Genomic DNA, 115343 nt, shown 5'->3' on the forward strand with positions numbered 1-115343 from the left:
ACGAAGTTCATCAACATGTTTTCATAAAAATACAGATGCCATTTCAAAAAATGTGAGATGGCATCTGTTGTTTCATCCGGTATATTTCTGTGTCGCAGGAAGTATTCTCTTTGCTGCAAGGGAAACGAGGACTGTAAGGACAACATCCTTTGGCAGGAAGATAAGAAAACAGTTTACGAAAAGCGGCCAGACTTTCATTCCGTCGCCGTCAAGGTAATAGTTCATGATTATGTAGCAGTGAAGCATACCAAATGCATAGACTACTGCATATCCGGCAAAAGCCGCTGCGAGAAGTCTCTTCTGTGAAGGTTCCTTTTCCTTATGGGCGATAAGTCCTGTAACGAAGGCACCCGGAATGTATCCGACAAGGTATCCGAACGTTGGTTCAAACACATACCAGAGTCCGCCTCCCTTTGTGAATACCGGTATTCCTATAAGTCCGAGAATAACGTAAAGCAGAGCACTTAACGAACCGTACTTTTTTCCGAGAAGAAGTCCTGCGAGTGTTGTAAACTGAAACTGAAGTGTGAAAGGTACAGGCGGTATCGGGATTTTTATAAATCCGCCTATGATGATAAGCGCTGTAAACATTGCGCACAGGCACATCATTACTGTTTTGTTTCTGCTGGTACTGATCGTTCCGGTCATTGTAAAGTATCATTTCCTTTTTTGAATATTTTTTGGATCCTTTAAGAGTATACCACACTGTTTTATTATTGTCAACTATTTTTTCACATGTAAGTATACAATCATAATTCTGCACGGTATACGCTCCTGCTCCGGAATCACCTGAAAAATCAAAGGCGAACACCATCTGATATAAATGACGGTGTTCGCCTGAATACACTATTTTTTTATTTTCTGTCCGGCATCTGATTCAGACAGTAATATCACTGTCCCATACGCTGTGCAGCGTCGTTGCGCACTGAATTGAGGATGATGACTGATCTTGGTTTTACCACAAGATTGTTGTCATGACGTTCTGTGAGTTTGTTGTAGTCGGTGCCTTCCTCGTGGTCGAACCATGTGTCCATGGCAATGTTCCAGGTGAAACCGCCCGGAAGGTTCGGGAGAGTCATGTGAAGGTTTTCCCAGAATGTATTGATGAGGATGAGGATCATGTCATCTTCAGTGTCGTCAGTAGTACGTCCTGAGTACATGATTCCGATAAGACGGGTGTCGTTCGAGAAATTCTCGTTCCACGGCGAGCCGTTGTGAACGCTTATGTCAGGATAGCCGCAGGTAGCCTGCTTTGTCTTTCTTCTGATGACGTTGTGAGCCATTCTGAATGAGATCATGAAACGGCAGAAATCGAACATGTCCTTATACTGTTCGAGTCTTGTCCAGTCGAGCCACGAAGTGATATTGTCCTGACAGTAGGCATTGTTGTTGCCGAACTGCGTGTTGCAGAATTCATCACCGGCAAGGAACATTGCCGCGCCGCGGCTGCACATGAGTGTCGCGAAGGCGTTCTTTCTCAGACGCTTTCTGAGTGCAAGTACGGTCGGATCGTCTGTTTCGCCTTCGATACCGCAGTTCCAGCTGTTGTTGCAGTTGTCACCGTCGGTGTTGTTCCAGCCGTTCTTTTCATTATGCTTTTCGTTGTATGCGTAAAGATCGTAAAGGGTAAATCCGTCGTGACATGTGATGAAGTTTACAGAAGCATTGTTTCCGCGGTGATCAGGATTGTAAAGATCGCGGGAGCCAGTGATTCTCATAACAGCGTTCTTTGCCATTCCGCCGTCGCCCTTTAGGAAGCAGCGGAGATCATCACGGTACTTGCCGTTCCATTCAGCCCATCTCTTCCATGCAGGGAAGCTTCCGACCTGATAGAGTCCGCCTGCATCCCACGCTTCAGCTATGAGCTTTACCTTTCCGAGGATAGGGTCGAAGGCAAGCGCTTCAAGTATAGGCGGGTTCTTCATCGGAGAACCGTCTTCGTTACGTCCCATGATGGCAGCGAGATCGAAACGGAAACCGTCAACACGGTAGTCGATCACCCAGTGTCTTAAGCAGTCAAGAATGAACTGGTGAACGATAGGATGGTTACAGTTAAGTGAGTTTCCGCATCCGCTGAAGTTGTAGTAATGTCCGTCCGGAGTGAGAAGGTAGTAGATGTTGTTGTCGATACCCTTGAATGAGAATACCGGTCCTCTTTCATCACCTTCGGCTGTATGGTTGAAAACAACGTCGAGAATTACTTCGATGCCGTTTTCATGAAGTTCCTTAATAAGTGTTTTGAGCTCGCGTCCTTCGTGATTGTGCTCACGTTCGGATGTATATCCGGTGTTCGGAGCGAAAAATCCTACTGTGTTGTAGCCCCAGTAGTTGTAAAGAGTAACGCCATCGACTACACGGACATCTTCCATCTCATCAAATTCAAATATAGGCATGAGTTCGACTGCATTTACACCGAGCTTCTTTATGTACGGTATCTTTTCCTTGACGCCGGCAAATGTACCGCGGCGCTTTTCCTTTACGCCGGATGAAATGTCATAGGTAAATCCGCGGACATGCAGCTCATAGATGATGAGATCGCGGAAACGCAGATGAGGCTGCGGACAGTCGCCCCAGTCAAATGTATCGTCAACCACTCGTGCACGGTACATGTTTTTCTTCTGTTTCCTCTTTACCCCCCATTCTGCCTGGCCTGTAACGGCTCTGGCATACGGATCGAGAAGATAATGCTGCTTGTTGAAGATAAGGCCTTTCTTCTTGTCGTAAGGTCCGTCCATACGGTAAACATATTCAAGTTCCTCAATGTTGATGTCAAAAACTATCATTGAAAAAGTATTGCCTATCCTGTATGAATCCGGGAACGGAAGAACAGCGTACGGATCCGATTCATCCTTTCTGAAAAGAAGGAGCTCGCAGTATGTTGCGCTGAACGAATGAATTGTAAAATTAACACCGTTACGGATCGCTGTCGCCCCGTTGATAAGATAGAATCCAGGTCTCACCTTGAAGCCGTTTATCTCATCGATCGGCTGAAGTGAATCCTTTATGTTTGAAATAAGATTTTTCAAAAAGCATAACCCCTTTATTATCTTTTATGCGGAAACAATGATAAAATCAGTGTTTCCTGTATATCAAACAGAAAACCCCGGTATCACCCGCGTTTTCATGTTTATATTCTTACCGTCATTCTTCGGAAAGATACATCACACCCGTAAACGGTGGAAGATGTACCGTGATACGTGAATAGTTCTCCGCTTCGTTAAAGCATACATCCGGAATATCATCGCCCGGGTGTGTGGTTCCGCTGTAGATGTCATAGTCACTGCTTATAAGTTCGGTGATCTTTCGCTTTCCGGATGCGTCGAACGAGACTTTTCCACGGTCTTTATCAGAGAAGTTGAAAGCTGAGATGATCTTTTTCTTACCCATTCCGGTCTCGAAAACATACACCGACTTATCCTTTGCAAATGACTCGAGCCATTTGAAGTTATGATCATTGAGTTCATCTTTGTACAGCGCTTCATAAGTTGTATAAATCCGGTTAAGCTCTGCAAAATATCTGTGGAAGCTGTCGTGAAGAGGATACTTGAGAATATCCCAGTCCTGCTCCCTTTTCTCATCCCATTCGCGGAACTGTGCGATCTCGTTGCCCATGAAATTGAGCTTCTTTCCCGGATGAGCGAACATGTACATGTACAGAGCCCTTACCTGCGGGAACTTGAAGTCATAATCGCCCCACATTTTCTGTACGATAGTGGCTTTTCCGTGTACAACCTCATCGTGTGAAAACGGAAGTATGAAATGTTCGCTGAAGAAATATTCCATTGAGAACACAAGTTCATAGTAGTGATCCGGTCTGTATTCCGGCGGGACTTTGAAATATTCGAGAGTGTCGTTCATCCAGCCGAGATCCCACTTGTAGTCAAAACCAAGCCCGCCGTACTCAGAGGCAGCAGTAACCTTGAGAAACGCAGTACTGTCCTCGGCAATGAGCATAGCAGAAGGATGAAGTGCATGAAGTCCGGAATTCATATTTGAGATGAAAGAAACGGCATTCTGGTTGACGCCTCTGTTCGGATCGCCGTTCCAGTATATCGCACGGCTTATGGCATCCATTCTTATCCCGTCAAAATGATATTCCTTAAGCCAGTAGTTCGCACACGACTGAAGAAAACATGCCACTTCCCTTCGGGAATGATTGAAGTTCATGGTACCCCATTCGCTGTTACCGACATCGTTATCAGGCAGGTTGTAAAGATCAGAACCGTCGTAGTGTCCGAGTCCGTAATCATCTACTGCAAAATGCACCGGAACAAAGTCGATTATTACGCCGATGCCGTTTGTGTGACACCTGTCCACAAGTTTCATGAGTTCCTTTGCCGTGCCGTAGCGTGAAGTAGGGCTGAAAAATCCTGTGTTCTGGTACCCCCAGGATTCATCAGCCGGATGTTCGGAAAGCGGCATGAACTCAATATGCGTAAAATGGTTTTCCTTAACGTACTTAATAAGCCGGTCAGCTATTTCAGAATAGGTATACCAGCCGTTTTCATCGTCAGGGTTTGTATGCCACGAACCGAGATGCACCTCGTAAATGCTCAGAGGAGAATTGAAATTCCGTGTACGTTTCTCCATCCATTCTCTGTCATGCCATTCAAATCCGCTAAGATCAGTAACAACGGAAGCGCTTGCCGGTCTGAGTTCCATACCGAACCCGTACGGGTCGCAGTGATCGACCGTTCTTCCGTCCCGTGAAGTTATGCGGAATTTGTAAAGATCTCCGGTGCGGGCATCATCCGAAACATATGTGAACACCCCGCTTCGTCCGTCTTCAGTCATCTCAGCGCCGTTCCAGCCGTTGAAACTTCCGATAACTTTTACTGATGCAGCCGCCGGTGCATACGTTCTGAAAACGATCTTCCCGTTTTCGCGGTGTGCACCAAAAAACTCATAAGCATCAAATGATTTCCCGTCATAAAAATCCTGTAATATCATAAAGATTATCCCCCTGTTACCAGCCGGTCTCCTCGTCAGCTGCGGCTTCGCTTACCTTGTCTTCACTGTCATCAGCTTCTTCCGCATTTTCTTCTGCATCATCGTTTTCCGGAACAGTGTCATCTGCATTCTGATAATCATCGGAAGCCATTATTGTGTCTGCTGCAGGGCTGAACATGTAGAGGAAAGTGTCATCATAGTCTGGTGAAAGCTCAGGTATTTTTACAGTAACTATAAATCCGTCAGAATTGTTTCCTGATACTGTATAAGGCCATTCCGCACCGTTATTGCTTAAGCATTCGTAAGGAATAGGAAGACTTGTCTTGTCAGCGTCTGTATTCATAGGAACGTAGTAGATCCTGTAGAATTCAGTGTCGGAATACTTGTATTCAAGAGGATTTTCGAACTGGAAATCCTTAATAAAACCAATATACTGTTCAAGTGCAACGCCCATTTTTGTGATCATTGAAGCATGAACCGGTCCGACATAGCGGAAATGCCAGGATTCGGCACGGTACTTTGTTATATGCTTGTTCTGCTCAGTATAACGGAGAATAAGGCCGTACTTTGCGGCATTGCTGTAGATCCAGCTGTACTCGCCTTCATTGCGGAGCGCAGGATATTCATAGCCGTCGTCGATAGCAAAGTCCATCGCATAGCCTGTGTGGTGCTCGCTGTGTCCCGGAGGTGCAACAAGATCTGACTCGAGAAGGCCCGTGTTTTCAAGATCTTCATCGTACATCTGTTTCTGTTCATCGTAACTGCGGTATCCGCTGTTGCAGAGAATATTTGTTATACCTGACTGTGCGGCAAAGTCATCGAGCATGGAGTTGATAGCACCTATCATGGTTTTGTCGAGTTCCATGTATGATCTGTCCACTTTATATGAATCTGATTTGTTTTCATAAATGTTGACAATGTTCTGATTTGATCCGTCACTGTATTCATTGTCTCTGTTTACAAGTATGAGTTCTCCCTTGTGTATATCGGAATTCTGTACCTCAACAAAAACCGGAGGAACTGCAGTTTCTGCTTCAGTCACCTCTGTTACAGGAGCCTCAGTACTGTCAGCAGCTGAATTTTCATCCGCAGAACCCGGATCAGAGCTGCATGAAGTGAGCATTAACGAAAATGCCAGCACAAATGCTGACGAAAACGCTGTTATTACTCTTCTATCCATTAGTAATTATCACCCTTCTTGAACGTATAACATCATATTAAAATACACGTAATAATTATAACATATCTGACGCCTGTTTTCAAGAAATTTTATAAATTATCATTGTTTTCTAAGAAGGCAGCTTCTGCGGAAGGCAAGAGCTGACTGTCCGGCACGTTTTCTGAATGCACGCATGAAATATGATATGTCGCTGTATCCGCAGCGTCCGGCTATTTCGCTGACGCTCAGAGTCGTGCTGCGGAGCAGGCTTTCCGCAAGTGCCATACGGGCATTGAGCAGATCGGCATGAAAACTTACCTCATGGAATTCCTGATAGAGATGCTGGAAATGCGAAAGACTTATGCCGATTTCAGCGGCCTGCACTGCCGCCTTCCATTCATTTTCCGGCTCCTCGTACATTTTTTCCCGCAGTGACTTAAGTATCGCCTGATACGGCTGACGGATATCAGCGTTCTGTCTGGCAAGAAGACGCAGTTCACGCTCAACGTGATTCATACGAAGCCTTTCAACTGCGTTGGCAATGATCTGGCAGAATTCTCCGTAATAGAGTTCGAATGCCGCTTTTTCGGACGAAAACCGCCTCATACATATGCCGAAAGCCCTGTCCTGATAATGGAGCGGAGTAATAAAACATGTTGACGGAAAGGATGTATCTTCCGTGTCACTGAGGCTCACACTGCCTCCGGTTTCGATCCTGCCTTCCGAGTTTCTTGAAAGTATGCAGGTCAGTTTGTCGGAATAGCCTTCCTTTCTGTAGTTTTCAGGATCGTTCACATCTCCCTGCCAGTCCGTGCAGAGACAGATGCTGAAACTGTCATCGGACTCGAGGAGATAAAGGTTGCTCACAATTGCAATAACGCACTCATTGAGAGAACTTACGCTGCTCATCATGGAAGAATAGGCGCTGTGGAGAAAAACTGAGTTATGCTGCAGTTCCATAAAATGCTTTCTTGTCATGACCGAGCTTTTCACCTGATCCGGATCACAGCCGCAGCTTGCACCGATCTGCAGCGTGGTATCCGCCTTTACCGGAACCGCTGTTTCACCGCTTATCATTGTGTGAAGTCGGCAGACTGCATCTGCACCGGTCTGAAGATAGGTTCCGCAGACGGTAGTAAGCAGAGGATGAAAGTGCATAAGATCAGGGTTTCCGTCATATCCTCCGACAGCTATCTCCTCGGGGATGCGTACACCTGCCTCCATCAGTGACCAGCACAGCTGAAGTGCCATATAGTCGTTTCCGCAGACTACTGCCTGCGGTTTTTTTATTCTTCCGCTTATGATGTCCTCAGCAAGCTTTATGCCCGATCCGATCCAGAAATCACCGTAGAACACCTTTTCACGGTCAAACGGTATACCGTGTTTTTCAAGCGCATCACGATATCCCGAAAGGCGCTGTTCAGCGTGATGCTCACCTTCCGGTCCCGTCAGGCACAGAATATCGTCGTAACCGTGTTCGGTAATAAAATGTTCTGTCAGCATGCAGAAATGTTCACGGCTGTCCTGTATCACGGATGGAAAGCCTTCTTTCACGCAGTCGAGCATTACCGCCGGAATTCCGAGTTTTCCGAGAGTGTCCGCAATTGAGTCAGCCAGTTCAGTGTGGTAGTACGAACCGCCGGCAAGTATCGCCCCGTCAAAATGCATCTGCCTCAGAAGAGAATATATGTTTTCCTCACCGATGATCTGACGGTCGTCACTATAGTAGTTTATAAAGTGAGTAATGACATAAAGATCGTAGTCAAGTTCCGCAGCCTGTTTTCCGATCACTCTGATAAGATCAAGCGTATACTGCGTATCAGCCCACATAGTAAGAAATACGATCCGTTTTCTCATTTTAAGACTCTCCTTTCCGGCGGCTGCAGATCTGCAGGGTGGCTTTTTCGTTCACTATAATTATAGGGCATTTGTACTTAATTTTCAATAATATTTTGCAGAAAAGTCCATAGTTTCAATCCGTTTTTCCATTGTTTTATCTTTTTTTCTGGTGTATACTTAAGTTATGAAAACGATTATATCACGTATTTTCCGCATTTGAAGAAAATACGCACATCTGCCTGCCGGGATTTTCGGTACCCGGTCAGAAACAACATGTAAGGATTATATCTGTAAGGAGGAAAAATCTCTATGAGATCAATTATCAAACGCATTAGTGCAGGTGCCGCTTCCCTGGCAATGATCACAGGCTTCATGGCTGCAGGTAACCTTTATCCGGTAAACGCTGACAGTGAAAGCTTCCTCGGGGCAGCTGCTTCATCAGGAATGCTCGCTTCAGCAGGTTATAAAATACCTGAGATCAAGGTTCAGCAGAAACAGATCCCTGACAGCGAAGGTCTTAAGATGACAAGAGACATGCGTCTCGGCTGGAACCTCGGCAACACTCTTGATTCCATCGACGACACAGGAAACGTAAAGAACGACCTTGACCTTGAAACATACTGGAACGGCGGTTTCAAAACGACAAAGGAAATGATAGATGTAGTTAAGAAGGCCGGCTTCAACACAGTCCGTGTACCGGTTTCATGGCACAACCACATGGACGGCAGCCTTAACATAAACAAGGCGTGGATGGACAGAGTTCAGGAAGTCGTTGACTACGCTTACAAGAACGATATGTACGTTATTCTCAACGTTCACCACGACAACGACCCGAAAACAATGTACCCGACAACTGCAAAGTACGAACAGTCAAAGAAGTACATGACAAGTGTATGGAAGCAGGTCGGCGAACGCTTCAAGGACTACGGCGACAAGCTCATTTTCGAAACAATGAACGAGCCTCGTATGACCGGCCACACATATGAATGGTGGCTCAACATGAACGACAAGGACTGTATAGACGCCATCCAGACCATCAACAAACTGAATCAGGACTGTCTTGACACTATCCGTGCAACAGGCGGAAACAACGCAAAGCGTTATGTATCAGTTCCGGGTTACGACTGCTCTATCGACGGTGCAACAAACAGCTACTTCAAGCTTCCGACAGATAAGGTCCAGAACCGTCTTATCGTAGCAGTTCACGCTTACACACCATACGGATTCGCACTTGCAGAAACATCTGACTCGCAGAGCACAGACAAATTCGACTACACAAAGGACGCAGGCGACATCGACCAGGTGCTCAATGCGATCTATGACACATACATCTCAAAGGGCATTCCGGTTTACATCGGTGAATTCGGTGCCCGCGACAAGGGCGGCAACACTCAGCCGAGAGTTGACTGGGCTGCTTACTTCGTGGCAAACGCATCTGCACGCAATATTCCTTGCTGCTGGTGGGATGACTATTCATTCATGCTTCTCGACCGTTCAGACGTAACATGGAAGAATCCTGACATCGTAAAGGCTCTCAACCAGTACGCAATGGGCGCCTATGAGGCAAATCTCACAACAGGCAACGAAGAAGCAGACGGCGAGATCCTCAACGGTACAGTTACATACGATTCTGCAAATTCACTCTACAACATCACACTCCCTGCAGCATCAAACGATATTCACATCAACGTTGAAATGGGCAGCGCAGCAGGCGCAAGCGGATGCATCGCTGAAGGTTTCTCAGCATCCGACGGTCAGTACTACTGGGTAATGATACCGTGGACAGCAAAGTCTTCAGGCGACATCAAGATCAACATCAAGAACGGCGTAAACTCACTTGCCTACTCAAAGAACGGTGAAGACCTTACAACAAATGATCCTGATCTCATCAAGCAGGCAATAGCTGAACTCCAGAAGAAAAAGAACTTCCAGGCTCAGGTATGGTGGGCAGGCGACCAGGCCGGCAACTCAGTTGATCTCTCAAACGTAAAGATCACAGGTGCTTACGTAAAGAGCGCAGGCACTTCAGCAGCTCCTACTGCAGAGCCGACCGCAGAACCTACAGTACAGCCAACAGCAGAACCAACAACACAGCCAACAGCTGAGCCAACAGCTGAACCGACAGCTGAACCTTCAAAGAAACCTGAAACAGTTAAGGGCGATGTAAACAGCGACGGTGCTGTTACAGCTGCTGACTACGTTGAACTTATCAACACTCTTATCGGCAGATCAGAACTTACAGCCGAACAGAAAGCAAACGCTGACATGAACGATGACAGCAAGATCTCCATCATCGACCTCATTCTCCTGAGAAACAAATTTGCTTCGTAAACAGCATTCTCTTTTCCGCATTAACACATAAAAATCAGCCCCCGGACGTACGCAGGATCCCCCCGATACGTCCGGGGGCAGTGTTTGCCCGCACGGATAAATCAGCAAAAAGCATCAAATTGTTCATCATTGCGATTGACTAATTGTGTATTTTGCGGTATAATTATAAGAAAACCGGCGTATTCACGTCCGGATGACATCGGGGTCATTTTTTCGGAAAAGGGGGGATCAGGAATATGGCCTTAAAAAGATGTATACTTCGCTGCACGGCACTCATTTCGGCTGTGTTCCTCGCTGCATTCTCTTCCGGATGTTCAGGATCAGACACAAAGCAGAAAAAGATCTCGTTTTCATGGTGGGGCGGACAGTCACGCCACGAAGCAACCATGAAAGCAGTCAGATCCTTTGAAGAAAAACACAAAGATATTAAAATAGATGTAAAATTCGGCGCCTGGGACGGCTGGGAAGATTCCATGACATCAGCGTTCTACGCCGGAACACAGACTGATGTAATACAGATAAACTGGAACTGGCTTGACGTTTTCGACAGTGGCAGCGGCCTTTTTCTTGATTTAAACACCCTTTCTGACCATATAGACCTCAGCGGATACAGTGCGTCAGATCTCGCTGCCTGCACATTTGACGGAGAACTGAGAGCGGTTCCTGTTTCAGTCACAGGCCGAATATTCTACTGGAACAGGTCTGTGTTTAACAAAGCGGGACTTGATGTTCCGAAAACTCTTGACGATCTCTTCAAAGCCGGAGAAGTGTTCCGTGAAAAGCTCGGAGACGACTATTATCCGCTCGCTCTGGCAGAATACGACCGTATGATGCTCATGGTATACTATCTTGCTTCAGTTTACGGAAAACCATGGATACTTGACGGAAAACTAAACTATACAGAAGATGAGATACAGAAAGGCGTAGAGTTTATCGCTTCTCTGGAAGAAGCACATGTGATCCCGTCTGTAGCCGGTATATCCGGAGACGGAGCAGTTACATTTGACCGTTCGCCGAAATGGATGAACGGAGAATATGCCGGAATATTTGAATGGGATTCAGCGGCCTCCAAATATCAGAAAGCTCTTGAAAACACCGATGATTTTGTTGTCGGAGACTATTTTCCGGACTTCGGAAAATACAAGGGCGGCTATTCAAAAATATCAGTGGCGTTCGCTGTTTCGAAGAAGGCTGAACATCCTGAAGAATGCGCTGAATTTCTTGATTTTATACTGAACGATCCGGAAGGAACAGTACTTATGGGAGTGGAACGAGGCATACCGCTGAACAAAAACGCACACAAGGCATGCAGTGCAGCCGGACTCCTGAACGGTATTGAAATGAAAGCGAACGAAAAAGTACTTGACTGGGCAGACTACTCACTCGATATTAATTTTGAAGACCCGAAACTCAAGGTAAGTCCGGAAGGCGTTTACTTCGATGCATTCAGCGGACTCAGCTACGGCGAATATACAGCTGAAAAGACCGCCCGCATTATTTCAGAAGGTGTAAAGGACGTTCTCGGAAGAGAGTAAGGAAGGTATTATGACTATTTCCGAATATACAGACAGATATATCAGCAATTATAAAAATTTCAAGGATTACTGGAATTATGAAGACGGATGCATTCTTACAGGATGTATAAAACTTTATTACGCTACAGGTGAAAGGAAATACAGAGACTTTGTTTTCAGCTATCTTTCATCAGTGATCTCGGAAGAGGGCATAATCCTCAATTTCGATCACTGCAAACACAGCACTGACAGTTTCAACTCCGGCCGTTCGCTGCTTTTTGCATACAAAATGACCGGGGCAGAAAAATACAAAAACGCAATAATGTTTCTGCTTGATAAAATAAAAGTTTATCCGCGGACAAGCGAAGGCAGTTTCATTCATAAATCAATATACCCTGATCAGGTATGGCTTGACGGCCTTTACATGGTGCAGCCGTTCTACGCTTCATGCATTCGGCTTTTCGGCGACGGTGACTACAGTGACATAATGCAGCAGTTCCGCAACGCAAGGAGCACCATGTTCAACAACTCGAAAAAGCTCTACTGCCACGGCTACGACTCGGCGCGTGTACAGCCGTGGGCTGACAGCGAGAGCGGAAGATCGCGCGGATTCTGGCTCAGAGCTATAGGATGGTATCTGATGGCCCTGGTTGACACAGCAGATGCAGTCGGTGACAGTGACAGCGAATGCGTAAAACTCTTAACAGATCTTTTCTGCGAAGCAGCTGAGGGTGTAACGAAATATTCCGACAGCGGATCAGGGCTTTTCTATCAGGTCGTGGATCTGCCCGAAGACGAAAGAAACTACACCGAAACCTCCGGCTCACTCATGATCGCATATGCACTCATGAAAAGTGTTCATCTTGGCTTCCCTGTTGACCGCTCCTACGCAGATCTGAGCCGCAGGATATTTGAAAGCGTTGTAAAGGAAAAATTCAAAACCGGAGACGACGGTCTTACCCTTACGGACATATGCTGCTCGGCCGGTCTTGGTCCCGGCAGACAGCGCAACGGCAGTCCGGAATACTATTTTTCAGAGCTCATCGTCGCTGATGACCCGAAGGGAGTCGGTGCCTTCATGATGGCTTATTCTGAAATAGTAAACGATAACATGACCGGCAGGAGGGATAACGATGAAGCGTGATCCCGGAAAAGACGGCCTTATCAGAAAACAGGAACGTGAGGGATTCAATTTCGTTCTGCTCTGGCTTGCCGGATTTATCATACTGCGTGTTTTCCCCGCTGTTTTTTCACTTGTCTGCAGCTTTTCCGACAGCAGCTTTTTCGGAAGGGCACAGGAATGGGGACTTATGAATTACAGAAAGATATTCAGCGATATCAACACACTGTCATCTTTTGCGGTAACTCTGAAATATACGCTGATAACTGTTCCGCTGAGACTGATCACTGCATTTGCGGTCGCAGCTCTTCTCAGTCACAGCATAAAAGGAATGGCTTTTTTCAGAACAGTTTTCTACATTCCGTCAGTTCTCGGAAGTTCTGTTGCTGTCGCACTCCTGTGGAAAGCCATTTTCAGGGATGACGGGACTGCAAACGCTCTTCTTTCCGCACTCGGTCTGCCGGCCGTAAACTGGCTTTCGGCGAAAGGAAGCGCAATGTTCGTAATTTCACTTCTGAGAATATGGCAGTTCGGATCTTCGATGGTCGTTTTCCTTGCCGCTCTTCGCTCCGTTCCCGGTGAACTTTACGAAGCCGCTGAACTTGACGGAGCAGGCAGGATCAGAAAATTCGTTTCGGTCACACTTCCCTTTGTCTCTCCGGTGATATTTTTTAATCTGATCACACAGTTCGGACTTGCAATGCAGGAATTCAACGCTCCGTTTGTAATAACACAGGGCGGGCCGCGCGGCTCTACAACTCTTGTATCACTGCTGATCTACAATACGGCCTTCCCTATGCACGATCTCGGTCTTTCATGTGCGCTTACATGGGTGTTCTTCATCATTCTGACTGTCATGATAACCGCCGTCTTTGCAACGCAGAAGCTGTGGGTATTCTACGGTGACGAGGAGGAGCTATGAAAAAAAAGACAAACATACATACTTTTCTCCTGTATGCGATCCTTATCCTGACGGGAACGGTGATGATATATCCCCTTCTGTGGATGGTATCAGCCACTTTCAAAACAAACAGCGAAATATCTTCCGGTATCTCACTGCTCATAAAGGAGCCGGTTCCGGACGGATATCTCGCACTTACAGAAAACTACGGAGGAAATATAAACTGTATAAAGGCATTGCTTAACACTTTTACTTTTCTTATACCCAAAGTACTGTTCACAGTCATTTCAAGCATGCTTACCGCATACGGATTCGGAAGGTTCAGTTTTCCGATGAAAAAATTCCTGTTTGCGCTGCTTATAGGTACAATGTTCCTTCCTGATGCCGTTATGGCCATACCTCAGTTCATACTGTTCAGCAGGCTCGGACTCGTTGATTCGCCGCTCTATTCCGCACTCGTCATACCTTCGGTATTTGCTTTCGACTCGTACTTTGTATTTCTGCTGGTGCAGTTTCTGAAAGGCGTCCCGAAAGAACTCGATGATGCCGCAAGGATCGACGGATGCTCATCATTTCAGATACTCGTTTACATTATAGCACCTGTACTTAAACCGGCGCTTGTGAGCTGTGCCGTCTTCCAGTTTATATGGACTTCAAATGACTTTATGGGACCTCTGCTCTACGTGAACACACCTTCAAAATATCCACTGTCAGTATTTATTCGTCTGGCAATGGATGCGGAAAGCGGATTTCAGTACAACCGGGTACTTGCTTCAGCACTGTTCGCTGTAATTCCTTCGCTTACAGTCTTTTTCTGTTCGCAGCGTTCACTGACTGAAAGCATAACTTCCGGCGCGGTCAAAGGATGATATTTCATATCTGATCAATTGTTCTGATCAGATAACAGTATAAAAAGGAGATCACATGGTAATTACCGATATCAACTTCAACTGCCATCAGGATGAGTTTTACAGGCGTTCATTCCGGACACCTGAAAACACCATCGCACTTTATATTCTAAAGTCTCCTGCGGTATTCCGGTTCGGAGAACAGTTTACACGCAAATTCAGAATGTCGTTCATCATCATCAATGAAAAAACAGATTACAGCATCTACGCTACCGGAGAAGTGCTCATCTACGACAGAATAATCATAAAGTGCGACAGCCGTTCTGATACTGTCATACCTTACCACATAAATACGAATACTCTGTACGGGCTTTCGGCGTGTATAAAGACCGACCCGCTGCTGAACATCATCCTGAACGAGTACTACAATCTCGGGAACCACAAGCAGGAGCTTCTTGAACATTATACCTCCTCCCTGTTCACAGTTCTCGGAAATGAGATAAAAACGGATGAACTTTCGATCAAGCCTCCATACTACGACAAGCTGATCGAAATAAGGAAAAACATTCACAGCCGTCCGGGCGAAAAATGGACTGTTGATTCAATCTGCAGCCAGGTAAATCTCAGCCGCTCGTATTTCCAGCTTCTCTATCGCCAGACATTCGGAATAACATGCATAAACGATGTAATAGAAAGCAAGATAAGGCTTGCCTGCGACATGCTCACCACTTCAAACAGCACGGTTTCAGCTGTCGCCGCTGAATGCGGATACGAAAGCGACGTGCATTTCATGAGACAGTTCAAAAAGATGACAGGATGTACTCCTTCGGAATACCGGAAAAAACATTCCAAATAAAAAACAGCCTGTCCTGCATTTTACCGTAAGCAGGACAGGCTGTTTTGCTGTATTAAGATTTTCCGGTTTATTTCTCGATTTTCAGATCTGAAGCTTTGATCCAGCCGTAATAGTCGCCGTCATCGGCATCGTAGCATTCGTACACCCAGTCGCCCAGAATGCATCCGCGCTTTATGACAACATTCCAGTCACCCTCGATCGGCCACTGAACATCTTCCAGTTTTTCCTTTACGAGAACTGATTCAGTGGTATAGCCTTTCACATCTTTCTTAGTTCCGCCAAGAGCGATACCCTTAAGCGGCTTTTCGTATTCTTCATAGAGGAAGTGAATGGATTTATGGATGTAGTCATCTTCCGATATCCAGCCGTAGTAGTCACCGTCATCAACGTCATAGCATTCATACCATTTCTTACCGTGTGATGTGCAGGTGCGTGTTACTCTGACAAACCAGTCTCCTTCTATCTTCCACTGAGTTTCCTTTTCTCCGTTTTCCAGAACATAGGCAGAAGTGTAACCATAAACGTCATCCCTGCCCCTTGCAAGTATCATTCCATTTTCAGTTCCGTCGGTTTTTTCCGGAGTGACCTTTCCAGGGGTCTGTTCGCCGGTTTTGTCTGAATTGTTTTCTGCTTCAGCCTCCATTATCCAGGTATACTTATGATTTATCTCATCAGGATCTATTTTTTCTTCGACAATTTCTGAATAACCGTACTTATATAGTGTTACAGTATTGTTTTTGAAATCTATGCTGGAAATGTTATATTCATATCCGTCATACTTTTTAAATTTTTCGCCTAAAATATCAGATATCATTACCGGATCGCCTGTATACGGGTCAAACCTGTACGGACTCGGAGTTCCATCATAATGTCTAAAATGAATGGTTATCAGATCATAGGTTTTATAGCGCTCCCGATTACTCTTATCCAGCATTGGATAATAAAGATTTATCAGTACATCACTCATTTTCATTGACGGATTCCTTTCAAGATACGAAAGAACCTGTTCATCGTTAGCCCTGAGTGCTTTTGCCTGTTCATAAACTTTTTCATATATCCTGTTCTTTTCGGCAACTTCCTCATCCGTATGGTATCTTGAACTGAGCACTGTATGTGCTTCACCGTCATCGCCCCTCACAAGTTTGGAGTTCCATTCATTGTAAAAGACATCGGAAGTATTATCTATATCAACTACTTCACTGTTATCAAAGTACTCACCAGTAACCATATCGTCGGTAAAAACATCTGATTCATCAAAAAAGATCTCTGTATCTCTGTCAAAATAAGGAGCTTCTTTACTGATAACAACAGTATACAGCCTAAACTGATCACATTCTCCAAGCAGACCAATGAAATCATTTTTCAAATATTTGGCAGTATCTGCGTACCTGGAAATTCTTTTACCTGCAATGTCATTAAGCCTGCCGGTAAAATCATTGTCCTTATAGAACAGATCAGAAAACTTTTCTATTCTCCGTTTGTTTTTCAGGTCATAATTTAAAGTGATAATACTGTCAGGGAAGAGCGTGGTGTCGTTTTTCTTAAAATCATATTCATAAAAGGTTATATTCATAAACCCGTTAATTACTTCGACATGCATTCTCCATTTATCGTTAAGCTTATCTTTGCCCTGGAATACGATATCGTCTAAATCTTTATTGATCTGTTTCTCAAAGTCTTTATCTTTGAGGAAATCTATCAGGCAGTCTTCCTTATACAGTTCTTTGTCGTCTCTGTTTCCTTTCTGTTCCGGATGTACACTTTTGGAAGAATGCGAATATTTTTCAGCTGGTTTATAATCCGCCGGCTTCTCTTTGCCGGTTCCCTTTGCGGAATAAAGCTTCATATTTTCCGGATATTCCATATCCTTCAGAGGAATATAGCCGCTGTCCATTACACATTTCTGACCTTCCTCCGACACAGCCCAGTCTGCAAAATCCTTTGTATTCTGTGAAGCCTTGTCTGTATACACGATCGATGTGCTGCTTAAAAGCGGATAGGTTCCGTCCGCCATCGTTTCCTTCGAAGGCTTTATACCATCAACAGCGATAAATTTTGTGTCAGATGAGTTTTCATACATCTGGGCAGCATATGAGTACACTGAATAACCAATGGCATTTACTGCATTATCATAAAATGCGATGGAATCCATAAGAGTAGACATTTCTCCCCGGACAAAATCTTTCGGAGGATCCATAAGGTCATATCCCTCCATGAATTCGGTCATGTAATTCTGGCTGCCTGAATCCTTGTTTCTCTGGTACGGAATGATCTTTTCATCGTTTCCGCCGACTTCCTTCCAGTTTGTTATCTTTCCGGAATAGATGTCTCTTATCTGAGCACTTGTAAGTGAATCCACAGGATTGTTTTTGTTTACGACGAATACGAAGCCTTCCTTTGCAACAGGTACAAAATTAAGCTTCACCCCTGCAGTCTCAGCCGCCTTGTACTGTTCCTCGGAAATCGGCACAGTAAAAATAAGATCATTTTCCCCTGAAAGAAGCATACTGAATGACTCATGTGTCTTGTGGTGTTCAACAAGAAGCTTTGCATCCCGGTAGTTTAACCCGAGCATCTTTGACTTGAATCCGGCCTCCAGCGGAATTGCTGATGTTGAACCATCCATCTTCGGCATGGTATTGTACATCCAGATCTTTGATTTCTTAAGGATATCCTTCTTTACCTCTGTGATATCATTTCCGTTCACTGAACCGTCACGGTCAATGTCATCCCTCGACACAAAATAGTTTCCTTCAAGTATACCGCTCTTGTATCTCATCACGTCAAACACGTTGATGATTCCGTCACCGTTGATATCTCCGCGCTTTGTCTCTTCAGAAAGCGACTTCACAAGCTCGTCCTTGTGTGCTGCATTCTGCTTTTCCTCCCAGGTCATATCCTCAGCGTAAACCATGCCTGAACCTGCAAACGCAAAAGATGCTGCGGCTGCGATAAGAACGATTTTTTTCCTTAAATTTTCTGATGATCTCATACTTTCTTAACCCCTTTAACCTTTAAATTAATCAATAAACGATAAAATATATTATACCACACCTGATAGAAAAAGTCGATATATTTTTTTCTGTTCTGACCGCAATTTCATAATGAAATTCTCATTTAGTCAATTATTTTACTTCCTTTGCAATTCAGGCGCAGATGTGATAAAATTATATTGATTGTTAAGGGAACAACATGAATTCATTACTAGACTCAGATCAATAATTTAAGGAGTGTCACTTCAGCACAAAATGGAAACCAAAGAAGACAAACGAATTTACACGCTTAGCAAAGAAGCACCTGCAAAGGCTGTGGTCAAAATGAGCGTTCCGCTGATATTCGGTATGTTCATCATGGTGCTTTACAATCTGGTGGATACATATTTCATCGGACTTACCGGAGATGACTACCAGATGGCGGCGGTGAATCTGTCCTATCCGGTCATGATGGTAACTGTCGCGATATCAAATATGATCGGTACGGGCGCATCTTCATTTATCGCACGATGTCTCGGTTCAGGCGATAAGGAAAAAGCCGCTCATACTCTTACTTCAGCATTTACCCTTACTTTCATAAACAGTCTGGCCGTAACTGCGTTTGGACTGATTTTTCTTCCGTCGCTCATTACCCTGCTCGGTGCAAAGGAAAACACATTTCTCTATACAAAGCAGTACGTACAGGTGATACTTTCAGGAAGTTTCTTTACAATGGGAAGCTACACGACAGGAGCCCTGCTTCGAAGTGAAGGTTCGGTCAGGTATTCAATGACGGGAATGATAGCTGGAACCATTATGAACATCATACTCGATCCGTTGCTTATTTTTGCTCTTGATATGCAGATCAGAGGCGCTGCGCTCGCAACTGTTATAAGCAATGCCGCCGGATTCGGCTTTTCAGTTCTCTACTACATAAAAGGCCGAACCCTGCTGAAACCTTCTATTTCTCAGATCAGACCGACAAAGGAAATACTCCGCGAGATATTCTGGGTCGGCGTTCCGGCATCACTGGAAACACTTCTGACATCTGCGGCATATACGGTACACAATAACCTCGCTGTAAGCTACAGTGAGCTGACCGTAACGGCAACCGGAATCGCCCAGAAAGTACTTTCTCTCGGAAATTACGTTTACCAGGGATTTGCCTCCGGCACGCAGCCAATCATGGGTTACAACTACGGTGCCGGCAATCCTGACAGAATGAAGAAGGTGCTGAAAGCCGGTGTCATGACCGTGACCGGAACTGAACTCTTCCTCATGCTGCTCTACTGCGTTTCTGCACCATTCCTCATCGGAATATTCACCGATTCGGAAGAAGTAATAAACACCGGTGCTCACGTACTCCGATGCATGATGTTCATACTGCCGTTCGTCGGTACAGTTTCCATGTGCCGCATGTCATTTCAGGCAATGGGAAAACCGCAGTACGCTTTCGGGATCACACTCATCCGCCAGCTCATACTCTACATTCCTCTCCTGCTGCTTTTAAACAGCATATTCGGATTCAACGGAATGCTGTGGGCACAGCCCGTGACTGAAGCAATAATGATGGGCGTGTCACTGATACTGCTGACAACCGTCATAGGGAAAATGAAAAACTGATTTTAAGAATACAGAAAGTATAACGATAAATCTTGATACGAATACAGTTACATACAGGTCCTGATACACACTACTTATGTGCTCCGTTTGCAATTGAGTCACAGATGTGATAAAATTATATTGAATGTTAAGTTATTCTGAACGGAGGAAGATCTATGCTGAAAATATATTTCGGAAAGCATCAGGATGAGATATACAACACAGCTATGTATTACGCAAATCAGTACGACAAGGAATGGATCATGGACGATTTTGCGCGTAAGATCATCCGTGATATCGATGACTCGGAAGTTATCGCTCCTGATGTAATAAAAAATAATATTTTCGGTACTTTCGGATCAACTGAGCTTTCGGCCGGTGTAAAAACTCTTCTTCTAATGAAAAATCTTCCGAAAATGATATTCAATATATCAAACTGCGGTGACAACTGCGCAAAGTACATTTTAGAACTTGCTGAGAACCGTGATATAAAAGTAACACTCCATCATTTCATGAATTTCGGCAATGATTTCGCTGTAAAAGTCATAAATGAAGGCAAACGGAAAGTTATTACAGACCCTGTTGAACTGCTCATGCTTTCCCATCACTATCTGAGAGGTAATGATAATGAAGGGTAAAGTATCTCTGACTGTAAAAAACAGACACATCACTTTTAAGCTTGATCTTGAAAGGAATATCACCATTATAACCGGTGACAGCGGTACCGGAAAAACAAAGCTTATAAATATGGTAAGAATGTTCTCCTGGGAAGGCAAAGCAAGCGGTGTTACACTTAAATGTGACTATCCGTGCATTGTACTGGAAGGCAACAGATGGGAGACTATTCTTGAAAGCACTCACAAAAGCATCGTTTTCGTAGAAGAAAGTACAAGTTTTCTGACATCACATGAATTTGCCAAAGCGATTCAGAATACAGACAACTATTATGTTTTCGTCACCAGAGAAAGCCTGTCTCAGATACCGTACAGCGTTGATTCTATAAAACAGATCGTAAAGAATGGAACCCATCCGAAATTTGTGAGTCTGAAAGACAAAAGAAAATATCTTCCGGGTATCTGACAGAGGCTAATATCGACAGTATTATTAATGCGATGAATAACAAATAAAGCACGCCGCCGGCGTGCTTTATTCAATGGTACGCTTTCAGCGTACTACTTTAAAAAGGGCACGCTTGTGCCCTTTTGCCTGAACCATTATTTTATGTTTAGAGAGAGTTTACTCGTCTGTTGCGGATGTTTCGGTTGATTCTTCGTCAGCTTTTGGTGATTCCGATTCAGATTTCTCTGCAGAAGTTTCTGATGATTCATTATCATCAACTAAGTTTTCTACATTTCCATTGTAATAATCATAATCCATATAATAAACTATATCTGTTATTGTTTGTTTTTCTAAGTCGATTAGAATTTTATATGAATATTTTTGGCCAGTAGCATCATATTTTCCATCATCGAGATAACTATACTCGTCGTAATAGTAATACTCATTGAGATCATCTATTGTTGGTTCTCCCCATGCTGATTTTAATTCATCTATAGATGAACCTATTCTAATACCTTTAGCGTATATCACTCTATTTGTGAGGTTACTACTGCTAGTATCACATAAAAAGCAATCTTTAGCCTGCTTTTTTTCTTCAAAGTAGTTCCAAAAAGATCCTTCATACAACATACTATCCACGGAAAAAGCAACTGTTATCCCACGATGGCTCCCGAGAGCATTGTTAGCCGCATCTACTACGTCATTGATTGGATTAACACCATTAGTAATTGTTGCTCCATCATCTAACAATGTCTGAAGTGTTACAGGAAGAGTATATACTTTGTTGCCCAACTGAATCTTGCACGAATCAATATCAGCATCGAGAATCTCCTGAGTTGGCTCTATATCAAGAGCTTCCGGAGCAATTACATCATGAGGCGTAACTACTGCGCCAGTTACTTCTGAATCGATTATTCCCATAGCCTCATTATATGAAGACTGTTCTGTTCCGTTAGACACTTCTTCACCTGTTTTTCCGCAACTCGTCATAGTTGCTGTCATACTTGCTGCCATTATTAAAGCTAAAATAATGTTCTTCTTCAATTTATTTTCCTCCATAAATTATTTTTTCATTATCAGAATGCAACAATGTATATATTGTACTATTTTTTTTTTTGATGTCAAGCATTTTAACCTTCTTGAAAATAAATGCTTTTACATGTATAGATTTCTTAACTGAAAAATAGTATAATTAAAATGAACGAAAAACATACTAGGAGATGAAATACATGAACAGAGAAACAACTGAATTCGTTATCTATATCATTAATCAAATAGCAAATATCAAAAATATGTCTCCATCAAAAGTATACTCGATACTGAATAAAACTGGCTGTATCAAAGAATATCTTGTTCCGTTATATGACGTACTTCATACTCTCAGTTCAAATCAGGTGGCAGAAGATGTTATTGAATTTGTCACTACAAGAGGTGAAGTTATATGATCGTTTATCATGGTTCTGATATCATTATCGATAAACCGGATATACTACATTCTGGAAAACGACTTGATTTTGGTTGTGGATTCTACGTAACAAGTGTTAAAATCCAGGCCGAACGATGGGCAAGACGAAAAGCTATTCTTAGAAAAAACACTCATGGTATCGTCAATATTTTTGATATAACCGAAAAGTCTGGTTTTAAGATCAAAGATTTTGGAGATGATCTCGATAGCTGGATCGATTTTGTATGTGAATGCCGCAACGGATCTGAATGCTATAAAGAATTTGATGTAATCAAAGGAAAAGTTGCAGATGACAAAGTTTTCAGAGTCGTAGATATGTACCAGCAAGGCATATGGGACAAAGAGAGAGCTATCAAGGAAATCCGCATCTACGAATCATATGATCAGATCTCATTTGTTACGCAAGAAGCAATTGATGCAATGCTGACTTATACTGGTTATACAGAGGTGAGTTTATGACAGACAGAGAATTCGAAAACTTTTACAGAGAGCGTCTTGAAGAAAGAATAATCTTCTGTCTCGCTGAACGTAAAAATATTTCTTCTGAAAAAGCTATGGATATTTATTATACCAGCAAATTATCTGACAGGATCTATACCGGTGAATATGGTATACAGTATCTTGATTATTCTGTTCTTACGGATATTCTTGTACAGGAAATCGGAGGATAATTCTTTCATATTCTTAAACACTAAAAGCACGCCTCCGGCGTGCTTTTTTCAATGGTACGCTTTCAGCGTCCGCATCTTCTTCAAATGTACAAACTGATACGTCAATAATTATTGTACGCCAAAAATATTTTATTGTTTTTCGATATATTTTTATTGACATTCACATTCATTTGTGATATCATAATATCAGGGAATTCCAAATACAATATTTGAGGAGGAAGTACTATGGAGCACACTGTCGCTGTAAACAAAAAAGTAATAACAATAAGGATCTGCATATACGCTGTTTGCATCGTCTCATGGTTTATCGTCGTTTTGCTTACAGGTTTGCACACTGGATTCCACTTCTTTTTAATCACTGCCTTTTTTGCATTCAGAATTTACAGAAATATCAGAAGAATACGGAAATACAATGGCTGCATCACATCTGAAGAATCTGCTGTTAAAATACGTCCTGTATCAGACGAAGTGATCTTTACCGTTCTGACGCCATTAGCTGCCGGATTTATCTTCTTTTTCTCAATAATTTTTACTCTTCAGATTCCTACGATAAACAGTTTTTCCCCTTCACAGTATAAGTTTTCAAAACTCTATATAGAAAAAGCCGGCGGAACTAAAACTGATCTGCTCCCTGATAAACTCCCGGAAACATTAACTTACTATAATCTTTGGTACTTTCCGGGATTCCTGCAGGCATCTCCAATGCTGACTCTGGATTTAACCACAGACGATAAAGGCATTGCAGAAATACAAAGTGAAGCCGAAAAACTCGCTGTTGCTTCATTTGATCTTGAAAAATACAATGCCGATAATGAGAACAAAGAAGTAAAGGCTTTTAAAGAATGGTATTTCAAACCTGATGACCACGGATACACCAATGATACCATAAGACCAAGAACCGGTGCAGCCGGCAAAGAAAACGGCCGCGGAACAATTTACATCATTTCATCAAACGGAGACTGGAATCATCAGCATACTGAAAGTATAACGATAAACTTTGATACGAATACAGTTACATATGGGGCCTGAAATAAAAAGCACGCCGTCGGCGTGCTTTTTTTTCCATAGCGCACCGAGGGCGTAAATGCGTGATTCTCGCTATAATAGATTGCCAAAGTTCCGCTTTTATGCTAGGAAAAAACCAGCTGTACTTACAGAACTGGTTTCTGCCGTTTGTTTTTATAATCTCATGCAAATTCCTGGCATATTTTATATTTGTGATATATTTACATTTTCGTAAAACAATATTTACCTTTTCCAAATCCGGATACAGCTTTTATCAGTTTAAGATCATTATTCAATTTTTTGATATAAGATGTAGCTGTCGTCTGTGAACAATCCAGCAACTGCATTATATCTGAATTTCCGAATACCGTATCCTGTAAATTTTCATATATTTCAATGAGATTTTTTACTGTTTTCTCTGAAAAACCAGACTTTAAAATCTTTTCTCTGATAAGATTTGTATCAGATACAGGCTCAGGGTCAACCACAGACAAACCTCCTGATTTTAGCATGAGAAACTCTTCATTAACAGGGATAACAACTGATGTTACATTATCTGATTCTGAAAAGGTTTTATAATACAGCTGAGGAGAGCCGTTATCATCAAGAGACTGCTTGGCTTCACCTATTCCGGTGCCAAAAGACTCTATTATTCCAAGACTTTTTATATACCAAACCCAAGTTTTTGTCAAGCAAACCCAAGTTTTGCAGTCTATCCATAAACGACGATATTCCGTACATCAGAGCACTCCAAGCAAAATCAAACCCAAGTTCACAAGTATCAAACCCAAGTTTTTGTCAAGCAAACCCAAGTTTTATTCTCACCGCCAGACCATTAATTATACATTCTGAAACTTGACAAACTGCGGTAATAGAAGTAAAATCATATAGATAATACAGAAAACAACATGAATTCATTACTAGACTCAGATCAATAATTTAAGGAGTGTCACTTCAGCACAAAATGGAAATCAAAGAAGACAAACGAATTTACACGCTTAGCAAAGAAGCACCTGCAAAGGCTGTGGTCAAAATGGGCGTGTCACTGATACTGCTGACAACCGTCATAGGAAAAATGAAAAACTGATTTTAAGAATACAGAAAGTATAACGATAAATCTTGATACGAATACAGTTACATACAGGTCCTGATACTTATGTGCTCTGTTTGCAATTGAGTCACAGATGTGATAAAATTATATTGAATGTTAAGTTATTCTGAAAAAAATCAAAATGAGGAGTGGAATAAAATGTATGAGAAAATTGATCTGAATAATTTCTGGAACAGCGACAGTGAATATGATGATCTTAAATCTGAGCCGTTTTCGGAAGAAACGCTTCGTGATATTGAAAAGGATCTTGGATATAAATTCCCGCAGTCTTACATCGCACTGATGCGTATACAAAACGGAGGATGTCCTGAAAATACAAGTGTCGGTAATACCGGCTGGGTAATCGGCAGCATTTACGGTATCAGCAAAGATACAGACTTCAGATTCTGGACAGATGAGGATTTAGCACCTTTAATCCCTGTATGTACCTCGGCCTATGACAGCGACATGATATTTTTAGATTACCGCAAATGCGGAAGTGACGGAGAACCCGGAGTAGTGGGAATCAGTCAGGACATGAACACGAATACGATCAGTTTTATCGCAAAGGACTTTGAATCGTTTATTAATATGCTTGTTCCTTTGGAAAATGATGAAGAAGACGAACCTGACTTCGATCCTTATGAAGGTATACATTTCACTCCCGTAGAAGGTAAGCAGAGAAAAAAACTGGATCGTGTTATCTGGGGTGACTTACCATGGGGCATCGGTTTCACCGCATTCTGGCTGCTGGTGATCATTGCACTTTTCTTCTTTCATAACGCTTTTTTTGTAACGCTCCGATTCCTGTCGTTTTTTCCGGCAGCATATGGCTTCATTGGCACTGTAGCTTGTCTTACAGACTGTATTTCGAAGAGTAAGAAAACATACGAAAGTTATGTTGATACTGTAGATGCAGTCTGGGAAGCTAATGAACCGCTCCATAAAACGAAAGATGACGGGAAAAAGAAAAAGTATTTTCTCAAACTAAAAAAAAGCAAGGTCGACATGTACCGTAACACTGAAGGTTTTAAAGAAGGAGACCTTGTGAGAGTTTACAGACCGCAAAAAGGAGAAGTAATACTTGTGAAAGAGGATGCTAAGAAACAGATGGTACGCTGAAAGCGTACTATTCTTTATACAGACGGAACTCAGCTTCTCCGCACTTGCGCAAATGATCTGATTATGTTAAAATAAATAAAGGATTTTAACTTACAAATATATATGATATAAGGAGCACAAAAATGGAACGAAAACTATTATTAATCGCACTTATATCCTCACTTTTCTTAACAGGATGCGATACGATAACGGAGAATACTGATGCCGGAAACGGAGAAGTTTCTGAAATTGTTACCGAGGCGGTAACGGAAGAAGCGGAAAGCACTGAAACCGAGGATGCAGATGAAAACGGCGAAACTGATAACTCCGATAATTCCGCATATGATGAGGATCAGGCGGGCGAAGAATTCAGATATTTCAAAGTACCAGAAAATGAAGAATGGGATGTTGACTATTCTGATCCGGAAGATAATTATCTTTCACTGGTTCTGAAAACCAATAATAATATAAGGCTTTATTTCGAAGCTGATGACAGTGGTGAATACAGTAAAGCTGTTTACCTGGCTGGTGATAACAGAGCATACTGTGCTGAGCAAAGTTACGAATTCTTAAAAAATGAGAAAACTGATTTTTACGGAACCGAAGCTATTCATCAGTCAGCCGCTTCTAGTGAAGGCGACTATTATGATTACTATTTTTTCGATAACGGGAATGGCGTAATTTACAAGGTCACTGTCTCGTACAGAAACGGTTCCTGTAATGAAAACTGCAAAAGTACTGATAACATATTAAAAACCGCTGAGTTTTTCTGTAACAGTCCTTCTGAATCCGCATCTGAAAAAGACGAAATAACAATGGAGGATATAACCAAGGCAAACCGTCTGAATAATATTCTTTCAAAATATGACAGCGTAAAAACCGAAACGTCAGTCGGCTTCGAAAGCTATACGATCTATGCTGACAGGGAGTGCAACGGAATATATGACTTGAAAGATGCTGAAATGCAGAAAGGCGACATGATGTGTTCAATGGAATCCGGCAAATTCCTGGCCATGTATACTTTCGAGCCGGAAATAGATTTATATGAACACAGGTTTTTCCTTGATGGTATGTTCGATTATTTTAAGATAACAAACGTAAGTAACGACGGCAAAAAAATCAAAGTAACAGCAGAAATGAACGAATATACAAGTAAAGCCTTTTTTAAATACATAAACATGAAAGACGATAATGATGGTAAAGCCGTAGCCACAATCACTTTAAAATCAGATGATCTTGCCATTGAAAAGCTTTCAGTAAAATCAGAGTCCGGTCTCAGCGATAAAAAACTGTTTTCCTATAAATGCAGCTACAATGTTCAGAAAAATCTGAAAATGAAGCTGATATACGATCATATGGATACTGATGAGATACGCGTGCTAACGGGTATTGTAAATCCTGGCAAAGAAGATGAATACACTGTTTCCTGGAAGGGCGTGAAGGGCGATACGATCCAGTTTGTAGATTTCCACGACAGCATACTCACTCCTGCATTTGAAGATCGTGAATGTAAAAAGCAGTACAACACCGGTACCGATAAAGATAAAAATTCTGATATAACATTTTATGCTGTAAATATGTTATCATTCTTTGGATATTGATTTGCATTCCGGATTCTTTATTAAATTCAGTGGATTTTGTGAATTTTCATTTTATCCGAACAAAAAAGCACGCCGCCGGCGTGCTTTTTTCAATGGTACGCTTTCAGCGTACTACTTTAAAAAGGGCACGCTTGTGCCCTTTTGTACGAACCATTATTTTATGTTTAGAGAGAGTTTACTCGTCTGTTGCAGATGTTTCAGTTGATTCTTCGTCAACTTTTGGTGTTTCTGATCCAGATACATCTGAAGTTATTTATTCCGATTCGGTGACATCAACAAAGTTTGCTACGTCTCCCATGGCGTAATCTAAATTTAAATGAAATGAAATACCTGTTATAGTCTGCTGTTCTAAATCTATTTCAACATCATACCTATATTTCTGATGTGTTGTACTCTCTCCTACACGCTTATAATACTCAATGTATCTTAATTCATCTAAATTGTCTTCAGTTGGTTCTCCCCAAGCATTTTTTAAATCAGCTACAGTTACCCCAACTCTAATACCTTTAGGGAATATAAAATTCTCGCTCTTATTAATGTAAGTGAGATAAGCATAGCAATCCTTTATTTGTTTTCTATCTTCGGAATAATTTTCAAAATACAAATCATATTCTTTATCATCCATTGAAAATATAACACCACCGCCACTATGCGCTCCTATAACATCACTAATAGGATTTGTGTTGTCAAGAATTACTGCTCCATCATCTAATAACGTCTGAAGAGTTACAGGTAGAGTATATACTTTGTTACCTATCTGAATCTTCCAAGAATCAATATCAGCAGCAAGAATCTCCTGTGTTGGTTCTATAACTGCCTCTTCTTCAACTTCAGCTTCTGTGATAGCTTCAGTTTCTGTTATAGTTTTCTCTATTCCCATAGCATCATTATATGAAGACTGTTCTGTTCCGTTGGATACTTCTTGAGCCGGTTTGCTGGATACTTCTTCACCGCTTTTTCCACAACTCGTAATAGTTGCTGTCATACTTGCTGCCATTATTAAAGCTAAAATAGCGTTCTTCTTCATTTTCGTTTACCTCCATAAATTATTTTTTCATTATCAGAACACAGCAATGTATATATTGTACTATTTTTTTTTTTGATGTCAAGCATTTTAACTATCATGAAAATAAATGATTTTTATTCTGTTCTTAAGGATATTCTTGAACAGGAAATTAATGAATGATACATATCAGTTTCAAAGCAAAATCACGCCGCCGGCGTGATTTTTTTAGGTAGCGCACCGAAGGTGCACCGAGGGCGTAAATGCGTGATTCTCGCTATAATAGATTGCCAAAGTTCCGCTTTTATGTTATGATTATATCAACAGAAAAGCACTAAAACAGGATGGTGATCGTATGGATAAAGTAAAAACCGGTGCTCTGATCAGAGAAGCACGTACAAAGAAAAACTTAACTCAGTGTGAGCTTGGTGACCTCATAGGTGTTACCAACAAGGCAGTTTCCAGATGGGAAAACGGAGAAAGTTTTCCGGACGTCGGTGTTATTGAAAAGCTGTCGGAAGTGCTTGATATACACATACAGGATATCGTAACCGGCGGTGAAAAAATCAATGATTACAAGGAAGAAAAAATGGAAAATGTTTTCATAGATATTATCCATTCCATGAAACAGGATCGTCGTAAAATGTTCTTCAGTATTACATCGATAACAGTGCTGACATTCTTACTTATGGCAGGAACACGAAAGGATTATAATTATTCGAATATTCATGACAGACTCGGTGCAAACTCATGGATCGAATTTCCTGTACGGCTGATGATATTTTTCCTGATTATGATGATATGCGGCAAATTCATACTGAGATCTTTACCGGATACCAGACATAAGATATTTGAGAAAAGAAATAATCTCCAGCTCCCAGCATTGGCTGCAGGTCTAATCATAATTCCTGCGATCATTTTACTGTCAATTCATTTCTCATCTGCAATTCCCGAAAAACCTGCTTTTTATTTCAGAATCGCAGCTATATTGCCATTTTTCATTTCTTACACAAGTTTTATAAATGAACTGTCAACAGATGATTTCAGTCTGTACAAACTTGTTTTGGCATCTTCGACAATGTTTCTTGTTGTCGGATACAAAAGCGATTGTTCCTATATAATATCAAAGGAAATCTTTTTCCGGAATATTATTCTGATCCCGATTTTGATCTTGGCGGAAACAGTATTAATGATACTGTTCATCCGCAGAAGAATATACCGTTAGATCTGATACAAAAAGCACGCCGGCGGCGTGCTTTTTTTCTATAGCGCACCTTTAGGTGCACCGTTTCTGATTAGAATTTCACTTCTGCTTTGAATTCATTGTCCGTACATGAAATATTCAGTCTGAAGCCGTTAAGTGCTGCTGCACGTTCGGCGATGGAAAGGCCGAGGCCGCTGCCGCCAAGATTGCTTCTGGACTCCTCACCGCGGACAAAAGGATCTTTGAGCTTTCTGGTATCTATCTTTCCGTTTACGGTATTGGAAATGACCAGTTTTTTTTCTGTCAGCTGTTACTTTGATACTACCGTTATCCGGTGTGTATTTCACTGCGTTGGAAATGAGGTTTTCCACTATCTTTTCGAAAGATGTTGATTCGGCCTTGACTGTCGCGCTGCCTTCAAGTGAAAAGCTTATATTATTCTGTTCAAGCAGCGGCTCATATTTCTTCACTACTTCACTTACTACCTTGCCCACATCGGTCGTTTCATACTTAAATCCAGCGTTTCCGTCCATGCTGTTGAGCATAAGCGTCCTGCTCATGGTAGAGTCTGCAAATTCCACGTTTTCGATTATAGCTTCAAGATATTCCTTCTGTTCCTCGTCTGTCAGCTTTCCGTCAAGGATGTTCTCGGCGTAGCCGCCTATCGCCATAAGCGGTGTTTTTCATATCGTGTGCAAGATGGTTGGTAAGATCCCGCTCGTAGTCTTCCAGCGCGTATTTCAGTTTGTTTTTTAAATATTTATTACGGCAGATCAGAGATGAGATAATGATAACAAACAATACAAATATGATAATGTATCTAATGTAAATTCTATAAAATTCAGGTGTTTTATATTTCAGTGTATTGATGAGGTAAACCGAATACTTCTTGTTATCAAGCCAAATGTAAAAATGATCATATTGAAAAATATCTGTTTCAGACATCAGTTTATCATAGGTTTCTTTATCAGATATTCCGGCAGAATTATATTTCAGGTTAAAATACCCTGCAATACGGTCAATATCTTCTTTGTTTTCACCACACACCCATGCGTTTCCGACAGTAGACGGATACGCATTTTTTTTCATCATTTCTGAATTCAATAAGTTCATAATTTTCATTGTCTGCAGTTACAGATAAATCCCTGTGAACGACTAACTCATTATCAGCCCCATACCCTTCATAGCTGGCTACACATGGTATAAATGTGCGTTCTGTTCTGTTGACATAAGCACTCTTTACGCTGATATTCAATGATAATGAATTTTTCCTGCCGCTCATAATATCATTCCAGAAAATATCAGCTTCCTTATTCTCGCCCTTTTTGAACACATAATAATCGTTGTCAGTATTATTTTTACCAAATAATATTCTGAGAAGAATACGTTCAGTTCCGGAGGCAACTACATTATTATTTTCATCCAGAACCACTGCTGCTGAATGACATCCAGGTGATCGGTTATATGATCCTATAATATAGTCGCTGGAAGTACTTGTTCCGCCCATAAATGAAGGATTTATAATCGTATTTTCATAAAACGTTCTGTAAATATCATTTATATGAACTTCATTGTATGCTTTGTCTGCAAGCATATTCTCAAACTGATCCAGTTTATCCTGAACATCTGAAGAATTACTGATACGGATTGCATCTTCCTGCAGCCACTTAACATTTGCCGGATCGTTAAGCTGGTATGAAATTGTATTCGTAAGCAGCATCCACTGAATCTGCGCGTACACAACGCACACCGCCAAAGCCACTGACGTTGTTTTTATAATAAGTCCCTTCAAAGTCTCTCGTTTTGTTTTCTTAAATCTCTTTTTCATACACATTCAGCTCCTTCTTAATTGTCCGTGAGCTTATATCCTCTGCCGATTGCGGTATGTATCTGTTTTCCGGCTTCGCCGAGCTTTTTCCTCAGACGCTTTACGGTGTTATCCACCACACGGTCAACGCCGAAATAATCTTCTCCCCATACCTTGTCAAGCAGGGTGTTGCGGTCAACCACCCAGCCCTCGTGATTTATCAGATAACTCATTAACGCAAACTCCTTCTGCGTCAGGTCAACTTCCTCATCACCTACACAGCAGATAAGCTTTCTGGTATCAATGCTTATGGCTCCGCATCTTACAACGCTGTTCTGTATCCCCTCATTGCGTTTTACCACTGCGGTGCATTTTGCGAAAAGAGCAGTTAAAAGAAATGGCTTTACTATGTAGTCATCGCATCCGAGATCATAGCCGTGAAGGATATCCTCCTCGCGGGCTCTTGCTGTTATGAATATGACCGGTATGTCGCTGCGGCGCCTTATACTGCGGCATACTGTAAATCCGTCGGCACCCGGAAGCATAATATCAAGCAGGACCAGCGAATAACCGTCAAGTCCCTGTTCAATGGTATCAAGAGCGTCAGTGCCGTTATGCACTTCTGTTATCTCCGCACCGTTGTTAGTAAAATACTTCGTTATTACCTTACAGATCTGCAGATCATCTTCAATAAGCAGAATTTTCATTGCCATACCACCTTTCCTGCTCTTCTGATACTGATTATATCAGAGTCATGTAACATTCGTGTAACAAAACGAGTTCATTGCTGTATAAAAAAATCTCAGATACTAATATCAATATCTGAGATCAATAATTATTCTTTCCGTCTGCAAACTAAAATCAGGACTAGTATCAGCTTTTCTGCTTGATGTCTTTCACAGGCTTTGTTTTCTTCTTTGCCGGCTTCTTTCTCACCGAATACCCGAACTCGCCGAGTTTTCTGCCGAGTGAGAAATATTCACCGTGGGAGTAGGCCATAAGGCCTGCCTGCTGGAGATTTAGCTTGCCTTTGCTGTCGATATATCTTTCCTCGATATCCACGGCAACGACCTCGGCGATGAACATATCGTGCGTGCCGAGATGCTTTACTTCAGTGACCTTACATTCAAGACTCAGCGGGCTTTCCGAAATAACAGGTGCCTCCACCTTTGATGCCTTTTCCTTGTGAAAACCACACTTTTCTATTTTGTCTATCTTACTGCCGGAACGCACTCCGCAGAAATCAACTGAATGTGCCATTGCCGAAGTTGTGAGATTGATAACAAATTCTCCGCTTCTGCGAATTATTTCATAGGAGTGTCTGCTCGGTCTAACTGAAATGTACACCATCGTCGGATGGGTATTGATTATTCCAGTCCAGGCAACAGTAAACACATTTGCCTTTTCCATTGTTCCGCAGGAAACGAGCACAGCCGGAAGCGGTGCCATGAGTGTTCCCGGTTTCCATGTTACCTTAGGCATTTAAATCAGCTCCGTATTACAGTATTTTCTTAAAGATCACTTTTCCGAGTATGTTCATAAAGCTTACATCCATCTGCGGCCACTTCTTGAAAAGACGGGTCAGTTCAAATGAGATCATACCCTTTACACCATTTTCATCAGCAGTTATACACTGTACAGCAGCCTTGACATCATCTGCCTTCATACGGGCATATGCGCTGGCGTTGCGCCCTTCAAGAATATCAGTATTATCCATGACAAACATTCCGTCTGATGAGAAATTGTCAGTATAGCCGTCATCCATGAGATAATCAGCACAGTCTCCGTCATACGATTCCGGATACGAAAGCTTAAGCTTCATATCATCTCCTGTATAAATACGAATGCGGTCTATGTCAAAAGCAGAGACTATAGTCATAAGTGCATCAGAAACAGTCAGGGTTCCGTCTGCTGTAAGTCCTGTAATCACCGAAGCGGTAACTCCTGTCTTGTCAGAATTTCTCCGGTCACCGGAAAGTGCTGTCTTTATCGCCTTTGAATCAGTTTCATCAACAGCACCGTGTTTTTCACGATTGTAGATAACATATCTGTCCTTGCCTTTTTCCTTAGCTATGTAAAGCGCTTTGTCAGCTGTTCTGAAAAGCTGCTCGTATGACAGCGCATCATCAGGAAATCTGGCTATGCCCATTGAGCAGGTGATCCTGAGGCCGTCAGCTTTCTGAGCACACTGCATGCCTATGTTTGAACGTATAGCCCTCAGAATGCTTCTGATCTCCATTTCGCCCGGCACGTCATCAAGCACCACCATGAACTCATCGCCGCCTATACGGCCTGCTGCGCCCTTGCTGCCTGTCTCCTTCTTGATGACCGAAGCAGCAGTACAGATTATGTCATCTCCGAAAAGATGTCCGTAGGTATCATTTATATACTTGAAATCATCAATATCGATTATAGCAATGGTTACCGAATTCTTTTCACCGGATGTTATATGGCTGTACGCATAATTGGTCACGGTCTTCTTGTTGAAAAGCCTTGTAAGCGGATCAAGACTTGCTTCAAATGACGGACCTGCTGCTGACAGCGGATCTTCCACTGCCTTTCTGGCAGTAATAAGTCCGAGAACCACCCTGTTACCGTCACTGTCTGTCTCGGAGAAACCACTGAAGTTCTGCAGCGACAGCTGATCACCGTTTGTCATTATTCCTGTTGTCATTTCAAAGCTGAACCTTGAAATGCCGGCCTTTACGCTTTCAAAGAAACTCTCGAAAGTCTCACGGCTGCTGTCGGCGATAAGACCGTCAGACAGAGCATGAAAACGAAAATAATCAAAGTCCTCATTCAAAAATACCGTATTGACATTATAGTCGAATGAATAGACGTAGAACCTGTTGGTAAGGCTGCTGTATTCAAAGATAACAGCTTCCTGAACGCTCATAAGGAACCGGAACCGCTCAATAATGTTTTCAAGTCCGGTCGTACTCTTTTCAAGTTTCACAGCGTCCTTTACAACAATGTCGGTAAGTCTTGTTCCGTGCGAAAGCATCTGAACGTTCACTGACATTTTTATAATCATCCAGCGATAATCATTCTGTGCGCTTTTCATGCGGATCACGCAGTGTCTTACTTCATCGTCGCCAAGTTCCAGAACTGTTTTTTTAAAAAACTCAACATCATCCGGATGGATGGTACGTGTCATGGAATAAAGAGTATCATTACAAAAATACTGATAGAAATTCTCATCGGCGCTCTGCGTATGAAAACTCTGGTCAATTGTCACACGGCCGATCCTGTATCCGGAAACACTGTCACCTGAATCAAAAAAACATAGCGTCACTCCTGTTATTTCAGCGGCATCTCTCTTTCGTATCTGGTCGGACGGTTCATAAGGGCTTTTATCGGTTCCTTTACATCTCCGCCTTCAAACAGGATCTTGAAAAGCTGCGCTGTTATAGGCATCTCCACATTCATCTTCTGCGCCAGTCCGTAAGCTGCCTTACAGCAGTAGTAGCCTTCAACTGTACCTACCTGCTTTACAGCCTCATCCGGAGACACACCCTGTCCGATAAGAGTTCCTGCGCGTCTGTTTCTGCTGTGAAGACTTGTACATGTAACAATAAGGTCACCTACACCGGTAAGGCCGAAGAATGTGTCAAGTCTTGCTCCCATGGCAACACCGAGACGTGCAATTTCCGTAATACCTCTGGTCATAAGCGCAGCAATAGTGTTGTCGCCGTAACCGAGGCCGTCGCATATACCGGCACAGAGAGCAATAATATTCTTAAGCGAACCGCCAAGTTCACATCCGATAACGTCATCGTTAAGATAAATTCTGAGTACATCGTTAGAGAATGCTTCCTGAACAGCTACAGCTGCTTTTTCGTCCTCTGAAGCTGCTGAAATAGCTGTAGGGATCTTTCTGGACACCTCTTCAGCGTGTGAAGGACCTGAAAGAGCAACTATAGGTGAATCCTTTACTTCCTCACGGATGACTTCACTCATTCTGAGATAGGTTCCGTCCTCAAGTCCCTTGCTCGTATCCACTATAATCATTTCAGGTTTTATATACGGAGCAGCCTGTCTTACTACCTTGCGGACAAATATAGACGGAACGCCGATAACCACCATCTCTGCATCGGAAACACATGAAATATCAGCTGTAAATTCAATACTTTCAGGTATTTTTACACCCGGCAGCTTATCTTTGTGTTCCCTGTCGCGCTTAAGGCTTTCTATTTCGCTCTCAAAAGCAGACCACATGGTAACACTGTGGCCGGATTCAACCGCCATTATGGCGATGCTGAGGCCAAATGCTCCCGTTCCTAAAATAACTATCTTAGACATATTACGTCCCCCTTTTCAGATCATTTTTTTGAAAATGAAAATTTATTCTCTGTTCCCTCTTTAAGTCTCTGAATGTTTGCACGATGCATATACACTATGAGAATACCGCTTAAAGCGGCAAAGCCGGTATGAACAAGTACAGGACCGAGTTCGAGGTGCCTGATAAAATACTGCATGACAAATGTTACTATCGGATACGCAACAGCAGCAGTGATCGAAGAAACTGAAACGTATTTTGTAATAACAAGCATTATTATAAATACAGGAATTACAACGGCAAATGTAAGCGGATCAATGGCAAGAAGCACTGTCGCAGTGACAAGCACGCCCTTTCCGCCCTTGAAACCGTACCATACCGGAAAAACATGACCGAGCATTACAAGCAGCCCTGCTATGTATCCGACAGTCATTATATCACCTGTAAATCCGGCAGCTTTTACAACCGCCTTTATTACGAGGATCGTCAGACATCCCTTTAAAAGATCGGAAACAAGAGTTGCAAGTGCCGGGCCTTTTCCGAAGCATCGCAGAACATTGGTAAGCCCTGCGTTTTTGCTTCCGAATTCCCTTATATCTTCATGCTTAAGAAGCTTTGTCACGATGATAGCTGAATTGCAGCTTCCGATAAGATAGGCCGCTATGCAGCAGAATACAATTACTATATAAGGCAGCATTAGTTATCCTCCGCAGTTTATTTTGTATCTTTCTTGTCACGTTCCCTGACAATGAATCTGACTGGAGTTCCGTCAAGTCCGAATGTCTGACGTATCTGATTTTCGATATATCTCTGGTATGAGAAATGGAACAGCTCCTGATTATTTACGAATGTAACAAAAGTCGGAGGATTTGTTGACGGCTGAGTCATGTAGTAGATTTTCAGTCTCTTGCCCTTGTCTGAAGGAGGCTGAACTCTTGTAGTTGCATAAGACAGAACATCGTTGAGCATACCTGTTGAAATTCTTATCGAATTCTGTTCGTGAACATGTTCGATCATTTCATAGAGTTTGTCAACTCTCTGACCAGTCTTTGCTGAGATGAACAGAAACGGTACATATGACATAAAACTGAAGTCATTTGCAAGCTTTGTTCTGTACTCGTCCATTGTCTTTGTGCTCTTTTCAATAAGATCCCACTTGTTCACGACAACGATCGATGCCTTACCCTGTTCATGAGCATAGCCAGCAACTTTTGAATCCTGCTCAGTAAAGCCTTCAACGGCATCGATAACGATAACGCAGACATCTGCTCTGTCAACCGCCATGTATGCACGGAGAACACTGTAGCGTTCAATGTTTTCAGTTACCTTGGACTTTCTTCTTATACCTGCTGTATCGATAAAAACAAACTTTCCGTTTTCATTCTCAATAAGCGTATCTGTAGCATCACGTGTGGTGCCTGCAATATTTGATACGATAACTCTCTCCTCACCGGCTATACGGTTGATAAGAGATGACTTTCCTACATTAGGCTTTCCTATTACAGCTACTCTTATACAGTCATCGTCGTAATCATCACTGTCATCTTCCGGAAAATGAGTAAACACTTCATCAAGAAGATCACCTGTACCGTGGCCGTGAGCAGATGATATAGGAAACGGATCACCGAGTCCGAGATTGTAGAATTCGTATACTTCAGGAGGAGTATCACCTATAACGTCGCACTTGTTTACTGCAAGAACGACAGGTTTTCCGCTTTTCTGGAGCATGGTCGCAACGTCGTAGTCACTTGCTGTTACACCGCACCGCACATCTGTTACAAGAACTATTACATCTGCTCTTTCGATAGCAAGCTCTGCCTGTCTTTTCATCTGTGAGAGAATAACGTCATCGGTCTTTGGCTCTATACCGCCTGTATCGACCACCATGAACTCTCTTCCTCTCCATTCGCACTTTGAGTAGATACGGTCTCTGGTAACACCAGGAGTATCTTCAACGATGGAAAGGCGCTTGCCTATCAGTTTATTAAAAAGTGTAGACTTTCCCACATTCGGTCTGCCTACAACTGCTACTACCGGTAATGGCATTTAATAACCTCTCTTTCCTAAAAAAAATTAGAGGAGAATCGCTTCTCCTCTAATAAATGGTAAGCGGGTTAATTACGCTTCCTTCTTAATTACTTCAACGCCCTTATAGAAACCACAGTTCTTGCAAACCTTGTGTGGTGAAGTGAGTTCTCCGCAGTTTGTGCACTTGCTAAATGCTGGAGCTTCTAACTTCCAAACGTTTGAACGTCTTGTGTCACGTCTTGCCTTAGACGTTTTTCTCTTTGGTACAGCCATGATTAAACCTCCTGTCAAGCATAATTTTACTAAGATGAAAAGCAATCACACTGCGATTCATTCAAATTACAGCCGCACTTCATACACAGTCCCTTACAGTTTTCATCGCAAAGGAGCTTGCTCGGCAGCTGTAAAAGTAAATCCGAAATTGCAATTTCTTTCAAATCAATGCTCTCGTTATCCGCAACAATATATTCATCATTGTCTGTTGACAGGGACTTGACGATAATGTGTTCAAATTCATATGAATATGAACGGTCAAATTCCTTCAGGCATCTGTCACATATAATGTTCAGGGTAAACTCAGTGGCAAATTTAATCTTAACTATTCCGGCGCGGTTATAAACCTGACCTTTTATGTTTACCGGTGTAGCGAATGTGTAGCCCTGAATGTCAGTAAGCTCTGACGGTTCGACAGAAACATCGACCGGCATAGACTCGCCCGGTAAGTTGAATATTTTTCTGAGATTAATAGTCATTGTTAAACACCCTTAGAGCATCACAAAAATTATTATACCAAACTAAAGACTGCTTGTCAATAGTTTTTTTCTTTTTTGATCAGCCTACGTACTTTGTAACTGAAGCTGGCATTTCGCTGTTGTTAGCTGAAACAGTGAATACGATAGTTGTTGCATCACCTGTAAGAACTGCAAGCTTGTCGAGCATCTTTCCGAAAGCATCAAAATCCTTGCCGCCTATCTTAAGGATACCGTCAACAAAGATCTTTTCGATGTCGTAGTTGCCTGCGAGCATACCGGAAACGAAACCGTAGAAAGCATCGAAGCCGTCAACCTTGTAGTATTCAGTATCGCACCATCTGATCTTGTAGTTGATCTGTGTTCTGAGGTTAGAACCTTTTTCGATGCATACAAGGCTTCCGTTTGTTGAAGCAATTGCTTCGTTCATCATGTCGATGATTATCTTTGTTTTACCTGTTCCCTTTTCACCAGTAATTAATTTGATCATAATTTTCTCCGTTTCCGCCTCCGCTTAAGGAAGGCTGTTTCCTCAATAATTTATTTTTTGTTTATCAGTAAAGCTTTGCTTCAAGCGCTGCCTTCTTGTCTTCGTAACCCGGCTTGCCGAGAAGTGCAAACATGTTTGACTTGTAGCTTTCAACACCAGGCTGGTTGAATGGATTTACTCCGAGGAGGTAACCTGAAACTGCGCATGCCTTTTCAAAGAAGTAGATCATGTAGCCTACGCTGAATTCTGTTGTGTCTTCGAGTTCGAGAACGATGTTAGGAACACCGCCTTCTGTGTGAGCTATGATAGTACCTTCTTCAGCCTTCTTGTTTACAACAGACATGTTCTGGTTTGTAAGGAAGTTGAGGCCGTCAAGGTTTTCAGCGTCATCTTCAAGGAAGAAGTCTTCTTCAGGCTTCTTTATATCCATTACAGTTTCGAACATTATTCTTGAACCTTCCTGGATGAACTGTCCCATTGAGTGAAGGTCTGTAGAGAATGTTACAGCTGAAGGGAAGATACCCTTGTTGTCCTTGCCTTCGCTTTCGCCGAAGAGCTGCTTGTACCATTCAGCCATCATTGTGAAGCTTGGATCGTAAGAAACGAGGAGTTCCACGCTCTTGCCCTTTCTGTAAAGGATGTTTCTGAGAGCTGCGTACTTGTAGCAGTCGTTGTTTTCAAAATCAGCTGTGTAATCATTCTGTGCAGCCGCTGCGCCCTTCATGAGAGCATCGATGTCGCATCCTGCTGCAGCGATAGGAAGAAGACCTACTGCTGTGAGAACTGAGAATCTGCCGCCTACATCATCAGGTACTACGAATGTTTCATAACCTTCTGTATCAGCAAGTGACTTGAGTGTTCCCTTTGCTCTGTCTGTTGTGCAGAAGATTCTTTCCTTTGCACCTTCCTTGCCGTACTTGTCGATTACCATCTTTCTGAATACTCTGAAAGCAAGTGCAGGTTCAGTTGTTGTGCCTGATTTTGAGATAACATTTACTGAAAAATCCCTGTCCTTGCAGATAGAAATAACTTTATTAAGATATGTAGGGTTGATGTTGTTTCCTACGAAGTAGATGTCAGGTGTATCCTTTTTAAGATTGTTGTAGAAAGGAGACTTGATAAGTTCCATTACAGCTCTTGCACCAAGGTAAGAACCGCCGATACCGATTACGATAAGAACCTCTGAATTCTTCTTTATTTTTTCAGCAGCAGCCTTGATTCTTGCAAATTCTTCCTTGTCATAGTCTGTAGGAAGACTGAGCCAGCCTAAAAAGTCGTTTCCGAGACCAGTCTTGCTGTGAAGAAGTTCAACAGCCTTTTCGACCTGAGGCTTGATCCCTGCCATTTCATCGCTGCCAACGAAACTTTCAAGATACTTTGCATTTAACTTAAGTGTCATAGTATATGGACCTCCATAAAATATTACTTACCTTATATCAATTTTACTATATTATGTGTTTTTTTGCAAGCCGATTATTCATTATTATACAGTCTCTACAATATCAGTCTGAATTATTTGAGTATTTTCACTATAATTCCCTCTGATTTCTGTTGGAATTGTTGTTTTAAGTCCCGCAAACCAGTGCAATTAATGTGAATTCTCACAAGAAAAAATACACAAAAAAGCACAAGCAGACATTTCCTGACATCTGCCTGTGCGTATTCAGGAAAAAGCCGGTCAGAACGCCTGTTTACGCTGTCCGGACATACCGGTCTGCCGTCCGGAATGTGTTTCCTGAAACATAATTATTTTGAAGCAAGAAAAGGTGCTACCGCAGCCTTGAATCCTTCATCGTCAGTATCAGCATTCATGTGTACAGGCTTTTCAAGATCAAGACTGAAAATGCCCATGATCGACTTGGCATCAACCACATATTTTCCTGAAACAAGTTCTATACTGAAATCATATTTTGAAACTACGTCAACAAATTTCTTGACTTCTGAAACCCCTGATAAAAGTACATTTTCTGAATACATCAAAAATACCCTCCGTATTGTTAATGAAAACCAGTTCCCGACGCAGAAAACAAACGGGTAAATCCCCTTTCATGCATACAGAAGCAGCGTTTTCTTATTCGGAATGTCTGCTCCGAAACATGTTTTCAGACAGACACTTACTGATAAATCATACACCTTATTTTTATGATAGTCAAGTCATTGAATTTTTTTTGTGAGAATAGTATAATTGAAATATTGTCAATCACAGACTATTATTTAAAAAGGAGACACACTTTTTGAAAGTATTTTTCGTTACATTCGGCTGCAAGGTAAATACCTATGAAACAGGATGCATGGCAAAAACATTTGCCGAAAAAGGATTTACCGTCTCAGATACCGCCGAAGGATCTGATGTTATCGTCATAAACTCGTGTACAGTAACTTCGGCAAGCGACAAAAAAGTCCGTCAGTCCCTCAGAAAACTGCGGCACGAAAATCCTGATTCGCTGATCATACTGACCGGATGCTATCCTCAGGCCTTTGAGGAAGAGGCAAAAAAGATCACCGAAGCAGATATAATAACCGGAACCCGTAACCGTTCTGAAATTGCCGGTCTGGCATTAAACGCTCTTTCATCATCAAGCCGCACAAAAGAAGCGTATATCCAGCAGTATACCGGACATGAAGCATTTGAACCGATGTCATATGATTCCAATGAACGAAAGACGCGCGGCTTCATCAAGATACAGGACGGATGCAACCAGTTCTGTTCGTACTGCATAATTCCGTTTGCCCGCGGAAGGATCCGTTCAAAACCTCCGGAGGACATAGCCAGCGAAGTTACCGCCCTTGTAAAAAACGGCTACCAGGAGATCGTTCTTGTAGGTATCAATCTTGCTTTCTACGGCGCAGAAGCCGGACTTTCACTCACCGACGCCGTTGAAACAGTCAGCCGTGTGGAAGGTGTGAAACGTATAAGGCTCGGCTCTCTTGAACCTGAGATGATATCCGGCGATGATCTTCTGAAACTTAAAAACACTGAAAGTTTCTGTCCCCAGTTTCACCTTTCGCTTCAGAGCGGATGCGACAGAACTCTTAAGGCAATGAACAGAAAATACACCACCGCAGACTACACAAGACTTGTTTCTTCCATAAGAAACATTTTCCCTGACGCCGCTGTCACAACTGACGTTATGGTCGGTTTTCCGGGCGAAACGGAAGAAGACTTCGAAGAAAGCATGGAATTTGTAAGAAAGACTGCCTTCAGCAAAATACACGTCTTCCCTTACTCACCGCGTTCCGGCACAAAGGCGGCAGCCATGCCTGACCAGATAAACAGCAGCACCAAAAGCGAACGCGCAGCCCGCATGACTGAGCTCGGACATGAACTTGAACGTGAATTTCTCAGGGCACAGGTCGGCAAAACAGTACCGGTACTGTTTGAAAAAGAAAACTGCACAAGTTTTCACAGGGGATACAGCCCAAATTATACATTAGTTAAAATTAAAAGAGAACCCTCAATAAAAAGTTTGCGCAACAGCATTTTTTATGTTAAAATAAAAGAGTCTATGAACGGATTCTGCATCGGCGAAATAATCCCTGCGGAACCGAAAGGGTAAACGCTTGATCTCTTCATCGTTTACTTTCAGCCGGTCTGCACACGGCAAACGTGATTTGCGGATGTGCAAAGGCAATAAAATAAAATTTCCGCTGCCTGCTGCGAAGTGACCTGAAAACACAGCCGGATGCGGAGAAATGGAGTTTAACATGTCTGTATTTAGAATCTATGTTGAAAAGAAACCAGAATTTGCAGTAGAAGCAAAGTCAGTTCTCAGCGATGTAAGAACAGCTCTCAGGCTAAGCTCTCTTGAGAATATCCGTATTCTCAACCGTTACGATGCCGACAAACTTACAAAGGAAAAGTTTGAATACGCAATTAACACTGTATTCTCAGAACCGGCGGTTGACATTACTTACAGTGAAATGCCGGCTGTTTCAGCTGACGAAAGAGTATTCGCTGTTGAATATCTTCCGGGTCAGTTCGACCAGAGAGCCGACAGCTGCGAACAGTGTATACAGATCCTTTCCCAGGGCGAAAGATGCAGAGTAAAGAATGCAAGAGTCTACATTGTAAGCGGAAAGCTTACAGATGCAGAATTCGATAAGCTCAAGGCATACCTCATCAACCCTGTTGAAAGCCGTGAAGCTTCTCTCGATACATTCGATACACTCGACGTAAAATACAATATTCCTACTGAAGTAGCCACACTCACAGGATTCACAGGCTACGGTGAAGACGAACTCAGAAAATTCGTTGAAGGCTACGGCCTCGCAATGGACTACGACGACATCTGCTTCTGTCAGGAATACTTTAAGAACACGGAAAAAAGAGATCCTACAATTACCGAGATCAGAATGATCGATACATACTGGTCAGATCACTGCAGACATACAACATTCTCCACAAACATTGAAAATGTTGAAATAGAATCACCTTACATCAGGGAATCATACGAACTTTACAGAGAACTCAAGAAGGAACTCGGCCGTGAAAACAAGCCGATGACTCTTATGGATCTCGCTACTATAGCTGTAAGAAAGCTTAAGAAGGACGGACTTCTCGATGACCTCGACGAAAGCGAAGAGATCAACGCATGTTCAGTAAAGATCAAAGTTGACGTTGACGGTAAGGACGAAGACTGGATCCTCATGTTCAAGAACGAGACACACAACCACCCTACTGAGATCGAACCTTTCGGCGGTGCGGCAACATGTCTCGGCGGCGCTATCAGAGACCCGCTTTCAGGACGTTCATACGTTTACCAGGCAATGAGAGTTACAGGGGCTTCAAACCCTCTCGTTCCTGTTGAAGATACTATCAAGGGCAAGCTCCCGCAGAGAAAGATCGTTGTTGGTGCCGCAAACGGCTACAGCTCATACGGCAACCAGATAGGTCTTGCTACAGGACACGTAACTGAGATCTATCACCCTGGCTACGTTGCAAAGAGAATGGAGATCGGTGCTGTTATCGGTGCTGCTCCTGCTGAAAACATCAGACGTGAAAGACCTGTTCCGGGCGATGTTGTTATCCTCCTCGGCGGCAAGACAGGACGTGACGGCTGCGGCGGTGCAACAGGTTCTTCAAAGTCACACACAGCTTCATCACTCGAAAGCTGCGGTGCTGAAGTTCAGAAGGGTAATCCGCCGGAGGAAAGAAAACTCCAGAGACTTTTCAGAAACAAAAACGTTACTTCAATGATCAAGCGCTGCAACGACTTCGGTGCAGGCGGTGTATCAGTTGCTATCGGTGAACTTACAGACGGTCTTCTCATCGACCTTGACTCAGTACCGAAGAAGTACGACGGCCTTGACGGCACTGAAATTGCAATTTCAGAATCACAGGAAAGAATGGCAGTTGTTATCGCTGCTGAAGATACAGAAAAATTCATGGCTGAAGCTGCAAAGGAAAACATCGAGGCTACCAAGGTAGCTGATGTTACAGACGACAGCAGACTCAGAATGAACTGGAACGGAAAGACTATCGTAAACCTTTCAAGAGAATTCCTTAACTCAAACGGTGCCGTAAAGCACACTGACGTAAGAGTTACAGAACCGGTTACCGGAATAGCTCCTGAATACTCAGACAACGCTGAAGGCTGGACACAGATGATTTCCAACCTCAACGTATGCTCACAGAAGGGTCTCGTTGAAAAATTCGACTCAACAATCGGCGCAGGCACTGTTCTTATGCCGTTCGGCGGTGTTTACCAGCTCACACCTTCACAGGCTATGGCTGCTAAAATACCGGTACTTAACGGAGAAACAACAACAGCTTCGATCATGGGCTGGGGCTATAACCCTGTAATAAGCGAAAAGAGCCCTTATCACGGTGCTGTACTCGCTGTTATCGAATCTATCGCAAAGGTCGTAGCAGCCGGCGGAAGCAGCAGAAAATGCTGGCTCACTTTCCAGGAATACTTTGAAAGAACACAGAATGATCCGGCAAGATGGGGCAAGCCTTTCGCAGCACTTCTCGGTGCACTGAAGGCTCAGCTTGAATTCGGATGCGGCGCTATCGGCGGCAAGGATTCAATGTCCGGTACATTCGAAAACATAGACGTACCTCCTACCCTCGTTTCATTTGCTGTTTCAACTGCAAAGAGCGGTAAGATCGTTTCACCTGAATTCAAAAAGCCAGGCAGCAGCGTAGTACTCATCACTCCTAAGTATGATGAAAACGGACTTCCTGATTTCGACAGCGTAAGAAGATGCTTTGAAAAGGTAGAATCCATTGTTGAAGCAGGCCGTGCAAATGCTGTATGGACAACTGCAGGCGCAGGTGTTGCTGAAGGTATCGCAAAGATGTGCTTCGGTAACAAGCTCGGCTTCAGATTTACAAAGAAACTTGACGAGGAACAGCTCTTTGCTCCGTGCTACGGTTCATTCATCGTTGAAATAAACGGTCCTACAAAGGGAAGCGAATCAGTTATCGGTGAAGTAACATCAGAGGCTGTTATCGACAATATCGACTACACAGTTTCAGTAGAGTCACTTCTTAATGCCTGGGAGTCAAAGCTTGAACCTGTTTACCCATGCATCATAAAAACTGAAGACACAAAGCCTGAAGCTTACAGATATGACAGGAAAAATACTGCAAGACCGGCTGTTAAGATCGCAAAGCCAAGAGTTCTCATTCCGGTATTCCCTGGCACAAACTGCGAATATGATACTGCAAGAGCTTTTGAAAAGGCAGGCGCAGTTACTGAAACAATCGTAATAAAGAATCTTTCTGCTTCAGCTATCGAAGAGTCAGTAAACGAAATCGAAAAGGCTATCAGAAACTCACAGATCATCATGATCCCTGGCGGTTTCAGCGGCGGTGACGAGCCTGAAGGAAGCGGTAAGTTCATCACTGCATTCTTCAGAAATGCAAGAATAAAGGATGCTGTTCACGAACTTCTGAAAAACCGTGACGGTCTCATGCTCGGTATATGCAACGGTTTCCAGGCTCTTATCAAACTCGGTCTCGTACCGTTCGGTGAGATCACTGACATGACTGACGAATCTCCTACACTTACATTCAATACTATCGCAAGACACCAGTCTATGATGGTAAGAACAAGAATCGCTTCAAACAAGTCTCCATGGCTTGCACGTACAAGTGTTGACCAGATCCACTCCATTGCTATTTCACACGGAGAAGGCCGTTTCGTAGCTCCTGAAGCACTTATAAAGAAGCTTGCTGAAAACGGACAGATCGCTACACAGTATGTTGACATGAACGGCGACCCTACTATGAATATCAGATTCAATCCGAATACATCCATGGCAGCCATTGAAGGTATCACTTCACCTGACGGACGTGTTCTCGGTAAGATGGGTCACAGCGAAAGAAAAGGCACTGACGTCTGCAAAAACGTTCAGGGTGACAAAGATCAGTTTATCTTCGAAAGCGGCGTAAGCTATTTCGCAGACTGATACATTATAAATATACAATTACAAACAGAAAGAGCATCTTCCCGCAAGAGAGGATGCTCTTTCTGTCTTATGTCGAAATGAAAAATCAGCGTTTCCTTTAATTTTTCTGTAGTTGCGGATTATCAGCTCACGCCAAACTCAATAAGAATAAAGTCTTTCTTTCTGTCCTTTACCTTGAGTTCAACTGAATGTCTGCCGCGTGTTTCAAAACTGAATACGTTCTTTAAAACGACATTTCCCCAGCCATAAATGCTTCTTCCCTGCAGTACGGCTTTCTTTTCTCCGTCGATCATTACATCAGCATCGCTGAAACGATCTGTCTTGTCATGTACGTAGGCAGCAAAAAGTGTCTTGAATTCACCTTCAAATCTGACACTTGCATCATTTGTTCCGGTATACCGGACACCATTGTTGAAATACTCGCCGTATTCCGGACAGGATATTTCCTCAAACCCCTTTTTCCTGATCATTGCATCATCTGTACTGAAAGTATGGTAGTCAGCATAATCAAGGGAATAAAGAGCTTCCGGAAGAACGTATTCCGTATCTTCAGTTTTGTCAGCTGCCTCCTTCAGTGCCTTGGTTACGCAGTCAGCAATAAAGCGGTGTCCCCATGTATTAGGATGAATGACATCATCGGAATATACTGACCAGTCAAACCCTTCATCCAGCAGCTGCTTGATAGAATCTGCCACACTTACCGATAAAAGATCATAGTGCGAACCGATCATTTTCATATATCCCTGACATGTGTAAAGCGATTTGTTAATAAGGAAAATCAGCACTACCGCCGGTTCTGACGGAAGAGCAAGTATGCGTTCAACAAGACTTTCATAGGAAACTATGTGGTCGTGACCGCATTCATTATTAACCGCATATTCAATAAATACTATATCGGGATCTGCTTCAGTGATTACTTTATCGGTAATGGATAAACCAATAAAGGAATTTGCACTTTCGGTAGATAGATTTGTGACACTGAAAGTTTTATCCGGATACTCGCTGCGGAAAAATTCAGCTACATGATCCGTGTAATTTTTTTCAAGATACTGTTTTCCATCCCAACCCTTCGTGACGGAACCGCCGGCAAATGCAAGATTCACATTTTTTTTGCCGAGTGCCCTGCGGAGTCTGAGACTGTTGCCGACGTTGTACAGAGAACTGCTTATAGCGTTCACGCAGTCAATATTCTTGTTCATTAAGACCACTCCGTTGCAATAATATCAATGATCATTATTTTATCTGACCATATTTCTGTTATTATAATATCACATTAGCAGGAATATTTCAATCAGATATTTCAGGATATTGTAACTATATAATACTCAAAGCATATATTTGAGGTATAAAAATATTGATATATGAGTTATACCAGATATCATATCATAAAAGGAATTAAATTACAGTGTCAAACTTATGCCATATCTGTGCAACATATTCGTCATATTATTTTGTGCAGAACATCAGATCGTAAACTGAATTTACAGTATTTAATCTATGAATTTTCGGCGTAACACTTTTGACATAACACAGGCACACTTTAAACACTAAAAAGACAAAATTGTATAAACTTGACATTATTCTGATATGTGCTAAAATGATCATGAAAGAGGTGATACAGAATGAACCACAAAAAAGTTTTAAGCGGTTTCATCGCATTATCAATGGCAATTTCAGTCGCAGCTCCGGCTGAACTGATCAGCTTATCGGACGTCCTTACAGTTAAGGCAGCTGATCAGGCCGGACAGAAATTCACTGTAGGCAACGGTCAGAATCAGCACAAGGCCGACAATGTTGACGGCTACAGCTACGAGATCTGGCTTGACAACACAGGCGGAAGCGGTTCAATGACACTTGGAAGCGGCGGTACATTCAGCACAGAATGGAGCGCTCAGGTTTCAAGCGGTAACTTCCTTGCACGCCGAGGCAGAAACTATGACGCTACAAAGAAAGCTACCGAATACGGTCCTATCGTAATGGACTACGCTGCTGACTATTCAGCAAGCTCACAGGGTAACTCAAGACTCTGCGTATACGGCTGGATGAAGAATCCTCTCGTTGAATACTACATCATCGAAGACTGGGTAAACTGGTGCCCGAAACCAAACGGTGCAAGCAAAACAGTTACGATCGACGGTGCTGAATACGAGATCTTCCAGCTCGACCACACAGGTCCTACTATCCTTGGTACAACAGAAACATTCAAGCAGTACTTCAGCGTTCGTAAGTCAAAGAGAACATCAGGTACTATTACTGTTTCAGATCATTTCAAGGCATGGGCAGACGCAGGCTGGAACATCGGTAACCTTACAGAAGTTGCTCTCAACGTTGAAGGATGGGAAAGCAGCGGTAAAGCTAACGTAACAAAGCTTTCTATCGGTACAGGCAGCGGTGGAAGCAGCAATACTCAGCAGGCACCGCAGCAGAATCCGGGACAGAATCCGCAGCAGGACACACAGCAGAACCCTTGGGGCGGCGGGGATCCGAACCAGCAGAACCCTTGGGGTGGTCAGATGCCTTGGGGTGACCAGAACCCTAACGGCGGCGGAGATCCGAACCAGCAGAATCCATGGGGCGGTCAGATGCCTTGGGGTGACCAGAACCCTAACGGCGGCGGAGATCCGAACCAGCAGAATCCATGGGGTGGTCAGATGCCTTGGGGCGACCAGAACCCGGTAGCTGCACAGGATCCGAACCAGCAAAACCCTTGGGGCGGCCAGATGCCTTGGGGCGATCAGAACCCTAACGGCGGTCAGGCACCGCAGGGTCAGCAGAATTCCGGACAGACCGCTGCAGCAGATTTCACCTTCGGTGATATCAATGACGACACAAAGATCGACATTACAGACCTTTCACTCCTTGCTGTTCATCTGATCGACAAGACTAATTTCACAGATAAGCAGAAACTGTCTGCTGACGTTGCATATAACGGAAGCATTGAACTTGCTGACCTTGCAACACTCAGACAGTTCATATCAAAGGTTATTACAAAACTCGGTGAAGGTTATACAGCACCTGCAAATCAGCCTTCTTCACAGCAGCAGCCTCAGCAGAATCCGGGACAGCAGCAGCCTCAGCAAAATCCTGAACAGCAGAATCCATGGGGCAGTCAGATGCCTTGGGGCGACCAGAACCCTAACGGCGGCGGAGATCCGAACCAGCAGAATCCTTGGGGCGGCCAGATGCCTTGGGGTGACCAGAATCCTAACGGCGGTCAGGCACCACAGGGACAGCAGCCTCAGACACAGCAGCCGGGACAGGGCAGCTTCACTGCAAACGGACAGAAGTTCAGCGTAGGCAACGGCCAGAATCAGCACAAGAATGACAACGTTGACGGCTACAGCTACGAGATCTGGCTTGACAACACAGGCGGAAGCGGTTCTATGACACTCGGCAGCGGCGGTACATTCAGCACAGAATGGAGTGCTCAGGTTTCAAGCGGTAACTTCCTTGCACGCCGAGGCAGAAACTACGATGCTACAAAGAAGGCTACAGAATATGGTCCGATCGTAATGGACTATGCAGCTGACTATTCAGCAAGCTCACAGGGTAACTCAAGACTCTGCGTATACGGCTGGATGAAGAATCCTCTCGTTGAATACTACATCATCGAGGACTGGGTAAACTGGTGCCCGAAACCAAACGGTGCAAGCAAAACAGTTACGATCGACGGTGCTGAATACGAGATCTTCCAGCTCGACCACACAGGTCCTACTATCCTTGGTACAACAGAAACATTCAAGCAGTACTTCAGTGTCCGCAAGTCAAAGAGAACATCAGGTACCATCACAGTATCAGATCACTTCAAGGCATGGGCAGCTGCAGGCTGGAACATAGGTAACCTTACAGAAGTTGCTCTCAACGTTGAAGGATGGGAAAGCAGCGGTAAGGCTAACGTAACAAAGCTTACTATCGGTACAGGCAGCGGTGAAAGCAGCAATACTCAGCAGGCTCCGCAGCAGAACCCTGGACAGAATCCGGGACAGAATCCATGGGGCGGCCAGATGCCATGGGGCGGCGACCAGAATCCTAACGGCGGTCAGAATCCTGGAGAACAGCAGGTACCTCAGCAGACAGCCAAGTCCACAGGTTCAAAAGGTAAGGTTCAGAACGGTGTATGGACATCAGATGCTGATGTTTCATGGATCGATGCTTCAAAGCCAATGGTTGCTATCGCATTTGATGACGGCCCGATTGCTAACTCACAGAATCCTGGCAGAATCCACAAGGCTCTTACTCAGAACGGCTTCCACGCAACATTCTTCTACTGGGGCGAAAGAATTGCCGGCAACGAGCAGGAAATCAAAAATGCTTTCAATGCAGGTTTCGAAGTAGCTAACCACAGCTGGACTCATCCGAACCTCACGGGACAGGGTGACAAGGGCAAGAGCGAATATCAGAGATGCAAACAGGCTCTCGATGCTATCATCGGCGGCGACAATGATTACCTCTTAAGACCTCCTTACCTTAACTTTGATTCAGGCGTAGGTCAGGCAGTAGGTGTTCCTTGTCCGAACTGCGGTCTTGACACAAAGGACTGGGACGGTGCTTCAAAGGATCAGATCCTTAACACTCTCAAGTCTGCTCTTTCAAACGGATCACTCAGAAACAAGGTTGTTCTCTGCCACGAAAACTATGACACAACAGCAGGCGCTATGGAAGAATTCCTCCCATACCTCAAGAGCCAGGGCTGGCAGTGTGTAACAGTTTCAGAAATGTTCAAGGCACAGGGCAAGACAATGCAGGCTGGTCAGCTTTATGACGACTGCAGATAAAAGTCTTATATCACAACACATAACATATCTGCACAGTTTATGATGCAGTAAATACTCAGCCTGATATATTCTGAAAACTATATTCAGGTGATAAGCAGCCAGTCATTACGATGGCTGGCTGTTTATCTATATTTTTATTAATATAGGTCTTATACCCTATAGCTTATCGCAAAGACCGTATTTTATCATAAAAGGCATTTGTTTCTTGCTATAATGTACATTTTTGTGCACTATCACTATTCACAAGCAAGATTTTTGATACTTATTTTCCTTTAAATGAATTTTGCGCCTAAAATTCGCAGTAATATAATTTCATGTATTAAGCAACACAAATATAAGAAAATGCTTGACAAAGATGTTTTTTATGATAAAATAGGAAGCAAGAAAGAGGTGGTAAACATGAAACACACAAAAAAAATCATAAGTGGTTTCATCGCAATGTCAATGGCACTGTCTGTCGCAGCACCGGCTGAACTGATCAGCTTATCGGATGTCCTTACAGTTAAGGCAGCGCAAGTCGGTCAGACGTTCAAAGTTGCGGGCAGAGACACACAGTTCAAGGAAGACAATGTTGACGGCTACAGCTACGAGGTCTGGCTTGACCAGACAGGCGGAAGCGGTTCCATGACTCTTGGCAGCGGCGGTACATTCAGCACTGAATGGAGCGCTCAGGTTTCAAAGGGTAACTTCCTTGCCCGCCGAGGCAGAAACTACGACGCTACAAAGAAAGCTACAGAATATGGTCCGATCGTAATGGACTATGCAGCTGACTATTCAGCAAGCTCACAGGGTAACTCAAGACTCTGCGTATACGGCTGGATGAAGAATCCTCTCGTTGAATACTACATCATCGAAGACTGGGTAAACTGGTGCCCGAAACCGGAAGGTGCAAGCAAGACAGTTACTATCGACGGTGCTGAATACGAGATCTTCCAGCTCGACCACTACGGTCCTACTATCAACGGTACAACCGAAACATTCAAGCAGTACTTCAGCGTTCGTAAGTCAAAGAGAACATCAGGTACTATTACAGTATCAGATCACTTCAAGGCATGGGCAGCTGCAGGCTGGAACATCGGTAACCTTACAGAAGTTGCTCTCAACGTTGAAGGATGGGAAAGCAGCGGTAAGGCTAACGTAACAAAACTCAATATTGGTACATCAAGCAAAGAAAATCCGACTTCACAGCCATCTTCAGAACCTTCAAAGGCTCCTGTTGCCAAGATCAGCGGAACACCTGTTTCAGCAGGTACAGGTCTTTCAACAGACTGTGAAAGCGATGCAGCCGGCTGGACAGCAAGAGGCGACGGCGTTGAACTTCTTCTCTCAGGAGATATGAAGAGCGGCGGTTCAAAGGCTCTTGCAGTTACAGGAAGATCAGCTTCATGGAACGGTATCCAGAACGCTTCTTCTGATCTCAAGGCAGGCGGTTCATACAGCTTCAGTTCTTCAGTTGGTTACAAGAACGACAACTACTCATCAGCAGGTTTCACATTCGGTGTTCAGTATGACCTGAACGGTGATACAAACTATGATAACATAGCTGATGCAACAGCATCAAGCGGCAAGATGACAGATCTCTCAGGAGATTTCAAGATCCCTGCAGGTGCTGAAAACATCTCACTCTATGTTCAGACAGCTTACTCGGAAAATGATACAGATGCTGACCTTATCGATTTCTTCATCGATGACATCAAGGTAACAGGCGGCTCAGACAGCACAACACCTGCTACATCGGATCCGGGCACACCGTCATCTGCTGAAGACTTCACATTCGGTGATATCAACGACGACGAAAAGATTGACATCACAGACCTTTCACTTTTAGCTGTACATCTTATTGACAAGACAAAGTTCACAGACAAGCAGACACTTGCTGCTGACGTTGCCTACAACGGTACAGTTGAACTTGCTGACCTTGCTACTTTAAGACAGTTCATTTCAAAGGTGATCGATAAACTCGGCGAAGGATACGTAGCTCCGGTTAAGCAGTCTCCTTCCCCGTCACCTTCTCCTTCAAAGCAGGCTTCACCTTCTCCTACAGCAAAGCCGAGCACACCAAGTACTTTCACATCAAGCGGCAAGACATTCAAAGTTGCAGGCAAAGACACACAGTTCAAGAATGACAACGTTGACGGCTACAGCTACGAGATCTGGCTTGACCAGACAGGCGGAAGCGGTTCAATGACACTTGGAAGCGGCGGTACATTCAGCACTGAATGGAGCGCTCAGGTTTCAAAGGGTAACTTCCTTGCCCGCCGAGGCAGAAACTACGACGCTACAAAGAAAGCTACAGAATACGGTCCTATCGTAATGGACTACGCCGCTGACTATTCAGCAAGCTCACAGGGTAACTCAAGACTCTGCGTATACGGCTGGATGAAGAATCCTCTCGTTGAATACTACATCATCGAAGACTGGGTAAACTGGTGCCCGAAACCGGAAGGTGCAAGCAAGACAGTTACTATCGACGGTGCTGAATACGAGATCTTCCAGCTCGACCACTACGGCCCGACTATCCTCGGTACAACAGAAACATTCAAGCAGTACTTCAGTGTCCGTAAGTCAAAGAGAACATCAGGTACCATCACAGTATCAGATCACTTCAAGGCTTGGGCAGCTGCAGGCTGGAACATAGGTAACCTTACAGAAGTTGCTCTCAACGTTGAAGGATGGGAAAGCAGCGGTAAGGCTACAGTATCAAAGCTTACTATCAGTTCAGGCATCGCTGACACAACACCGTCAGCTCAGCCGACTTCAGGCCAGCAGGTTCCTCAGGAAACTGCTAAGTCTACTGGTTCAAAGGGTAAGGTAGTAAACGGCGTATGGACATCAGATGCTGACGTTTCATGGATCGATGCTTCAAAGCCTATGGTTGCTATCTCATTCGATGACGGCCCGATCGCTAACTCACAGAATCCTGGCAGAATCCATAATGCTCTTACGAAGAACGGCTTCCACGCTACATTCTTCTACTGGGGCGAAAGAATCCGCGGCAACGAGCAGGAAATCAAGAATGCTTTCAACGCAGGTTTCGAAGTAGCTAACCACACATGGACTCATCCGAACCTCACGGGACAGGGTGACAAGGGCAAGAGCGAAGTTCAGAAGACAAAGCAGGCTCTCGATGCTATCATCGGCGGCGACAACGACTATCTCTTAAGACCTCCTTACCTCAACTTTGATGCAAGCGTGGGTCAGGCAGTAGGTGTTCCTTGTCCGAACTGCGGTCTCGATACAAAGGACTGGGACGGTGCTTCAAAGGATCAGATCCTCAACACTCTCAAGACTGCTCTTGCAAACGGTTCACTCAGAAACAAGGTTGTTCTCTGCCACGAAAACTATGACACAACAGCAGGCGCTATGGAAGAGTTCCTTCCATACCTCAAGAGCCAGGGCTGGCAGTGTGTAACAGTTTCAGAAATGTTCAAGGCACAGGGCAAGACAATGCAGGCTGGTCAGCTTTACAACGAATGCAAATAACAGTCTTGTTTCAAAGCACATATCTATACGGCTCATGCCGCAATAAATGAATAGCATAATATATGCCGAAAGCAATATTCAGCTGATATACAGCCGGTCATTTCGATGGCCGGCTGTTTTTCTATATATTTATTAATATATGAGTTATACCTGACATTTCATCACGCATACCACTAAAATGCAGATTAGGCTATTTTCTACATGTCATAATATGTATATTTGTGCATGCATCCAAAATGCAGACAAAGTTTTTAGAAATTAATTTCTTATAAATAAAATCAATTACTGTTTTTAACAGGAGCCATTTTCCAACACAAAAATAACATACAAATTCGTGCATGCTTGACAAAGATGTATTTTATGATAAAATAGGAAGCAAGAAAGAGGTGGTAAACATGAAACACACAAAAAAAGTTTTAAGTGGTTTCATCGCAATGTCAATGGCTCTGCCGATCGCAGCTCCAGCAGAACTGCTCAGCGTATCAGACGTACTGACAGTTAAGGCTGCCGACCAGCAGAAAACTGGTAAGACCGCTGACGGTTACGACTACGAGCTCTGGAATCAGAACTACACAGGTAACGTCGACATGCAGCTCGGATCAAACGGTGGATTCAGCTGTTCATGGAGCGGAATCGAAAACTGTCTCTTCCGTACGGGTAAAAAACTCGGAAGCACAAAGGGTTATAAGGATTACGGCAACATCAGTATCGATTATGATGTAGACTATCAGCCAATGGGTAACTCATACATGTGCGTTTACGGATGGACTGAAGATCCAACAGTCGAATATTACATCGTAGAAGCATGGGGCGACTGGAGACCACCGGGACAGCAGGGTGGCAAGGGTACAGTATCTGCTGACGGAAAAACATACGACATTTATACATCAACACGAGTAAATCAGCCTTCAATCCACGGAACTGAAACATTTGAGCAGTACTGGAGCGTAAACAAGACAAATCCTGCTCAGGTAAACCAGATGAAGAACCTCAAGGGTACTATTACAGTATCTGATCACTTCGCTGCATGGGAAAGATCCGGAATGAAGATGGGCAAGATGTACGAAGTTGCCCTCAACATCGAAGGCTACCGTTCAAGCGGTAAGGCAAACGTTAAGAAGAATAACCTCCAGATCGGCGGTTCACGTCCTTCAACTCAGCCGGCAGCTTCACAGGCACCTGTTGCCAAGATCAGCGGAACACCTGTTTCAGCAGGTACAGGTCTTTCAACAGACTGCGAAAGCAATGCAGGCGGCTGGACAGCAAGAGGCGACAGCGTTGAACTTCTTCTCTCAGGAGATATGAAGAACGGCGGTTCAAAGGCTCTTGCAGTTACAGGAAGAGCAGCTTCATGGAACGGTATCCAGAACGCTTCTTCAGACCTTAAAGCAGGCGGTTCATATTCATTCAGTTCATCGGTAGGTTACAAGAACGACAACTATTCATCAGCCGGATTCACATTCGGTGTTCAGTATGACCTTGGCGGTGAAACAAACTACGACAACATAGCTGATGCAACAGCTTCAAGCGGTAAGATGACTAAGCTCGCAGGCGACTTCACAATTCCTGCAGGTGCTGACAACATCTCACTCTACATTCAGACAGCATATTCAGAAAATGATACAGCTGCTGACCTTATCGACTTCTTTGTAGACGATATTACTGTTACAGGTGACGTTTCTTCTTCATCTACTGTAACACAGCCAACATCAAATACAGGAACACAGCCTGTATCAAGACCTTCATCAGGCGGACAGGAAGTAAACGACGGCTCACTCAAGGGCAAGTTTGGTGCATGCTTCAAGATCGGTACATCTGTAAGCCCTCACGAACTTTCACAGGGCGGCGACTTCATCAAGAAGCACTTTAATTCAATTACACCTGAAAACGAGCTCAAGCCTGACGCTCTCCTCTCGCCTGGTTCAAGCAACACAAGAGCTAATGTATCTCTCTCAAAGGCTGCATCAACACTTAAGTTCTGCGAACAGAATGGTATCGCACTCAGAGGCCACACATTTGTATGGTACAGCCAGACTCCTGACTGGTTCTTCAGGGAGAACTTCTCACAGAACGGTTCATATGTTTCAAAGGACATCATGAATCAGCGTCTTGAGAACTTCATCAAGGATACGTTCGATCTTCTTGCTAAGGAATATCCAAAGCTTGATGTATATGCATACGATGTTTGTAACGAGCTCTTCGTAAACGACGGCGGCGGACTCCGTCCGGGCAGCAACTCAGGCTGGACAAAGGTTTACGGCGACACTAACGATGAATTTATCATCAACGCATTCACATATGCAAGAAAGTATGCTCCTGCCGGATGCAAACTTTACATCAATGACTATAACGAATACATTCCTGCAAAGACAAACGATATCTACAATATCGCTATGAAGCTCAAGCAGAAAGGCGTTATCGACGGTATCGGCATGCAGTCTCACCTTGACATCAAGTATCCAAGTGCTCAGGTTTACAAGACAGGTCTTGAAAAGTTCTTAAGCACAGGACTTGAAGTTCAGATCACAGAGCTTGATATCACATGCGGTTCTGATTTCAATACACAGGCTAAGCTTTTCGCTGATGTATTCCAGATGGCAGTTGACCATGCTGACCAGATCCCTGCACTTACTGTATGGGGCACTAACGACAGCATCAGCTGGAGAAGAGAAAACAACCCTCTCCTGTTCAGCTCAGGATATAAGGCTAAGCCGGCATTTGACGCTGTAATGAAGGTTGATACATCTTCAGTAAAGAGTCAGGCACCAGCTTCTCAGGCTCCTGCATCACAGGCACCGGCTTCTCAGGCTCCTGCTCAGAATCCGACACAGAACATTGTGCAGAATCCGTCAACTTCTACACAGGCTCCTGCAGCAGCAAACTTCTCATTCGGTGATATCAATGACGATAAAAAGGTAGATATTACAGACCTTTCACTCTTAGCAGTACATCTTATTGACAAGACAAAGTTCACAGAAAAGCAGGAACTTTCTGCAGACGTTGCTTACAATGGTAAAGTTGAACTTGCTGACCTTGCTACATTAAGACAGTTTATCTCAAAACTTATTGATAAACTCGGCGAAGGTTATGTAGCTCCTAAGGCTTCACCATCACCTTCACCTTCTCCTTCACAGCAGGCACAGCAGCCTTGGCAGCAGCCACAGCAGCCATCACCTTCACCTTCACAGCAGCCACAGGCTCCTGCAACCTTCACATCATCAGGCAAGACATTCAGCGTAGGTAACGGTCAGACTCAGCACAAGAATGACAACGTTGACGGCTACAGCTACGAGATCTGGCTCGACAGAACAGGCGGAAGCGGTTCTATGACACTCGGCAGCGGCGGAACATTCAGCACAGAATGGAGCGCTCAGGTTGCAAGCGGTAACTTCCTTGCTCGTCGTGGCAGAAACTATGATGCTACAAAGAAGGCTACAGAATATGGTCCGATCGTAATGGACTATGCAGCTGACTATTCAGCAAGCTCACAGGGTAACTCAAGACTCTGCGTATACGGCTGGATGAAGAATCCTCTCGTTGAATACTACATCATCGAAGACTGGGTAAACTGGTGCCCGAAACCAAACGGTGCAAGCAAAACAGTTACAATCGACGGTGCTGAATACGAGATCTTCCAGCTCGACCACACAGGTCCTACTATCCTTGGTACAACAGAAACATTCAAGCAGTACTTCAGCGTTCGTAAGTCAAAGAGAACATCAGGTACTATTACAGTATCAGATCACTTCAAGGCTTGGGCAGCTGCAGGCTGGAACATAGGTAATCTTACAGAAGTTGCCCTCAACGTTGAAGGCTGGGAGAGCAGCGGTAAGGCTACAGTATCAAAGCTCACAATCGGTACAGGCAGCGGCGAACAGCAGCAGACAACTCAGAACCCTCAGCAGCAGAACCCATGGCAGCAGCAGAACCCTCAGCAGGGTCAGCAGCAGGTTCCTCAGCAGACTGCTAAGTCTACTGGTTCAAAGGGTAAGGTTCAGAACGGTGTATGGACATCAGATGCTGACGTTTCATGGATCGATGCTTCAAAGCCAATGGTTGCGATTGCATTTGATGACGGCCCGATAGCTAACTCACAGAATCCTGGCAGAATTCACAACGCTCTTACAAAGAACGGCTTCCACGCTACATTCTTCTACTGGGGCGAAAGAATCCGCGGCAACGAACAGGAAATCAAAAATGCATTCAATGCAGGTTTCGAAGTAGCTAACCACAGCTGGACTCATCCGAACCTCACTCAACAGGGTGACAAGGGTAAGAGCGAATATCAGAAGTGTAAGCAGGCTCTCGATGCTATCATCGGCGGTGACAATGATTACCTCTTAAGACCTCCTTACCTTAACTTTGATTCAGGCGTAGGTCAGGCAGTAGGTGTTCCTTGCCCGAACTGCGGTCTTGATACAAAGGACTGGGACGGTGCTTCAAAGGATCAGATCCTCAACACTCTCAAGTCTGCTCTTTCAAACGGATCACTCAGAAACAAGGTTGTTCTCTGCCACGAAAACTATGACACAACAGCAGGCGCTATGGAAGAATTCCTTCCATACCTCAAGAGCCAGGGCTGGCAGTGTGTAACAGTTTCAGAAATGTTCAAGGCACAGGGCAAGACAATGCAGGCTGGTCAGCTTTATAACGAATGCAAATAATCACTAAACTGTTATAAGCAAATCAGATTCAAAAACATCAGGCTCTCCGGAATTTATTCCGGAGAGCCTTTTGATATATCTGAGTATTAAGGAAACGCTGATATATTCATAAATCAGCGTGGGGCTCCTGGGTGAAGCCGGATTTCCGATTAGTCTTTCCTTAAAGTTTTTGTTTATTTCATTGATTATTTCCATGTACCCATTCCTATGAGTTCTCTTAAAGTATTGCAGAACTCAAGTGCAGGTGCTGAAAGATATTTATTCTTTTTATAGATCAGCTTTATATGCTTTTCTGCATCCTGATTACTGATAGCATAATAAGCAGGATGAGACGGTACTACAGCAAACTTTATGAATGTATCAGGCACAAACGCCACTCCTATCCCTTCACAGACAAATGAAAAAATAGTGTCAAGATTATTTGACTCTATTATGATCTCAGGAGAAAATCCGGCCGCCCTGCAGATTTTTTTTCAGATAGTTCTGGCTTGAATCGCTGTTGCTTCGGAAAATAAATTTCTCCTTTTTAAAAATATCCATTTTCAGTGTGTCTGATCTGAACAGTTTTTTCAGAATTGGTTTTTATATCTTCCGGAGTAAGCATGAACTCAGGATATTTCTTGTTCACTGCCCTGTTCATCGGAACAGCAAGATAAAGTTTTTCCATACACAGTACTTCTATGTTGAAAAGTTCTTCATCAGCTGATGAAGTTCCGATCATAAGGTCAATATCGCCCCGAAGCACACTGTCCTCAAGATTACGGTAAGTATCTTCCTGGATCGTTATCCGAATGTCAGGATATTTACGATGAAACTGTTTAACTGTTTTTAAAAGCATGTTCGCAGCGTAAAACGGCGAAGTACCGATCCTGAGATTACCGTTTTTAAGTCCGGCCAGCTCATTGATCTTAAGCGTCATTTCATCTTCAAGCTCTTTCATACGGTTGGCAGTTTCAATGAAGATCTTGCCTGCATCTGTAACTGTAATAGGAGACGAACTGCGGTCAAACAGTGTCACACCCATTGTCGTTTCAAGATTTATAATAAATTTACTTAAAGACGGCTGCGTAACAAACAACTTTTTAGCAGCTTTGGAAAAGCTTCGTTCTTCCGCAACTGCAAGAACATATTCTATCTGCTGTGGTGTCATATTTTTTCTCCATTACCCATACAATCTTACAGAGATCAGCATATCATCCGCTGTCACTCTGAATCTGTCATCTGTTCTGTAATACAACACGTACTAAAGAAAATGATGATCAATCAACTAATCGTTCTAATGATCCCTATGATCATTTTCAATATAATTATAAACCGAAAATTAATTAAAGTCAAATATTTAAGAACAAATTAGCTGAAAATAGTTTGATACATATTTTTTACGAAAAAAATTCTTGACAATCCGCTTGTTTAGTGGTATAATTATAAGGCACTTGAAAAAGGGCACATATATCGCGGGATGGAGCAGCTCGGTAGCTCGTCGGGCTCATAACCCGAAGGTCGTTGGTTCAAATCCAGCTCCCGCAACCAAATTCAAACCGTCTGAATCATGTATTCAGACGGTTTTCGTTTGTAATCAAAAAGACTCGTCAAACAGGTTGTTTTTATATGTTAAACAACACCGATATGTCAGGAGGTTTATACTTGCAGTCATTTTTAAAAAACAAAAAAGATCTTCTATACTTCTCCACCGCTGCGGTTCTTGCAGCAGTACACATTGTCATTATTCTTATGATCAGAATACGCATGCCGTATTTCCTTGATTCAGATATGTCAAGTGAACTGCTGCTAAGCAGAATTCTTTCAGAGGAACACTCTTTAATGAGTAAAAACTGGTTCTATTCGACTGAACTGCGCGTGCTGAACACTCAGCTTGTATATACTTTCTTCTTTAATTTTACAAATAGCTGGCATCGTGTCAGACTGCTTTCGGACGCTGTGCTTCACTGCTTGCTTTCCGGAAGTGTTATCTTCTTCTGCAGAAAAGCCGGAATAAGACGGTATTCATTCTGCAATGCGATATGCGCTGTCTCCTCTTTGTCAGTCACATATTTTCTGATAATCGCAATGGGGTGCTACTATATTCCTCATATTGCAATATCTTTTCTGACACTGGCATTAGCTTTCATGAGCAGCGAATCCGGTAAAAAGAAAAAAATATCCGCGCTTACCGTACTTTCACTCCTCTCATTCGCTGCCGGAGCCGGAGGAGTACGTCAGCTGGTAATTACATATCTTCCGCTGACTGCCGCAGTTATGATCCTCTGCTGCAATACTGTCTACAGAGAAGGTCTGTCATCTGCACGTAAGTCAGCATATTCCGCTCTTATTCCTGCTGCTCTTACTTCACTTTTATCCGGCGGTGCCGGCTGTATCGTAAACAGCCGCGTACTTTCCGGTATATATCATTTCAAGGAATGGGACACGATCCGCTTTAAGCAGGCCGATCCTGACAGAATATCACAGGTAATATTTGATTTCTTTACTTCTCTGGGGTTTACGACCGGTGACCTTACGGTAAAGAATCTTGTTTCAAACTGCTGTTTCGGAATTCTGCTTCTTCTTACTGTATGGGCCGTTTCTGTCGGACTGAGGCAGACATCCGGCTCCTGTTTCAGACTTCTTACTGTATTTTTTATATGCAATACTGCAGTTTTCATCCTTCTGTACACCCTTACGGATATGCCTTATACCGCCAGATACAATTTCCCTGTGATCATATTCTCCTTCCCGCTTATCACTATGGCCATACATGAAGCAGACCTGAAAATGATGCCGGCTGTATCAAGACAGATACTGTCATTCATCCTTATGGGTTCTGTGCTGATCAAATCCGGTATTGTTCACAGTGATCTGAGAAACTTCGTCAAGACTCCTCCGGTTCATGAAGTGGCGGAATTTATAAACAATTCCGATTACAGATACGGATACGCGACCTTCTGGAACGGAAATGTGCTCACAGAACTTACAAACGGAAAGGCCGAAATGTACTTATGGCGCTCATCCGGAAATGACGGCAGTGAATTTTCAAGCACAAAAGATCCTGACGACTTATATGAATGGCTGCAGAAAGCCGAACATGTCACTTCCCCGCCGGACGGAAAGGTGTTCGTTCTTTACAGAAAAAATGAAATCGAACACTGCGGATGGAAAGAACACATTCTTCCGGAAGACCTGATATTTGAAACAGCGGAATATGAAGTGTACGGCTTTGAAAGCCATGATGAAATGATGTCCGTATATACGACCGATAACAATAAATAGAACCTAAACCTGACTTGAAGATATAAAAAAATGAGTCAACTGCCGAGCATATCACTTGACAGTTGACTCATTTGCTTTAACAATGCCGCCCATTTATAATGAACAATCCGGAGTAAACGTTTCTGTTGTCACAGTATCATTTCCAATCTCACAGGATACTGTAACAAAGCCAGGGTCAATACCCAAATTTTTCCCTATAAACACGTATCCCTCTCCGTATTTGTCAATTAATCTTTCACATGTTACATGTATTCCTCCAATTTATTACATACATATTCTTCATCATCGCAAACTGCAAATCTAAGCATTTTCTTCACCTCTGCAGTCAATGATACCATATAATCAGAGGTTATTCAAGAATTTCTTTCTCCATCATGCCGGACCAAGTTATTTCATAACCGCTTGATTTAAAAAGCATTATATAGTAAAATATTATTATAGTAAAAACTTTTTTTCGGAATGGCGGTGATATTTTTTTGGCCAAGAATTTTAATATTACAGGTACTTGTTTTCCTGAAGTTCATTACATGGTAGATATAACCGAAAGACTTGAAACGATCAGAAAAATGATAGACGACGGAAACTACTTTATCATAAACCGCGGTCGTCAGTATGGAAAAAACCACTACTCTTCATGCATTAAAACGTTTTTTATCTGATGATCACACTGTTATATCTCTTGATTTTCAGACAATGGATACCGAGGACTTTGCTAATTCGGCAAATTTCTGTGCAGCTTTCGCTGAAGAACTTATTGATTCACTCGATGAAAATACATGTATTTCCGAAGAACGATTAAAAGAATTCGAAGATATTGCCGGCGGTAAACCTGCAAGAATGGCTTCCCTGTTCAAAATCATCAGTAAATGGTGTGAAGAATCTGAAAAGCCTTTAGTGCTGATGATTGACGAAGTTGATAACGCATCAAACAATCAGGTTTTTCTCGATTTTCTGTCCCAGCTTCGTGCTGCTTATTTAAACAGAAGTGAAAAAGCTACATTTAAGTCAGTAATTCTCGCCGGAGTTTATGATGTAAGAAATCTCAAACTTAAGATTCGTGATGAAAATGAACATAAATACAACAGTCCGTGGAACATTGCAGTTAACTTCAATGTTGATATGAATCTGACAGTCACCGGCATTACAGGTATGCTGAACGACTATGAAAAAGATCACAACACAGGAATGGATGTTGTTTCTGTTTCAAAGCTTATTTATGATTATACTTCCGGATATCCGGTACTTGTATCAAATATCTGCAAGCTTATTGACGAAGATATACACGAATGGACAAGTGACGGAATTATAAAAGCCGTAAATAATATTCTTACGATGAATACGCCTTTGTTTGAATCGCTTATAAATAAACTTGAAACATATCCGGATATGAAATCAAGTCTCTACAATATGCTTGTAAACGGTCAGAAATTGTCCTACAACCCTGATAACGAAGCTACAAAGCTGCTTCTTATGTTCGGATTTGTCAAAGTAGCGGATAATAGCATCGTCATAGCAAACAGGATCTTTGAAACGAGGCTTTACAATGATATGCTTACCTCTGAAGAAATAAAAGCTACTCCTATTGCCAGAGCCGGATCGTTTGACAAACCTGAATTTATAAAAGACGGAATACTTGATATTGAACTTATTTTCAGAAGATTTACCGAGCACTTCAAAGAAATATACGGCGAAAATACGGACAGATTTATTGAAGAAGATGCACGGAAATGTTTTCTTGTTTATCTGCGACCAATTATAAACGGTATCGGCAACTATTATATTGAAGCACAAACCAGAGATAACCGCCGGATGGATATTGTAGTAGATTATCTTGGAAAACGCTATATCATAGAGCTTAAGATCTGGCATGGAAATAAATATAACGAAAACGGAGAAAAACAACTTTCCGACTATCTTGATTCCTTTAATCTCAAAAAAGGATATCTGCTCACTTTCAGCTTTAATAAAAATAAAGATTCAGGAGTTAAAACTACCTTGTTTGAAGGTAAAACTATAGTAGAAGCTGTAGTTTGAGTATATCCGTTTCGCTTCGAAAATGTACAGTTCACCCTGCAAGGTGAACTGTACTATCAATAAAAAAATCAGCTGCACTTTATTCGTGCAGCTGATTTTTTAACCATTTCTGAAGTGCAGACCACTATAACTTCCTTCTAAACAACCGTAACCTCAAAAACTTATGCAAAACAAAAACCGCAGGAAAACCTGCGGTTTGATTTTTTATACTTCTTCGAGTTTGTACTGAAGACTATATTCCTCAAAATTCTTGTTGTAGTCATTGAGGTTCTCAGCCTTGAACTTTTCGAGATACTCGTGAGTATCGTAAACGTCGTGGCTAAGTTCGATAGTTGCTACTGCAATGTTCGAACAGTGCGCGCCGATACGTTCGAAGTTTGTGAGAAGATCATTGAATGTAAATCCGTGATCGAGCGTACATTCGCCTGACTGGAGGCGCTTGACGTGTCTGATCTTGAGTTCGTCACAGAGATCACCGATAAGTTCGTCGAGAGGCTCTACCTTGTGTGCCTTGTCAAGGTCATTGTTGACATATGCCTCGATAGTTGTAACAACTATCGCAGATACTGCGGAAATTACTACGTTGAGTTCAGCCTGTGCCTTTTCGGAGAAGTTGAGCTTCTTGTCATAAATCTCTTTAGCACAGTTTGAGATGTTTACAGCGTGGTCGCCGATTCGCTCGAAGTCACCGATCGTGTGAAGCATCTTCATGACTTCACGGCTCTGTTCCTGTGTAAGGTCAGCGCTTGTGATCTTGACGATGTAGGTGCCGAGCTTGTCTTCGTACTTGTCGATGACGTCTTCCTTTTCCTGGATCTTTTTGTACTTGTCATCGGAATAGTCGTAAAGAAGATAGAACGCACGGGACATATTCTTTCTTGCTTTTCTTGCCATAGAGCTTACTGCATCCTTGCTCTGTGCAATTGCGATGGCCGGATGTGCAATGAACTTGTCTTCGAGGCGGTCGATCTCTGCATTGTCTTCCATATCCTCCGGGTTGTCCTTGAAGATAAGTGTAACTATCTTTTCAAGAACACTGATAAACGGGAACAGAATAACAACTGTGGCAAATCTGAAAAGTGTGTTTACTGACGCGATGTACATCTTGTTCATTGTTGTATCCATTACGCTGAAATGAATAAAACTGTTTGCCAGATAGAACACTGAACCGATTATCAGAACGCCCAGCACGTCGATGAGAAGATATACAAAAGCTGTTCTTTTGCCTGCAACGCTTGTTCCGAGAGCTGAAAGAAGTACCGGAACTGCTGCACCGATAGCAATTCCCATTATTATCGGGAAGGCTATCTCGAATGAGATGGCTCCTGTAGAGGCAAGTGCCTGAAGGATACCGATGGTTGCTGATGCACTCTGAAGAACGCATGTGACCAGCATACCGAACAGAATACCTACAAGAGGATTTCTGAATGAAGTAAGAAGCTTAATAAATGCCGGTTCTTCCTTTAATACTGAAACTGATGTACTCATGGCGTCCATTCCTGTCATAAGAATGGCAAATCCCATGAGAATATTACCTACCGACTGTTTTGTCTTCTGTTTGCAGAACATCTTTAAATAAATACCTGCGATCGCTACCAGTCCTGTCAGCGTATCTGTGGAAAGAAGTGAAAGCAGACTTGATGATGAACCGCCTACATCAGAAAGACAGATGATCCATCCTGTTACAGATGTTCCTATAATCGCTCCCATTACGATACCGATGGCCTGTTTTACCTTCATCATACCGGAATTAACAAATCCGACTGTCATAATCGATGTAGCTGATGATGACTGAATGACTGCTGTAATACCTGTGCCCAGAAGCACACCCCTCAGCGGAGTTCCTGACAGCTTGTAGAGGATCATCTCCAGTTTACTGCCGGCTACAGCCTTAAGTCCGTCACCCATAAGTGTCATTCCGTAAAGGAACAGTGCCACTCCGCAAAGCAGAGCAATTACCATTGAAATACCCATTTTGAACCATTACTTTCCTGAAAATTCAATTTTCATATTCTTTAAATCTTTTTTTATTTGTCCATATATATTTATATCATATTTCAGGGAAATTGTAAATCCTTTTTTTTTAAAAAAAATTGATATAATTGTGTCTTTAAAATGAAAAGAAGAACAGCCTTATGGGACTGTTCTTCTTATTTGTCAAATTATTACGCCGTTGTATTTTAAAAGCTCCCTCGCAGTGTCAACAGAGTCAACACCTTCCTTGTTCTTTACAGGAGCGAACTCTTTCTTTCTGTCAACTTCATAGGCAAGACAGCTGTGCTGGAGTTTTACCATGTCAAGAACAAGTGTTTCAAATTTATATGCATTCGGTTCCTCAGGACATACTACACTGCCGTTTTCATCGATATGCTTTATCTTCTTGAAAGCACGGTGAAGAGGAAGTCGCATGTCAATTATGTCATTTAGTCTGTTCACATGGAATACATAGTTGAGGATAACGCCCCAGTTATATGAAAGAACACCGTTTTCATCGCGGCTCTTTATCATATCATCTGTCATTTCATAATATTCAACGATGGAAGGTCTGCCGTCTTCAAGACACATAACTCCAACGCGTTCTTCAGGAGCTGCCTTGGCCACTACCTTGGCGCCTGACTGTTTTCCTGATTCAATAACTGCACCGATAAAGCACGGATCAGCCATACGCTGAAGCACGTTGTCAACAGCAAATACGTTGAGCCATTCTATTCCGCGTTTTTCAAGTGTTTCTGAAATGCCGGACCTGATCATCGAAGCATACCAGCCGCCGTTTCCGTTAGGTGCAGTAGACACTACGCCCTTGTCTGAAAGCATGAGTTTTCCTTCAGTATCAACTGTAGGAAGCTGTTCCTGAATGAAAAAGCTGATATGATCTGCGTCATAGCCGAAATAATTATGTTCCGCAAGAAATTCTCTTGTATCACGGTCATTGTCAGCACTGGTCATGATGAAAAGCGGAACAAAAACGCCTGCTTCCTTTACAACGTCAAGAAGATTGTTGATCAGACATTCGAATATATAAAGTTCCCTGCTTACGCCGATATTGAACATTCCCTTAGGCTTGTCAAAACCAAGGCGGCTTCCCTGTCCTCCTGCAAGAAGAACACATCCTACCCTGCCTTTTTTAATGGCGTCAAGGCCTGCGGCCAGATATTTTTCGCGGTTATTTTCAATGTCAGCTACAGTTTTTACATCTTCCGGTCTCATCGGAGTGATGCATCCTCTTTCTTCCTCAGCTCCTGTTTCGTCAAGGACGGAAAAATCAAGGTCATCGATCTGTCCGAGTAATTTTTTCTGTTCATCTGCCGAAAGTTCTTCATAATGTCTTAAAAGATGTGTCTGTTCTAAACCTGTAAGCTTTTCTGTTATTTCTTTTTTCATGTTTTCTCCCTGTTTATTCTAAGGAAACACTGATCAAACCGCAGCACCTGCTTCGCAGGTACTGCGGGAGAGGGATTTGCCGGGCTTCGCCCCGCACCCCTGCACTGATATAACTGCTCAGTGCTTCCCTGTTTTGCTGTTTTTCACATACTGCTGATGTCATCTTGCCGTAGCCGCCGGTCAGATATGAGATATCAGTACTCCTTTATTTAAGTACAGATTCGTGTATAGCGAAATGCTTAGGAACGCCGTGTTCCATAACAAGGTTAAGTTCTCCCTGGATAAGCGGCAGGAAGTAGTCAAGTGCCTTGGCCTCAATATTGTTTCCTGCTGAGTTGATGTATTTCTTAGGAAGAAACTTTTCCTGATTTGCTATCTTGGAAGCGTCAGCTGTCTCAACGGCAACTGTGTAAGGCATATCCGAGATACGCTTAAACACCATAACTTTGCCCGATACACCGGCAAGAGCGCATTTTACACCTTCAGCGCCGATCATTTCAGCCTCGGCGATGTCTGTTGCCGAGCCTAAGTGAGATGAGCAACGCTGCATAACGTTAAGTTCGATGGAACGGACCTTGCAGCCGATCTCCTTTCTGACTGTTTCCTCAAGATACTTGCCGATACCTGAAAGATACTTGTGGCCGAAATTGTCAACTTCACCTGACTGAACTCCTTCAGGTACTTCAATACCTTCGGAAACGGCAACTATAACAGCCTTGTGCTTTGAAAGTTCCTGTCTAACATCTCTTACAAAACCTTCGATCGAGAATTTTACTTCAGGAACGTAAACGAGATGAGGTGCAGTTTCGCCGAGTGCGTGGAGCACTGCTGACGATGCTGTAAGCCATCCTGCGTGGCGTCCCATGATCTCGACTATTGTAACTGAAGGGATACTGTAAACGATACTGTCACGTGTGATCTCCTTCATTGTTGTTGCGACATACTTGGCTGCTGAACCGAAACCAGGTGTATGGTCAGTAATGCACAGATCATTGTCTATAGTCTTCGGAATACCGATTACCTTGATATCAAGGTTGATAGTCTTAAAATATTCGGAAAGCTTGTTTACCGTATCCATTGAATCATTACCGCCGATATAGAAAAAAGCTCCGATATTTCTCTGGACCAGAGTATCCCTTATCTTCTTGTAAACTTCCTCGTCTTCCTCCCAGTCCGGAAGCTTGTATCTGCACGATCCGAGAACTGTTGACGGGGTCTGTCTGAGAAGTTCCATGTCATCATTTGAAAGGATCATTGACTTCAGATTGATCATATGGTTCTGAATGATACCTTCTATACCATTTACCGAACCGAATACCGCATCGATGGAAGATTCCTTGAGGGCTTCCCTGTAAACGCCGACAAGTGATGCGTTGATAGCACAGGTCGGGCCGCCCGACTGAGCTACTGCAATATTGAACATATAACCACACTCTCCTGAATTATAGTGACAGAAATAACTGCATTCACCACAATCAATTTATTTATTGCCATGCTGATCCGCAAACGGGGTTTACTCGTTTGCATATAGGCTAATAGTAAATGAAAAACTATTTTTTCGTTTACTAAATTGTAACATTTCCATTATAACATATATTTAACACAGTTGCAATAGCGATAATTGCGAACGAAAGGGCAGATCCTGTCAGGATCTGCCCTTCTGTCCGTTATATTTCATTTAAATGTAACGCTGTTTACATTAAGGAAACACTGATTAAACCGGAAATCCGGCTTCGTCGGATTTCCGGAGGTGTGATTTTACGGGGCTTCGCCCCGAACCCCCACGCTGATTTATGAATAAATCAGCGTTTCCTTAACTTTTTCACCGGTCCCTGTATCATTCCGGAGATTCGCTGCTTTTTTCAACACTGTAGAATTCTTCAAGTTCAGGGCGGCACTGCAGAAAGATCTCTGCAAGCTTTGCGTCAAAATGTGAACCCGAGTCAGCTTTTATGATCTCAAACGCCTTGTCGAACGAAAATGATTCCTTGTAGCAGCGCTTTGAAACGAGTGCGTCAAAAACATCAGCAAGTGCCATTATTCTGGCCTCGACAGGTATATCGTCCCCTGCAAGTCCGCACGGATATCCCCTGCCGTTTACCTTTTCATGATGATAGTGAGCTATGTTTGCAGCTATTTCAACGAACTGCTCCTCCTCAACTCCTGTAAGTATCTTTCGTACCATTACAGCGCCGATCTCAGAGTGTTTCTTCATTTTTTCGTATTCTTCATCGGTAAACTTTCCCTGTTTGCGAAGAACGGCGTCGTCAACACCTATTTTGCCAAGATCATGCATAGGAGCACTTCTTATGACACACTCAAGAAAAGCAGGATCAAAGTCCATGTCTGACTTAAGCAGCTTTTCGGAAAAAATCCTCACCACCTCGCTGGTCCTCTTTATATGACTGCCGGTACTGAGATCGCGTGATTCGACCATCTGTGCCATACCGAGAATGGTCTTCTGCTGAATTTCCATTATTCTGCCTGTCTTCTCATCAACTTCCTCGGCAAGCTTACGGTTGAAGTTATCTGACAGTTCAAGTGCATTGTAATGCTCGGTCTCATCCTTGAGTTCAACCGTATAGCCCCGGCAGAGATTTCTGAAGTTTAAAAGCGGATGGATGACGCAGTCATACGTCCTTCCGTCAATAACGAAAGTGGACACCCTGTTTTCCGTACTGTCATCTGACTGACTGTGTTTGCTGTGATAAAGAACCTCAATTATTGAATTTCTAAGTTCACCGCCTGCATCTTTCGGAAAATGTCCGATACGGAATTTTTTTAACTCAGGGAAAATCAGTTCCGCTTTTTCATTGCATCCCATGTAGCGGAGCTTATTGTCAAAAGTTATAAATCCGAATTTTCCGAGATGTTTGTCAACAATATCCTTGTTTTCCTCAACAGTGTAGAAATTCGCTCTGTTCACACTGTGCATCGATACGATACACATCGCAGTATACACCATCGGAATAACTATTATATCGGAGAACACTTTGGTATTGATCTCATAAACAACAGCCGCAAAAGCAAAAATATGCACCAGAAGCATTATACTTTTACGGTCAACCGGACGTTCCGTTTTCATGGCGTATATACATGCGGCAAGCGCCATGACACCGTAGCTTAGTACTGATGCGGTAAATATCATATGAAGAGGGCCGTAGACTTTATCAAGATGTCTTATGCCGTTTTCAATATGGAATTCCGCTTTTCTGTAATAATACGGTCCGTTTCCGGCGGTACAGACCATTGCAAATATCGCTGACTGTACCGTGTAAAGAGCGCACTTGAGTGCTTTCGGGATCCGTATATGACATACTTCGCATATCGTAAGGCAGTAAAGCAGCGGAACAAAGCAGCCGCCGACATAAGTTATCTTGACCGCAAGCAGAGCTTCGGAAAGATTCTGCGCACCCGCAAATGCTACATATCCGCCGTTTGCAATAATTATACCGATAATCAGCACATACTGTATAACACTTCTTCTCTTGTCAAAAATGATCTGGAACAGAAACAGTCCCAGAGCTATGACAAGACTTAATATATAAAACCATATCATAATGAATACCTCTTTATCCCGCCGGCTGATACTGCTTATCAGAACCAGTCTGCGGGTATGAAGTTCCGGTTCCCTTTTCCGGTCCTTCACAGTGATTTATGAACTGAACACAGTAAGCATTCATTATATATATCGGCAGAAATTAAATAAAATCAATGTCAGAAAGGGATTTAACAATTACTGAATACAGAAAAATCAGCATAACACACTCACGTAATACGTTTGCGGGTTATGCTGATCGGTTTCTGAGGAGAGTTTTTTCAATGGAAATGCTGATTATCAAATATCTGTCAGTCGCGCTATATTATCAGTAATCCTCTTCTTCAAGTGTTTCGGAAATGTCATTTGCCGGCTTTTTGAGTCCCTCGATTACGATGCCGTTCTTTTCAGCATAGTCCCAGAGAGCCGCATGTATTGCCTCTTCAGCTAGGAGCGAGCAGTGTATCTTTACCGGCGGAAGTCCGTCAAGAGCTTCCATGACTGCCTTGTTTGTTACCTCAAGCGCCTCGTAAATCGTCTTTCCCTTAACAAGTTCAGTAGCCATGCTGCTTGTTGCTACAGCAGCACCGCATCCGAAAGTCTTGAACTTTACATCACGGATCACCTGGTTTTCATCTATGTCAAAATAAATTCTCATGATGTCGCCGCACTTGGCATTACCAACTGTGCCGACACCGCTTGCATTTTCTATTTCTCCGACATTTCTCGGGTTTGAAAAATGATCGATTACTTTTTCACTGTACATAAGATCTTACCTTTCAGTATTATTATTGTTCCTTTAAGAAAACGCTGATCAAATCGTAAATCCGGCTTCGCCGGATTTACGAAGGCGGGATTTGCGGGGCTTCGCCCCGGACCCCACGCTGATTTATTCTTAAATCAGCGTTTCCTTAATCAATTCATTTCACAGCCGCAGCAGACTGTCATCACAGTCAGGCTTTATTGTTTTTAAGAAAATCTTCGTATAACGGTGACATGCTGCGGAGTCTGTCAACTATCTTTTTAAGTTCATCAACTACGTAGTCAAGATCTTCCTTTGTAGTTTCTTCGGAGAGAGTAAGTCTGAGTGAACCGTGCGCTATTTCATGCGGGAGTCCTATTGCAAGGAGAACGTGCGAAGGATCGAGGGAACCTGATGTGCATGCTGATCCGCTGGAACCGCAGATTCCCTTCTGGTCGAGGAGAATTAGAAGTGACTCACCCTCGATGAAACGGAAGCAGAAATTAACGTTGTTCGGAAGTCTGTCAGTCCTGTGTCCGTTGAACTTTGAGTACGGGATCTCGTTTTCAATCCTGTTTATAAGGTAGTCACGGAGCTCAGTTTCCTTACGTATTCTTTCCTCCATTGTCTTTCCTGCGATCTCGGCTGCTTTTCCGAGTCCGACAATGCCCGGAGTATTGGAAGTACCCGCTCTTCTTCCGCGTTCCTGTGAACCGCCGTGGATGAACGAGCGGATCTTTACGCCCTTGCGTATGTACATGATGCCGATACCTTTCGGGCCGCCGAACTTGTGGCCGCTGGCTGAAAGCATGTCGATGTTCATTTCATCAACATTTATCGGAATATGGCCGTAAGCCTGTACCGCATCAGTATGGAAAAGAATGCCCTTTTCGTGTGCAATTCTTCCTATTTCCGCAATAGGTTCTATTGTACCGATCTCATTGTTGGCCGTCATGACTGAGATGAGGATCGTATCCGGTCTGATGGCCTTTTCAACATCTTCCGGGTGAACGACACCGTCGCTGTCAACATCGAGATAGGTTACTTCAAAACCGTGCTTTTCAAGATATTCACAGGTGTGAAGGATGGCATGGTGTTCTATTTTTGTTGTTATGATGTGTTTTCCTTTTGAGCCGTATTCTTCAGCAGTCGCCTTTAAAGCCCAGTTGTCAGACTCGCTTCCGCCGCCTGTAAAATATATTTCCTCAGGCTTTGCACCGATAAGTGCAGCCGCCTGGTTTCTTGCTTCCATAACAGCCTTTTTGCCTTCTGACGCAAAGCTGTAGATAGCTGAAGGGTTGCAGTAAGTTTCGGTAAAGTAAGGAAGCATTACGTCAAGTACTTCTTTTTTTACCCTTGTAGTCGCTGCATTGTCAAGATATATGAGTTTTGACATGACTATGATATTCCTCCTGAACTGCAGTGAATTGCTGTGCTTTCACTGTTATAAATTTATGTTTACATGGTTTGTTATCACTGAATTTATTATATACCTTTTCGATAGGCTTTGTCAAGTATATTTTTGGATTAGCTTATGCTAATCCTTACCGAAACTATTTTCCGGATCACAGCATGTAACGAAAAGGTTCGCGCGTCCTGTTTCCGCACATATTCACGATATTTGTTCGCATTCAGGCGCACCGGATAGCTCTGATCTTTTCATAAACAGCTGAAGCTAACCTGCTGTGATTATCTTCATCCATATGTTCTTCGTCTGTTTTACTCGGAACTGCAAATTCAGATGCATCGAGAAAATACGTATTTTCCGCACGGCTTATCTTTCTGTATTCGGCCGCAAGTTTCTTTGATATCTCAACTGAGTTTCCGTCAAATTCAGGGTCGAAGCCTTCCTTCCAGACGTTTTCGCCAAGGTGGATAGGTGAAATGATAAGTATCTTCACCTTGTCCGAATACGCTTTAACCTGCCTTACAAGTCTTCCGACTCCCTTGGCTATTACCTCCGGAGACGCTCCGTAAATAGCCTTGCAGTCATTTGTGCCAAGCATTATCACCACCAGGTCTTCGTCTGAGGGGGCATGTGTCTCAAGGATCACAGGAAGAAGCTTTACACCGCATCTTCCGTCGCGAAGCGGATCTTCAAAGATCGTGGTCCTTCCCACAAGACCTTCCTCAACTACTCTGGAATCTGTCCCGGCCAGCTTTTCGCTGAGAATACTCGTCCATCTTTTTCCCCACGGATATCTTTTTCCTGTTCCCGGAATGTAACCGAATGTATTTGAATCGCCGAAGCATATTACCTGTTTCATGTTAAGTCCTCCGCTCTTAAAGATTTTACTGATAATATAATGAACTGTTATCATAATTTATTATACCACACCTATAGGAATTGTAAAATACAATATGCTTATACTGAGTTATAGGCTGGATCTATAGCAAAACTCAGAACAAAACGGAAGCACTGATCTGCACTTCCGTTTGTGTCCTTACTATGAAATGAAGTTTATAATACTGAAAATCACGTAATGTTTCTGAACCGGACTGATGTCAGGTCACAGGTAATGCGTCCGGCAGAGTGCAGCTGTCACTCTGTCTGAAGAAATGTTTTTCCTCAGGATCAGCGGATAGCTGCAAATGCCTTGTCGAGAGCTGCGATAAGGTCATCGATGTGTTCTGTACCGATCGACAGACGAATAGTAGTTGGCTTGATACCCTGTTCAGCAAGTTCAGCTTCTGTAAGCTGTGAGTGAGTTGTTGATGCAGGATGGATAACCAGAGACTTAACGTCTGCAACATTTGCGAGGAGTGAGAAGATGTCGAGGTTATCGATAAACTTCTTTGCGTCATCTTCTGTTCCCTTGATGTCAAATGTGAAGATACTGCCGCCGCCGTTCGGGAAGTACTTCTTATAGATCTCATGGCTTGGTTCTGAAGAGAGTGACGGATGGTGAACAGCTTCTACCTGAGGATTCTTTGCAAGGTAATCAACTATCTTGTTTGTATTCTCAGTATGACGTTCAACACGTAGTGAGAGTGTTTCAAGTCCCTGTAAGAAGATGAATGCGTGGAACGGTGAAAGTGTAGCACCTGTATCGCGGAGAAGAATAGCACGAATGTAAACCGCAAATGCAACAGGGCCTACAGCATCAGCAAAGCTTATGCCGTGATAGCTTGGGTTTGGCTCTGAGATCCACGGATATCTTCCTGACTTCTTCCAGTCGAAGTTACCGCTGTCAACAATAACGCCGCCGATAGCTGTACCGTGACCGCCGATGAACTTTGTTGCTGAGTGAACTACGATATCTGCGCCGTATTCGATAGGACGAACGAGATAAGGTGTTGCGAATGTATTGTCAACTACAAGCGGAATACCGTGCTTGTGAGCGATAGCTGCAATTTTTTCAATATCGATTGCATTTGAATTAGGGTTACCGAGTGTTTCGATGTAAAGAGCCTTTGTGTTTGCATCGATAGCCTTTTCAAATGAGCTTTCATCTGAAGGATCAACGAATTTTGTGTTTATTCCGTAAAGAGGAAGTGTATGTTCGAGAAGATTATATGTACCGCCGTAGATAGTGTTTGATGCTACGATGTTTTCGCCTGCCTTTGCAAGAGCTTCGATCGTATATGTAATAGCTGCCGCACCTGAAGCTGTTGCAAGAGCGGCGGCACCGCCTTCGAGAGCTGCTATTCTCTGTTCAAAAACATCCTGTGTAGGATTTGTAAGTCTGCCGTAGATGTTGCCGGCATCCTTAAGTCCGAAGCGGTCAGCCGCATGCTGTGAGTCGTGGAATACGTATGAAGTTGAAGCATAAATAGGTACTGCTCTTGCATCTGTAACCGGATCTGCCTGTTCCTGACCTACGTGAAGCTGTAATGTTTCAAAGTGTAATTTATTGTTTGCCATGATGATTTCCTCCTGAATTAAATATTATTCTGTTTTTATTTATGTGGAACACCGGTCAGTCCGGATAAAAGCTTTCCTGCTAACCGGTACTTACTATCTTAAAGAACGCTGTTCCTTAGCTTTAAGTGTGTTCCTCTTTGCTATGTCTATATTATATATCAGAACGGTAGGGTTTGTCCAATGCAAATATTCCATAGCCGGTTATAGCTTTTCCCTATAACTGAAACAGTAAATCAAGCGACAATCTGAAAGCATTGTTCTTCCGTCCGGGCTATAGTTTACAAAAAACGTCGTACATATATTGCATTTTTCATTGTAATCTGATAAAATTATATTATTAGCAGTTTTAAATAATACACTATTTTATTTGTTGTTAATCCATGCGGGGAACATGGAAATAAATATGAGCAGGGTTCAAGGGGTGTAAAATAAATGAACTTTGAAAAACTTAAAGGAGACCGTAATAAAAAGAGTTTCAGACTCACCGTAATACTTATACTTCTGGCCGCTCTCACTGTAGGCGCGGACGTTTATTCAAGCGTAATGTATTTCGGAAGATCGACCAGACTTGTAAGAGCTGAAACAATAACAAAATCTGCAAAACTGGCTGCAGAGCTGGTAAACGCTGATAAAATAGATTTCTGGCTCGAAAACGGAGCTGATGAAGAATACAAAGCGACAAAGAATACTCTTCAGTGTGTTATCAACAATACGCCGTCTCTTCAGTACCTTTATATTTATCAGATAAATGAAGAAGGATGCCGGGTCGTTTTCGACCTCGAAACAGAAGACGAGAGCCTTAAGAAGTACGATGAACTGCCTGAAATATCATCTTCCGTTCTCGGAAGCAGAGAGGCACTTGACGACAGCTTTGAAAAATATGTTCCGGCTATGCTGGCGGGCGAAGAATTCGGCATCGTGGAATCAAAAGGCAAGTACGGCTGGCTTATGACCAAGTACCAGCCGATATTCGATTCATCAGGAAAATGTGTTGCATATGCCGGCGCCGACATTTCAATGCGCGGAATATACTACTACAGAAAACGCTTCATGTTTCTGATGATCGGTATTTCATCATTCTTTCTTGCAGGATTCATTCTTCTGAGTCACCGACTGCTCGTACAGAACAGAAAAGATATCATATACGACGAATTCATCAAACAGCAGAAGCACGACCAGAAACTGCTGCGTGAAGTTATTGAGGCATTTGCTCAGGTTATCGATGCGAAGGACAAATACACTCAGGGCCATTCGACCCGTGTCGCTGAGTATTCCGAGCGAATAGCAAAACTTGCCGGTAAAAATGAGGATGAATGCCGCGAGATCTACTACACTGCCCTTCTTCATGACGTTGGCAAGGTAGGAATACCGCTTGGCATCATAAACAAAAACGGAAAGCTTACTGACGAGGAATACGAACTGATAAAGCAGCACCCTTTAAAAGGAAACAATATTCTTTCAAGTATCAATGAATTCCCTTACCTGAGTATCGGTGCCCATTATCACCATGAACGATACGACGGCAGAGGATATCCGGAAAAACTCAAGGGTGATGACATTCCTGAAATAGCAAGGATCATCGCAGTAGCTGACGCATACGATGCAATGACATCAAACCGAAGCTACCGTGCTGCTATTCCGCAGGATCTTGTACGTGAAGAGATCGTAAAGGGTTCGGGAACGCAGTTCGATCCGAAATTCGCCAAGGCAATGCAGCATCTGATCGATCTCGATTCGGAATATGAAATGAAGGAACGTGAAGCAGTAAGCGAGCTTGCCGGCAAAAACGAACTTGTTGTCGGCGATTACCGAAGTGAGTACTCTGAAGGTATTCTTCTTACTCAGTGCATGACTACAATATGTATAACGGTAAATCCCGATGAACCTTCGCATACTCCTGTTCCGTCACTCGTACTGTTCGATTCCCTTGACGGAAGAGTTCACGACGATGATGAAAAGGAAGCAAAGGAACTTCTGTACTTCGAATACGGTGAGATCTGGCTCGACGGCAAAACGGCCACAAAAGGCGCAAGGAAGATGCAGACAAACTACTCTAATGAAGGCATGGACATCATTAACGAGAATGAGTTCAGAATACAGGCTGTAAAAGTCCGTGACCATGTACTTGTAAACATACTGAGCCGAAAACGGAAGATCGAAATAACGACTGCCCTTCCGGACAGCACCCGCTACGCATATCTGGTACTCACCGGTGAGCACTGCCGTCTGAGCAGCGTAAGCGTGGTAAAAACTGAAGAACAGGTTTCAAACGACTACATAAAACGAATAGCGGAAGAAATAAGCTTTATTAACGTACCTGCCGGAGATATACCTAATGTGCAGGTGGACGGCTTCCGTTCAGCTGCGACCGATGGTATCAGTATACCTGAAAAAATGGTCATCAGTTTCCACACAATGAGTCTTCCTACAGCACGTCTTGTATGGCACTGCCCGTATATGGTTGTATTCAGTTCCGACGACGGCCAGATAAACGGAGTAAACTACAAGGAATACGCACTTATACGACTCGACGGTGAAAACTGGGAATCAGACAGTGACGCTAAAAACGACTTTATCGTAAATGTCCAGGATTCATTCAGCGGCTGGGAGGCATGGAAGGAATACAACAAGGCTGGCTACGATACATCCGTATCATTCGAAAAGTCAGGTAACACGATAACCGTGACCACAAGCAATCTCGGTGTGTTTATCAAAAACATCACCACCCTTCCGGACGCCATCGACAATGTATTTGTCGCTCTGACCGGCGACCAGTGTGCGATCACAAATATCAGAATAAAATAAAAACGGAGCAGGAGACCGATAACCAAACCGGACTCCTGCTCCGTTTTTTAAAATCTTTTCTCCGGGTCCCTGACAAGAAGGTAAACCATCCATACAACAAGAGCGAGAACTACTACTGAAAGACCGAGGAATGTGTCATTTAGCATATCTGCTGATGACGGAATAAAGTAATCTGCTCCGTCTTCGATATATTCGACTGCGGCGTCAACGAGCCACATGAGAGATGCACCCCAGAACATGTAGCAGAGGATACCGGTCTTCATCTTTCTCGCCTTTTCACTTGTGTACCAGATAAGCGTTACTGTTACAGCAGCAATGAGTGTGATAAGGAGGGTCATGATCTTACCTCCTTTTCATTATGTTCCTTTGCGTTCTTTGCCCATATCTTTTCAATAACGACCGTCGCCGCCCATACCGCGGTGACTATGACTGCCATCGCTGTTCCGTTCACTGCCATTTCGTCAAGCATGACCTGTGCTGATTCCGGACTTGACGCTGCTGTAAGGAACGGGAAAAACGGTGAGATCTCGCCGTGCCATAGATGTTCAAACGCCAGAAGACCCGAACCGCCCCAGAGAAGCCCGTTAAGTCTGCCGAGCCTGTCTGAGAATCTCACTTCATATTCATCAGTTTCCTTTTCATTTTTCTTCGATTTCTTTATTACAGCTGATGCAACCGTTGTTACTATCGCTTCTGCTGTCGGTACTAAAAAACATGCCATCTGATTTACTCCTTACTTATTTATCCCATCCGAGCGCACAGCGCTTTTCCTTCATGTCGGCAATTATCCTGTCTGCAAGAGCTGACGGATCAGTGTCAACATTCATTGTGGAACCAAGAAGTTCCTTTGTGCCGTGCTTTAAGAATTCAATTACATTCTTTGAACCGTAGATCTGTGCTTCAACGCAGTGATATGAGCTTATGCCGTTAAGTCTGAACCCGAGAGCTGCATCGATGCCTTTTTCATTTCCCCATTCAGGCGATGAAAATGCAAACGGCATCTCGTACATTTTATGTCCGAGCGCTCCGGCAACACCTGCGAAAATACCGCTTGAACGCGTGTTGTCTATGCACTCGCCCACATGCCATACCGGCGGAAGATCAGGTTCGAGAAATTCACGCAGACTCTCTCCCGCCTTTTCCTTTCCGGATACCGCACAGTAGCCGAGCTTCATAAGCGGGAATGACGCACAGCCGTTGGAGATAATGAGAACGTTGTTTTTAAGCAGTTTGTCGGCAACGTCAACTATGCATTTTTCGTAAAGCACCTTAGGATTATTGCATCCTACCATGTTGACGATACCGAGTATCTTTCCGCTCTTTATCGCTTCCGCAAGAGGCTTCATGCTTCCGAATCTTCTGTGGATGTACTCAACCGAGAATCCGACTTCAGCTTCGACTTCGTACGGAGGTATGTAAACAGGAATACCCTTTCGTGCCTCAAAGCTTTCAATGGCTCTTAAAACGATCTTTTCAGCAAGTTCCTTTGTCTGGTCAATGTTTGAATGATGGTGGTCATATTCAAAGCGTTCAGCACCCGGAAGTCTTGCAGACTCGCTCGTGGTGACAACTGTTGTCCTGAAGCATTTTGCCACTTCCATTATGGACGGGAAAACGTCCTGTACGTCAGCTACCCAGAGATCAAGAGCACCCGTACCGAGGACCAGTTCCGCTGAAACGGCATTTGAAAGCGGTATAACTCCGCTGTAGCGGTACATTGCGGAAAGTCCGGAGCAGCAGATGCCGTAAAAAACGTATTCCCTTTGCACCCTTTGACTTTGCAAGTTCTATAAGATCCTCACGCTTTCCTGCTTCAACGATCTGGCTTACAAGCAACGGAAGATGACCGTGAACAGCAATGTTTACATATCCTTTCTGAAGGGCACCAATGTTCACCTTTGAAGTCACCCTGTCCCCGACACCGAAAAGGCAGTCGGTCGCTATCGATCCGCCGACTACACCAGAGAATGTAAACGCAAGTCCGCAGCGCAGGAACTGCTGCATTATCGACTTCCAGTCGCCGTCTATGGCACATCCGGATTTATGGTAGGCTTCAAAAACTTCATGGTACGCACTTACCGGAAGAATGTCAAGCTTCTTCCATGTTTCCTGACGTTCAGGTGCTGCACAGGCTGATATTGTTTTGTATTCTCCCGGAACAGTCCTTGACAGATCTTCAAGCAGTACATCGGCCAGATCCTTTGCGACATACTTGAGCTGTCTGTTCTTCTGCTTTATTCCGAAAGCCTCAGCAGTTGAACGTATCTTCTGTTCACCGAGTATCGGTATGTCGAGTTTACCCTCTGCAGCATATTTCAGCGCAAGCATTACCTCACGTGCATGCATGCCGTGCTGTGCCGCACCGGCGGCTGCTGAACGGAGAAGGTTTCTCGCAACTATAAGGTCGGCATCAGCACCGCATATTCCCTTCGGCGCCTTCGGCGTGATACGACAGGGACCCATGTTGCATATCTTGCAGCAGATGCCGGCCAGTCCGAAGTTGCACTGCGGTTTCTGTGCATCGAAACGGTCAAAACAGGTGTCGATGCCGAGCTGTTCCATTCGAAGAAGCATTTCGCGGACTGCCGGATCCGGCGTCTGTTCGATGACATCCTGCTTTGACGGGAAGGTTTTGCGGTATTCGCTTACTGCATTCATGTAGTCCTTTATAAATGCCTGCGGATCATCTTCCTCACCCTCACCATCATGATGAGAGGCTTTGAGCGTAACGACAGGTATGCCGTGGGCATCAAAGCCTATAAGATTTCTGTGTGAATGTATGTGGTCCACGCCGTCGCTGTGGTGATGACCGTGATGATGTTCATGCTCATGCATGTATTCCTCACCGTGATCGTGTCCGTGATGCTCATGACAGTGAGCATCTTCTGTTTTCTTCTTAGCCATTAAACTCTCTCCATAATTCATATTCATAAACCAGCGTCCGGATCCGGATGAATACACCGGATTTCCGGACCTGATCTGTGTTCTGTTAAATCACATAATCAATGTATTCTTCGGTCTTCATGTTGAACAGTTCGAATACCCTGTCACGCACATGAAGGAATCCCTGACTTGTGCGGTCTGCCGTGCTGTGCGCCGGAACCTTTACTATGCTCTTTATCCTTCCCGGATCAGCCATCATAACAACGATCCTGTCAGCAAGGAACACTGCCTCCTCAATATCGTGGGTGACGAATATGATTGTCTTCTTCTCCTCGCGGGATATTCTCAGCATATCGTCCTGAAGCTTCATTCTTGTGATCGCATCGAGCGCTCCGAACGGTTCGTCCATAAAAATTATATCAGGATCCACCGCAAGGCCTCTTGCAATCGCAACTCTCTGCTGCTGACCGCCGGAAAGCTGACGCGGATAGCGTTTTTCAAAGCCTTCAAGTCCGACAAGTTCAAGAAATTTTCTCGCTGTTTTATCCGCCTCTTCCTTTGAAATGTTCTTTGATTCAAGACCGAGCTTCACATTGGAAATTACATTTCTCCACGGCAGAAGTCCGTAGTTCTGGAAAATGGTAATATTCTTAACTGACGGCTTTTCAACTTCTTTTCCGTCTATTGTGACGCTGCCGCTGTTGAGCCTTTCAAATCCTGCAAGCGTGTTAAGAAGAGTACTTTTTCCGCATCCGGAAGGACCTAAAAGACAGATGAACTCGCCTTTTTCTATTTCAAGTGAAACATTGTCGAGAACTACTGTTTCTTTTCCGTTCTGGGTGTATTTCTTGCATGCATCCTTAACTTCAATGTATGCCATTATTCAGCACCTCCCCAGGCCTTCAGTATTTTCTTTTCGGCAAACTTAAGTATACCGTCAAGGATAATGCCGATAACACCGATAACAAGGATAGTCGCTAAAAGAATATCTGCACGGATGTTGTTTCTTGCATCGATTATCTGGTAACCAAGTCCTGACTGAGCACCTACCATCTCACCGGCAACAAGGAAGATCCACGCTGTACCTACTGCAAGATGGATGCCGTTTGCTATCTGAGGAAATGCGGCCGGAAGGATGAACTTCCATGTGAGCGCCGGCTGCTTTATACCGAAGTTTGATGCTACCTTGAGATAAACCGGATCGATATTGTTTACAGCAGCAACGGTTGAAAGAAGAACCGGGAAAAATGCTGCTATGAAGATGATAACTATCGCCGGTACCTCACCGATACCGAAAAGAAGGACGATAAACGGCATCCAGGCTGTCGGCGAGATAGGTCTTAAAAGCTGAAGCGCTGGATTTACATATTTAAATACTCCCGGCAGACGTCCGAGGATGAGTCCCAGGAAAACAGCCACGACTACAGAACTTATGTAACCGACGGAAAAGCGGAACATGCTTGTACCGATGTTCTTAAAAAGAGTTCCGTCGGTTATCATTTCAATAAGCGCAAGAAAAGCCTGATACGGTGACGGAAAAAGCGCATCGCTGTAGTCGCTGACCATATACGCGATCTGCCAGATACCGATAAGAACTGCAACCGACACGACTGCATTCTTAACTGACAATAATTTTTTCATTAACTTCATTCCTTAAATAATCTGAGGGATAAAACGGGGTTTTACCCTGCATTCCTGCCCTGATCAGTGAAATGACCGGGACTTACTGAAAATCGTTCTTTACAAATTCTGCATAGGACGGCGGATTGTCTGAGAGACCGTATTTCTTTACCTTATCAGTAAGCAGTGTATATGTTTCCTCTGAGATCTCAAGATCGTCAAACGAGATCCACTGAAGTGAGATATCGAGAACATCGCTGCTCTGCTTGAAATACTTTTCTGCAGTCTTCTTCGCTGTTTCAGCGTCGAGTGCCGCACCGGCTTTTTTGTAGCTTTCAACGAACGACTTTGCCTTGTCAGTTTCGTTCTCAATGAATTTATCTGTAAGAACAAGACCGCAGCAGACAGAATCCTCCCAGAGTTCCTCTGATGTATACAGTACCTTTCCGGCACCCGTCGCAACGCCCATTGCACCGAACGGTTCAGCAACACAGTAACCATCGATCTGTCCGCTTGCAAGGGCTGAAGGCATTTCAGTAGGAGCAAGCTCAGTTACGTTTATGTCATCCACAGTAAGTCCTGACTTTTCAAGCACTTCGTTAAGAAGAATGTTGTGTGATGACTGTCTGTGCGGAATCGCAAAAGTCTTTCCCTTCAGGTCCGCTCCGTCGTTTATACTGTTTGAAACTATTACGACGTTTCCGTCATGGTGGCCGAGTGCCACAGCTTTTATTCCGACGCCTTCCTGCTTTGACTTCATTGCAAGTTCTATGAGAACTGACGCACCGTCGACCTTGCCGGTGTTGAGCGCATCAAGCAGTTCCGGCCATGAACCGAATTTTACAAGTTCGACCTTAAGTCCGTTTTCCTTTTCAAGTTCTTCTGCTTCCTCGAGTACCGGAAGCGCATGTGTGATAGGCAGATAAGCGATCTTTACTGATGATTCCGGTGAATTCCCGTCTGATGCCTTTCCGCATCCTGTAAGTACCGCAGCCGAAAGTGCCAGTGCCGCGATCAGTGATAATGTTCTTTTTTTCATACTAAAACTTCTTTCTTATATTTTCTATGTATTTGGTATGTATTTAGATTATCACATTTAATCTATCAAGTCAATAGGTTTGGTCTTACTTATAATTTATACTTATATATAGATTTTATCTATAACCGGTTATATCCGGGTAAAACCTGTACGGTCGTAATTTATTTACCTGTTTTACATCAAAAAATCCCGGCGATTCGTAAGAATTACCGGGATTTTTATCTCGAATATGTATTTACAAAAACATATCTCGTTTACTGTAATAAGGTCTTATACTAATCTGATTTTTGCTCTTTCCATATCTGCTTCAAAAGAAAGCACACATATCAATGCAAGAAGTGCCCCCTGAAAAGTACCTGTACCGTCAAGGTTGACGATGCCTTTACTGTAATCACCGTTTAAATTACAGTTACCGCAGTCTGCGATTTTCAGAGAATCTATATCGGTATGCAGAACCTGCGAAATATTCTTTTTCTCAACGAAAATGCTTCGTTTATCGGTTATAACGAAATACTCCTTTCCTTTTGAAAAGATACCTTTGTTTCCGTAGACTATGACACGTTCACCAGGCTCCATAACTTCATTTATACGCGGAAGCGCATTAGCTATCTGATCTTCACGCAGTCCTTTCATAGAAATATCATCCGGTATCTTACATTTAGCGGACAGATATTTCTCGATCTCTGACGAATTTTCACATATATCCATGCAGTGCACAATACTTTTTATGCAGCCCGAACCGTTCTCTTTCTTCATCACTTTGGAAAGATCACACTCAACGCTGAATACTTCTTCATTAAGACCATAATATTTTGCACAGGGCTTTCGTGTTTCACTCGGTTCATCAGAATATCTCGAATTGCAGAATGAACAGAACCACTCATGTCTGGTCCTTATACGTTTCAGCTCCCCGCCGCACTGTTCACATTTTAAAATCTCCATTGTTTTCATCCTCCGGTCATAGATTTCGTATGTCTCTATTATACTACATTTTGAGCTGAAGCTCCATAGTGCAATTATTATTTTAAGAAAAATCCCCTTCAGTAATAGCCTGTTTTTATATCCCCATATCAGTTATTTGCATTGGACAAACAGTGAAATGCAGGTTATAATATAACCATACCACACAGGAAAGGAGCTGTACAAATGGTAACAAGTAAGTATTCCATTCAGCACATTTTCCGCTCAGCGCTCATTTGTACAGAGCGGATGTGGAAAGCTGGACGATGTTGAAACTGACATTTTAAATTCGCATAAACACTCTTATTGTATTATAGAAAAATCCACCCGGACTTCCATTAGGTTCGGGTGGATTTTTGCCTATGCAGCAACCATTTCTCCAACATTAAAGCAATTGTAAACCTGCGCATTATACTGTTAAACGGAAATTGTAAACCTGCGTATTCAGGAAAAATGAGACCCATCAGTTCATAAAAATTTGAATTCTATATTCAATATTATATTGCTTACCATACGAAAAAGTTACCTGTAACTATAGTTTCTTTGGGTTTAGCATTTTCATCAAGAACACCGGCTTTAATCAGTGCTTCCTTCGATACTTTCTTAGCCTCTTCTCTGTCCATCGTTCTTAGTTTTTCAATATATTACTGCATACCACGAATGTATTCTTCGTGAGTAGGTCTTCTTTTTCTTTCGGCCATTTTACGTTTCTCCTGTAAATACAAATATCCTTTACAACTTTATTATACTACATTATCAGCTGAAAATCTATACTGACAATAAAGTTTTCAACATGAATAAAAGCCAGTGGCAATAACCAGTGGCTTTTCAGATAAAATTATGTGGGGTCCACTTCAGATTTAATTGTGGCTAGCCCGTGAATAGTAACGGCGATTCGAAAGTGAAGTTTCTGATAAAATATTGAACAATGACATTGATGTTATTTCAGTATTTAACCGTGTACAGCGGCCGAGTATATTTTTTCAATAAACTGAAGTGCACCGGAATAGCCGATATAAGTCCTGTTCAGTACAACCTCTTCCGTTGCTATTGTTCCTACCTCTACAAGTACAGCATTCTTTTCCCTGGCTGCATCCTGTTCCCATGAAGAACCAAGAATAAGCGGTGTACTGTTTCCGAAATCATACTCTGAAATCTTTTTTTCGATAAGATAACCGTCTTCGATGAAATCAACATTTCCGGTTACGCCTTCAGAAAGTTCATTGTAAAGTTCTGCAACAGTTTCACGGTACTTTGCAGGAGTATTATCGGAAATTATCTGACCAACAGGTATAAGACCTATCTGGTCGGCAAGGAATCTTGAAAAGGCAATGTTATAAGCCGCATCACCCACAATAACAAACTTTGACGGAAATCCGAACCAGTACTCTGCAAAAAAGTCTGCAAAATGGTCGAAGAAATAATAGTACCTCTTTGCTTCACTTTCTATGAACTTTTCAGCTTTTTTATTATCGATACCGGCATATTCAACGACCTGACGTATGAACGCCGTCGTTGCTTCCTCACCTACAGGAATTACCGGAATGTGAAGGTACGGCTGGCCGTATTTCTTTTCGAGATGTTCTGCCACTCTCAGACCCAGCCATGGCGAAAGCACAAGGTTGAATGCTGCCTTCGGAATGTTCTTCCACTCAGATACACCTGCACTCTCACTTCCGAACAGGACATTTACTTCAAAGCCTGCTCCCTCAAGGATCCTCTTCATCTCGATAAGATCGCCCCGCCAGAATGTATTGAAATAAGGTGCCCCCATCCACAGGTTTATGAGTTTCTTACGTCTGCGTACGCCCTTTGCTTCTCCTACAAACTGATCGATTATTGCAAGTACCACTTCTTCATGTCCCCATAGGTTGTTCCCCTTGAATCCCGGTATCTCAGCATGAACAATGGAATATCCCTTTTCACGATACGGTTTTATAACAGCATTCACATCATCTCCCACAAGCTGCGGTGAACATCCTGACAGGACTACAAACAAATCACCCTTCATGATTTTCAGTGCTGATTTCACAACACCGTCAAGCTTTTTTGCACCGCCGAAAACTATCTCGTTTTCACCGGAATTGGTTCCGGGAATATCACCGCCTCCGACACCTGACGAACCCTGAAATCCGTTGCAGAACGACATTGTAAAATACTGCTGGTCCACGCATCCCGGTCCGCAGTTTATTACAGGGACTGCTCCCGGGATCGCTGATACAGTATAAGCTGCTCCTATAGAGCATGCGTAGTGCGGATGTGTGATCGTTGTATGTTTATTCTTAGCCATCAGTTCTGTTCCTCCTTATCGGATTCATCGAGTATTTCCGGATGTTTAGCCAGAATAAACGGATCTTTCTGACTCAGCCACCAGTCACTGTACGGAAGCGAGACATGCCTCTTCAGAACCTGATTGAGCTTCCTGCGGGCCAGTATTTCAAGAACCGCTTCACCCACACGTATGATTCCGTCATAACCTACAGGAAAATGTTCGTCACCTATAGCAAACGAAGGAATTCCCATTCTTGCAGCATTCGGAGCAAGTCCGTTATGCCGGATGATAATGAAATCAGCCTTAACTCTGCCAAGAAGCGCCGGAAGCTGGAAAGGCTGACACTTGCTTACGGTGAAATGCGGTATATCACCGTAATTGTCAACAAGAGTCTTCAGTGTATTCTGTTCTTCATATCCACCGTCGTAAACAGGATCGTGGTGGAATACCACTGAACCGTCAACTGTAATTCCAAGATCACGAAGTACCGAAATCAGGCCGTGTGCATAGGAAGAGCCTGTAAGCACAAAACCGCAGACACCCTTCAGTTTCTCTTTCAGTTTTTCGATTTTCGGTCTTACACGTTCATGTTCTGAAGCTATGTATTCTTCGGCTTCCTTTTCCTTTCCTACCTGTGCGGCAACAGCACGAAGCCATGCATCAGTTCCGTAAAATCCGTATGGCTGCGGAGCTTTTATCTGAGGTACTCCGTAGGCTTCTTCGAGTGCAGTTGAAAAATATGAGCCAAGAGTATGACAGAATGTCGTGGTACATGCCGCTTCAGATGCCTGGGCAAGCTCATCGTAGCTTGCTATATCCATGATGTAATTTACTCTCAGTCCAAGCGGTTTAAGCATATCAGTAAAGTAATCGGTACCCCACAGTGCAACTATGTTTATAAGGTCAGGCTGTTTTACAGGCTGCTTTTTTACTATATGTTTAAGTACAGCATGCTGTGCTATATCAAACCCGGTCGACCAGTGCTTTGAGCGGAATCCTTCACACTGCATAGGCGCAACTGGTATTCCGAGTTCTTCCTCCATCTCTGCAGCTATGCTGCCTATATCTTCACCTATGATAGCTGTTGAGCAGCTCATTGAAAAGAAGATAGCCTTCGGAGAGTAACGTTCAAAAGCTTCCCGTGCTGCTTTTCTCAGTTTTTCAGCCGCACCGAATACCATATCCTTTTCCAGCAGATTGGTATTGATAATATTTATATTGTGAGGTTCAATGCCGCGGCGTTCAAGACCTGCGCGGAAAGCAAGGTTAAATTCCGGATTTCTGGCTGAACAGCCTATCGGAGAATGCTGTATCAGGACACAGTCACGAATGTTTCCGGCCTGACATGCTGCAATCGAATTGGCACACATACTCTGCTGATTAAAAGGCATATTGAGTTCACACAAACGGCAGCCTTCTCCGTTTCTTCCTGCGCCGGGACATCCGCTATTTTTAAGTGCACGTTCCTCATAACGTGACTGCTCAACAAGTTCTGAAGCTTTACCGTCCCATGAGATTATTGATCCAAGACGCATTTCGCGGTTCTCGATGTTCTCAAGGTCAAGTCGTATTTTTTTGGCCATTTTGATTATCCTTTCAGTTATTATTACGGTCACTTCCAGCGTAGCAGCCAGTTTTCAAGTTTTTTCACAATATTAGTAAACAGAGTTACTATTGTACCCAGAAAAATAATGCCGACCATAATTCTCGTAAAGTTACCGAAGTTGGTATAGTACTGAATATAGAATCCCAGTCCGCTGTTACCGCCTATCATTTCAGCAGAAGTCAGAAGTATGAACGAGAGCATAAGTCCGATATTGCATCCGTCAAAAATCTGAGGCAGTGAAGCCGGCAGAAGGATCTTAAACAGCATTGACAGTTTTGATACACACAATACTCTTGCACTGTTCAGCGTCCGTACACTTATGTTCTGTACACCGCTCACTGTTCCGGAAAGGACCGGAAAAAAAAGCTGTTATAAAAATAACAAACACTGAACAGCTTTTAAAAGTAGGCAGAAGTGCAAGCGAGTACGGAATAAATACTATCGGAGGAATAGATCCAAGAAAATTTGTTACCTGTTCGCTTACTTTTCCGATCTGCGTGTTCCATCCCAGAAACAGTCCGGCAGGTATAGCTGTCAGAAGCGCAAGTGAATAACCTGCAATTATAGTGGACATACTCGACGACAGATCTTTCATAAGTCTTGGAAAATCGTTTAAAAACTGTTCGGCAACTACATCAGGTGCTTTGAAGATATCCTGAGGAATAACAACGAATTTGGCTGTAAGCAGAGTCCATATACCAAGAAACGAAAAAATCACTCCGAAAACACCATTCTGTGTTCTGTTTTCTTTATTAAGCGGTTTTGATAACGTCAGAATAATAAAGAGTAATTCGAGCAGCAAAAGCAGAACTTCGGCATATACAGGATCTCCGGCTTTCTTTGTTCTTGTCGGCAGAAACTGAACCAGAACTGAAGCCAGAAAAATCAGATGCACCGGACTTTTAAGACGTTTCAGTCTAACCATCAGTCCCTCTCCTTATGATATTCAATAAGATATTTATAAACTTCATCATCAGGTGATTCAGCAGCTACCGCGTTTAACGCCCTGCCGTACAGTTCTGCAGACAGACCGCCGGAAATGTCGAATTCCTTAACAAACCCGATATCAGCAAGCGCTTCATAAAAGTTTGTCATACCGGTTATGTCCGGATCAGGATTGGCTATCTGAGCGTCGTATTCATACGTATCCTTCTGAAGTGATTCCTCTTCAACGTCTACATATTTCTGAACATCCTTTATTGTTTTGTCATGATCTGTCTGATAGAATCTGTAAGCGCGGATAAGAGCACGAAGGAAGGCTTCATATAAATCCGGCTCTTTTTCAAGTGTTGATTTAAGCGCCGCCTGTCTGCAGCATACATGATCTTCAAAATCAGCTACTTTACCGCTGTTTGAGAGAATAACGTAGCCTTCATCTTCTGCAAGAATACGATAAGGAGCGTAAAGGATTGCTGCATCAATGTCATCATTTTTCAGTGAATTGTATGCATCAGCTCCGTCAGCAAATATATTGAAGTGTATCGAATCCTCAAGTCCGAGTTTCTTTGCTGCTGCACGATATACTATGTGACCGGAGTCAACTCCCTCTACACCGATATTCTTACCCTTCAGAAGTTCAAGTGACCACTCTTCCTCAGGTATTCCCTTAACAAGCTCCGGTTTAACTATAAGTCCGTGCCCGGCGATCATTGCTCCACCGAATACTGTCAGATCATGGCCATCAGCAAGGTACGTGATAAGTTCACTCGACCCGAACGCACCCACATCTATTTTTCCTGATTCCAGAGCCGCAAGCTCACTGTTGTTTTCACCAAACATTACAAGTTCCGTGTTCAGTCCCTCATCTTTAAAAAATCCTTCTTCTTCTGCAACAAAGTAGAGAAGATGCCCCGGAGAAGGCAGATATCCGATTTTCAGTACTGTACTGCTGCTATCAGAGCCCCCTGTTCCGGTGCTTTTAGATGAGCAGCCTGTAAGAACTGCCGCTGTCAGTATTAGAGCCGTAAGCAGCGCTTTTGGTTTTTTCATTTTATTCAGTTCCTTTCATAGTAATCATATGTGTTTACTTTGTTTTGATGACGATTTTAAGTATAGCATAAAACTATAACCCTGTCTAATAGTTATTTTTTAATATAGATCATAATAAAAAGTGATAACATGATTACATATAAGCAAACTTAAGATAGCGGCAAAGCTCCCGTGACAGGTGACAGTATGATACAGTGCTCACAAACGGTGAGCTGCCGGAGGCAGCTAATTATAGTATCAGGCATCGCGATGCCTGATACCTTTTATATGCTGAAAAGGCGGTAATCTCTCATTGTGGAGTGATTACCGCCTTTGGAATTATTATTATATCCATTTTACTCGAACATTAACCAGTGGCTTTTCAGATAAAATTATGTGGGGTCACTTCAACAGAAATCGAAGTACCATATTTGCATCAAGGAGCTTCATAATTTTCTGCAGCCACCTTTTCCCATACTGATTTTTCCTGTGAAATATAATCACCATTTGAACGTCCTGAAAGGATACCAAACACTGAATCTACCGATGTTGTTTTCTTGCTGTATCCTTTAAGAAAAACCATCAGTTCCTCAAGCTGTTCTTCTGTTAAAGTATCTATTATACTATATGCCATTTCTTTCGTACTCATAAAATCATCCATTTCATTAATTAACTGGATTTACTTCTTACTTGTGTTATACTAGCACGAGATCAGGAAGCATAGAATACATTTCATTTATTATATTCATTAACTACCTCTTACCAACCGAAAAAATCGCCCGTCACAATGTTTTCTTTAGCATTTCCGTTCTCATCAAGAACACCGGCTTTTATCAGAGCTTCCTTGGATATCTTCTTTGCCTCTTCTCTGTCCATGGTTCTCAGCTTATCAATATATTCCTGCATTCCACGAATGTATTCTTCATGAGTAGGTCTTCTTTTTACTTCAGTCATTTCCATTCCTCCTGTACAATACTATTCGCCTTACATCTATATTATACTACATTATCAGCTGAAAATCTATACTGGCGATACAGTTTTCAACATGAACAAAAGCCAGTGTCAAATAAACGCTGCGTACTTTTTCGTACTCACGAAGCAGATTTTAACCTGATTATAGCAAAAAATAAAAATCCCGACAGTTCATAAGAATTACCGGGATTTTATTTAAACTACGTATTTACATGAGTTATGAATTACTTCATAGCCTCTTCAACAGCAACTGCACATGCAACTGTTGCACCAACCATCGGGTTGTTACCTTATTCTGAACACATAAAAGATATGATTCAAACCGTTCGAATCAGCACCTATCTATCCACGCATTTACGCTATTTCATGATATATCACGCTTCACATAATTCAAATCGGTTCTGGACCTTTTTTTATTGTATCAGAATACTGACGTACTTTTTTCGTACTCTCTGAGTACGAAATTACCCACCCATTATGGTATTCTGTATTCACTGTTATATGGCATAGGAGCGAAGTAACCTTTAATGCAGTTAGGGTTTACGATGCATAACTGTACGTGTGTTTTTTCTACAAAGCCTGAACCAGGATACACTTCTTTGCCTTCTGTAAAAATACCTCTTATCGAATCATATGTTTCAAAATTATTGCGCTTATAATATTTATGAATCTGCTCTATAACAGCACAATCAAGGTTTCTGAGAAGTAAATCAGTAGCGGATCTTCCGTTCCTGTTTTTAGGCATTTCATTACCCATCGTTTCGTTATAAGTTTTAAGCAACTCATAACCCAATTGTAAAACGCTTGAACTCTGATAATCTGTAAGGTTAAGACAATATCCTAAATCTATAACAGCTCCTACCACACAAGCTTCATCTTTATATCTTGATTTTGCCCAGTCCAACGCACGCTCCGGACTGTTTTCCCAAAAATAAATCCCGTTGCCAAGCCAGTCATACTCATTCTCACTGCGCTTTAGATGCTGTCCGCCTTTTACTACTGAATCAAATACATCTTTATGGCATCCATGAAAACCAAGAACAAGGTTTGGTAATTTCGAATACATTTCATTACATATACTATTTACCATCCGAAAAAGTCTCCTGTAACTATAGTATCTTTCGGTTCACCATTTTCATCAAGTACACCAGTCTCTATAAGTGTTTCTTTTGCAATTTTTTTAGCTTCTTCTTTATCCATGCTTTTGAATTCCTGGATATAATCATTAACACTTTTCATTAATTCATCAATAGATGGTCTTCTTTTTACTTCAGTCATTTTTCATTCCTCCTGAAACACAAATTTGCTTTACAATAATATTATACTACATTATCAGCTGAAAATCTATATTTTTGGAAAGCATCTCCACAAAAAATAGCCAGTGTCATATCAAACAACACTGGCGTTCTGTTTTACATTCATATCGAGTATTGTTGAAAGATTTACAAGAGTTTTTAAAGACACGCCTTTTACTCCCAGTTCTATGTCAGAAATAAACTTTGAAGACACATCAAGCTTTTCCGCAAGCTGCTCTCTTGTATATCTTAGCTGCTCCCTCTGTTCCCGTATTCTCATACCTATTTCCTTTAAATTCGGTTTCTTCATTACCACGTATCTCCTCAAAGTCATTAATAATTCTATTTTAATAAATTTTTTATTTGAAATAAATGAACTTTCAGGATTGACAAACTAGAGCTTCTAGTGTATAATGTACATAATGAATTAACTATTATATGTTTTTTCATAGAATATAGCTATTTAGTGATATAAAGGGGGACTTATTATGGCAAACACATGTAACGACTGTTTATTTAGAGGTGGACAATACAAGTGGGACAATCAAGATTACTGCAATAAAGTTGGTCATGTTGTAGAAGATGATCAACCAGCTTGCGGTAATTTTTTGCCTGATAATCACAATTGCTGTTATGATTGCGATTATTACAAAGATTTAGGTATCGCTAGTAAGTGTACCTACCATAAGAAGACAATCAAAAATCCTGGCAATTGGTATTGTTATAACTTTACTTATTAAAAATAGAGGTATAATAATATGGGATTATTCAGTAAAGCAAAAGACAATTTTGAAAAACGTCAGCAGATAGCTGAATGGAACTACCGCACTCGCGAATATATCAGTGAAGCTGAAAGAATTTATCAGGAAGCATATGATAAATTACAAGATAGCTGTATTAAAGTTAGCTTAAAGGTTAATGATTATGTGAACTATAAACAAAAGATACTTAACGAAATCAATTCAACTCTTAAGAAACTTGATACAGACAACAAAGAGTTTCAGCTCACTTCAAAGGTTGATTTTCTTCTTCTTGAAGCTTCAGCAATAACCCAGCACGAACAGCTAAACTGTATTGATAAGATGCTGGCCACTTGGGTTACTCCTTCAGTAACAGATTTATTTCATAATGTTTCTACAGAAGAATACTATATGGCAAAACAAAATATGCATCAAGCCAAGGCATATAAAGAAACTATGAAAGCTAAAAGAGAAGAATTACGTAACGCAAAATACGCTGTACAAAGTATACCTGATTTCATAAGTACTGAAAAAATTCAGATTGAAGAACTGATGCAGAAATTCAGAAAAACTGCTGAAAACATAAAAAGCAGTAACACAGATGAACGCACAAAAAGCCTTTGTGACATTGCTAAAATAATAGCTGATTCTCTAAGCACACAGTTTATCGATAATAACTATGAAATCACATCCCAGTACACCGACATAAGTAAAAGAATATCTGGAATTAATTCTTCCCTTGCTGGAGCTGCATGGCTGATAGGTGGTTGAAAAACCAATGAAATATGAATTCTTACTTTTAAAAACTTGTGATGCGGGTGAAGCAGTACTAAACAACATTCAAAACATTCTTACTTACGAAACATACTGTGCTCAAGCTCAGATTTATCGTAAATATCTACAGCAAAATCGTGAAAAGGCTGAATTATACTATAAGAATTTCAAAACCTTTAATGACAAAATCTTCAATCAAGCTATAGAAATTTTAGACATTGCTATAAACGAAGCCAATACCGATTTAGCTCAAAGTGCAATGGATATGATAAATACAATGAAATCTACATATCCAGATTTCTATAAAGCTCATAATAAGCAATTATTCCGGAGGTACGCCAATGGATAACGATATTATCGATGTAAACTATGAGGATGTTAATGTTGAGAAGAGCGATAATCCAAGAGAAATTAAAATAAACGCTGATCCACTTTCAACTGCTATCAGCGAAGTTTGTGGAATAGCCAATAACATCACTAATGCAATTAAAGAGTATAATATTTGCCGCCAGCAAGAAGAAACTAAACGTGCAGAAATACGAGCATACTTGAAAATAGGTTTAGCTGAAATTGAAGCAAAAAAAGAATGCTATATCAAGCAGTTAGAACAGCATCATGAATACCAGATGGAAAACATCAAAGCAATCAATGAACTTGCTTTAAAACAACTGAATTCAAATCTTGAAACGCTTAAAGCAGCAACTGAAATTGCAAAAGAAACTAAGGATTTCTCGACAGTAATAGAACTTATGAAGATAAATACAAGTTTTATTGATATACGTTCAAAATTCACACTTGAGCTTATGGATAAATCGACTGCACTAGAAAGTCTTAATCTTGAAGCTTCAACTCCTGCCGGATATATAACATCTTCTTGAAAAAACGATCATACGTATGGAAGTGATAGAACATGGCTAAACAACGCGCAAAAATAGGAAATTTGAACATGAAAAGATGCGCTTTTTGCGTGCATTGGTATGATCCAGGAAATACAGTAATCTCTCCAGTGAAAGGTTTTAAAGATGTGTGGGAATATACAACTGAAGTAAAAAAAACTTGCATGGAACATAATAATCAGGATCGTGCATCTCAAACTGTTTGTACAAAATTCAAATGTAAACTATAAAAATCATATTATAAGGAGGATTCATAATGTCAAAATGCGTAGATTGCAGATACAGCTTTAGTGTACTTGGGGTAATCGGTAAGTATGAATGTAGAAAACATACTATGAAACCATACTTTGATCTTGAACAAAACGCTTGTTCAGATTATGATTCAGACGATGATAATTCACATAGCTGCTATGAATGCGAATATTTCAGCGAAAACATTCTAGGTAAAAAATGTACTAAGCAAAATAAGAAAATTAATGAATGGGATCGCGCATGTTTTTACTTCATTGATTCATGATTACTCATCTTTTTTATTAACAACCAAGCGAGAGCGGAATGCTCTCGCTTTTTTCGGTACTCACAAATGTACTCGCGAGTACGTCTACAACGCTACGTACTTTTTTCGTACTCACGAAGCCTGATTTTACCTAATTTATAGCAAAAAAACAAAAATCCCGGCGATTCGTAAGAATTACCGGGATTTTATTTAAACTACGTATTTACGTGAGTTATGAATTACTTCATAGCCTCTTCAACAGCAACTGCGCAAGCAACTGTTGCACCAACCATTGGGTTGTTACCCATGCCGATGAGACCCATCATTTCTACGTGAGCAGGAACTGATGATGAACCAGCGAACTGAGCGTCAGAGTGCATTCTGCCCATTGTATCTGTCATACCGTATGAAGCAGGACCTGCAGCCATGTTATCAGGGTGGAGTGTACGGCCTGTACCGCCGCCTGAAGCTACTGAGAAGTACTTCTTGCCAGCGTCAGTTCTTTCCTTCTTGTATGTACCTGCAACAGGGTGCTGGAATCTTGTAGGGTTTGTTGAGTTACCTGTGATAGAAACGTCAACGTTTTCCTTCCACATGATTGCAACGCCTTCTGTTACGTCGTTAGCGCCGTAGCAGTTAACCTTTGCGCGGAGACCGTTTGAGTAAGCCTTGCGGAATACTTCCTTAACTTCGCCTGTGTGGTAGTCCATCTCTGTTTCAACGTATGTGAAGCCGTTGATTCTTGCGATGATCTGAGCTGCGTCCTTGCCGAGACCGTTGAGGATAACACGGAGAGGAGTCTTACGAACCTTGTTAGCCTTTTCAGCGATACCGATAGCACCTTCAGCAGCAGCGAATGATTCGTGACCTGCGAGGAATGCGAAACATTCTGTTTCTTCTTCGAGGAGCATCTTGCCGAGGTTACCGTGACCGAGACCAACCTTTCTCTGGTCAGCAACTGAACCAGGGATACAGAAAGCCTGGAGACCTTCACCGATAGCTGCAGCAGCGTCAGCAGCCTTCTTGCAGCCCTTCTTGATAGCGATAGCGCAGCCTACTGTGTAAGCCCACTTAGCATTTTCAAAACAGATAGGCTGGATACCTTCAACGAGCTTGTAGATGTCGAGGCCCTTAGCCTTGCAAACTTCAGCACACTCTTCGATAGAGTTGATGCCGTATTCTTTGATTACAGCGAGAATCTGCTTCTCTCTTCTGTCATATGATTCAAATAAAGCCATTGTAAGTTTCCTCCTTATTCTTTTCTTGGGTCAACGAGCTTAACTGCATCAGCAACTCTTCCGTACTGACCCTGAGCCTTTTCAAATGCTGTGTTAGCATCATCGCCGGCCTTGATGAAGTCCATCATCTTTCCGAAGTTTACAAACTTATAGCCAATGATCTCATTATCTTCGTTGAGAGCGAGCTTTGTAACGTAACCGTCTGTCATTTCGAGGTAACGAGGACCCTTTGCGAGAGTACCGTACATTGTACCAACCTGTGAACGGAGGCCCTTACCGAGGTCTTCAAGACCTGCACCGATTACAAGACCGTCTTCAGAGAAAGCACTCTGTGAACGACCGTAAACGATCTGGAGGAAAAGTTCTCTCATTGCTGTATTGATAGCGTCACAAACGAGGTCTGTGTTGAGAGCTTCGAGGATTGTTCTGCCAGGGAGGATTTCAGAAGCCATAGCTGCTGAGTGTGTCATACCTGAACATCCGATAGTTTCAACGAGACACTCCTGGATAACGCCTTCCTTAACGTTAAGTGTAAGCTTACATGTACCCTGCTGCGGAGCACACCAGCCGATTCCGTGTGTAAAACCAGAAATATCCTTGATTTCTTTTGCCTTTACCCATTTTGCTTCTTCAGGAATTGGAGCAGCACCATGAGCAACGCCCTGTGCGATAGGGCACATTGTTTCAACTTCATGAGAATAATTCATATTCTTAAACTCCTTTCAGTATTATGCTGTTAAAAACGCATTACTGTTTTATTATACTACATGGCCGGCCTATTTTCAAGTATTTTCATTATATTTTTCTTTACTTTTCTACAGTGCTTTGCTATAATATACTTTAGGGAAACAGAGGTAAAACAGAAACTCCTGTCTGACATGATTTTTGTGAGACAGTTTATGTAGTAATTCCCGTTATCATAATGTGAATTTTTCTGCAAAGGAGCAGTATAATGAAGAATACGATAATACTGGTCAGCATTATTTCAGCAGCTATTATTTTTCTTGTTATTGCCATTTCATTTTTTAAGGAAAATCCTGATGTAAGTCTGAAAAGAGATGAATACACAAGACCTGTTGAAATACAGCCGTTTGATCTGGAACTGAACATCGTTACATCTGAAGCAAATTTCTGGGAGCGTGTAGCCGGTCTTAAGGCAACGGAAGCACCTGAAGTTTTTGTTACCGATGAAAACGGAGAAACTGTTACTGATGAAGAAGGCAATCCTGTTGTTTACGATGAAAACGCAGCTGTTACATCCGTACCGGAAGACGAAGCAGAACCGGAAGAAACAACCGTAAAAAAAGGAAAAAAATAAGAAGAAAAGATCCGCAGAAACTTTTCTTCCTTAAACTGCAAAAGGCGTACCGATGGTACGCCTGATTTTTTATCTATATTATCACTGTCTGTCCGGAATCACTGCTGATTCTGGCCGTCGGATGTGTTCTTTCCGCCGTTCTTTACCTTGTTGATTTCCTGTGTTGTTCTCTTGACATCCTGAAGTCCCTTTGTAAAATAGAGTTCAGCATCGTGAAGCATATTGTCAACATAGTTGCTTGTGGCACTTCTGATCTCCTTTGAACGTGCCTGAGCCTGAGAAATCAGTTCAGCTGCTCTCTGCTTGGCTTCTTTTACGATCGTATCGCCTGAAACAAGTGCCTTGGCTCTTTCCTCAGCCTGCTGTACTATCTGTTCAGCCTTCTGTTCTGCTTCCTTGATGATTCTTTCGCAGTCAAAATCTATAAGCTTTGCGCGCTTGATCTCCTGAGGAATATTGAGTCTTATATCGTCTATAAGTTCTCTGAGACGCTCGGAATCAATGATCATCTTATTCTGTGAAAATGGCATCAGTGCAGATTTATCAAGCAATTCTTCCATCTGCTCAAGTATCTCGTCTATATTGTTCATATGCAAGTCACCGCGGATAGACCGTGGTTCTCTCCTTTCATCATGAAATGAAATAATAAATATATATATAACAACCTCTGAGGCCCGGAATCCAGACTGTCAGAAGATCATTTAACACCTGTTATCCTGTTCACAATGCTTTCTCTGATAATTTCAGGAACAAAACTGCTTATATCACCGCCAAATGCAGCGATCTGTTTAACTACACTTGAACTGAGATACATATTTTCGGTACTTGTTGTAAGAAAAACTGTTTCAGCATCCGGATAAAGCTTTTTATTTGCAAGAGCCATCTGGAATTCATACTCAAAGTCACTGACAGCCCTGAGTCCCTTTACTATTGCGCAGGCTCCGACTTCACGTACATAGTCTGCAAGAAGTCCGTCAAGAATATCGATGACTACATTATCCATTCCGGCTGTTACATCCATTATCATCTTTATTCTCTCGGTTGGAGTAAAAAGCGGCTGCTTTGAAAGATTGGTCGAAACCAGTATTATAACCTTGTCAAACAGCGTGGACGCGCGGGTGAAAATATCGATGTGTCCAAATGTCACCGGATCAAAACTTCCGGGGCAGACTGCTATCCTTCTCACCTCTGAAACACCTCTTGTTTTAAGAAAATAACATCAGTATCCTTCATGGATAAACTGACTTATTTCTATTTTACCATACTTATATTTTTTTTTCAAGACCAGCGGACCAATTTTCTCCGGAAGTTCAAGACGCTGCTCATGTTCACACATGATCCTTCCGCCTTCATTCATACGTTCGGCAAGAAGAGGAAGCGCTTTTTCAAGTATTCCCATGTGATACGGCGGATCCAGAAAAGCAAGATCATATGTGTTTCTGTCACTTTTCAGAAAATCAAGTGAATCCATGAAAACGACTCTGCTCCTGTCTGTGAATCCTGCTGTTTCGATATTTTCAGTTATAATGTTCACTGAAGCCTTTGCCCTGTCAACAAAAACTGCTTTTTCAGCCCCGCGGCTGAGTGCCTCTATTCCAAGCTGTCCGCTGCCGCCGAAAAGATCAAGTACCGAAGCTCCGGGGATCTGAAACTGTATTGCAGAAAACATGGCTTCCTTTACCTTGTCTGTCGTCGGCCTTACGTCGCTGCCTTCAAGTGTTCTTAGTTTTCTCCCTCTTGCAGTACCTGCAATTATACGCATAATGAGACCGCTCCTTAAACTTAAATTATGGTGAACGCAATTTTTTTTTTACGTTCACTATAATTAATTCATTTATATTACCTTGCAGATCCGCAAACTACGTTTGCTCCCTGCATATCGCCTAATAGTAAACGAAAAATATTTCGTTTACTATAATTAATAATTATTATACTACATTTTTTTTACAATGTCTATAGCAACGATAGTCTCTTTCCGGACTAAGGAAGTACTGATCAAGCCGGAAAGCCGGCGTTTTACTGACTTAGCTTTAATATCAGTTCCGCAGCCGTTTCCGCAGATATGCCGGCGATGCGGCTTACCTCCTCCGGCTCTGCTTTTCCTATCGCTTCTGCTGTCCTGAAATGTTCCATAAGCCTGGCAGCCTTTTTTTCACCGATCCCCTTTACAGATGTCAGACGTGAATCAAACGTTATTTTTGAATGAAGCTTTTTCTGATAGGTAATAGCCACCCTGTGCATTTCATCCTGTATGTTTGTAAGAAGCGTGAACGCTGACCTGAGACTTGAAACGGATATTTCCTCACCGCCGGTGGATATCGCCCTTGTGCGGTGTTTGTTGTCCTTGACTATACCGAAGACCGGAACGTCAATTCCCATCTCTCTTAAGTATGGTTCAACGGCATTAACCTGTCCTTTGCCGCCGTCAAGGAACACCAGATCAGGCTTTCTTCTGAAACCTTCATCTGTTTCATTTTCATCAAGAAAACGCGTGAATCTTCTTTCGAGGACTTCATGCATACATGCGTAGTCGTTCTGTATCGCTACATTTTTTATGGAAAAACGCTTGTACATCTTTTTCAGCGGCCTTCCGTTCTCAAAAACGACCATACTGGCACACATCGCTGATGAGCCAAGGTTTGATATATCGTATGCCTCAATATACTCAGGAGGTTTCGGGAGTCCCAGAAGCTGCGAAAGCTGTTCAAGAGCGATAAGCTCCTTTCCGGTTCTTCCTGCCCTGACGGAAAGGAATTCACTTGCATTGTTTCTGGCAAGCATGATGTACTTCATCATACTGCCCTTCTGTCTGAAAAGCACATGCACTGCATGTCCTGACTGTTCCTTCAGTATTCCTGAAACAACATCAGCATCTTCGCACTCATACTCAGTAAAGATCTTCTCAGGAACATCATGTCCGCTTGAATAGTACTGCATTATAAAGTCAGTGTAAAGTGACGTGTCATTGTCTGCGCCTTCAAAAAAATATGAATTCTTGTCGACCAGTTTTCCGTTCCTGTACACAATAACAGAAACACATGTTCCGTTATGATCGCTGACAGATGCGATAATATCAGTATTATCGATATCAGGATCAAAGATTTTCTGAGTCTGTGCAGCTCTTGTTATGTTGTTTATCCTGTCACGAAGAACAGCCGCCTTTTCAAATTCCAGATTTTCTGCAGCCTTCTCCATTTCCTCACGGAGTTTTTCCACTGAATCACGGCTGCCGGTCTTTATGTAGTTCAGAGCATCGTTAATGATCGCGCCGTAATTTTCAGCAGATATCTTTCCGGTGCATACGCCCATGCACTGCTTTATATGATAATTCAGACACGGACGTCTGTTCGCCGCAGACGTGCACGGAAATTTCTTATGGCAGACCGGCAGCATGAAGACTTTGTTCACTTCTGCGACCGTCTGTTTTGTCACGCCGGAACTTGTATATGGTCCGAGAGTAATCCCACCTTCAATGATCCTTTTTTCAGCAGTTATGCGGGGATAAAGTTCACCGGAAACATGTATGTAGTGATACCCCTTGTCATCCTTAAGCAGAATGTTGTATTTCGGCTTGTGCTGCTTTATCAGACTGCACTCGAGCACAAGGGCCTCATACTCTGTATCGGTTACGATAAAATCATAGTCATATACATTTTCCACCATCTTTGCGACCTTCGGTGTATGGTCCGCCGACTGTCTGAAATAGCTGGTAACACGGTTTTTCAGGTTTTTGGCCTTACCGATGTAAATGATATCCCCGGCCTGATTTTTCATTTTATAGACGCCCGGAAAGGTGGAAAGTCTGTTTGTCTTTTCTCTGAGATACGGTAGTCTCTCGTTCATAACGTCTCCGATTTGTACTGGAAGAAACGGCGCGCCTTTCCTCCTACGGTATTGATATATTTCATAATACCCAGTTTTTCAACGAGAACTTTCGTTCCTTTTTCCGCCATATCCTTGAATTCCATTTCAATCTCGTAATCACATTTTCCAAGATAGAAATTAACGTCAAAGTCTATCGAGAGCGAATCAGATGGGCGGATGCTGGTTCTGTGCGTAACCAGTTCACCCTGGAGCGAAAACGGTATCCAGGCAAACTTTCCGTTCTCAAGTGTTATGTCACTCTTGAGTTTTTCAATATCCATACATGTTTCATTTGCAGTGGAATAGTCATTTCCTGTCAGCTGCTGCGATTCTTTCAGTTCAAGACGAAGGCTGTTTTCTGTCTGCCTCGCTCTTAGTGTGGTGTGATTTGAAAGCAGATAGTTGTCATCAGTATCATAGTAATAGTTTATCTGAATGACATCCTTGTATTCCGCATCAGTATAGCGGTCTTTTATGAGTTCCATGATCTCGTAGAATTTTTTTCTGTCAACAAGAAATTTATATTCGGTTTCCTTCATTTTCCCATCCTTCTTTTCTCAGCTTTTTTCTTTTCCCTGATCATTTCCGTAAGCCGTGAATACAGTTCCTCAGCTGCTTTTCTTGCTTCTTCATTCAGTTTCTGCCCGCCGTATACAGCTGCATCATAATCATTTACAGTTGCAGTCATATCAGTTCCGAACAATTCAAGAACGTATCTTCCCGTTTCCGCAGATGTCATACTGCTGTCAAGCCCCAGCTTGTTTCTTATCCTTGATACGATCATGCTGACCGATTTTTCATTGGAAGCCCTTTTCAGACGGCTGAAGAATATCTTTTCAGAGAAATACGGTCTGATCTTCCTGTCAAAGAAAAGAATAAAAATTATAAGAGCAAGCGCTGTAACTGCCATGACTACGGACATTCTGTAGTCGAACGAAGACTTCTCCTCAGCGACGCTGAGCTGTGTCGGTTCAAATGATTTCCATCCGAATCCGGATATATACAGTTCCGGAAATGCATGAAGATCGCTGTCTGTAACAGAGACATATAATCCCGGAAGTTTCCTGCCCGAACTGCTTACCACAGATGACGGTGCCTCGTCGTAAGGATCATGCAGGTGAAGTCCTTCGGCATATCTTGCCGGAATTCCTGCAGCTCTTGCCATAAGAACCATGGCGGTCGCATAGTCAGAGCAGAGTCCGGTTTTGCCTTCAGTAAGGAAATATTCCATATTGTAGCCGTCAGGTTTCTTGTATGCAAGGCTGTATTTAAAATCATTGAGTCTGAAATATGATTCTATAGCCTGAGCTTTTTCCAGATCCGAATCGCATCCGGAAACTACTTTTTCGGTTATACGGTACACAGATTCCGGCATTTCGGTTTCGGTCTTCTGATAATACTCCATCGCGTGGAAATAATCATCGACGTATGCTGTTATCACTTCATTGTAGTCCGTAATACCGTTATCCGAAAGGATCTCAATGAGTTCACTCAGAAACACCGGGAACGTATTGTTATCAACTGAATTAACAACAGTCTGAAGATTTTTCTCGGAAAGCGAACTGTCTGAATAATATCTCAGTGTATAATTTGGATTATCTGATGCCGCTGAATAGAGCATACCCTGTTCTGTCCTGAAAACGTCTCCCCTTCCGGAGCCTACGACTGATACCGCATATGCAAGAACGGGACTGTAGCAGAACCTTGAATTTACTCTGGTAGACAGCAGCGAGACAGATCTTATATACGGCTCCTTCAGTTCCGGAGCAAGATTTTCAAGTCCGTATTTACCGGCCCATTTACTGTCAAGTTCAGCAGCTGCGGCAACAGCCTTATAGAATTCTGACGGATCAAGAAGTTCAGCATCAGTCTCGCTGAGCTTTTCTCCGGAAGTTTCATTTTCCATTGTTCTCCACAGATTCTTTTCGAAATTGTAAAGGCTATAGGTCTGTGATTTAAGATTCACAGGATCTTCATTGGTGATAAATTCAAACAGCTTGACATTTGCATTTCCTGTATACGCAAGTGATGACGAAGCTGTTTCGGATACGATTCCGAGACGATGGAGCATGTAATCCGTAAAACGCTGCGATTCAAAAACAGTATCGACCCATGAGTTGTCGATGTCAAGTTTCGGCTTAGGGACAACAAGAGCAAGAAGTGCCGTAAATGCAAGAAATACGACCATGGATCTCTTGTATCCCTTCTCCACGATCATTTTGTGGCGCGGCTTTGTGTTTATCTGCCGGCAGTGTATCATAAGTGCCATGTACATTACAAGCAGAAGCAGCGCAAAAAACACCGGCACCTGTTCTGTTTCCTTCCTGTAAAACGCAAAAGGTATCAGCGTAATGAGAAAGGTCATCGATATCCTGTAGCGTACCGCCGAAAAATAATAAACAGTGGATGCGATAAAGAAATTGATTATAATAAACGTCGCTGCTATATACGACGGTGAAAAATCAACAAGTGACTGCGGAGACAGGAACCATACGAAATAGTCAACTGTACTCTGGTTGTTTCCCGTCTTAACCGCTATTGAAACAAGTCCGCCGATAGCAAAAAAAGATCCGAGTATGGATACGAACCTGAGCAGCATGGATTTTCCGGAAATATAAGTATAGAATGAAAATACAGTAGCCTGTATTATCACCGTAATAAGCGTGACCGCAGCAAGATATTCCCTGCTGTAAACGTACATGCAGCTTGCCACGATGGAAACGCAGAGAATGAGAGGGACAATGTTTTTTAGTATGCCTTCCCTGTAAAATCTGATCAATTATCCCACCTCCGTCAGACAGTCCTTGTCAGCATCCAGTTGTCGTTAAGAAGCCACAGCTCAGGCACCGGAATGCATTCGTCAGTGTAAAGATCTTCAGGAATGATGAACTTGACATAGTTCCCGCTGAGCACGGCGTTTTCAGCCGCTTTTGCTGTTGATTCACAGATTTCGGGCGTACAGATTATATTCATGTCCGAGGATTTGGAATCGGCGGGAGATGAAAGATCCGGGATCATCTTTCCCGGAGTCAGGTCCTTTATCATTCCGCAGGCGATCCTTTCAACGTCATCATGTGTCAGGACATCTTCCGTGATCATTTCTTCATGTCCGGGATAAATAAAACTGCATTCTATGCCGTTTCGCACACACATATCAAGTATGGAAAGTGCACCTTCAGTTACCATCGCTGTATGTTCGATCGCGGAACGTCTGCCTGAATCAGTTTCCGGAGCGCTGATATCAAGTATTATTTTCGGCAGCGTCATTCCGGCACTTTCGTCCATGCGGACATAAAGCTCGTTCTTTTTTGAAGAAAGCTTCCAGTTTACTTTTTTCAGTGAATCTCCCGGAACATAGTTTCTGTATCCGTATCCCGGAAACGCAGCTCTGCCGTAGACTGCCGCCGTTTCCGTTTCGTCGTCATCATTGTCAGGAAGAGTATCGGAAATACTTCTGAGAATTCCTGCACAGTCATTTATTTCGTGTATTTCAGGAATGATGTCTATTTCGTGTTCGATCTGAGGTACACGGATCCTGAAACGGAAAATTCCGAGGTAGTCTGTAATATAAATGTGTCCTATTTTAACACCTGCTTTTCCGCAGACTTCCGGAAAAACGCTGATATCTATTGTAAGGTCCCTGTTTTCAGACATTGAAAAGCGGTAAACATCATATTCAGTTTTTCTGAAATGTTCTGTCGCCCTGAATTCAAAGCTGATAACAGGAAGCGGAATTATCGTGTCTTTGGTTACAAGCACCTTTATCGTACAGTTTTTGTTTTTCGGTACCAGATCATTCGTACTGTCAACTCTTATCTGGACCTTTTTCCTTGCAAAAAGTGTAAGAAACACTGAGACAAGCGGTACAACTACAAGGAAAACCGCCATTATTCCGCCGGCATTACGGTCAAAGAGTATCATGTAGCTGCAGGCAGAAAGTAAAACTATAACATATGAAAATACTGCTTTCATTAAAAAGCGTCACCTCCGCCCTTACTTCACGGCATCGGCAGGGACAGCAGTTATTTCCAGTATTCTTTTTATAAATTCATCTGATGTTCCGTATTTCGTACGTCCCTTTACTGAAAGTATGACCCTGAGTGAAAGAACACATCCGGCGATATATTTTACATCATCAGGAGTAACATAATCTCTTCCGTTTATAAAGGCTATTGCCTTCGAAGCCTTGTAAAGCGTTATACTGCCTCGCGGACTTACTCCGAGAGTCACCATTTCACTGTCGCGTGTCGAGCGTACAATATCGGTTATGTACTTTTTCACTGAAGGGATAACACGGACGTTCATTACCTGTTTCTGCAGATCTGCTATATCTTCAAGAGTAATGACTGCACGTTCAACGTTATCGACAGGATTGCCGAATTCCGTTCTTTCGATTATCCTGATCTCTTCCTCGGCAGTAGGATAACCCATGCTGATCTTCATGAAGAAACGGTCCATCTGTGCTTCAGGAAGATGATATGTTCCGTAGGTCTCCACCGGATTCTGAGTAGCCATTACCATGAACGGTACCGGAAGAGCATGTGTTTTTCCGTCAAGGCTTATCTGTCCTTCCTCCATTATTTCAAGAAGGCTTGACTGGGATTTCGGCGAAGCACGGTTGATCTCATCCGCCAGAAGAAAATTGCACATCGCAGCTCCCGGTCTGTATTCAAGTTCGCCTGTTTTCTGATTTATCATTGAAAATCCGATTATATCGGACGGCATGATATCCGGTGTCATCTGTACACGGTTGAATTTTCCATCGAGAGATTTGGCCATCGAGGAAATAAGCTGTGTCTTTCCCACACCCGGAACGTCTTCGATAAGGATATGACCCCCGCACAGAAGAGCCGCTATTACCTTTATAATAACGTCTTCCTTTCCAACGATAGACTTTTCGATATTGTCCTTGAGGATCCTGATTTTTTCGTTCATCTAAACCACCTGTTTTTCTGTATTGATAATTTCCTTTTATATAGACTATATTATAACAATTTTCTATGATTTTTTCAATAGCTTTTTATGAAATACTGATCAATAAGGGAATCCTGCTTCTTCCTTACGGCATGATCAGCAGATGAACGTATCAGCGTTTTTGCGTCTCTGGCAAATCACAGAAAAAAGAGAGGCAGTAAAACTTTCCCAAAAAGCAGATCAGCATATCCGGACCCACGTATTTACGTGAGCAGGATATGCTGATCATGTTGTATTCAGAACTTTTTATCAGTCTGTTTTTTAATGCAGCACCGGCATGTGCTGCCCTGAATTCTGTCGTCTGACGTTTATCAGTATTTTATCTTGAAAGGATCATATCTCTTCAGAGAAGCGTCGTTGAATGTAACACCGTATGAGTCAGCCCACTCGGAAGCCATATTGCTGAATTCATCCTTGAACATTTCCATAAGAGTTGATGTTCTCTTTTCACCTTCGAAATAGTCTTCTCTTTCAACTACATCAAGACGCTGAACAAGATAGAGTCCGTTGTTCTCTGTATCTTCAACTATTACAGCAGGTCCGCCTACAACGCAGTCATTGAAAGCTGCCTTGTTTACAGCCTCTGACGGATTGTAGCCGTCCTCTTCAGAGCCCTTCTTAAGAACATATTCATTCTGATAAGGATCAGTTTCTTCAGCTTCTTCTGTTTTTTCTTCTGAAGCTTCTTCAGTAACAGCCGGTTCGCCGTTTTCATCTGTTACGGCTGATGTAACTGCTGCATCTTCATCTTCGGAAGCTGCTTCAGTAGTTTCTGAAGATGTCTCTTCTTCTGAAGTTTCAGCTGATGTTACTTCACCTTCGCTGCCTTCAGCTGTTTCATCTGATGTTTCTGTAACAGCTGCTTCGTCTTCTGAAACTGCTGTTGTCACAGCACTTTCTTCTGCAGATGTAACATCACCGGTAGTTTCTGCCTCTGTGCCTGTAACTGCTTCAGCAGCTGCTGCCTCGCCCGTAACTTCAGCTGTTTCAGCTGCAGCCTCTTCTGCCTTCTTAGCCTTGTAATCGTCGTATTCCTTTATGAGGTCATCGAAGTTTTTACCGGAATCAGCCTTTTTCTTGTATTCTTCAGCAAGTTTCTTTACTTCAGCCTTAGCGTCATTGTCAAGTGCATTGCCCTCGGAATCAGTAAGATCAAACTTTATGTACTTTACTCTTGAATAGTTGCCTTCAAGATATGCTGCGATCTGTGCATCGTCGCATTCCTTTTCTCCGCCTTCACCGTAGTAGTGGAGGAAAACCTTTTCCTTTTTGTAGTCATATTCCACGATCTTTCTGAATGAATCCTCACCGATACCATTCTGCTCGTACATTCCTGAGTAGTATCCCCAGAATGATTCAGACATTGACTTGATCTTTGAAATATCATCAGCAGAAAGTTCAAGTCCGAGTTCATCGAATTTTTCGTTTACCGCAGCATATTCCTTTACCTGCTTTGTGGCTTTTTCGTTCACCCACTGTGTAACGTCCTTTCCGTCAATGGAAAGTGTCTTCATAAGCTTTGTGTCCGAAGTGTCAAGTTCACTGTTATCCTTTACCAGTCTGGAAGTTGCTTCGCTCATAGCCTGTGTCTGATAGTAAATAAAAATGCCTGAGTTCACTTTTTCATCCTGACATTTAGCCACCCATGACGTGCTTTCACCGCAGGCTGTACCTGCAAACACCATTGTCAGTGCAGTTGCAGCAGCAAGAATTTTTCTGCTGATATTCTTATTAAAAGACATTATTTTCTAACTCCTTTTGTCTGTTATATATTGTCAGCCGGCCGCTGGAAAGCACAGGCTTTTCGCACAGGCTCCGGCATCATATGCTTTTCTATTATATAATATTTTTGCGAATAAGTCCATAGAAAAGTAAATATTTTTTTAAACTTAAAAAACTTCTTTAATTAGCTATTGAAAAATTATGAAAATATGATAAAATAAATAATAGTATACTTTTAAGACGGGAGATTATATTGTCTTTGTCCCGTCAGTAACGATAGGATGTGAAATATTTGTATCTGAGCGGGCTGATCGGCTCTTTATGGAGTATTTTCAACTCAATGAAAATCGGTGACTTTTTCGATATCGCCATTCTTTCGCTTATCATATTCAAGTTAATACAGATAATCCGTGAAACACGAGCAGGGCAGCTTGCAAAAGGTATCATATTTCTTCTGCTCGCGTACTTCACCTGTGTCATTTTTAAATTCAAGGCAATGGAATTCCTGCTGTCCGTTATACTCAACAACGGATTTATAGCAATACTGATAATGTTCCAGCCGGAAATGCGCCGTGCACTAGAACGTGTCGGACGCACCAGCGTTTCAAAGCTTTCGTTCTTCAACAATCATCCTGATGATTTTGTTGCCAGATGGGAAACTGCAATAAAGGAGATCTGTGACAGTGTTGATGAACTTTCCGCAACAAAAACCGGTGCACTGATAGTCCTTGAAAGAAAAACAAGACTCGGACTGGAAATCAGTTCGGGCACCATGATGGAATGTCTTCCGAGCAAGGAACTTCTCGGAAACATCTTTTATCCGAAAACACCTCTTCACGACGGTGCGGTAATAATGAGAAACGGCATGATAGTTGCCGCGGCATGTTATCTTCCGAAACCGGAACGTGAAGAACTTATAGACAAAAAACTAGGATCCCGCCACCGTGCAGCCATAGGAATGAGTGAAAACTCAGATGCCGTAATAGTTGTCGTTTCCGAAGAAACGGGCACTATTTCGGTTGCCTGCAACGGTAAGCTGTTCAGAAACTTTTCCTCAAAATCGCTCAGCATCTTTCTGATCGACCATGTTATCAACGACAAGTCTGATGAAGTCAACGACAGCAAAAAACATTTCCTTATGTTTAACCGGAGGAAAAACAAAAAATGAAGAACATTATCAATAAAGTCAAACTCTTTGTGGAACGGTCACTGGAAAGAGATTCCGTACTGTTAGTCATTTCTGTTCTTCTCGCTGTTTTCATCTGGGGATATATCACCACCCAGAGATGGCCTGACGATCACATATATATAAACGACGTTCCTGTTGATTTCGAAGCCAGCATAGCCGGCACTCCTGCCGAGGCAGAAGGATACAAGATCTACGACGCCGACGTACAGAACGCAGACATAAGAGTCGATGCCAACAGAAAATACATCGGATTTCTTACAAAGAAAGAATTCTATATAAAAGTGAGTGCAGACAACTACAGCGGTGAACAGCCGGTTACTGCCAAACTCACTGTGCAGAAAACTGATGACAACAGCTATGACTGTGACTATAAACTGAAAGAACCGAGTCAGAACAAAGCAAAGGTTTATTTTTACAAAGAGATCACGAAAACAGTGGATGTAACGGTAAAAGCTCCCGGTATCACTGCTGCTGAAGGACATAAGCTGAAAAGTCTTACCTGTGAATCGGTTTCCGTAACAGGACCGGAACCTTACGTAAATATGATAAGTTCCTGCGAGCTGAATATCACACAGAACGTAGCCTATGACACAAGAAGGTCATTTCAGGTCACCGCATCACTCGGAAACTTAACTTTCCTTAACGAAAACGGCGAGGACATCAACAAGATAATCAGACCTTATATGTCGAAGAATCAGTTCACGATCAATAAAAGTGAGCTTACCGTCATGGTCAACATTTCAAGCGTCAAGAATATTGACATTCAGTTCAGTCACATTATTACTGATGTACCGGACTATTTCAACAAGCAGTTTATTCTTGACAGACTTTCGTTAAGCACACCAACGATAACCGTTTCTTCGGATGACACCTCGATCGATGACATTGATTCCCTTCCGGTTTCGAGTGATGAGAGCATCTCGCTCAGCTCGATAAACACTGATTTCTCAGCTTCATTTGACCTGACCAGAGCACTTGAAAGTTATCCAAAGCTGAAAAATGACTCAAACGTAGTCTCAACATATCTGAAATTCGAAAGTTCAGGACTTGCTGAAAAAACCTTTGACAGTGTTGATGATTCAAGATTTACGATCAAAAACCCTTACTCGTCAAAATACACTGCTGAACTGGTAACACAGCGTCTTGACAATGTGACTATAATAGGACCTGAAGAGGATATTGAAAAGATAACAGCTGACAATCTTACAGTCGAAATAGATCTTTCAAAAAGCACAGTTTCCGGTACCGGTAAACTCAATACCGGAATAAGCACCTACAAGGCGCTGGTGCTTCTGCCGTCAAAATACAAAAATGTATGGGCTTACGGCGAATACACAGTTGATGTCGAGATCTACGAAAATGAATTCCAGCAGACTGATGTGACAACTGCATCTTCTGATTAAAAAAGTTCATGTTTTATACGGTTTCCCATATTCGCAATATATGGGAAACCTTTTTTCATTGCATTTTCTGAATATTTATGAACAAAGTATTAATTTTTCAAAGTTTATAAAAAAAGTATTCACAAGCATGTCTTTTTTGTGTATAATAGTATCGTATGGAATTGATTGAAATAAGTTGCATTTATTTTAATTAAAAATTTGAAAGGATGATTTTTCCAATGGTTCAGAAAAATTTAACAGGTAAGGCTATAGCAGCTGTTGCTGCTCTTACACTCACTGTTTCAGGTCTCGGACAGACAGGTGCTGTTTTCGGCGGAAACACAGTTAAGGCTGCTGACACTGACAACTACGCAAAGCTCCTTCAGGCATCACTCTTCTTCTACGATGCCAACATGTGCGGAAAGAACGTTGAATCTAAGTCTCTTATGAAATGGAGAGGCAACTGCCACACAAACGACGAAGTTGACGGCGGTTTCCACGATGCCGGTGACCACGCAATGTTCGGTCTCCCACAGGGCTACGCAGCTTCAACACTCGGATGGAGCTACTACGAATTCAAGGAGGCTTTCGACGGACTCGGTGTAACAGTTCACTACAAGACAATCAATGATTACTTTGCTGATTTCTTCAGAAAAGCTACAGTTCTTTCAGGCGACAGAGTTTCAAAGATCTGTATCCAGAAGGGTCTCGGCGACACAGACCACGCTTACTGGGGTGCTCCTGAAAAGCAGGGCGACAGAGGCGGATGCGACTGGAGATCAAACGGTTCAGGCGAAATCGCAGCTGAATACGCTGCAGCTCTTGCAGTCAGCTACGTAAACTTCGGTAACACTGAAGACCTTAAGTACGCTAAGGCTCTCTACAACTACGCTAAGGCAAACCCAAGCTGTTCAAACGGTGACTGCACAGGCTTCTACAAGTCAGACAGCTTCAACGATGACCTTGCATGGGCAGCTGGCTGGCTCTACATCGCTACTAAGGACGGCGGTTACAAGAATGACTGTCAGGCTAACCAGAAGAAGATTGGCTGGGTACACAGCTGGAACAACGTTGAAATGGGTGCTGCTTGTCTCGCAGCTGAGATCGGCGTAGGCAGCTGGGATGCAGTTACAGGATATCTCGGCGGTCAGTGCAACGGCAGCGGATATCTTTGCATGAGCGAATGGGGCAGTGCAAGATATAACTGTGCAATGCAGTTGGCAGCTCTTGTATGCACAAAGCACAACGCAGGAAATTATACAAACTGGTGCCAGGGCCAGATGACTTATATCCTCGGTCAGAACCCGAAGAACACATGCTTCGTAACAGGCTTTGCTTCAAACTCAGCAAAGAACTGCCACCACAGAGCAGCTTCAGGCTACCAGGGATACGACGGTGCTGACGGATTCCACACAGGTGTTAAGGAATACAACCCTAACCACCACTACACACTTATCGGTGCTCTCGCAGGTGGTCCGGCTGATGCAGGCGGAACATACACAGACGTTATCGACGACTACAAGAGTAACGAAGTTGCTATCGACTACAACGCAGGTCTTGTAGGTGCTGCTGCTGGTCTTTACTCATTCAAAAAGTCAGGCACAATTGCTTCTTCATTCGAAGGTACAAAGAGCAACGGTGCAGGTGCTGCAGTAGTAACACAGCCATCACCTACACAGCAGGCTCCTGCTTCTCCTTCTCCTACACCACAGCAGCCACAGCCTACACAGCAGCCTACAACTCAGCCTACAACTCAGCCAACTCAGCAGCCTACACAGCAGCCTACATCTTCTGACGGCGGCTACACATTAAAGTCAGGCAAGAAGATCACATACAGCGCACTCGGTGAAGACGACAGAATGATCGGTTTCGCTTACAAGGATTTCGGTATCTCTGCTAAGGAAAAGATCACAAAGGTTGACGTAAACATCTCAGCAGGCAAGAACATCGGTAAATATGTTGGTCAGTTCGGTACTTCAACAACTGATGATGCAGCAGGCTACTGGGCAATGGGTGATGAGATCACTCAGACAATCAGCGGCAACAGCGGAACTATCTCATGGAAGGTTCCTTCAGATATCTCTTCTATCATCCAGACAGAATACGGCGGAGAGATCAAGTTCGGTGTATGGTGGATCGACTGTGACGAATTCACAATTGATTCTGTAACATTATACACAGACGGCAAGGCAGCTTCAACTACAACAACACCTAAGGCTTCACCTTCACCATCTCCATCTCCATCACCTTCACCATCACCTTCTCCGTCTCCATCACCTTCACCAAGCCCGTCACCATCACCTTCTCCGAATAATGATAACGTTAAGGGCGACGTAAATGCTGACGGTTCAGTTACAACTAACGACTATGTAACACTCATGGGTGCTCTTATCGGCAAGACTGATCTTTCTGCTTCAGGAAAGAAAAATGCTGATATGAACAACGACGGCAAGATCTCTATCATTGACCTTATTCTTCTCAGAAACAAGTTCAGCTGATAATCATATCTGTCAATATAAAAGAA

Annotated in this window: 96 protein-coding genes, 1 tRNA gene and 1 pseudogene; 35 read left to right on the plus strand and 63 right to left on the minus strand. The window is 42.8% G+C overall.

The annotated features are described in order from the left end of the window. Nucleotides 1-72: 72 nt before the first annotated feature. The 5 genes from CC97_RS03445 to CC97_RS03465 all read right to left on the minus strand — a co-directional run bounded on the left by CC97_RS03445 (nucleotide 73) and on the right by CC97_RS03465 (nucleotide 7966). Nucleotides 73-648 carry a biotin transporter BioY gene (locus CC97_RS03445; RefSeq protein WP_044973726.1) on the minus strand — a complete coding sequence of 192 codons (576 nt, stop codon included), beginning with the start codon at nucleotides 646-648 and terminating at the stop codon, nucleotides 73-75. Between the two features lie 242 nt (nucleotides 649-890). After that, nucleotides 891-3026, minus strand: coding sequence for a glycogen debranching protein GlgX (glgX, locus tag CC97_RS03450; RefSeq protein WP_044973727.1), 2136 nt, complete (start codon nucleotides 3024-3026; stop codon nucleotides 891-893). A gap of 115 nt (nucleotides 3027-3141) precedes the next feature. Beyond that, nucleotides 3142-4950, minus strand: coding sequence for a 1,4-alpha-glucan branching protein GlgB (gene glgB, locus CC97_RS03455; RefSeq protein WP_044973728.1), 1809 nt, complete (start codon nucleotides 4948-4950; stop codon nucleotides 3142-3144). A gap of 16 nt (nucleotides 4951-4966) precedes the next feature. Next, a complete protein-coding gene (locus CC97_RS03460; protein ID WP_044973729.1) occupies nucleotides 4967-6130 on the minus strand; it encodes a M15 family metallopeptidase in 1164 nt (387 codons plus the stop codon). Nucleotides 6131-6229: 99 nt separating this feature from the next. Then, nucleotides 6230-7966, minus strand: coding sequence for a substrate-binding domain-containing protein (locus CC97_RS03465; RefSeq protein ID WP_044973730.1), 1737 nt, complete (start codon nucleotides 7964-7966; stop codon nucleotides 6230-6232). 291 nt (nucleotides 7967-8257) lie between these two features. Between CC97_RS03465 and CC97_RS03470 the strand changes: the two genes are divergently transcribed. From CC97_RS03470 to CC97_RS18540, 6 genes are all read left to right on the plus strand, one after another. Further along, nucleotides 8258-10279 (plus strand): cellulase family glycosylhydrolase, encoded by a 2022-nt coding sequence (locus tag CC97_RS03470; RefSeq protein WP_044973731.1) that lies wholly within the window; start codon nucleotides 8258-8260, stop codon nucleotides 10277-10279. A 236-nt stretch (nucleotides 10280-10515) separates the two neighbouring features. Further along, nucleotides 10516-11814: an ABC transporter substrate-binding protein gene (locus tag CC97_RS03475; RefSeq protein WP_049962663.1), complete on the plus strand. Its 1299-nt coding sequence runs from the start codon at nucleotides 10516-10518 to the stop codon at nucleotides 11812-11814. A gap of 10 nt (nucleotides 11815-11824) precedes the next feature. After that, complete coding sequence (locus CC97_RS03480) at nucleotides 11825-12937, plus strand: glycoside hydrolase family 88 protein (RefSeq protein ID WP_044973732.1); 1113 nt, start codon at nucleotides 11825-11827, stop codon at nucleotides 12935-12937. Further along, on the plus strand, nucleotides 12927-13835 hold the full coding sequence (locus tag CC97_RS03485) for a sugar ABC transporter permease (RefSeq protein ID WP_044973733.1): 909 nt from the start codon (nucleotides 12927-12929) through the stop codon (nucleotides 13833-13835). The genes CC97_RS03480 and CC97_RS03485 overlap by 11 nt, the downstream gene beginning before the upstream one ends. After that, nucleotides 13832-14683, plus strand: coding sequence for a carbohydrate ABC transporter permease (locus CC97_RS03490; protein WP_044973734.1), 852 nt, complete (start codon nucleotides 13832-13834; stop codon nucleotides 14681-14683). The genes CC97_RS03485 and CC97_RS03490 overlap by 4 nt, the downstream gene beginning before the upstream one ends. Nucleotides 14684-14738: 55 nt before the next feature. Further along, a complete protein-coding gene (locus CC97_RS18540; protein WP_049962664.1) occupies nucleotides 14739-15518 on the plus strand; it encodes an AraC family transcriptional regulator in 780 nt (259 codons plus the stop codon). Between the two features lie 67 nt (nucleotides 15519-15585). Here the strand turns inward: CC97_RS18540 and CC97_RS18545 are convergent, their stop codons facing one another. Next, a complete protein-coding gene (locus CC97_RS18545) occupies nucleotides 15586-18510 on the minus strand; it encodes a substrate-binding domain-containing protein (protein WP_049962665.1) in 2925 nt (974 codons plus the stop codon). Between the two features lie 256 nt (nucleotides 18511-18766). Between CC97_RS18545 and CC97_RS03505 the strand changes: the two genes are divergently transcribed. The 3 genes from CC97_RS03505 to CC97_RS03515 all read left to right on the plus strand — a co-directional run bounded on the left by CC97_RS03505 (nucleotide 18767) and on the right by CC97_RS03515 (nucleotide 21172). Beyond that, a complete protein-coding gene (locus CC97_RS03505) occupies nucleotides 18767-20113 on the plus strand; it encodes an MATE family efflux transporter (RefSeq protein WP_044973735.1) in 1347 nt (448 codons plus the stop codon). A 155-nt stretch (nucleotides 20114-20268) separates the two neighbouring features. After that, the gene (locus CC97_RS03510) at nucleotides 20269-20730 is read left to right on the plus strand and encodes a DUF4869 domain-containing protein (protein WP_044973736.1); all 462 of its coding nucleotides are present in this window, start codon (nucleotides 20269-20271) and stop codon (nucleotides 20728-20730) included. Then, nucleotides 20720-21172: a hypothetical protein gene (locus CC97_RS03515; RefSeq protein ID WP_044973737.1), complete on the plus strand. Its 453-nt coding sequence runs from the start codon at nucleotides 20720-20722 to the stop codon at nucleotides 21170-21172. The genes CC97_RS03510 and CC97_RS03515 overlap by 11 nt, the downstream gene beginning before the upstream one ends. Before the next feature lie 156 nt (nucleotides 21173-21328). Here CC97_RS03515 and CC97_RS03520 read toward each other — a convergent pair whose 3' ends face one another. Next, entirely contained in the window at nucleotides 21329-22195 is an 867-nt protein-coding gene (locus tag CC97_RS03520; protein ID WP_156036751.1) for a hypothetical protein, read from the minus strand. A 185-nt stretch (nucleotides 22196-22380) separates the two neighbouring features. Between CC97_RS03520 and CC97_RS03525 the strand changes: the two genes are divergently transcribed. The 4 genes from CC97_RS03525 (at nucleotide 22381) to CC97_RS03540 (ending at nucleotide 24316) form a co-directional block, all read left to right on the plus strand. Beyond that, entirely contained in the window at nucleotides 22381-22596 is a 216-nt protein-coding gene (locus tag CC97_RS03525; RefSeq protein ID WP_044973739.1) for a DUF3791 domain-containing protein, read from the plus strand. Further along, the gene (locus CC97_RS03530; RefSeq protein WP_044973740.1) at nucleotides 22593-23075 is read left to right on the plus strand and encodes a DUF3990 domain-containing protein; all 483 of its coding nucleotides are present in this window, start codon (nucleotides 22593-22595) and stop codon (nucleotides 23073-23075) included. The genes CC97_RS03525 and CC97_RS03530 overlap by 4 nt, the downstream gene beginning before the upstream one ends. Continuing rightward, entirely contained in the window at nucleotides 23072-23287 is a 216-nt protein-coding gene (locus CC97_RS03535) for a hypothetical protein (protein ID WP_044973741.1), read from the plus strand. The genes CC97_RS03530 and CC97_RS03535 overlap by 4 nt, the downstream gene beginning before the upstream one ends. Nucleotides 23288-23512: 225 nt before the next feature. Beyond that, entirely contained in the window at nucleotides 23513-24316 is an 804-nt protein-coding gene (locus tag CC97_RS03540; RefSeq protein ID WP_044973742.1) for a hypothetical protein, read from the plus strand. Nucleotides 24317-24513: 197 nt separating this feature from the next. Here CC97_RS03540 and CC97_RS20450 read toward each other — a convergent pair whose 3' ends face one another. Beyond that, complete coding sequence (locus CC97_RS20450) at nucleotides 24514-24780, minus strand: hypothetical protein (RefSeq protein ID WP_044973743.1); 267 nt, start codon at nucleotides 24778-24780, stop codon at nucleotides 24514-24516. Between the two features lie 761 nt (nucleotides 24781-25541). Here CC97_RS20450 and CC97_RS18550 point away from each other — a divergent pair. Both CC97_RS18550 and CC97_RS03555 read left to right on the plus strand, forming a co-directional pair. Beyond that, complete coding sequence (locus CC97_RS18550) at nucleotides 25542-26504, plus strand: SMI1/KNR4 family protein (RefSeq protein ID WP_049962666.1); 963 nt, start codon at nucleotides 25542-25544, stop codon at nucleotides 26502-26504. 122 nt (nucleotides 26505-26626) lie between these two features. Then, on the plus strand, nucleotides 26627-28084 hold the full coding sequence (locus CC97_RS03555; RefSeq protein ID WP_044973744.1) for a hypothetical protein: 1458 nt from the start codon (nucleotides 26627-26629) through the stop codon (nucleotides 28082-28084). A 253-nt stretch (nucleotides 28085-28337) separates the two neighbouring features. Here CC97_RS03555 and CC97_RS03560 read toward each other — a convergent pair whose 3' ends face one another. Continuing rightward, entirely contained in the window at nucleotides 28338-29111 is a 774-nt protein-coding gene (locus CC97_RS03560; protein WP_044973745.1) for a hypothetical protein, read from the minus strand. Nucleotides 29112-29442: 331 nt separating this feature from the next. Between CC97_RS03560 and CC97_RS18555 the strand changes: the two genes are divergently transcribed. Continuing rightward, the gene (locus CC97_RS18555; protein WP_049962667.1) at nucleotides 29443-30312 is read left to right on the plus strand and encodes a helix-turn-helix transcriptional regulator; all 870 of its coding nucleotides are present in this window, start codon (nucleotides 29443-29445) and stop codon (nucleotides 30310-30312) included. Between the two features lie 200 nt (nucleotides 30313-30512). On the opposite strand, the gene CC97_RS03570 is transcribed toward CC97_RS18555, so the two are convergent. The 14 genes from CC97_RS03570 to CC97_RS03635 all read right to left on the minus strand — a co-directional run bounded on the left by CC97_RS03570 (nucleotide 30513) and on the right by CC97_RS03635 (nucleotide 41621). Then, nucleotides 30513-30962, minus strand: coding sequence for a HAMP domain-containing sensor histidine kinase (locus CC97_RS03570; protein ID WP_044973746.1), 450 nt, complete (start codon nucleotides 30960-30962; stop codon nucleotides 30513-30515). Beyond that, nucleotides 30928-31338 carry a hypothetical protein gene (locus CC97_RS03575; RefSeq protein WP_044973747.1) on the minus strand — a complete coding sequence of 137 codons (411 nt, stop codon included), beginning with the start codon at nucleotides 31336-31338 and terminating at the stop codon, nucleotides 30928-30930. Before CC97_RS03575 ends, CC97_RS03570 begins: the two co-directional genes overlap by 35 nt. Continuing rightward, nucleotides 31328-32119: a hypothetical protein gene (locus CC97_RS03580; RefSeq protein WP_044973748.1), complete on the minus strand. Its 792-nt coding sequence runs from the start codon at nucleotides 32117-32119 to the stop codon at nucleotides 31328-31330. Before CC97_RS03580 ends, CC97_RS03575 begins: the two co-directional genes overlap by 11 nt. Nucleotides 32120-32136: 17 nt before the next feature. Continuing rightward, a complete protein-coding gene (locus CC97_RS03585) occupies nucleotides 32137-32811 on the minus strand; it encodes a response regulator transcription factor (RefSeq protein ID WP_044973749.1) in 675 nt (224 codons plus the stop codon). A 160-nt stretch (nucleotides 32812-32971) separates the two neighbouring features. Then, nucleotides 32972-33580, minus strand: a complete 609-nt coding sequence (locus CC97_RS03590; protein ID WP_044973750.1) for a flavin reductase family protein — start codon at nucleotides 33578-33580, stop codon at nucleotides 32972-32974. A gap of 16 nt (nucleotides 33581-33596) precedes the next feature. Beyond that, nucleotides 33597-35393 (minus strand): GGDEF domain-containing protein, encoded by a 1797-nt coding sequence (locus CC97_RS03595; protein WP_044973751.1) that lies wholly within the window; start codon nucleotides 35391-35393, stop codon nucleotides 33597-33599. A gap of 5 nt (nucleotides 35394-35398) precedes the next feature. Further along, the gene (locus CC97_RS03600) at nucleotides 35399-36400 is read right to left on the minus strand and encodes an NAD(P)H-dependent glycerol-3-phosphate dehydrogenase (RefSeq protein ID WP_044973752.1); all 1002 of its coding nucleotides are present in this window, start codon (nucleotides 36398-36400) and stop codon (nucleotides 35399-35401) included. A gap of 20 nt (nucleotides 36401-36420) precedes the next feature. Beyond that, nucleotides 36421-37074, minus strand: coding sequence for a glycerol-3-phosphate 1-O-acyltransferase PlsY (plsY, locus tag CC97_RS03605; RefSeq protein ID WP_044973753.1), 654 nt, complete (start codon nucleotides 37072-37074; stop codon nucleotides 36421-36423). A 17-nt stretch (nucleotides 37075-37091) separates the two neighbouring features. Next, on the minus strand, nucleotides 37092-38423 hold the full coding sequence (der, locus tag CC97_RS03610) for a ribosome biogenesis GTPase Der (RefSeq protein WP_044973754.1): 1332 nt from the start codon (nucleotides 38421-38423) through the stop codon (nucleotides 37092-37094). A gap of 72 nt (nucleotides 38424-38495) precedes the next feature. Then, nucleotides 38496-38678: a 50S ribosomal protein L32 gene (gene rpmF, locus CC97_RS03615; protein WP_044973755.1), complete on the minus strand. Its 183-nt coding sequence runs from the start codon at nucleotides 38676-38678 to the stop codon at nucleotides 38496-38498. A gap of 29 nt (nucleotides 38679-38707) precedes the next feature. Continuing rightward, nucleotides 38708-39157, minus strand: a complete 450-nt coding sequence (locus CC97_RS03620) for a DUF177 domain-containing protein (RefSeq protein WP_044973756.1) — start codon at nucleotides 39155-39157, stop codon at nucleotides 38708-38710. A gap of 79 nt (nucleotides 39158-39236) precedes the next feature. Beyond that, nucleotides 39237-39644, minus strand: a complete 408-nt coding sequence (locus CC97_RS03625) for a hypothetical protein (protein ID WP_044973757.1) — start codon at nucleotides 39642-39644, stop codon at nucleotides 39237-39239. Nucleotides 39645-39708: 64 nt separating this feature from the next. Further along, entirely contained in the window at nucleotides 39709-41043 is a 1335-nt protein-coding gene (locus CC97_RS03630) for a glucose-6-phosphate isomerase (RefSeq protein ID WP_044973758.1), read from the minus strand. Between the two features lie 347 nt (nucleotides 41044-41390). Further along, the gene (locus tag CC97_RS03635) at nucleotides 41391-41621 is read right to left on the minus strand and encodes an HPr family phosphocarrier protein (protein ID WP_044973759.1); all 231 of its coding nucleotides are present in this window, start codon (nucleotides 41619-41621) and stop codon (nucleotides 41391-41393) included. Nucleotides 41622-41878: 257 nt separating this feature from the next. Here CC97_RS03635 and mtaB point away from each other — a divergent pair, with 257 nt between their 5' ends. After that, nucleotides 41879-43201, plus strand: a complete 1323-nt coding sequence (gene mtaB / locus CC97_RS03640; protein ID WP_044973760.1) for a tRNA (N(6)-L-threonylcarbamoyladenosine(37)-C(2))-methylthiotransferase MtaB — start codon at nucleotides 41879-41881, stop codon at nucleotides 43199-43201. Between the two features lie 148 nt (nucleotides 43202-43349). After that, entirely contained in the window at nucleotides 43350-47060 is a 3711-nt protein-coding gene (locus tag CC97_RS03645; protein WP_044973913.1) for a phosphoribosylformylglycinamidine synthase, read from the plus strand. 122 nt (nucleotides 47061-47182) lie between these two features. Here CC97_RS03645 and CC97_RS03650 read toward each other — a convergent pair whose 3' ends face one another. Further along, nucleotides 47183-48259, minus strand: coding sequence for an SGNH/GDSL hydrolase family protein (locus CC97_RS03650; protein WP_044973761.1), 1077 nt, complete (start codon nucleotides 48257-48259; stop codon nucleotides 47183-47185). A 423-nt stretch (nucleotides 48260-48682) separates the two neighbouring features. Between CC97_RS03650 and CC97_RS18560 the strand changes: the two genes are divergently transcribed. From CC97_RS18560 to CC97_RS18570, 3 genes are all read left to right on the plus strand, one after another. Further along, nucleotides 48683-51835 carry a glycoside hydrolase family 11 protein gene (locus CC97_RS18560; RefSeq protein ID WP_049962668.1) on the plus strand — a complete coding sequence of 1051 codons (3153 nt, stop codon included), beginning with the start codon at nucleotides 48683-48685 and terminating at the stop codon, nucleotides 51833-51835. 399 nt (nucleotides 51836-52234) lie between these two features. Next, nucleotides 52235-55318, plus strand: a complete 3084-nt coding sequence (locus CC97_RS20455) for a glycoside hydrolase family 11 protein (RefSeq protein ID WP_197021809.1) — start codon at nucleotides 52235-52237, stop codon at nucleotides 55316-55318. A 395-nt stretch (nucleotides 55319-55713) separates the two neighbouring features. Then, a complete protein-coding gene (locus CC97_RS18570; protein WP_049962670.1) occupies nucleotides 55714-59982 on the plus strand; it encodes a glycoside hydrolase family 11 protein in 4269 nt (1422 codons plus the stop codon). Between the two features lie 3 nt (nucleotides 59983-59985). Here CC97_RS18570 and CC97_RS03675 read toward each other — a convergent pair whose 3' ends face one another. From CC97_RS03675 to CC97_RS18580, 3 genes are read right to left on the minus strand one after another with little or no spacing between them, the layout of a single operon-like run. Next, nucleotides 59986-60177 carry a hypothetical protein gene (locus CC97_RS03675; RefSeq protein ID WP_044973762.1) on the minus strand — a complete coding sequence of 64 codons (192 nt, stop codon included), beginning with the start codon at nucleotides 60175-60177 and terminating at the stop codon, nucleotides 59986-59988. Beyond that, nucleotides 60168-60449 (minus strand): LysR family transcriptional regulator substrate-binding protein, encoded by a 282-nt coding sequence (locus CC97_RS19465; protein ID WP_081849964.1) that lies wholly within the window; start codon nucleotides 60447-60449, stop codon nucleotides 60168-60170. Before CC97_RS19465 ends, CC97_RS03675 begins: the two co-directional genes overlap by 10 nt. Before the next feature lie 59 nt (nucleotides 60450-60508). After that, the gene (locus tag CC97_RS18580) at nucleotides 60509-61132 is read right to left on the minus strand and encodes a LysR family transcriptional regulator (protein ID WP_049962672.1); all 624 of its coding nucleotides are present in this window, start codon (nucleotides 61130-61132) and stop codon (nucleotides 60509-60511) included. A gap of 303 nt (nucleotides 61133-61435) precedes the next feature. Here CC97_RS18580 and CC97_RS03685 point away from each other — a divergent pair. The 4 genes from CC97_RS03685 (at nucleotide 61436) to CC97_RS03695 (ending at nucleotide 65280) form a co-directional block, all read left to right on the plus strand. Then, nucleotides 61436-61512: transfer RNA gene (locus CC97_RS03685), tRNA-Met, on the plus strand. A gap of 114 nt (nucleotides 61513-61626) precedes the next feature. Continuing rightward, nucleotides 61627-63246, plus strand: a complete 1620-nt coding sequence (locus tag CC97_RS03690) for a hypothetical protein (protein WP_044973763.1) — start codon at nucleotides 61627-61629, stop codon at nucleotides 63244-63246. A 476-nt stretch (nucleotides 63247-63722) separates the two neighbouring features. Beyond that, a complete protein-coding gene (locus CC97_RS21505) occupies nucleotides 63723-63905 on the plus strand; it encodes a hypothetical protein (RefSeq protein WP_347493455.1) in 183 nt (60 codons plus the stop codon). Further along, the gene (locus tag CC97_RS03695) at nucleotides 63859-65280 is read left to right on the plus strand and encodes an AAA-like domain-containing protein (protein WP_347493456.1); all 1422 of its coding nucleotides are present in this window, start codon (nucleotides 63859-63861) and stop codon (nucleotides 65278-65280) included. The genes CC97_RS21505 and CC97_RS03695 overlap by 47 nt, the downstream gene beginning before the upstream one ends. 204 nt (nucleotides 65281-65484) lie before the next feature. Here the strand turns inward: CC97_RS03695 and CC97_RS03700 are convergent, their stop codons facing one another. From CC97_RS03700 to CC97_RS03735, 8 genes are all read right to left on the minus strand, one after another. Continuing rightward, nucleotides 65485-67254, minus strand: coding sequence for a Na/Pi cotransporter family protein (locus CC97_RS03700; RefSeq protein ID WP_044973764.1), 1770 nt, complete (start codon nucleotides 67252-67254; stop codon nucleotides 65485-65487). 183 nt (nucleotides 67255-67437) lie between these two features. After that, nucleotides 67438-68661, minus strand: coding sequence for a UDPGP type 1 family protein (locus tag CC97_RS03705; RefSeq protein ID WP_044973765.1), 1224 nt, complete (start codon nucleotides 68659-68661; stop codon nucleotides 67438-67440). Between the two features lie 205 nt (nucleotides 68662-68866). Further along, complete coding sequence (locus CC97_RS03710) at nucleotides 68867-70084, minus strand: 6-phosphofructokinase (protein WP_044973766.1); 1218 nt, start codon at nucleotides 70082-70084, stop codon at nucleotides 68867-68869. Between the two features lie 414 nt (nucleotides 70085-70498). After that, a complete protein-coding gene (locus CC97_RS18585) occupies nucleotides 70499-72220 on the minus strand; it encodes an HD domain-containing phosphohydrolase (protein ID WP_049962673.1) in 1722 nt (573 codons plus the stop codon). 307 nt (nucleotides 72221-72527) lie between these two features. After that, nucleotides 72528-72965, minus strand: a complete 438-nt coding sequence (nifU, locus tag CC97_RS03720) for a Fe-S cluster assembly scaffold protein NifU (RefSeq protein WP_044973767.1) — start codon at nucleotides 72963-72965, stop codon at nucleotides 72528-72530. Nucleotides 72966-73152: 187 nt separating this feature from the next. Beyond that, on the minus strand, nucleotides 73153-74337 hold the full coding sequence (gene nifS / locus CC97_RS03725; protein ID WP_044973768.1) for a cysteine desulfurase NifS: 1185 nt from the start codon (nucleotides 74335-74337) through the stop codon (nucleotides 73153-73155). 235 nt (nucleotides 74338-74572) lie between these two features. Then, nucleotides 74573-75208 (minus strand): GDSL-type esterase/lipase family protein, encoded by a 636-nt coding sequence (locus tag CC97_RS03730; protein WP_044973769.1) that lies wholly within the window; start codon nucleotides 75206-75208, stop codon nucleotides 74573-74575. A gap of 308 nt (nucleotides 75209-75516) precedes the next feature. Continuing rightward, on the minus strand, nucleotides 75517-76806 hold the full coding sequence (locus CC97_RS03735) for an O-acetylhomoserine aminocarboxypropyltransferase/cysteine synthase family protein (RefSeq protein WP_044973770.1): 1290 nt from the start codon (nucleotides 76804-76806) through the stop codon (nucleotides 75517-75519). Between the two features lie 432 nt (nucleotides 76807-77238). Here CC97_RS03735 and CC97_RS03740 point away from each other — a divergent pair, with 432 nt between their 5' ends. After that, nucleotides 77239-79611: an HD-GYP domain-containing protein gene (locus tag CC97_RS03740; RefSeq protein WP_049962674.1), complete on the plus strand. Its 2373-nt coding sequence runs from the start codon at nucleotides 77239-77241 to the stop codon at nucleotides 79609-79611. A gap of 47 nt (nucleotides 79612-79658) precedes the next feature. Here CC97_RS03740 and CC97_RS03745 read toward each other — a convergent pair whose 3' ends face one another. The 17 genes and pseudogenes from CC97_RS03745 to CC97_RS03820 all read right to left on the minus strand — a co-directional run bounded on the left by CC97_RS03745 (nucleotide 79659) and on the right by CC97_RS03820 (nucleotide 94536). Then, on the minus strand, nucleotides 79659-79949 hold the full coding sequence (locus tag CC97_RS03745) for a hypothetical protein (RefSeq protein WP_044973771.1): 291 nt from the start codon (nucleotides 79947-79949) through the stop codon (nucleotides 79659-79661). Then, nucleotides 79946-80332, minus strand: coding sequence for a hypothetical protein (locus CC97_RS03750; RefSeq protein ID WP_044973772.1), 387 nt, complete (start codon nucleotides 80330-80332; stop codon nucleotides 79946-79948). The genes CC97_RS03745 and CC97_RS03750 overlap by 4 nt, the downstream gene beginning before the upstream one ends. Nucleotides 80333-80348: 16 nt before the next feature. Beyond that, nucleotides 80349-82515 (minus strand): annotated as a pseudogene (gene cooS, locus CC97_RS03755) (anaerobic carbon-monoxide dehydrogenase catalytic subunit). A gap of 85 nt (nucleotides 82516-82600) precedes the next feature. Beyond that, on the minus strand, nucleotides 82601-83374 hold the full coding sequence (locus tag CC97_RS03760; protein WP_044973773.1) for an ABC transporter ATP-binding protein: 774 nt from the start codon (nucleotides 83372-83374) through the stop codon (nucleotides 82601-82603). Further along, a complete protein-coding gene (locus CC97_RS03765; RefSeq protein WP_044973774.1) occupies nucleotides 83374-84135 on the minus strand; it encodes an ABC transporter permease in 762 nt (253 codons plus the stop codon). Before CC97_RS03765 ends, CC97_RS03760 begins: the two co-directional genes overlap by 1 nt. A gap of 82 nt (nucleotides 84136-84217) precedes the next feature. After that, nucleotides 84218-85153 (minus strand): ABC transporter substrate-binding protein, encoded by a 936-nt coding sequence (locus CC97_RS03770; RefSeq protein WP_044973775.1) that lies wholly within the window; start codon nucleotides 85151-85153, stop codon nucleotides 84218-84220. A 270-nt stretch (nucleotides 85154-85423) separates the two neighbouring features. Then, nucleotides 85424-86095: a hypothetical protein gene (locus CC97_RS03775; RefSeq protein ID WP_044973776.1), complete on the minus strand. Its 672-nt coding sequence runs from the start codon at nucleotides 86093-86095 to the stop codon at nucleotides 85424-85426. A gap of 970 nt (nucleotides 86096-87065) precedes the next feature. After that, nucleotides 87066-88403: a nitrogenase component 1 gene (locus tag CC97_RS03780; RefSeq protein WP_044973777.1), complete on the minus strand. Its 1338-nt coding sequence runs from the start codon at nucleotides 88401-88403 to the stop codon at nucleotides 87066-87068. Next, complete coding sequence (locus CC97_RS03785) at nucleotides 88403-89968, minus strand: nitrogenase component 1 (protein WP_044973778.1); 1566 nt, start codon at nucleotides 89966-89968, stop codon at nucleotides 88403-88405. Before CC97_RS03785 ends, CC97_RS03780 begins: the two co-directional genes overlap by 1 nt. Nucleotides 89969-89997: 29 nt before the next feature. After that, nucleotides 89998-90330: an ABC transporter permease subunit gene (locus CC97_RS20820; protein ID WP_242848107.1), complete on the minus strand. Its 333-nt coding sequence runs from the start codon at nucleotides 90328-90330 to the stop codon at nucleotides 89998-90000. Next, nucleotides 90248-90916, minus strand: coding sequence for a hypothetical protein (locus tag CC97_RS03790; protein WP_242848108.1), 669 nt, complete (start codon nucleotides 90914-90916; stop codon nucleotides 90248-90250). The genes CC97_RS20820 and CC97_RS03790 overlap by 83 nt, the downstream gene beginning before the upstream one ends. After that, the gene (locus CC97_RS03795) at nucleotides 90916-91980 is read right to left on the minus strand and encodes an ABC transporter substrate-binding protein (RefSeq protein WP_044973779.1); all 1065 of its coding nucleotides are present in this window, start codon (nucleotides 91978-91980) and stop codon (nucleotides 90916-90918) included. Before CC97_RS03795 ends, CC97_RS03790 begins: the two co-directional genes overlap by 1 nt. A gap of 415 nt (nucleotides 91981-92395) precedes the next feature. Beyond that, nucleotides 92396-92608, minus strand: coding sequence for a hypothetical protein (locus CC97_RS03800; RefSeq protein ID WP_156036753.1), 213 nt, complete (start codon nucleotides 92606-92608; stop codon nucleotides 92396-92398). 110 nt (nucleotides 92609-92718) lie between these two features. Next, nucleotides 92719-92913: a hypothetical protein gene (locus CC97_RS03805; RefSeq protein ID WP_044973781.1), complete on the minus strand. Its 195-nt coding sequence runs from the start codon at nucleotides 92911-92913 to the stop codon at nucleotides 92719-92721. A 493-nt stretch (nucleotides 92914-93406) separates the two neighbouring features. Beyond that, nucleotides 93407-94021, minus strand: a complete 615-nt coding sequence (locus CC97_RS03810) for a hypothetical protein (RefSeq protein ID WP_242848109.1) — start codon at nucleotides 94019-94021, stop codon at nucleotides 93407-93409. Next, on the minus strand, nucleotides 94015-94209 hold the full coding sequence (locus tag CC97_RS03815) for a hypothetical protein (RefSeq protein ID WP_044973782.1): 195 nt from the start codon (nucleotides 94207-94209) through the stop codon (nucleotides 94015-94017). The genes CC97_RS03810 and CC97_RS03815 overlap by 7 nt, the downstream gene beginning before the upstream one ends. A 111-nt stretch (nucleotides 94210-94320) precedes the next feature. Then, on the minus strand, nucleotides 94321-94536 hold the full coding sequence (locus tag CC97_RS03820; protein ID WP_044973783.1) for a helix-turn-helix transcriptional regulator: 216 nt from the start codon (nucleotides 94534-94536) through the stop codon (nucleotides 94321-94323). Nucleotides 94537-94714: 178 nt separating this feature from the next. Between CC97_RS03820 and CC97_RS03825 the strand changes: the two genes are divergently transcribed. From CC97_RS03825 to CC97_RS03850, 5 genes are all read left to right on the plus strand, one after another. After that, nucleotides 94715-94966, plus strand: a complete 252-nt coding sequence (locus CC97_RS03825; RefSeq protein WP_044973784.1) for a hypothetical protein — start codon at nucleotides 94715-94717, stop codon at nucleotides 94964-94966. A gap of 18 nt (nucleotides 94967-94984) precedes the next feature. After that, nucleotides 94985-95737: a hypothetical protein gene (locus tag CC97_RS03830; RefSeq protein ID WP_044973785.1), complete on the plus strand. Its 753-nt coding sequence runs from the start codon at nucleotides 94985-94987 to the stop codon at nucleotides 95735-95737. Nucleotides 95738-95744: 7 nt separating this feature from the next. After that, on the plus strand, nucleotides 95745-96089 hold the full coding sequence (locus CC97_RS03835; protein ID WP_044973786.1) for a hypothetical protein: 345 nt from the start codon (nucleotides 95745-95747) through the stop codon (nucleotides 96087-96089). Beyond that, a complete protein-coding gene (locus tag CC97_RS03840; RefSeq protein ID WP_044973787.1) occupies nucleotides 96082-96618 on the plus strand; it encodes a hypothetical protein in 537 nt (178 codons plus the stop codon). The genes CC97_RS03835 and CC97_RS03840 overlap by 8 nt, the downstream gene beginning before the upstream one ends. Nucleotides 96619-96892: 274 nt before the next feature. Further along, complete coding sequence (locus CC97_RS03850) at nucleotides 96893-97153, plus strand: hypothetical protein (protein WP_044973789.1); 261 nt, start codon at nucleotides 96893-96895, stop codon at nucleotides 97151-97153. Between the two features lie 218 nt (nucleotides 97154-97371). Here CC97_RS03850 and CC97_RS03855 read toward each other — a convergent pair whose 3' ends face one another. Together CC97_RS03855 and CC97_RS03860 are read right to left on the minus strand one after the other, a co-directional pair. Then, on the minus strand, nucleotides 97372-98370 hold the full coding sequence (locus CC97_RS03855) for a GGGtGRT protein (RefSeq protein ID WP_044973790.1): 999 nt from the start codon (nucleotides 98368-98370) through the stop codon (nucleotides 97372-97374). Nucleotides 98371-98384: 14 nt separating this feature from the next. Further along, nucleotides 98385-99077, minus strand: coding sequence for a nitrogen fixation protein NifU (locus CC97_RS03860; protein WP_044973791.1), 693 nt, complete (start codon nucleotides 99075-99077; stop codon nucleotides 98385-98387). 245 nt (nucleotides 99078-99322) lie between these two features. On the opposite strand from CC97_RS03860, the gene CC97_RS03865 reads away from it, so the two are divergent. After that, on the plus strand, nucleotides 99323-99688 hold the full coding sequence (locus tag CC97_RS03865; RefSeq protein WP_044973792.1) for a hypothetical protein: 366 nt from the start codon (nucleotides 99323-99325) through the stop codon (nucleotides 99686-99688). 98 nt (nucleotides 99689-99786) lie between these two features. Here the strand turns inward: CC97_RS03865 and CC97_RS03870 are convergent, their stop codons facing one another. The 9 genes from CC97_RS03870 to CC97_RS03910 all read right to left on the minus strand — a co-directional run bounded on the left by CC97_RS03870 (nucleotide 99787) and on the right by CC97_RS03910 (nucleotide 110268). After that, nucleotides 99787-100278, minus strand: a complete 492-nt coding sequence (locus CC97_RS03870; RefSeq protein ID WP_044973793.1) for a vacuolar-type H+-ATPase subunit H — start codon at nucleotides 100276-100278, stop codon at nucleotides 99787-99789. 107 nt (nucleotides 100279-100385) lie between these two features. Further along, entirely contained in the window at nucleotides 100386-100874 is a 489-nt protein-coding gene (coaD, locus tag CC97_RS03875; RefSeq protein WP_044973794.1) for a pantetheine-phosphate adenylyltransferase, read from the minus strand. Between the two features lie 33 nt (nucleotides 100875-100907). Then, nucleotides 100908-101450 carry a 16S rRNA (guanine(966)-N(2))-methyltransferase RsmD gene (rsmD, locus tag CC97_RS03880; protein WP_044973795.1) on the minus strand — a complete coding sequence of 181 codons (543 nt, stop codon included), beginning with the start codon at nucleotides 101448-101450 and terminating at the stop codon, nucleotides 100908-100910. 254 nt (nucleotides 101451-101704) lie between these two features. Next, nucleotides 101705-103531 carry an excinuclease ABC subunit UvrC gene (uvrC, locus tag CC97_RS03885; RefSeq protein WP_049962675.1) on the minus strand — a complete coding sequence of 609 codons (1827 nt, stop codon included), beginning with the start codon at nucleotides 103529-103531 and terminating at the stop codon, nucleotides 101705-101707. Continuing rightward, a complete protein-coding gene (locus tag CC97_RS03890) occupies nucleotides 103528-104091 on the minus strand; it encodes a CYTH domain-containing protein (protein ID WP_044973796.1) in 564 nt (187 codons plus the stop codon). Before CC97_RS03890 ends, uvrC begins: the two co-directional genes overlap by 4 nt. Continuing rightward, a complete protein-coding gene (locus CC97_RS03895; RefSeq protein WP_044973797.1) occupies nucleotides 104088-106331 on the minus strand; it encodes a transglutaminase-like domain-containing protein in 2244 nt (747 codons plus the stop codon). Before CC97_RS03895 ends, CC97_RS03890 begins: the two co-directional genes overlap by 4 nt. 14 nt (nucleotides 106332-106345) lie before the next feature. Then, nucleotides 106346-107524 carry a DUF58 domain-containing protein gene (locus CC97_RS03900; protein WP_044973798.1) on the minus strand — a complete coding sequence of 393 codons (1179 nt, stop codon included), beginning with the start codon at nucleotides 107522-107524 and terminating at the stop codon, nucleotides 106346-106348. Between the two features lie 21 nt (nucleotides 107525-107545). Continuing rightward, complete coding sequence (locus tag CC97_RS03905; protein WP_044973799.1) at nucleotides 107546-108487, minus strand: MoxR family ATPase; 942 nt, start codon at nucleotides 108485-108487, stop codon at nucleotides 107546-107548. Nucleotides 108488-108837: 350 nt separating this feature from the next. After that, the gene (locus CC97_RS03910; RefSeq protein ID WP_044973800.1) at nucleotides 108838-110268 is read right to left on the minus strand and encodes a hypothetical protein; all 1431 of its coding nucleotides are present in this window, start codon (nucleotides 110266-110268) and stop codon (nucleotides 108838-108840) included. A gap of 272 nt (nucleotides 110269-110540) precedes the next feature. Between CC97_RS03910 and cdaA the strand changes: the two genes are divergently transcribed. The 3 genes from cdaA (at nucleotide 110541) to CC97_RS18590 (ending at nucleotide 115317) form a co-directional block, all read left to right on the plus strand. Beyond that, the gene (cdaA, locus tag CC97_RS03915; protein WP_242848110.1) at nucleotides 110541-111416 is read left to right on the plus strand and encodes a diadenylate cyclase CdaA; all 876 of its coding nucleotides are present in this window, start codon (nucleotides 110541-110543) and stop codon (nucleotides 111414-111416) included. Further along, nucleotides 111413-112840 (plus strand): hypothetical protein, encoded by a 1428-nt coding sequence (locus CC97_RS03920; protein ID WP_044973801.1) that lies wholly within the window; start codon nucleotides 111413-111415, stop codon nucleotides 112838-112840. The genes cdaA and CC97_RS03920 overlap by 4 nt, the downstream gene beginning before the upstream one ends. A gap of 218 nt (nucleotides 112841-113058) precedes the next feature. Then, on the plus strand, nucleotides 113059-115317 hold the full coding sequence (locus CC97_RS18590; RefSeq protein WP_049962676.1) for a glycoside hydrolase family 9 protein: 2259 nt from the start codon (nucleotides 113059-113061) through the stop codon (nucleotides 115315-115317). Nucleotides 115318-115343 lie beyond the last annotated feature (26 nt).

This window comes from Ruminococcus sp. HUN007, assembly GCF_000712055.1.
Classification (GTDB): Bacteria; Bacillota; Clostridia; order Oscillospirales; family Ruminococcaceae; genus HUN007.

What these genes read in the sequence shown, in the direction of transcription:
- CC97_RS03445 (WP_044973726.1), bottom strand. Translation starts at nt 648, where the DNA reads ATGACCGGAACGATCAGTACCAGCAGAAACAAAACAGTAATGATGTGC.
- glgB (WP_044973728.1), bottom strand. Translation starts at nt 4,950, where the DNA reads ATGATATTACAGGATTTTTATGACGGGAAATCATTTGATGCTTATGAG.
- CC97_RS03460 (WP_044973729.1), bottom strand. Translation starts at nt 6,130, where the DNA reads ATGGATAGAAGAGTAATAACAGCGTTTTCGTCAGCATTTGTGCTGGCA.
- CC97_RS03465 (WP_044973730.1), bottom strand. Translation starts at nt 7,966, where the DNA reads ATGAGAAAACGGATCGTATTTCTTACTATGTGGGCTGATACGCAGTAT.
- CC97_RS03470 (WP_044973731.1), top strand. Translation starts at nt 8,258, where the DNA reads ATGAGATCAATTATCAAACGCATTAGTGCAGGTGCCGCTTCCCTGGCA.
- CC97_RS03475 (WP_049962663.1), top strand. Translation starts at nt 10,516, where the DNA reads ATGGCCTTAAAAAGATGTATACTTCGCTGCACGGCACTCATTTCGGCT.
- CC97_RS03480 (WP_044973732.1), top strand. Translation starts at nt 11,825, where the DNA reads ATGACTATTTCCGAATATACAGACAGATATATCAGCAATTATAAAAAT.
- CC97_RS03485 (WP_044973733.1), top strand. Translation starts at nt 12,927, where the DNA reads ATGAAGCGTGATCCCGGAAAAGACGGCCTTATCAGAAAACAGGAACGT.
- CC97_RS03490 (WP_044973734.1), top strand. Translation starts at nt 13,832, where the DNA reads ATGAAAAAAAAGACAAACATACATACTTTTCTCCTGTATGCGATCCTT.
- CC97_RS18540 (WP_049962664.1), top strand. Translation starts at nt 14,739, where the DNA reads ATGGTAATTACCGATATCAACTTCAACTGCCATCAGGATGAGTTTTAC.
- CC97_RS18545 (WP_049962665.1), bottom strand. Translation starts at nt 18,510, where the DNA reads ATGAGATCATCAGAAAATTTAAGGAAAAAAATCGTTCTTATCGCAGCC.
- CC97_RS03505 (WP_044973735.1), top strand. Translation starts at nt 18,767, where the DNA reads ATGGAAACCAAAGAAGACAAACGAATTTACACGCTTAGCAAAGAAGCA.
- CC97_RS03510 (WP_044973736.1), top strand. Translation starts at nt 20,269, where the DNA reads ATGCTGAAAATATATTTCGGAAAGCATCAGGATGAGATATACAACACA.
- CC97_RS03515 (WP_044973737.1), top strand. Translation starts at nt 20,720, where the DNA reads ATGAAGGGTAAAGTATCTCTGACTGTAAAAAACAGACACATCACTTTT.
- CC97_RS03525 (WP_044973739.1), top strand. Translation starts at nt 22,381, where the DNA reads ATGAACAGAGAAACAACTGAATTCGTTATCTATATCATTAATCAAATA.
- CC97_RS03530 (WP_044973740.1), top strand. Translation starts at nt 22,593, where the DNA reads ATGATCGTTTATCATGGTTCTGATATCATTATCGATAAACCGGATATA.
- CC97_RS03535 (WP_044973741.1), top strand. Translation starts at nt 23,072, where the DNA reads ATGACAGACAGAGAATTCGAAAACTTTTACAGAGAGCGTCTTGAAGAA.
- CC97_RS03540 (WP_044973742.1), top strand. Translation starts at nt 23,513, where the DNA reads ATGGAGCACACTGTCGCTGTAAACAAAAAAGTAATAACAATAAGGATC.
- CC97_RS18550 (WP_049962666.1), top strand. Translation starts at nt 25,542, where the DNA reads ATGTATGAGAAAATTGATCTGAATAATTTCTGGAACAGCGACAGTGAA.
- CC97_RS03555 (WP_044973744.1), top strand. Translation starts at nt 26,627, where the DNA reads ATGGAACGAAAACTATTATTAATCGCACTTATATCCTCACTTTTCTTA.
- CC97_RS03560 (WP_044973745.1), bottom strand. Translation starts at nt 29,111, where the DNA reads ATGAAGAAGAACGCTATTTTAGCTTTAATAATGGCAGCAAGTATGACA.
- CC97_RS18555 (WP_049962667.1), top strand. Translation starts at nt 29,443, where the DNA reads ATGGATAAAGTAAAAACCGGTGCTCTGATCAGAGAAGCACGTACAAAG.
- CC97_RS03570 (WP_044973746.1), bottom strand. Translation starts at nt 30,962, where the DNA reads ATGGCGATAGGCGGCTACGCCGAGAACATCCTTGACGGAAAGCTGACA.
- CC97_RS03580 (WP_044973748.1), bottom strand. Translation starts at nt 32,119, where the DNA reads ATGAAAAAGAGATTTAAGAAAACAAAACGAGAGACTTTGAAGGGACTT.
- CC97_RS03585 (WP_044973749.1), bottom strand. Translation starts at nt 32,811, where the DNA reads ATGGCAATGAAAATTCTGCTTATTGAAGATGATCTGCAGATCTGTAAG.
- CC97_RS03590 (WP_044973750.1), bottom strand. Translation starts at nt 33,580, where the DNA reads ATGCCTAAGGTAACATGGAAACCGGGAACACTCATGGCACCGCTTCCG.
- CC97_RS03600 (WP_044973752.1), bottom strand. Translation starts at nt 36,400, where the DNA reads ATGTCTAAGATAGTTATTTTAGGAACGGGAGCATTTGGCCTCAGCATC.
- plsY (WP_044973753.1), bottom strand. Translation starts at nt 37,074, where the DNA reads ATGCTGCCTTATATAGTAATTGTATTCTGCTGCATAGCGGCCTATCTT.
- der (WP_044973754.1), bottom strand. Translation starts at nt 38,423, where the DNA reads ATGCCATTACCGGTAGTAGCAGTTGTAGGCAGACCGAATGTGGGAAAG.
- rpmF (WP_044973755.1), bottom strand. Translation starts at nt 38,678, where the DNA reads ATGGCTGTACCAAAGAGAAAAACGTCTAAGGCAAGACGTGACACAAGA.
- CC97_RS03620 (WP_044973756.1), bottom strand. Translation starts at nt 39,157, where the DNA reads ATGACTATTAATCTCAGAAAAATATTCAACTTACCGGGCGAGTCTATG.
- CC97_RS03625 (WP_044973757.1), bottom strand. Translation starts at nt 39,644, where the DNA reads ATGATCAAATTAATTACTGGTGAAAAGGGAACAGGTAAAACAAAGATA.
- CC97_RS03630 (WP_044973758.1), bottom strand. Translation starts at nt 41,043, where the DNA reads ATGACACTTAAGTTAAATGCAAAGTATCTTGAAAGTTTCGTTGGCAGC.
- CC97_RS03635 (WP_044973759.1), bottom strand. Translation starts at nt 41,621, where the DNA reads ATGTATTCAGAAAATGTACTTTTATCAGGGGTTTCAGAAGTCAAGAAA.
- CC97_RS03645 (WP_044973913.1), top strand. Translation starts at nt 43,350, where the DNA reads ATGTCTGTATTTAGAATCTATGTTGAAAAGAAACCAGAATTTGCAGTA.
- CC97_RS03650 (WP_044973761.1), bottom strand. Translation starts at nt 48,259, where the DNA reads ATGAACAAGAATATTGACTGCGTGAACGCTATAAGCAGTTCTCTGTAC.
- CC97_RS18560 (WP_049962668.1), top strand. Translation starts at nt 48,683, where the DNA reads ATGAACCACAAAAAAGTTTTAAGCGGTTTCATCGCATTATCAATGGCA.
- CC97_RS20455 (WP_197021809.1), top strand. Translation starts at nt 52,235, where the DNA reads ATGAAACACACAAAAAAAATCATAAGTGGTTTCATCGCAATGTCAATG.
- CC97_RS18570 (WP_049962670.1), top strand. Translation starts at nt 55,714, where the DNA reads ATGAAACACACAAAAAAAGTTTTAAGTGGTTTCATCGCAATGTCAATG.
- CC97_RS03675 (WP_044973762.1), bottom strand. Translation starts at nt 60,177, where the DNA reads ATGGAAATAATCAATGAAATAAACAAAAACTTTAAGGAAAGACTAATC.
- CC97_RS18580 (WP_049962672.1), bottom strand. Translation starts at nt 61,132, where the DNA reads ATGACACCACAGCAGATAGAATATGTTCTTGCAGTTGCGGAAGAACGA.
- CC97_RS03695 (WP_347493456.1), top strand. Translation starts at nt 63,859, where the DNA reads ATGGAAAAAACCACTACTCTTCATGCATTAAAACGTTTTTTATCTGAT.
- CC97_RS03700 (WP_044973764.1), bottom strand. Translation starts at nt 67,254, where the DNA reads ATGGGTATTTCAATGGTAATTGCTCTGCTTTGCGGAGTGGCACTGTTC.
- CC97_RS03705 (WP_044973765.1), bottom strand. Translation starts at nt 68,661, where the DNA reads ATGAAAAAAGAAATAACAGAAAAGCTTACAGGTTTAGAACAGACACAT.
- CC97_RS03710 (WP_044973766.1), bottom strand. Translation starts at nt 70,084, where the DNA reads ATGTTCAATATTGCAGTAGCTCAGTCGGGCGGCCCGACCTGTGCTATC.
- CC97_RS18585 (WP_049962673.1), bottom strand. Translation starts at nt 72,220, where the DNA reads ATGATATGGTTTTATATATTAAGTCTTGTCATAGCTCTGGGACTGTTT.
- nifU (WP_044973767.1), bottom strand. Translation starts at nt 72,965, where the DNA reads ATGTACAGTGAAAAAGTAATCGATCATTTTTCAAACCCGAGAAATGTC.
- nifS (WP_044973768.1), bottom strand. Translation starts at nt 74,337, where the DNA reads ATGTCAAAACTCATATATCTTGACAATGCAGCGACTACAAGGGTAAAA.
- CC97_RS03730 (WP_044973769.1), bottom strand. Translation starts at nt 75,208, where the DNA reads ATGAAACAGGTAATATGCTTCGGCGATTCAAATACATTCGGTTACATT.
- CC97_RS03735 (WP_044973770.1), bottom strand. Translation starts at nt 76,806, where the DNA reads ATGGCAAACAATAAATTACACTTTGAAACATTACAGCTTCACGTAGGT.
- CC97_RS03740 (WP_049962674.1), top strand. Translation starts at nt 77,239, where the DNA reads ATGAACTTTGAAAAACTTAAAGGAGACCGTAATAAAAAGAGTTTCAGA.
- CC97_RS03745 (WP_044973771.1), bottom strand. Translation starts at nt 79,949, where the DNA reads ATGACCCTCCTTATCACACTCATTGCTGCTGTAACAGTAACGCTTATC.
- CC97_RS03750 (WP_044973772.1), bottom strand. Translation starts at nt 80,332, where the DNA reads ATGGCATGTTTTTTAGTACCGACAGCAGAAGCGATAGTAACAACGGTT.
- CC97_RS03760 (WP_044973773.1), bottom strand. Translation starts at nt 83,374, where the DNA reads ATGGCATACATTGAAGTTAAGGATGCATGCAAGAAATACACCCAGAAC.
- CC97_RS03765 (WP_044973774.1), bottom strand. Translation starts at nt 84,135, where the DNA reads ATGAAAAAATTATTGTCAGTTAAGAATGCAGTCGTGTCGGTTGCAGTT.
- CC97_RS03770 (WP_044973775.1), bottom strand. Translation starts at nt 85,153, where the DNA reads ATGAAAAAAAGAACATTATCACTGATCGCGGCACTGGCACTTTCGGCT.
- CC97_RS03775 (WP_044973776.1), bottom strand. Translation starts at nt 86,095, where the DNA reads ATGGAGATTTTAAAATGTGAACAGTGCGGCGGGGAGCTGAAACGTATA.
- CC97_RS03780 (WP_044973777.1), bottom strand. Translation starts at nt 88,403, where the DNA reads ATGGCTAAGAATAAACATACAACGATCACACATCCGCACTACGCATGC.
- CC97_RS03785 (WP_044973778.1), bottom strand. Translation starts at nt 89,968, where the DNA reads ATGGCCAAAAAAATACGACTTGACCTTGAGAACATCGAGAACCGCGAA.
- CC97_RS03790 (WP_242848108.1), bottom strand. Translation starts at nt 90,916, where the DNA reads ATGGTTAGACTGAAACGTCTTAAAAGTCCGGTGCATCTGATTTTTCTG.
- CC97_RS03795 (WP_044973779.1), bottom strand. Translation starts at nt 91,980, where the DNA reads ATGAAAAAACCAAAAGCGCTGCTTACGGCTCTAATACTGACAGCGGCA.
- CC97_RS03800 (WP_156036753.1), bottom strand. Translation starts at nt 92,608, where the DNA reads ATGAGTACGAAAGAAATGGCATATAGTATAATAGATACTTTAACAGAA.
- CC97_RS03805 (WP_044973781.1), bottom strand. Translation starts at nt 92,913, where the DNA reads ATGACTGAAGTAAAAAGAAGACCTACTCATGAAGAATACATTCGTGGA.
- CC97_RS03810 (WP_242848109.1), bottom strand. Translation starts at nt 94,021, where the DNA reads ATGGTAAATAGTATATGTAATGAAATGTATTCGAAATTACCAAACCTT.
- CC97_RS03815 (WP_044973782.1), bottom strand. Translation starts at nt 94,209, where the DNA reads ATGACTGAAGTAAAAAGAAGACCATCTATTGATGAATTAATGAAAAGT.
- CC97_RS03820 (WP_044973783.1), bottom strand. Translation starts at nt 94,536, where the DNA reads ATGAAGAAACCGAATTTAAAGGAAATAGGTATGAGAATACGGGAACAG.
- CC97_RS03825 (WP_044973784.1), top strand. Translation starts at nt 94,715, where the DNA reads ATGGCAAACACATGTAACGACTGTTTATTTAGAGGTGGACAATACAAG.
- CC97_RS03830 (WP_044973785.1), top strand. Translation starts at nt 94,985, where the DNA reads ATGGGATTATTCAGTAAAGCAAAAGACAATTTTGAAAAACGTCAGCAG.
- CC97_RS03835 (WP_044973786.1), top strand. Translation starts at nt 95,745, where the DNA reads ATGAAATATGAATTCTTACTTTTAAAAACTTGTGATGCGGGTGAAGCA.
- CC97_RS03840 (WP_044973787.1), top strand. Translation starts at nt 96,082, where the DNA reads ATGGATAACGATATTATCGATGTAAACTATGAGGATGTTAATGTTGAG.
- CC97_RS03850 (WP_044973789.1), top strand. Translation starts at nt 96,893, where the DNA reads ATGTCAAAATGCGTAGATTGCAGATACAGCTTTAGTGTACTTGGGGTA.
- CC97_RS03855 (WP_044973790.1), bottom strand. Translation starts at nt 98,370, where the DNA reads ATGGCTTTATTTGAATCATATGACAGAAGAGAGAAGCAGATTCTCGCT.
- CC97_RS03860 (WP_044973791.1), bottom strand. Translation starts at nt 99,077, where the DNA reads ATGAATTATTCTCATGAAGTTGAAACAATGTGCCCTATCGCACAGGGC.
- CC97_RS03865 (WP_044973792.1), top strand. Translation starts at nt 99,323, where the DNA reads ATGAAGAATACGATAATACTGGTCAGCATTATTTCAGCAGCTATTATT.
- CC97_RS03870 (WP_044973793.1), bottom strand. Translation starts at nt 100,278, where the DNA reads ATGAACAATATAGACGAGATACTTGAGCAGATGGAAGAATTGCTTGAT.
- rsmD (WP_044973795.1), bottom strand. Translation starts at nt 101,450, where the DNA reads ATGCGTATAATTGCAGGTACTGCAAGAGGGAGAAAACTAAGAACACTT.
- uvrC (WP_049962675.1), bottom strand. Translation starts at nt 103,531, where the DNA reads ATGAACGAGAGACTACCGTATCTCAGAGAAAAGACAAACAGACTTTCC.
- CC97_RS03890 (WP_044973796.1), bottom strand. Translation starts at nt 104,091, where the DNA reads ATGAAGGAAACCGAATATAAATTTCTTGTTGACAGAAAAAAATTCTAC.
- CC97_RS03900 (WP_044973798.1), bottom strand. Translation starts at nt 107,524, where the DNA reads ATGAAAGCAGTATTTTCATATGTTATAGTTTTACTTTCTGCCTGCAGC.
- CC97_RS03905 (WP_044973799.1), bottom strand. Translation starts at nt 108,487, where the DNA reads ATGAACGAAAAAATCAGGATCCTCAAGGACAATATCGAAAAGTCTATC.
- CC97_RS03910 (WP_044973800.1), bottom strand. Translation starts at nt 110,268, where the DNA reads ATGTCTTTTAATAAGAATATCAGCAGAAAAATTCTTGCTGCTGCAACT.
- CC97_RS03920 (WP_044973801.1), top strand. Translation starts at nt 111,413, where the DNA reads ATGAAGAACATTATCAATAAAGTCAAACTCTTTGTGGAACGGTCACTG.
- CC97_RS18590 (WP_049962676.1), top strand. Translation starts at nt 113,059, where the DNA reads ATGGTTCAGAAAAATTTAACAGGTAAGGCTATAGCAGCTGTTGCTGCT.